The 114043-nt window shown below is 72.9% G+C and carries 107 protein-coding genes and 1 tRNA gene (1 of these 108 cut by a window edge); 64 read left to right on the top strand and 44 right to left on the bottom strand.

All coding sequences use genetic code 11. The features are described 5' to 3' along the window. On the bottom strand, positions 1 to 1177 hold a 1177-nt coding region (locus tag M8C11_RS13965), incomplete at its 3' end, for an MFS transporter (RefSeq protein ID WP_252449835.1). Between the two features lie 153 nt (positions 1178 to 1330). On the opposite strand from M8C11_RS13965, the gene M8C11_RS13970 reads away from it, so the two are divergent. Continuing rightward, positions 1331 to 2113, top strand: coding sequence for an IclR family transcriptional regulator (locus tag M8C11_RS13970; protein WP_120572069.1), 783 nt, complete (start codon positions 1331 to 1333; stop codon positions 2111 to 2113). Positions 2114 to 2229: 116 nt separating this feature from the next. Here M8C11_RS13970 and M8C11_RS13975 read toward each other — a convergent pair whose 3' ends face one another. Further along, on the bottom strand, positions 2230 to 4356 hold the full coding sequence (locus tag M8C11_RS13975; protein WP_252449836.1) for a PhoX family phosphatase: 2127 nt from the start codon (positions 4354 to 4356) through the stop codon (positions 2230 to 2232). Positions 4357 to 4525: 169 nt separating this feature from the next. On the opposite strand from M8C11_RS13975, the gene M8C11_RS13980 reads away from it, so the two are divergent. After that, positions 4526 to 5095, top strand: coding sequence for a sigma-70 family RNA polymerase sigma factor (locus tag M8C11_RS13980; protein WP_013283619.1), 570 nt, complete (start codon positions 4526 to 4528; stop codon positions 5093 to 5095). After that, positions 5092 to 5781: an anti-sigma factor gene (locus M8C11_RS13985; protein WP_252449837.1), complete on the top strand. Its 690-nt coding sequence runs from the start codon at positions 5092 to 5094 to the stop codon at positions 5779 to 5781. The genes M8C11_RS13980 and M8C11_RS13985 overlap by 4 nt, the downstream gene beginning before the upstream one ends. A gap of 101 nt (positions 5782 to 5882) precedes the next feature. Here the strand turns inward: M8C11_RS13985 and rarD are convergent, their stop codons facing one another. The 4 genes from rarD to eccE form a co-directional block, all read right to left on the bottom strand. Further along, a complete protein-coding gene (gene rarD / locus M8C11_RS13990; RefSeq protein ID WP_252449838.1) occupies positions 5883 to 6809 on the bottom strand; it encodes an EamA family transporter RarD in 927 nt (308 codons plus the stop codon). Then, positions 6806 to 7294, bottom strand: coding sequence for a GNAT family N-acetyltransferase (locus M8C11_RS13995; protein ID WP_252449839.1), 489 nt, complete (start codon positions 7292 to 7294; stop codon positions 6806 to 6808). The genes rarD and M8C11_RS13995 overlap by 4 nt, the downstream gene beginning before the upstream one ends. Positions 7295 to 7398: 104 nt before the next feature. Continuing rightward, the gene (locus tag M8C11_RS14000) at positions 7399 to 7785 is read right to left on the bottom strand and encodes a phage holin family protein (protein ID WP_013283623.1); all 387 of its coding nucleotides are present in this window, start codon (positions 7783 to 7785) and stop codon (positions 7399 to 7401) included. A gap of 57 nt (positions 7786 to 7842) precedes the next feature. Beyond that, complete coding sequence (gene eccE, locus M8C11_RS14005; protein ID WP_252449840.1) at positions 7843 to 9645, bottom strand: type VII secretion protein EccE; 1803 nt, start codon at positions 9643 to 9645, stop codon at positions 7843 to 7845. Positions 9646 to 9890: 245 nt separating this feature from the next. Here eccE and M8C11_RS14010 point away from each other — a divergent pair, with 245 nt between their 5' ends. Then, positions 9891 to 10208 carry a WXG100 family type VII secretion target gene (locus tag M8C11_RS14010; protein WP_252449841.1) on the top strand — a complete coding sequence of 106 codons (318 nt, stop codon included), beginning with the start codon at positions 9891 to 9893 and terminating at the stop codon, positions 10206 to 10208. A 20-nt stretch (positions 10209 to 10228) separates the two neighbouring features. Then, positions 10229 to 10522 (top strand): WXG100 family type VII secretion target, encoded by a 294-nt coding sequence (locus M8C11_RS14015; protein ID WP_120572062.1) that lies wholly within the window; start codon positions 10229 to 10231, stop codon positions 10520 to 10522. A gap of 61 nt (positions 10523 to 10583) precedes the next feature. Here M8C11_RS14015 and mycP read toward each other — a convergent pair whose 3' ends face one another. Beyond that, positions 10584 to 11798 carry a type VII secretion-associated serine protease mycosin gene (gene mycP, locus M8C11_RS14020; RefSeq protein WP_252449842.1) on the bottom strand — a complete coding sequence of 405 codons (1215 nt, stop codon included), beginning with the start codon at positions 11796 to 11798 and terminating at the stop codon, positions 10584 to 10586. Between the two features lie 152 nt (positions 11799 to 11950). Here mycP and M8C11_RS14025 point away from each other — a divergent pair, with 152 nt between their 5' ends. Together M8C11_RS14025 and M8C11_RS14030 are read left to right on the top strand one after the other, a co-directional pair. Then, on the top strand, positions 11951 to 15376 hold the full coding sequence (locus M8C11_RS14025) for an SseB family protein (RefSeq protein ID WP_252449843.1): 3426 nt from the start codon (positions 11951 to 11953) through the stop codon (positions 15374 to 15376). Next, entirely contained in the window at positions 15373 to 15738 is a 366-nt protein-coding gene (locus M8C11_RS14030) for a hypothetical protein (RefSeq protein WP_121684991.1), read from the top strand. Before M8C11_RS14025 ends, M8C11_RS14030 begins: the two co-directional genes overlap by 4 nt. Before the next feature lies 1 nt (position 15739). Here the strand turns inward: M8C11_RS14030 and M8C11_RS14035 are convergent, their stop codons facing one another. From M8C11_RS14035 to acs, 5 genes are all read right to left on the bottom strand, one after another. Then, positions 15740 to 16672, bottom strand: coding sequence for an alpha/beta fold hydrolase (locus M8C11_RS14035; RefSeq protein ID WP_252449844.1), 933 nt, complete (start codon positions 16670 to 16672; stop codon positions 15740 to 15742). A gap of 128 nt (positions 16673 to 16800) precedes the next feature. Continuing rightward, positions 16801 to 17139 carry a hypothetical protein gene (locus M8C11_RS14040; protein WP_252449845.1) on the bottom strand — a complete coding sequence of 113 codons (339 nt, stop codon included), beginning with the start codon at positions 17137 to 17139 and terminating at the stop codon, positions 16801 to 16803. 175 nt (positions 17140 to 17314) lie between these two features. Further along, complete coding sequence (locus M8C11_RS14045) at positions 17315 to 19717, bottom strand: immune inhibitor A domain-containing protein (protein ID WP_252449998.1); 2403 nt, start codon at positions 19715 to 19717, stop codon at positions 17315 to 17317. A gap of 356 nt (positions 19718 to 20073) precedes the next feature. Then, on the bottom strand, positions 20074 to 22857 hold the full coding sequence (locus tag M8C11_RS14050; RefSeq protein WP_252449846.1) for an immune inhibitor A domain-containing protein: 2784 nt from the start codon (positions 22855 to 22857) through the stop codon (positions 20074 to 20076). 231 nt (positions 22858 to 23088) lie between these two features. After that, entirely contained in the window at positions 23089 to 25077 is a 1989-nt protein-coding gene (gene acs / locus M8C11_RS14055) for an acetate--CoA ligase (RefSeq protein WP_252449847.1), read from the bottom strand. A 201-nt stretch (positions 25078 to 25278) separates the two neighbouring features. Here acs and M8C11_RS14060 point away from each other — a divergent pair, with 201 nt between their 5' ends. Next, positions 25279 to 26025 carry an oxidoreductase gene (locus M8C11_RS14060; protein ID WP_252449848.1) on the top strand — a complete coding sequence of 249 codons (747 nt, stop codon included), beginning with the start codon at positions 25279 to 25281 and terminating at the stop codon, positions 26023 to 26025. A 64-nt stretch (positions 26026 to 26089) separates the two neighbouring features. Here M8C11_RS14060 and M8C11_RS14065 read toward each other — a convergent pair whose 3' ends face one another. From M8C11_RS14065 to M8C11_RS14075, 3 genes are all read right to left on the bottom strand, one after another. Further along, the gene (locus M8C11_RS14065; protein WP_252449849.1) at positions 26090 to 26896 is read right to left on the bottom strand and encodes an HAD family phosphatase; all 807 of its coding nucleotides are present in this window, start codon (positions 26894 to 26896) and stop codon (positions 26090 to 26092) included. Between the two features lie 335 nt (positions 26897 to 27231). Continuing rightward, positions 27232 to 28197 carry a phosphotransferase gene (locus M8C11_RS14070; protein WP_252449850.1) on the bottom strand — a complete coding sequence of 322 codons (966 nt, stop codon included), beginning with the start codon at positions 28195 to 28197 and terminating at the stop codon, positions 27232 to 27234. Between the two features lie 49 nt (positions 28198 to 28246). Then, a complete protein-coding gene (locus tag M8C11_RS14075) occupies positions 28247 to 28864 on the bottom strand; it encodes a hypothetical protein (protein WP_252449851.1) in 618 nt (205 codons plus the stop codon). Positions 28865 to 29188: 324 nt separating this feature from the next. Here M8C11_RS14075 and ssd point away from each other — a divergent pair, with 324 nt between their 5' ends. The 7 genes from ssd (at position 29189) to M8C11_RS14110 (ending at position 34206) form a co-directional block, all read left to right on the top strand. Beyond that, the gene (ssd, locus tag M8C11_RS14080) at positions 29189 to 30292 is read left to right on the top strand and encodes a septum site-determining protein Ssd (protein WP_091416099.1); all 1104 of its coding nucleotides are present in this window, start codon (positions 29189 to 29191) and stop codon (positions 30290 to 30292) included. Continuing rightward, positions 30289 to 31491, top strand: coding sequence for a TadA family conjugal transfer-associated ATPase (locus M8C11_RS14085; protein WP_252449852.1), 1203 nt, complete (start codon positions 30289 to 30291; stop codon positions 31489 to 31491). The genes ssd and M8C11_RS14085 overlap by 4 nt, the downstream gene beginning before the upstream one ends. Continuing rightward, entirely contained in the window at positions 31488 to 32396 is a 909-nt protein-coding gene (locus M8C11_RS14090; protein WP_252449853.1) for a hypothetical protein, read from the top strand. The genes M8C11_RS14085 and M8C11_RS14090 overlap by 4 nt, the downstream gene beginning before the upstream one ends. Beyond that, positions 32396 to 33124, top strand: a complete 729-nt coding sequence (locus tag M8C11_RS14095; RefSeq protein WP_252449854.1) for a type II secretion system F family protein — start codon at positions 32396 to 32398, stop codon at positions 33122 to 33124. The genes M8C11_RS14090 and M8C11_RS14095 overlap by 1 nt, the downstream gene beginning before the upstream one ends. A 22-nt stretch (positions 33125 to 33146) precedes the next feature. Beyond that, positions 33147 to 33314 (top strand): DUF4244 domain-containing protein, encoded by a 168-nt coding sequence (locus M8C11_RS14100; RefSeq protein ID WP_013283643.1) that lies wholly within the window; start codon positions 33147 to 33149, stop codon positions 33312 to 33314. 116 nt (positions 33315 to 33430) lie between these two features. Then, complete coding sequence (locus M8C11_RS14105) at positions 33431 to 33805, top strand: TadE family type IV pilus minor pilin (protein WP_252449999.1); 375 nt, start codon at positions 33431 to 33433, stop codon at positions 33803 to 33805. Positions 33806 to 33813: 8 nt separating this feature from the next. Beyond that, entirely contained in the window at positions 33814 to 34206 is a 393-nt protein-coding gene (locus M8C11_RS14110; RefSeq protein WP_252449855.1) for an Rv3654c family TadE-like protein, read from the top strand. 121 nt (positions 34207 to 34327) lie between these two features. Here the strand turns inward: M8C11_RS14110 and M8C11_RS14115 are convergent, their stop codons facing one another. From M8C11_RS14115 to M8C11_RS14125, 3 genes are all read right to left on the bottom strand, one after another. Then, positions 34328 to 34906, bottom strand: a complete 579-nt coding sequence (locus M8C11_RS14115; RefSeq protein WP_013283646.1) for a hypothetical protein — start codon at positions 34904 to 34906, stop codon at positions 34328 to 34330. A 115-nt stretch (positions 34907 to 35021) separates the two neighbouring features. Further along, the gene (locus M8C11_RS14120) at positions 35022 to 35228 is read right to left on the bottom strand and encodes a hypothetical protein (protein WP_252449856.1); all 207 of its coding nucleotides are present in this window, start codon (positions 35226 to 35228) and stop codon (positions 35022 to 35024) included. A gap of 256 nt (positions 35229 to 35484) precedes the next feature. Next, entirely contained in the window at positions 35485 to 37956 is a 2472-nt protein-coding gene (locus M8C11_RS14125; protein ID WP_252449857.1) for a DEAD/DEAH box helicase, read from the bottom strand. A 134-nt stretch (positions 37957 to 38090) separates the two neighbouring features. Between M8C11_RS14125 and M8C11_RS14130 the strand changes: the two genes are divergently transcribed. From M8C11_RS14130 to topA, 6 genes are all read left to right on the top strand, one after another. Next, the gene (locus M8C11_RS14130) at positions 38091 to 38441 is read left to right on the top strand and encodes an STAS domain-containing protein (protein ID WP_013283649.1); all 351 of its coding nucleotides are present in this window, start codon (positions 38091 to 38093) and stop codon (positions 38439 to 38441) included. Then, complete coding sequence (locus M8C11_RS14135) at positions 38441 to 38878, top strand: ATP-binding protein (protein WP_013283650.1); 438 nt, start codon at positions 38441 to 38443, stop codon at positions 38876 to 38878. The genes M8C11_RS14130 and M8C11_RS14135 overlap by 1 nt, the downstream gene beginning before the upstream one ends. 321 nt (positions 38879 to 39199) lie before the next feature. Further along, positions 39200 to 41548 (top strand): sodium-translocating pyrophosphatase, encoded by a 2349-nt coding sequence (locus tag M8C11_RS14140; RefSeq protein ID WP_135242921.1) that lies wholly within the window; start codon positions 39200 to 39202, stop codon positions 41546 to 41548. 101 nt (positions 41549 to 41649) lie between these two features. Continuing rightward, positions 41650 to 42192 carry a hypothetical protein gene (locus M8C11_RS14145; RefSeq protein WP_208577578.1) on the top strand — a complete coding sequence of 181 codons (543 nt, stop codon included), beginning with the start codon at positions 41650 to 41652 and terminating at the stop codon, positions 42190 to 42192. Next, positions 42183 to 42791, top strand: coding sequence for a hypothetical protein (locus M8C11_RS14150; RefSeq protein WP_252449858.1), 609 nt, complete (start codon positions 42183 to 42185; stop codon positions 42789 to 42791). The genes M8C11_RS14145 and M8C11_RS14150 overlap by 10 nt, the downstream gene beginning before the upstream one ends. Positions 42792 to 43059: 268 nt before the next feature. Continuing rightward, positions 43060 to 45876, top strand: a complete 2817-nt coding sequence (topA, locus tag M8C11_RS14155) for a type I DNA topoisomerase (RefSeq protein ID WP_252449859.1) — start codon at positions 43060 to 43062, stop codon at positions 45874 to 45876. Positions 45877 to 45922: 46 nt separating this feature from the next. On the opposite strand, the gene M8C11_RS14160 is transcribed toward topA, so the two are convergent. Continuing rightward, positions 45923 to 46843, bottom strand: a complete 921-nt coding sequence (locus tag M8C11_RS14160; protein WP_252449860.1) for a DUF559 domain-containing protein — start codon at positions 46841 to 46843, stop codon at positions 45923 to 45925. A gap of 110 nt (positions 46844 to 46953) precedes the next feature. Further along, entirely contained in the window at positions 46954 to 48270 is a 1317-nt protein-coding gene (locus tag M8C11_RS14165; RefSeq protein WP_252449861.1) for a D-arabinono-1,4-lactone oxidase, read from the bottom strand. A 219-nt stretch (positions 48271 to 48489) separates the two neighbouring features. Between M8C11_RS14165 and M8C11_RS14170 the strand changes: the two genes are divergently transcribed. Then, complete coding sequence (locus M8C11_RS14170; RefSeq protein WP_120572039.1) at positions 48490 to 49065, top strand: TetR family transcriptional regulator; 576 nt, start codon at positions 48490 to 48492, stop codon at positions 49063 to 49065. A gap of 79 nt (positions 49066 to 49144) precedes the next feature. Here M8C11_RS14170 and M8C11_RS14175 read toward each other — a convergent pair whose 3' ends face one another. Beyond that, complete coding sequence (locus M8C11_RS14175; protein ID WP_252449863.1) at positions 49145 to 50353, bottom strand: amino acid deaminase/aldolase; 1209 nt, start codon at positions 50351 to 50353, stop codon at positions 49145 to 49147. 217 nt (positions 50354 to 50570) lie between these two features. Between M8C11_RS14175 and tmk the strand changes: the two genes are divergently transcribed. The 6 genes from tmk to M8C11_RS14205 all read left to right on the top strand — a co-directional run bounded on the left by tmk (position 50571) and on the right by M8C11_RS14205 (position 56528). Continuing rightward, positions 50571 to 52727, top strand: coding sequence for a dTMP kinase (gene tmk, locus M8C11_RS14180; protein ID WP_308212742.1), 2157 nt, complete (start codon positions 50571 to 50573; stop codon positions 52725 to 52727). Next, complete coding sequence (locus M8C11_RS14185; RefSeq protein ID WP_252449864.1) at positions 52724 to 53992, top strand: DNA polymerase III subunit delta'; 1269 nt, start codon at positions 52724 to 52726, stop codon at positions 53990 to 53992. The genes tmk and M8C11_RS14185 overlap by 4 nt, the downstream gene beginning before the upstream one ends. Positions 53993 to 54120: 128 nt before the next feature. After that, the gene (locus M8C11_RS14190; RefSeq protein ID WP_013473591.1) at positions 54121 to 54450 is read left to right on the top strand and encodes a YbaB/EbfC family nucleoid-associated protein; all 330 of its coding nucleotides are present in this window, start codon (positions 54121 to 54123) and stop codon (positions 54448 to 54450) included. A gap of 1 nt (position 54451) precedes the next feature. After that, entirely contained in the window at positions 54452 to 54757 is a 306-nt protein-coding gene (locus tag M8C11_RS14195) for a hypothetical protein (RefSeq protein WP_120572036.1), read from the top strand. Beyond that, the gene (locus M8C11_RS14200) at positions 54757 to 55425 is read left to right on the top strand and encodes a hypothetical protein (protein ID WP_252449865.1); all 669 of its coding nucleotides are present in this window, start codon (positions 54757 to 54759) and stop codon (positions 55423 to 55425) included. The genes M8C11_RS14195 and M8C11_RS14200 overlap by 1 nt, the downstream gene beginning before the upstream one ends. A 260-nt stretch (positions 55426 to 55685) precedes the next feature. Then, complete coding sequence (locus tag M8C11_RS14205) at positions 55686 to 56528, top strand: regulatory iron-sulfur-containing complex subunit RicT (protein ID WP_252449866.1); 843 nt, start codon at positions 55686 to 55688, stop codon at positions 56526 to 56528. Positions 56529 to 56638: 110 nt separating this feature from the next. Here M8C11_RS14205 and M8C11_RS14210 read toward each other — a convergent pair whose 3' ends face one another. Then, on the bottom strand, positions 56639 to 58369 hold the full coding sequence (locus tag M8C11_RS14210) for a metallophosphoesterase (RefSeq protein WP_252449867.1): 1731 nt from the start codon (positions 58367 to 58369) through the stop codon (positions 56639 to 56641). Between the two features lie 133 nt (positions 58370 to 58502). Here M8C11_RS14210 and M8C11_RS14215 point away from each other — a divergent pair. The 3 genes from M8C11_RS14215 to M8C11_RS14225 all read left to right on the top strand — a co-directional run bounded on the left by M8C11_RS14215 (position 58503) and on the right by M8C11_RS14225 (position 59727). After that, a tRNA-Thr gene (locus M8C11_RS14215) sits at positions 58503 to 58576 on the top strand. A gap of 102 nt (positions 58577 to 58678) precedes the next feature. Next, on the top strand, positions 58679 to 59299 hold the full coding sequence (locus M8C11_RS14220; RefSeq protein ID WP_308212743.1) for a hypothetical protein: 621 nt from the start codon (positions 58679 to 58681) through the stop codon (positions 59297 to 59299). Between the two features lie 89 nt (positions 59300 to 59388). After that, on the top strand, positions 59389 to 59727 hold the full coding sequence (locus M8C11_RS14225; RefSeq protein WP_252449868.1) for an alpha/beta fold hydrolase: 339 nt from the start codon (positions 59389 to 59391) through the stop codon (positions 59725 to 59727). Here M8C11_RS14225 and M8C11_RS14230 read toward each other — a convergent pair. Then, positions 59622 to 60482: a helix-turn-helix transcriptional regulator gene (locus tag M8C11_RS14230; RefSeq protein WP_308212744.1), complete on the bottom strand. Its 861-nt coding sequence runs from the start codon at positions 60480 to 60482 to the stop codon at positions 59622 to 59624. The genes M8C11_RS14225 and M8C11_RS14230 overlap by 106 nt on opposite strands. Before the next feature lie 96 nt (positions 60483 to 60578). Here M8C11_RS14230 and M8C11_RS14235 point away from each other — a divergent pair, with 96 nt between their 5' ends. Further along, positions 60579 to 61301, top strand: a complete 723-nt coding sequence (locus M8C11_RS14235; RefSeq protein WP_252449870.1) for an SDR family oxidoreductase — start codon at positions 60579 to 60581, stop codon at positions 61299 to 61301. Between the two features lies 1 nt (position 61302). Further along, the gene (locus M8C11_RS14240) at positions 61303 to 61725 is read left to right on the top strand and encodes an Atu4866 domain-containing protein (RefSeq protein ID WP_252449871.1); all 423 of its coding nucleotides are present in this window, start codon (positions 61303 to 61305) and stop codon (positions 61723 to 61725) included. A 35-nt stretch (positions 61726 to 61760) separates the two neighbouring features. Here the strand turns inward: M8C11_RS14240 and M8C11_RS14245 are convergent, their stop codons facing one another. Further along, entirely contained in the window at positions 61761 to 62588 is an 828-nt protein-coding gene (locus tag M8C11_RS14245; RefSeq protein WP_252449872.1) for a TrmH family RNA methyltransferase, read from the bottom strand. Positions 62589 to 62811: 223 nt separating this feature from the next. On the opposite strand from M8C11_RS14245, the gene M8C11_RS14250 reads away from it, so the two are divergent. After that, complete coding sequence (locus M8C11_RS14250) at positions 62812 to 64986, top strand: acyltransferase family protein (RefSeq protein ID WP_252449873.1); 2175 nt, start codon at positions 62812 to 62814, stop codon at positions 64984 to 64986. 43 nt (positions 64987 to 65029) lie between these two features. Continuing rightward, positions 65030 to 65611: a DUF3592 domain-containing protein gene (locus M8C11_RS14255; RefSeq protein WP_252450002.1), complete on the top strand. Its 582-nt coding sequence runs from the start codon at positions 65030 to 65032 to the stop codon at positions 65609 to 65611. Positions 65612 to 65698: 87 nt separating this feature from the next. Here the strand turns inward: M8C11_RS14255 and M8C11_RS14260 are convergent, their stop codons facing one another. Continuing rightward, on the bottom strand, positions 65699 to 66319 hold the full coding sequence (locus tag M8C11_RS14260) for a pyridoxamine 5'-phosphate oxidase family protein (RefSeq protein ID WP_308212745.1): 621 nt from the start codon (positions 66317 to 66319) through the stop codon (positions 65699 to 65701). Positions 66320 to 66486: 167 nt separating this feature from the next. Between M8C11_RS14260 and M8C11_RS14265 the strand changes: the two genes are divergently transcribed. Genes M8C11_RS14265 through M8C11_RS14275 form a run of 3 tightly spaced genes read left to right on the top strand, consistent with a single transcriptional unit; the run spans position 66487 to position 68655 of the window. Beyond that, the gene (locus M8C11_RS14265; protein ID WP_252449874.1) at positions 66487 to 66993 is read left to right on the top strand and encodes a DUF2231 domain-containing protein; all 507 of its coding nucleotides are present in this window, start codon (positions 66487 to 66489) and stop codon (positions 66991 to 66993) included. Further along, positions 66990 to 67526, top strand: a complete 537-nt coding sequence (locus M8C11_RS14270; protein ID WP_120572026.1) for an Hsp20/alpha crystallin family protein — start codon at positions 66990 to 66992, stop codon at positions 67524 to 67526. The genes M8C11_RS14265 and M8C11_RS14270 overlap by 4 nt, the downstream gene beginning before the upstream one ends. A gap of 7 nt (positions 67527 to 67533) precedes the next feature. Then, the gene (locus tag M8C11_RS14275; protein WP_252449875.1) at positions 67534 to 68655 is read left to right on the top strand and encodes a glycosyltransferase family 9 protein; all 1122 of its coding nucleotides are present in this window, start codon (positions 67534 to 67536) and stop codon (positions 68653 to 68655) included. Here the strand turns inward: M8C11_RS14275 and M8C11_RS14280 are convergent. Continuing rightward, positions 68630 to 69502: a glycosyltransferase family 2 protein gene (locus M8C11_RS14280; protein ID WP_252449876.1), complete on the bottom strand. Its 873-nt coding sequence runs from the start codon at positions 69500 to 69502 to the stop codon at positions 68630 to 68632. The two genes, M8C11_RS14275 and M8C11_RS14280, sit on opposite strands and share 26 nt — an antisense overlap. Beyond that, positions 69499 to 71484: a D-glycero-beta-D-manno-heptose 1-phosphate adenylyltransferase gene (gene rfaE2, locus M8C11_RS14285; RefSeq protein ID WP_252449877.1), complete on the bottom strand. Its 1986-nt coding sequence runs from the start codon at positions 71482 to 71484 to the stop codon at positions 69499 to 69501. The genes M8C11_RS14280 and rfaE2 overlap by 4 nt, the downstream gene beginning before the upstream one ends. Before the next feature lie 123 nt (positions 71485 to 71607). On the opposite strand from rfaE2, the gene M8C11_RS14290 reads away from it, so the two are divergent. Both M8C11_RS14290 and M8C11_RS14295 read left to right on the top strand, forming a co-directional pair. Next, positions 71608 to 72165 carry a type 1 glutamine amidotransferase domain-containing protein gene (locus tag M8C11_RS14290; RefSeq protein WP_121685807.1) on the top strand — a complete coding sequence of 186 codons (558 nt, stop codon included), beginning with the start codon at positions 71608 to 71610 and terminating at the stop codon, positions 72163 to 72165. A gap of 54 nt (positions 72166 to 72219) precedes the next feature. Next, positions 72220 to 73887: an MDR family MFS transporter gene (locus tag M8C11_RS14295; protein WP_252449878.1), complete on the top strand. Its 1668-nt coding sequence runs from the start codon at positions 72220 to 72222 to the stop codon at positions 73885 to 73887. Positions 73888 to 73894: 7 nt separating this feature from the next. Here the strand turns inward: M8C11_RS14295 and M8C11_RS14300 are convergent, their stop codons facing one another. Then, positions 73895 to 74386, bottom strand: coding sequence for an NUDIX domain-containing protein (locus M8C11_RS14300; protein WP_018785677.1), 492 nt, complete (start codon positions 74384 to 74386; stop codon positions 73895 to 73897). An 85-nt stretch (positions 74387 to 74471) separates the two neighbouring features. Between M8C11_RS14300 and M8C11_RS14305 the strand changes: the two genes are divergently transcribed. Beyond that, entirely contained in the window at positions 74472 to 76121 is a 1650-nt protein-coding gene (locus tag M8C11_RS14305) for a fatty acid--CoA ligase (RefSeq protein ID WP_252449879.1), read from the top strand. A 180-nt stretch (positions 76122 to 76301) separates the two neighbouring features. Here the strand turns inward: M8C11_RS14305 and M8C11_RS14310 are convergent, their stop codons facing one another. The 4 genes from M8C11_RS14310 to M8C11_RS14325 form a co-directional block, all read right to left on the bottom strand. Next, positions 76302 to 77315 (bottom strand): NADPH:quinone reductase, encoded by a 1014-nt coding sequence (locus tag M8C11_RS14310; protein WP_091414663.1) that lies wholly within the window; start codon positions 77313 to 77315, stop codon positions 76302 to 76304. Between the two features lie 51 nt (positions 77316 to 77366). After that, positions 77367 to 78035, bottom strand: coding sequence for an HAD family phosphatase (locus tag M8C11_RS14315; protein ID WP_252449880.1), 669 nt, complete (start codon positions 78033 to 78035; stop codon positions 77367 to 77369). Positions 78036 to 78066: 31 nt separating this feature from the next. Beyond that, positions 78067 to 78915, bottom strand: coding sequence for a hypothetical protein (locus M8C11_RS14320; RefSeq protein WP_252450004.1), 849 nt, complete (start codon positions 78913 to 78915; stop codon positions 78067 to 78069). 139 nt (positions 78916 to 79054) lie between these two features. Next, a complete protein-coding gene (locus tag M8C11_RS14325) occupies positions 79055 to 79804 on the bottom strand; it encodes an FKBP-type peptidyl-prolyl cis-trans isomerase (protein WP_252449881.1) in 750 nt (249 codons plus the stop codon). Between the two features lie 63 nt (positions 79805 to 79867). Here M8C11_RS14325 and M8C11_RS14330 point away from each other — a divergent pair, with 63 nt between their 5' ends. Continuing rightward, positions 79868 to 80260 (top strand): PPOX class F420-dependent oxidoreductase, encoded by a 393-nt coding sequence (locus M8C11_RS14330; protein ID WP_252449882.1) that lies wholly within the window; start codon positions 79868 to 79870, stop codon positions 80258 to 80260. Positions 80261 to 80307: 47 nt separating this feature from the next. Here the strand turns inward: M8C11_RS14330 and M8C11_RS14335 are convergent, their stop codons facing one another. After that, complete coding sequence (locus M8C11_RS14335) at positions 80308 to 81327, bottom strand: Ku protein (RefSeq protein WP_252449883.1); 1020 nt, start codon at positions 81325 to 81327, stop codon at positions 80308 to 80310. A gap of 87 nt (positions 81328 to 81414) precedes the next feature. On the opposite strand from M8C11_RS14335, the gene ligD (M8C11_RS14340) reads away from it, so the two are divergent. The 10 genes from ligD (M8C11_RS14340) (at position 81415) to M8C11_RS30535 (ending at position 91132) form a co-directional block, all read left to right on the top strand. After that, the gene (gene ligD / locus M8C11_RS14340; RefSeq protein ID WP_121685815.1) at positions 81415 to 82353 is read left to right on the top strand and encodes a non-homologous end-joining DNA ligase; all 939 of its coding nucleotides are present in this window, start codon (positions 81415 to 81417) and stop codon (positions 82351 to 82353) included. After that, complete coding sequence (gene ligD, locus M8C11_RS14345) at positions 82343 to 83257, top strand: non-homologous end-joining DNA ligase (RefSeq protein WP_120572011.1); 915 nt, start codon at positions 82343 to 82345, stop codon at positions 83255 to 83257. The genes ligD (M8C11_RS14340) and ligD (M8C11_RS14345) overlap by 11 nt, the downstream gene beginning before the upstream one ends. A gap of 58 nt (positions 83258 to 83315) precedes the next feature. Beyond that, a complete protein-coding gene (locus M8C11_RS14350) occupies positions 83316 to 84032 on the top strand; it encodes a TIGR03089 family protein (protein ID WP_252449885.1) in 717 nt (238 codons plus the stop codon). Between the two features lie 443 nt (positions 84033 to 84475). Continuing rightward, a complete protein-coding gene (locus M8C11_RS14355) occupies positions 84476 to 85333 on the top strand; it encodes a GNAT family N-acetyltransferase (RefSeq protein ID WP_252449886.1) in 858 nt (285 codons plus the stop codon). Next, a complete protein-coding gene (locus M8C11_RS14360; RefSeq protein WP_252449887.1) occupies positions 85326 to 85622 on the top strand; it encodes a hypothetical protein in 297 nt (98 codons plus the stop codon). The genes M8C11_RS14355 and M8C11_RS14360 overlap by 8 nt, the downstream gene beginning before the upstream one ends. A gap of 243 nt (positions 85623 to 85865) precedes the next feature. Continuing rightward, positions 85866 to 85976, top strand: coding sequence for a toxin-antitoxin system HicB family antitoxin (locus M8C11_RS14365; RefSeq protein ID WP_252449888.1), 111 nt, complete (start codon positions 85866 to 85868; stop codon positions 85974 to 85976). 142 nt (positions 85977 to 86118) lie between these two features. Beyond that, positions 86119 to 87078, top strand: coding sequence for a zinc metalloprotease (locus M8C11_RS14370; RefSeq protein WP_252449889.1), 960 nt, complete (start codon positions 86119 to 86121; stop codon positions 87076 to 87078). A 1056-nt stretch (positions 87079 to 88134) separates the two neighbouring features. Next, complete coding sequence (locus tag M8C11_RS30415; protein WP_305884544.1) at positions 88135 to 89226, top strand: hypothetical protein; 1092 nt, start codon at positions 88135 to 88137, stop codon at positions 89224 to 89226. A gap of 60 nt (positions 89227 to 89286) precedes the next feature. Further along, positions 89287 to 89862 (top strand): tetratricopeptide repeat protein, encoded by a 576-nt coding sequence (locus M8C11_RS14380; protein WP_252449890.1) that lies wholly within the window; start codon positions 89287 to 89289, stop codon positions 89860 to 89862. 7 nt (positions 89863 to 89869) lie between these two features. Beyond that, positions 89870 to 91132 (top strand): glycosyltransferase, encoded by a 1263-nt coding sequence (locus M8C11_RS30535; protein ID WP_252450005.1) that lies wholly within the window; start codon positions 89870 to 89872, stop codon positions 91130 to 91132. Positions 91133 to 91162: 30 nt separating this feature from the next. On the opposite strand, the gene M8C11_RS14390 is transcribed toward M8C11_RS30535, so the two are convergent. Next, entirely contained in the window at positions 91163 to 92842 is a 1680-nt protein-coding gene (locus M8C11_RS14390) for a DNA repair helicase XPB (protein WP_252449891.1), read from the bottom strand. A 194-nt stretch (positions 92843 to 93036) separates the two neighbouring features. Between M8C11_RS14390 and M8C11_RS14395 the strand changes: the two genes are divergently transcribed. Together M8C11_RS14395 and M8C11_RS14400 are read left to right on the top strand one after the other, a co-directional pair. Further along, positions 93037 to 93912: a L,D-transpeptidase family protein gene (locus M8C11_RS14395; protein ID WP_252449892.1), complete on the top strand. Its 876-nt coding sequence runs from the start codon at positions 93037 to 93039 to the stop codon at positions 93910 to 93912. Between the two features lie 121 nt (positions 93913 to 94033). After that, complete coding sequence (locus M8C11_RS14400) at positions 94034 to 94270, top strand: hypothetical protein (RefSeq protein ID WP_091414684.1); 237 nt, start codon at positions 94034 to 94036, stop codon at positions 94268 to 94270. 1 nt (position 94271) lies between these two features. Here M8C11_RS14400 and M8C11_RS14405 read toward each other — a convergent pair whose 3' ends face one another. Next, positions 94272 to 96737, bottom strand: a complete 2466-nt coding sequence (locus tag M8C11_RS14405) for a helicase-associated domain-containing protein (RefSeq protein ID WP_252449893.1) — start codon at positions 96735 to 96737, stop codon at positions 94272 to 94274. Positions 96738 to 96774: 37 nt separating this feature from the next. Here M8C11_RS14405 and M8C11_RS14410 point away from each other — a divergent pair, with 37 nt between their 5' ends. After that, positions 96775 to 97398 carry an HAD family hydrolase gene (locus M8C11_RS14410; RefSeq protein WP_121686356.1) on the top strand — a complete coding sequence of 208 codons (624 nt, stop codon included), beginning with the start codon at positions 96775 to 96777 and terminating at the stop codon, positions 97396 to 97398. 28 nt (positions 97399 to 97426) lie between these two features. Further along, a complete protein-coding gene (locus M8C11_RS14415; RefSeq protein WP_026267952.1) occupies positions 97427 to 97813 on the top strand; it encodes a cold-shock protein in 387 nt (128 codons plus the stop codon). Here M8C11_RS14415 and M8C11_RS14420 read toward each other — a convergent pair. Next, on the bottom strand, positions 97774 to 98604 hold the full coding sequence (locus tag M8C11_RS14420) for a 1,4-dihydroxy-6-naphthoate synthase (RefSeq protein ID WP_013473740.1): 831 nt from the start codon (positions 98602 to 98604) through the stop codon (positions 97774 to 97776). The two genes, M8C11_RS14415 and M8C11_RS14420, sit on opposite strands and share 40 nt — an antisense overlap. 34 nt (positions 98605 to 98638) lie before the next feature. After that, positions 98639 to 99349 carry a TetR/AcrR family transcriptional regulator gene (locus M8C11_RS14425; RefSeq protein ID WP_252449894.1) on the bottom strand — a complete coding sequence of 237 codons (711 nt, stop codon included), beginning with the start codon at positions 99347 to 99349 and terminating at the stop codon, positions 98639 to 98641. 116 nt (positions 99350 to 99465) lie between these two features. Between M8C11_RS14425 and M8C11_RS14430 the strand changes: the two genes are divergently transcribed. Beyond that, on the top strand, positions 99466 to 100449 hold the full coding sequence (locus tag M8C11_RS14430; protein ID WP_252449895.1) for an NAD(P)-dependent alcohol dehydrogenase: 984 nt from the start codon (positions 99466 to 99468) through the stop codon (positions 100447 to 100449). Between the two features lie 58 nt (positions 100450 to 100507). On the opposite strand, the gene M8C11_RS14435 is transcribed toward M8C11_RS14430, so the two are convergent. Both M8C11_RS14435 and M8C11_RS14440 read right to left on the bottom strand, forming a co-directional pair. Beyond that, positions 100508 to 101212 carry a futalosine hydrolase gene (locus M8C11_RS14435; protein ID WP_252449896.1) on the bottom strand — a complete coding sequence of 235 codons (705 nt, stop codon included), beginning with the start codon at positions 101210 to 101212 and terminating at the stop codon, positions 100508 to 100510. Continuing rightward, a complete protein-coding gene (locus M8C11_RS14440; protein ID WP_120571997.1) occupies positions 101209 to 102822 on the bottom strand; it encodes an MFS transporter in 1614 nt (537 codons plus the stop codon). Before M8C11_RS14440 ends, M8C11_RS14435 begins: the two co-directional genes overlap by 4 nt. Before the next feature lie 87 nt (positions 102823 to 102909). On the opposite strand from M8C11_RS14440, the gene M8C11_RS14445 reads away from it, so the two are divergent. Then, the gene (locus M8C11_RS14445) at positions 102910 to 103749 is read left to right on the top strand and encodes a DUF3027 domain-containing protein (protein WP_120571996.1); all 840 of its coding nucleotides are present in this window, start codon (positions 102910 to 102912) and stop codon (positions 103747 to 103749) included. A 4-nt stretch (positions 103750 to 103753) separates the two neighbouring features. Here M8C11_RS14445 and M8C11_RS14450 read toward each other — a convergent pair whose 3' ends face one another. Further along, positions 103754 to 104017: a DUF2530 domain-containing protein gene (locus tag M8C11_RS14450; protein WP_047892542.1), complete on the bottom strand. Its 264-nt coding sequence runs from the start codon at positions 104015 to 104017 to the stop codon at positions 103754 to 103756. Between the two features lie 93 nt (positions 104018 to 104110). Between M8C11_RS14450 and M8C11_RS14455 the strand changes: the two genes are divergently transcribed. From M8C11_RS14455 to thpR, 5 genes are all read left to right on the top strand, one after another. Beyond that, positions 104111 to 105592: an NCS2 family permease gene (locus M8C11_RS14455; protein ID WP_350816722.1), complete on the top strand. Its 1482-nt coding sequence runs from the start codon at positions 104111 to 104113 to the stop codon at positions 105590 to 105592. Positions 105593 to 105653: 61 nt separating this feature from the next. After that, on the top strand, positions 105654 to 106103 hold the full coding sequence (locus M8C11_RS14460; protein WP_030274920.1) for a MarR family winged helix-turn-helix transcriptional regulator: 450 nt from the start codon (positions 105654 to 105656) through the stop codon (positions 106101 to 106103). 68 nt (positions 106104 to 106171) lie between these two features. Further along, a complete protein-coding gene (locus M8C11_RS14465) occupies positions 106172 to 107458 on the top strand; it encodes an MFS transporter (RefSeq protein WP_252449898.1) in 1287 nt (428 codons plus the stop codon). Between the two features lie 75 nt (positions 107459 to 107533). Next, the gene (locus tag M8C11_RS14470) at positions 107534 to 108043 is read left to right on the top strand and encodes a hypothetical protein (protein ID WP_013283716.1); all 510 of its coding nucleotides are present in this window, start codon (positions 107534 to 107536) and stop codon (positions 108041 to 108043) included. Between the two features lie 4 nt (positions 108044 to 108047). Further along, the gene (thpR, locus tag M8C11_RS14475; protein ID WP_252449899.1) at positions 108048 to 108599 is read left to right on the top strand and encodes an RNA 2',3'-cyclic phosphodiesterase; all 552 of its coding nucleotides are present in this window, start codon (positions 108048 to 108050) and stop codon (positions 108597 to 108599) included. A gap of 156 nt (positions 108600 to 108755) precedes the next feature. On the opposite strand, the gene M8C11_RS14480 is transcribed toward thpR, so the two are convergent. The 4 genes from M8C11_RS14480 to M8C11_RS14495 form a co-directional block, all read right to left on the bottom strand. Next, positions 108756 to 109742 (bottom strand): aldo/keto reductase, encoded by a 987-nt coding sequence (locus M8C11_RS14480; RefSeq protein ID WP_252449900.1) that lies wholly within the window; start codon positions 109740 to 109742, stop codon positions 108756 to 108758. A gap of 63 nt (positions 109743 to 109805) precedes the next feature. Further along, positions 109806 to 110894 carry a septation protein SepH gene (sepH, locus tag M8C11_RS14485; protein ID WP_120571992.1) on the bottom strand — a complete coding sequence of 363 codons (1089 nt, stop codon included), beginning with the start codon at positions 110892 to 110894 and terminating at the stop codon, positions 109806 to 109808. A gap of 191 nt (positions 110895 to 111085) precedes the next feature. Further along, on the bottom strand, positions 111086 to 112213 hold the full coding sequence (serC, locus tag M8C11_RS14490) for a phosphoserine transaminase (protein WP_252449901.1): 1128 nt from the start codon (positions 112211 to 112213) through the stop codon (positions 111086 to 111088). A 249-nt stretch (positions 112214 to 112462) separates the two neighbouring features. Continuing rightward, positions 112463 to 113569 (bottom strand): citrate synthase 2, encoded by a 1107-nt coding sequence (locus M8C11_RS14495; RefSeq protein ID WP_013283721.1) that lies wholly within the window; start codon positions 113567 to 113569, stop codon positions 112463 to 112465. Positions 113570 to 113842: 273 nt separating this feature from the next. Here M8C11_RS14495 and pdxH point away from each other — a divergent pair, with 273 nt between their 5' ends. Then, positions 113843 to 114043 carry the 5' end (the start) of a pyridoxamine 5'-phosphate oxidase gene (pdxH, locus tag M8C11_RS14500; RefSeq protein WP_252450006.1) on the top strand. It continues 429 nt past the right edge of the window, so only the first 201 of its 630 coding nucleotides appear in the window; its start codon is at positions 113843 to 113845; its stop codon lies beyond the right edge, outside the window.

A 114043-nucleotide genomic window follows, 5' to 3' on the forward strand; every position in this document is an offset into this window, starting at 1 on the left:
GGGTGGGGCTTAGGAGGCGGGCGCCGAGCAGCATCAGGAGGGCGGCCAGGAGCATCGCCGCGGCGGCCGTCAGCCACATCGCCGGGTAGCCCGCCGCGCCGGCCAGCGCGCCCAGGCCGAGCGGTCCCAGGCAGCCGCCCGCGTACACGCCGGTCTGGGTGATCGAGGTGGCGGCGGCCGGTGCCTGCGGGTGGAGCCGGACCACGGCGAAGTTCATCAGCCCCGGCCAGGCCCAGCCGAGACCGAACCCGAGCACCACGCCCGCGACCAGCGGCGCCGAGCCGCTCACCGCGAGCAGGATCAGGCCGATCGAGCCGGTCAGCAGCATCCCGGCGATCAGTCCGACGTGCCCGCTGGTACGCCGGTCGGCCAGCCAGCCGAGGCCCACCCGGGCGAGCACGCACACCACGCTGCCCAGGGTCAGCGTCAGACCGGCCAGGCCGGGGGAGAGGCCGCGCGCCGCCGACGAGTCGACCAGGAACGTGCCGAGGGCGTTCGCCGCGGCCGCCGCGAGCGTCGCGGCCAGCCCGATCACCACGAGCGGGCCGGTGCCACCGTTGCGACGGCCGGAGGCGGTCCGGGCCCGCCGGTCCCGCCCGGCCCGGGGTACGGCCGGCAGCACGGCCAGCGCGGCCACCGCTGCGGCCACGAAGGCCCAGCGCCAGCCGGCGGTGAGCGCGACAGTGGGGACCGCCAGACCGGCCAGCAGCGTGGCGGCCGGTACGGCGGCCTGCTTCACGCCGAACGAGAGGCCCTGCCGGTGGGCGGGTACGTGCTCGGCGAGCGCCGCGTTGCTGGCGAGCTGCCCGAGAGCGTTGGCGGCGGCGCTGAGGGCCAGCAGCGCCACCAGGACCGGGTACGACCGGGCCAGCCCGGCCACTGCCAGCAGCGAGGTGGCGGAGAGCAGGATGGCGGCCCGGGCGACCGGGGCCGGGCCGAAACGCTCGACCAGGGCGCCGGAGGGCACCGAGGCGAGCGCGCTCACGCCGAAGTAGATCGAGACGGCCAGGCCCAGCCCGGCCGGGCTGAAGCGGAGTTCGTCCGCGAGCTGTACGGCGAGACCGCCGACCAGGAAGACGGGCAGAACGCACACGATCGTGGTGAGGGTGGCGCCCGCGCCCACGGAGACGGCGTGTCGGGCCTTCGGCGGGTCGGTTCGCGAAACAGTTTCGGTCATCGCGAGCACACCTTACGCCGGAACGTTTTGGCTGCTCATCGTGTCCGTCGGCACACGGTCTGTGTCCGGTCTTCTGGCATCCTCCATCCGAACAGGCATTTCGCACTCGGCCGGTTTTTCATATGGTGTAAGTCCCCGGCGGCGGAGGTGGTTGTGCGCGACCCCTTGGCGGAACCCTCGGACCTGATCCGTAGCGTGTCCCGCGCGCTTCGAGTGCTCGAGTCGGTCGGCCGTGCGCCGAGAGGGCTCACCGTGAAGCAGATCGCCCGGCGCTGCGAGCTGACCGTCGCCACCACCTACCACCTGGTGCGCACGCTCGCGTACGAGGGCTACGTGATCCGGCGCGAGGACGGGACGTACATCGTGGGGTTGGAGGTGGCCGACCGCTACCGCGAGCTGGTCACCGCGTTCCGGGGGCCGCCGGCGGTGGGCGAGGCGCTGCGCCGCGCGGCGACCGACACCGGCTGGAGCCACTACCTCGGCCGTTTCGTCGGCGGACAGGTGGCGGTGACCGCGTCCGCCGAAGGGCCGCGCTCGCCCTACATGGAAGACCTGGTGCCGGGCTTCGACGAGGGCGCGCACGCCACCGCGCTGGGCAAGAGCCTGCTCGCCACGCTCACCACCGAACAGCGCTTCCGCTACCTGCGCGAGTACGGCATGCGCCCGTTCACCACCGCCACCCTCACCACCGTCGAGGCGTTCGAGGCGGACCTGGCCGCCGGTGACCGTCGCGGCATGCAGCTCGAACTCGGGCAGTTCCGGCAGGGCGTGGCGTGTGCCGCGGTGCTCGTCAGCCCGGACAAGGACATCGAGCGCCGGGTCGTGCTGGCGTGCGCGCTGCCGGCCGGCGAGATGATGACCTCGGCCCGGGTGGTCCGCGCCAAGCTGCTCACCGCCGCGCGGGCCATCGCCGACGGGATCGCCTCGGAGAACTGACGAGCCGCGTGCCGTCGCGGACGGGGTCGCCTCCGAGAACTGACGAAGGGCCGCCGACCTGGTGGGTCGACGGCCCCTCGCGGGGCGGTCCAGCGCCGGACCGCCCCCGGGGTGGGTCAGCTACCGACCGGGCCGCCGTCGAGGCGCCAGGTGACCACCACGCCGGGCTTGGCGAAGTCGCCGTCCGGCCAGGTGGAGGCCGGATTCTCCACCGACGCGCCGGAGACCTCGCCCGGGTGCTGCACGGCCACGAACACCGAACGGTTGTCACCGGTGATGAACGGGCCGCAGGTCTCCGCGCCGAGCGGCACGGTGAGGAACTGCTTCAGGTGGCCCCGCTCCGGACCCTCGACGGCGGTGGCGAACAGGCCGTCGTTGCTGCCCAGCGCGTTGCCGTCGGTCGAGATCCACAGGTTGCCGGTGGCGTCGAAGGCGACGTTGTCCGGGCAGGAGATCGGGGAGACCTTCGTCTTGTCGTACCCGGCGAAGTAGGTCGACGCGTCGGCCGGGTCGCCGCAGACGATCGGCAGCGACCAGGCGAAGGTCTCGGCGGTGTTGTCGCCGCGGTCCTCGACCAGCTCCAGGATCTGCCCGTGCTTGTTGCTGTTGCGCGGGTTCGCCTCGTCGGCGGGCGCCTTGCCGGCCTTGCCGCGGTCGCTGTTGTTCGTCAGCGCCACGTAGACCTTGCCGGTGAGCAGGCTCGGCTCGACGTCCTCGGGCCGGTCCATCTTCGTCGCGCCGACCTTGTCCCCGGCCAGCCGGGTGAAGGTGAGCACGTCCGCGGCGGTCATGCCGTCGACGTACGAGCGGTTGCCGCTGACCAGCTTGATCCAGCGGCCGCGGCCACCGAAGCCGCCGTCGGCCGGGAGCGTGCCGGAACCGTCGATCTCGGCGGCCGGGCTGTCGCCCTCGATCTTCGCGACGTAGAGCGTGCCCGACTCCAGCAGCGTCAGGTTGTGCCGCCGCGCCACCGAGGACTTCCCCGGCATGAACTTCTTGTCCGAGACGAACTTGTAGAGGTAGTCGAAGCGCTCGTCGTCGCCCATGTACGCGACCACCCGGCCGTTGCGCGCCACGATGACGTTCGCGCCCTCGTGCTTGAACCGGCCCAGCGCGGTGTGCTTGCGCGGCTTGGCCTGCGGGTCGAACGGGTCGATCTCGACGACCCAGCCGAACCGGTTCGCCTCGTTGGGGTGCCGGGTCAGGTCGAAGCGCTCGTCCGCCCGCTCCCACTTGCGGCTGCCGCTCGGGTGTCGCACGTCGGTCGGGATGCCGTACCGGGCCAGCTTCGGCTTCTGCTCCTCCGGCGCGCCGTCGCCGCCGACGAAGTACTGGTTGAAGTTCTCCTCGCCGGAGAGCACGGTGCCCCACGGGGTGACGCCACCGGCGCAGTTGTTGAGCGTGCCGATCACGGTCCGGCCCTTCGGGTCGGCGGCCGTACGCAGCCAGGCAGACCCGGCCGCCGGGCCGGTCAGCTCGAACTTCGTGGCCAGCGCGGTGACCCGGCGGTTGTACTCGCGCCGGCCACGCTGTACCGGCCGCCACTGCCCGGTGTTCTCCACCCGCTCCAGCTCCACCACGGACATGCCGTGCGCGGCCATCGCCACCCGCACCTGCTCGACCGTGAGCGCGTCCTGGCCGGTGAAGCCGGGGAACATCAGGTCCTCGTTGGTGTACTCGTGGTTCACCACGAGCAGCGCGCGCCGACGGTCGATCGGCAGCACGCCGACGAAGTCGTTGTTGTAGCCGAACTGCTTGGACTGGGCGGCGGCGGTCTGCCGGCCCAGGTCGAACGCGGGTGCGCCGGGCACGACCTCGTCACCCCAGCGGATCACGACGGAGTGGTCGTACCCGTTGGGGACCACGAGGGTGTCGAGCTTGTTCGGCGGGATCGGCTTGAACGTCAGTGCGCCGCTGCCCGGGCGGCCCGCCCCGGCGGGCGGCACCTCGCCGCCACCGGGAACCGGCGGGGCGGCGTGCGCGGCGGCGGCCGGCGCGGCGCCGGCCAGCGCGCCCGCGGCGGCGCCGCCGAAGCCGAGCACCAGCGCGCCGACCGCGCCGGCCCGGACCACGCCGCGCCGGGAGATCTCGGTGCCGACCACGTCCCCGAAGTACGGGTTGTCGGTCGGGTTCGGCACCGGGTGGTCACACGCGTTGCCGCACCGGTACAGACAGGTCATCGCGTCGCGGCTGCCGTGGCGGGTGCCACCGAGCAGCGGAAGCAGGCGAGGCCGGTCGCTCATGTGGTGGAGCCTCCTGATCTCAACGTCGGAAGGCGCGCGGGTGATCGGCTCGCGCGCTCACCCGCCGGACGCTGCCAGGGCACGGTGAGCGGCGATCGGCCCGGACCTGAACCGGACGTGAACAGCTCCGCGCTGACCTGCGGATGAACCGTTCGGCGTCACGGCACGTATGGAAGGGCGAACGCATCGCCGGTTTCCCCGCCGCCGGAAGCGAGGTACCGCCATCAGTGACCACGACGCCCAACTGCTGCGCGCGCTGCACGACGAGCATGCCGACGCGCTGTACGCGCACGCCCTGCGGCTGGTCAACGGCGATCGGCCCCGGGCCGAGGATCTCGTGCAGGAGACGCTGCTGCGCGCCTGGCGGCACCCCGAGTCGCTGGACCCGCGACGCGGCTCGGTACGCGCCTGGCTGTTCACCACCGCGCGGAACCTCGCCATCGACGCCTGGCGGCGGCGCTCGGCCCGGGTCGGCGAGGTCTACACGGACGAACTGCCCGAGACCGCCGAGACGGTCGACGAGACCGAGCGCGCGGTGGAGGCGTGGACGGTCGCCGAGGCGCTCAACCGGCTCAGCCCGACCCACCGGGAAGTGCTGGTCGAGTGCTTCTACCAGGGGCGTTCGGTGGCGGAGGCGGCGGCGCGGCTGGGCGTACCACCGGGCACGGTGAAGTCGCGCACCCACTACGCGCTGCGCTCACTACGGTTGGCGCTGGCCGAGATGGGGGTGACCGGGTGACAGGCTGCGAGTTCGCGCACGACGACGGGGCGTACGTGCTCGGTGCCCTCGCACCGGCGGACCGGGTCGCCTACGAGCGGCACCTGGCCGGGTGCGCGCAGTGCCGGGAGGCGGTGGCCGAGATCGCCGTGCTGCCCGGCCTGCTGGGCCGGCTCGACCCGGCCGGGCTGGAGCAGTTCCTGGAGGTCGGGCCGGAGACGTCGCGGGTGCCCGCGCTGCTCGACGCCGCGCGCGAGCGCAAGCGCCGCGACCGGTCCCGCTCCCGCCGACGGTACGCACTGACAGCGCTCGCCGCCGCCGCGCTCGCCGTGCTGGCGGGCGTCGGCGTGGGGCTCGTGCAGTCGCCCGCCGAGCCGTCCAAGCCGCCGGTGGCGCTGGCCTCCATGCGGCCGGTGGCCGGGACGGTGCCGGTGCACGCCGAGGTGGGGCTGACCGAGACGCCGTGGGGCACCGAGGTCACCATGCACTGCGGATACGACAGGCGGGCCGGGCACCGGGAGGCGTACACGTTCCGGCTGGTGGCGCACGGCCCGGACGGCGCGACGGAGCAGATCGGCTCCTGGCTCGCCGCTCCCGGCGACGACCTGCGCTTCTCCGGCGTCACCCGCTTCACCAAGGGCGAACTGGTCCGCCTGGAGCTGCTCCGAGGAACAAACGCCCCCGTCCTGGCCTACGACCTCCGCTGACCCCGCCCTCCCGTCCGTCCGCCCGTTCTCCCCGTTGATCTTGCACTATCGGCCCTCGGCGCGGGCGGTTCGCCCCTTTCGCCGGGGCAGCAAGTGCAAGATCAGCGAGAGGGGGTGGGCACGGGGGTGGTGGGGGTGCGGGCGGCTGCGCGGGTGCGGTGGGAGTGGCGCAGGGCGTCGGCGGTGAAGACCACCAGGGCGAGCCAGACCAGGGCGAAGCCGGCCAGCCGGGCCGGCGGCATCGGCTCGTGGAAGATCAGCACGCCGCAGCCGAGCTGAAGGATCGGCGCGAGGTACTGCAGCATGCCGACAGTGGACAGCGGCAGCCGGTTCGCCGCCCCGGCGAACAGCAGCAGCGGGATCGCGGTGGCGGCGCCGGCGAGCACCAGCAGCGCGGTGTGCCCGGCCGACACGTGCCCGAACGTCGAGTCACCGCGTGCCGACAGCCACCCCAGATACGCCAGGGCGGGCAGCGCCAGCACCGCCGACTCGACGAACAGCCCTTCCGTGGCGGGCAGCGCGAGCTGCTTCTTGACCAGGCCGTACCCGGCGAAGCTGAACGCCAGCGTGAGCGCCAGCCAGGGCAGACGGCCGTAGTCGACGGTGAGCACCGCGACCGCGAGTGTGCCGACGCCGAGAGCCGCCCACTGTGCCCGGCGCAGCCGTTCCCGCAGCACCAGCACGCCGAACAGCACCGACACCAGCGGGTTGATGAAGTAGCCGAGCGCCGTCTCCACCACCCGGTCGGAGTTCACGCCGTAGATGTACGTACCCCAGTTGACGGCGATCAGCGCGGCGGCGAGCCCGATGCCGGCGAGCGCCCGGGGCCGCCGGGCCAGCTTGCGCAGGAAGCCGGCGTGCCGCGTCGCGGCCAGCAGCAACGCCACGAACGCCACCGACCAGAGGATCCGGTGCGCGAGGATCTCCACCGGCCCGGCCGGGCGCAGCAGCTTCAGGTAGATCGGGAAGAAACCCCAGATCAGGTACGCGCCGACGCCGTACAGGTAGCCGAGCCGGAGCTGGTTCACCGCTCCACCGTAAGTGGTGGATCGCTCTCCTGGTCCTTATCGGTGACCGGCGTCACCCGCTGGTCCAGCTCCATCCACCGATCCGCTGCGACCGGCCGGAAGCCGATCTTCGCGTAGACCCCGTGCGCGTCGAGCGTGGCCAGCAGGATCCGGCGTACGCCCAGCTCGCCCAGGTGGTCGCGGACCGCGCCGGCCAGCCAGGTGCCCAGCCCGCGACCCCGCTCGGCCGGGTCCACGTACACGTCGCAGAGCCAGGCGAACGTGGCCCCGTCGGTGACCACGCGGGCGACCGCCACCTGCCGTCCGTCGCCGGGCCGGTAGACGCCGAAGCCGATCGAGCCGGCGAAGGCGCGCGCCACCGTCTCCCGCTCCCGCCCCAGCGCCCAGTACGCGTCGGTGGCGAGCCAGACGTGCACCCGGTCCAGGTCGATCCGGTCCGGGTCGGTGCTGATCTCGTAGCCGTCCGCGCGGGTCACTGTGAACACGCGGCCGAGGCTAGTACCGCCACCGGGCCCTCTCGCCAGCCAATTCCCTACTGCTGGCCTGGTGACCCCGGCCGGCCGCCACGGCGACCGGCCGGGACCGGACGTCAGTCGCGGTCGAGGACGGCGCCGAGGATCCAGGTGACGATGCCGACGAAGAGCGCGCCCAGCACCGCCTCCGGCCAGAACCCGTCCACGTGGAAGGGCAGCCCGGCCTCACCGGCGATCCAGCTGGTGAGCAGGAAGAGCAGGCCGTTCACGACCAGCGCGATCAGGCCGAGGGTCAGCAGGTAGAAGCCGCACCCCACGGTCTTGATGATCGGCTGGAGCACCGCGTTCACCACGCCGAAGATGACCGCGACGAGCACCAGCGTGATCACCGTCTCGGTGGCCGAGTCGGAGTCGAGCGAGATGCCCGGGATGAGCAGGGTGGCGAGCCAGAACGCCACCGCCGTCGAACCCACGCGAATCAGAAGACCCTTCAGGAAATCCATGGCCGGGATCGTGCCACGGCCGTACCACCAGGGGAAGTCGCCCGGCGGCGCGTTCCGTCAGTGCCGGGCCGGGCGACCGACCAGTTGCGACTCGACAGGTGTGGGCGAGAGCAGCGCCCAGCGCAGGGCCCGCCGGTTGACCACCGCCACCATGTCGTCGCGGATCCGGGTCAGCCACTCCGCCGAGCCGCCCAGGCCCAGCGCCGCGCCCGCGAGCGCGGCCTCGTCCGGGTCGAGCGGCTGGAGGATCGCCAGGTCGGCGCGGGCCAGCGCGGGAGTGTCGGCCGGGGTCAGCTCGTCGCGGACCACCAGCACCGACTGCCAGGCGGCTGCCGGTCCGGCCTCCGGCGGCACCGGGCCGGCGTCCACCACCACCAGCAGCGGGTGCAGCGGCGAGCCGGGCGCGCCACCGACCGGACGACCCGGCGGGAGCAGCGGTACGCCGCCGCCGACCGTCCCGACACCCCGCACGAACGGTTCCCAGAACCGGGGACGGCCGGTCTGCACCACCACGCGCGCGCCGAGCGCCAGCGCCCGCAGCACTAGCAGTTGGGCCGCCGGCACGCCGCCGACGAGCAGCACCCGCGTCGTGGCCGGCCGGAACAGGCGGACGGTGAGCGCGGCGCCGTGCCGGTTCGCGCCCACCATCAGGCCCGCGTCGGCCGGGGGCAGGTCCAGCGCGGGCGAGGGCGACCCGGCCGGGGCCGCGGCCGCACCGGTCACCGCCAACGGCAGCGTGGCGGCCAGCCCGGCCAGGTGCTCACCGTCGAGCCGGCGCAACTCGCCGCCGACGTCACCGGCGACCCGGCGCAGCGTGCGTTCCGCCGTCGACAGTTCGGCCGCGCTCCCGGCCGCCACCCGTACCGCAAGATCGGCCGGGACCGGCGCGGTGCCGGTGCGCGGACCGACCGTGAGCGCGACTGTGGTGGCGGTGGCCGGCAGCGCGAGCAACCGGCCCACCAGCCCTCGCGCCGCCTCGCCGCGCGGATCCGGCCACCGGCGCATTCGCCAGGTGGCCTGCGTCAGGCCACCCACTGTGAGCTGGGGCCAGGTCTCCCGCACCGGGGCGCCGGGCTCGTGGTGGGCCAGTTCGGCGATCACCCGCAACGCCGCGTCGCCACCCAGCGGCCGGGCGCTGAGCGGGCCGAGCCGGCGGACGAGCCGCCGCAGGGTGCCGGACAACGCCCGCAGCAGGTACTCATCCGGCCAGCCGTCGGAACGCAGCACCTGGACGGCCAGCACCACGCGCGCCCGCCCGGCCACCCGCCCGTCGGTGAGCTGGCGGTACGACGTCCCGGCCGGACCGCCGGCCACAGCGGGCGCGGGTGCGGGCGAGGACGAGAACACCAGTTGCAGCCGGATCGCGGGGGCGTCCGGCCCGGCCGGCGGAAGCAGGCCGAACGGCGAGGGCAGCTCGTGCGCGTGGTCGCCGAGCAGGTCTTCCGGGTCGCCCAGCTCCAGCAACGCGGTCAGCCCGGCGGCGTCGTGCAGCACGGCCGCCCCACCGGACGCCTCCGTCGCGCCGACCACCGCGCCCGGCCGGAGCAGCGCCAGCAGCGCCGCCGGATCGGCCGCCGGTGGCAGCGCGCGCCGTCGGGTCAGGTACGCGGCGGCGGTGGCGAGCCACTCGTGGAGCCAGCGGCCGCGCACCCGCACCCACGCGGCGGGCAGCAGCAGGGCCGCCGACAGCAGCGCGACGGCCGTCGGCACGACACCCCGCCCGACGGCCGCGATCAGCACTGCCGCCGCGACCTGGGTCGCGACGATCTGGCCGGCGCGCAGCCGTGCCGTCGGACGGCTCGTCCACTGTGGCGCGCGGACCCCTACGGACGCGGGCCGCTCGGACGTGCTGGCGGTCACCGCACCTCCTCGCCGGACCTCCGCGTGACGCTGCCGTGGCTCATCGTAATGGCCGAGTTGTCCACAGGGGAGCCCGAAGGGGTAGCAGAACCGAAGTCGGACGGCTACCGTCAGCGACGAAATCGTCGAGTTGCGTGTCCGCCGCCGCCGGGCTTCCCCCTCCACCGGCCCCGGGCCCCCGCCGACGAGTCCACGGTGGTCACACGGTGGCCAGCCACGACCGAGGAGACGAGGTGACGTCCGGGATGTCCCAGACCCAGGCAGAAGCCGCGGTGATGCAGCAGACCGCCGCGAAGTTCGAGCAGGTCGACCAGTCGCTCCAGACCATACTCAGCGGCCTGATGGCCGAGCTGGAGGTGTTGCAGCAGGCCTGGCGGGGCGCCGGTGGGCGCTCGTTCGCGCAGGTCAAGCAGCAGTGGGGGCAGGACCAGGCCGCCCTTCACCGGGCGCTGCGCGAGACCGCCAACGCGATCCGCACCGCGGGCCGGCAGTACGACGTCTCCGACACCGAGGCCGCCGGCCGGGTGGCGGGCACCAACCGCGGCATCCAGCTGCCGCTCTGACAACCGGAAGGATCGAATCCATGGAGCACGGTGTGCTGGTCGTCAACTTCGCCGCCCTGCAACAGGCGGGCGCCGACATCCAACGGGCCCTGTCCACGCTGGAGAGCCAGCTCGGTCAGCTCGAACGCGACGCCGCCCCGCTGGTGGCCAGCTGGAACGGCGAGGCCCGCGAGGCGTACGAGGTGCGGCAGTCCCGGTGGCGGGCCGCCTCCCAGGATCTCCAGGCGATGCTGCGTGACATCAAGCTCGCGGTGGCGGACTCCGCGACCGACTACCTCGACACCGAGAAGCGCAACGCCAACCTGTTCCAGTGAACCGACCCCGCGCGGCCCGGGCAGGTGACCCGGGCCGCGCGGCGTCGCACGTGACCGCCGGTCATCTCGGAGCCGCCGGGCCGGCCGCCTGCCAGCGCCTGCGCGCGCCGCGCGGCAGCACCAGGGCGAGCGCCGCCACCAGTGCCACCGCCCCGCCCGCGACGGCGGCGGCCGGCAGCGCCCGGTCCCGGGCCGAGTCCCGGCGGGACTGGCGGGCCAGCGCGGCCGGATCGGGCCGGTCGGCGGGAAGCGCCGCACCCGGCCGGGTGCGCGAATCGGTCGCGCCGGCCGACTCGGTCACCGCCCGGTACGGGTTGAGCACCCCCGCGCCGTAACCCGCGTCCCGCCCCGGCGCCGGGTCGGCGGCGGCCACGATCCGACCGGCCACCTCGTCGGCGCGCAGCCGGGGCCGGTACTGGCGCAGCAGCGCCGCCGTACCCGCCACGAACGGAGTGGCGTAGCTGGTCCCCTCCGCCCGCTGGTGCCCCGACCGGGGTGCCGCCATCAGCACCTCGCTGCCCGGGGCGACCACGTCCACGTACGAGCCGGTCTGGGAGAACGCCGAGCGTGTCCCGTCCCGCCCGATCGCGCCGACGCCGAGCACCCCGTCGTACGCCGCCGGATAGGGCCGGGGATCACCGTTGTCGTGCAGGTTCCCGGCGGCGGCCACCACGACCACGTCCCGCCGGACCGCGTAGGCGACGGCGGCGCGCACGGCCGGGTCGTCCGCGTACAGCACCACCGAGAGGTTGAGCACGTCCGCGTCCTGGTCCACGGCCCAGCGGATGGCCCGGGCGAACCCGGCCGCGTCGACCGTACGCCCCGACTCCCGCCCCTCGACGACCTGCTGCTCGCTCACCCGTACCGGCAGGATGCGCGCGTCCGGCGCGAGGCCGCGGAACGCGACGCCGGGCTGCGGCGCGGCGGCGATGATGCTCGCCACTCCGGTGCCGTGGCCGGCGCAGTCCCGGGTGCCGTCCCCGCCCCGGTCGAGGAAGTCGGCGCCGTCGAGAACCCGGCCGGCCAGCTGCGGGTGGGACCGGTCCACTCCCGAGTCGACCACCGCGACCACGATCCCGGTGCCCGTCGCGAGCGGGGTGAGCCGGTCCGGGGCGTACCGCTGCTGCGGCCACGGCTGGTCCGCCACCGGGCGGGCCGGCGCGGGCGGCGAGGCGCAGCCGGCGGGCGCGCGAGCCGCCGCCGGTGCGGCCGGAACCGCCGTGACGAGGAGCGTCGCCAGGGCGGCCACGGCGGGGTACGCGACTGGCCGAGACATCGACGACCTCCGTAACGTGTCGGCTCCGGAACGGGATGTTATCGGCTCCCTGACGTCGAGGCCGACCGTCGATGGCCAGAAGTCCTGATCTTGTTGCCACCTTGTAGGTTGTAGGCGATGCCTGTGGCCTGTTCGCGGAAGGAGAGGTGGCCGTGACCGGATGGGAGCCGGCCACCGAGGCCGAGGTGGCGATGCGGGACGCGCTGCGCGCGCAGGACCAGCAGCAGTACTTCCGGGTGCTGACCCGTGTCGATCTCCTGCTTCCGGTCGCGAGCGGACCGACCGCCGGATGGGGCACCTGGACCTCCGGGGGTCGCACCCACGTGCTGGCCTTCACCTCCGTCGCCGCGCTGCGCGCGAGCCTCGGGGAGAACGCGGGGCCCACCCGCCGCGTCCCCTACCCGGATCTGGCCACCGGCTGGCCCAACCCCGAGTGGTGGCTGGCGGTCAATCCCGGCCTGCCGATCGAGGGCTACCTGCCCGCCTGGTACGTGGCTCAGCTCTCCCGGGGCGACGTCCGGCTGCCCGGCCGCACGATGGGCGCCCGCGCCCGGCTGGAACGCGTGGAGAACGCCACCCGGGGCGCCCGGAACGCGGTGCCCGAGGCGGCGCCCCGCCCGCCGGCCGTGCCCGTACCGCCGGCCGCTGTCACGCCCGCCCCGGTGCCTCACGCCGCCGTCCCGCCGGCCGCGGTTCCGCCTCCCGTCGTGCCGCCACCCGCGGTTCCGCCTCCGGCTGTTCCGCCACCCGCGGTGCCGCCTCCGGTCGTGCCGCCGGTCGCCGTCGCGCCCGGCCGGGACGAGCGGCTGATGAAGACCGACGAGCCGCCCACGGTGCCGATGCGGGCCGCCTCGGTCCTCGGGCGGCGGCTGCCCACCGTGCCGCCCCGCCGCCGAGCGCCGGACAGCGACGTCCCGAGCCGGACCGCCCCGGGCGCCGAGCCGGACACGGACGCCCTCGACGGCTGGCTCACCGATCTGCGCCGCCGCCCGGACGAGCCGGACCCGTTCGCCACCGCCCCGGCGGCACCTGCCGACGAGCCACCGGCGGCCGCCGTCCCGCCGCCGTCCCGCTCCTTCTTCGAACCCTCGTCCGGTGGCCGCTCGGCCCGGCGCCCGTCGCCGCTGGACCCGTCGCGCGGGGCCGGCGACCGGGCCACCCCGCCGACCCGGTTCGCCGGCGGGCAGCCGTTCCCGCGCCGACGGCCGCTGAACGAGCCGGTACGCGAGGGCCGGACCCACGCCTTCCCGAGCCGGACGGACGAGCCGTCGCCAGTGCCCCGGTCGGAGGAGACGACCCAGGCGTTCCGGCCGACCCGCCCGACCGAGGACGCGACCGAGGCGCTGCCCAGGAGGCACGCCGGACCGGCCACTGCGACGGACGCCGGATCCGCTACCGCCGCCGGACCGGCCACTGCCGACGGATGGGGGGCCGCGCCGGGCGGCACCGAGGGCGAGACCACGCGGTGGGAGACGATCGACGAGCCGGTGGAGGAGCTGCCCCCGTCGATCGCCGAACCGGTCTCCGCGCCGCCCGCCGCACGCCGCGACTTCACACCCATCGTCATCGAGGGCACCGTCATCGAGGCCCGCGACCTGACCGAGCCCGCACCGCTCTGGTCCGCGCAGCAGACCGGTCCGGTGCGCGCGGAACCGGCCGAGGGCGCGGCCACGCCGTGGGCCGGCACCGACCCGACCATGCCGCTTGCCGCGGATCCGCCGGTCGCCGACGACACGGTGAACCTCGTCGAGCCGACGCCGGCACACACCGGGACCACCGGCGCGACGGACCGGAGTACGCCGCGCGACGAGCCGGCCGTGTCGTTCGCGTCGTCCTCCGAGCCCACGACGTCGCCGTTCGAGTCGCCGTCCCCGGCAGGCGAGGCCACCGCGCCGCTGTTCACGCCGTCGGCCTCGGCCGAGCCGACTGTCTCGTTGTTCGACCGGGTGCCGGCCGAGCCGACCGTGCCGCCGGCCGGGCCGGGTGAGGCCGAGCCGACGGTGTCGCTCGCGTCGGAGTCCGAGCCGACGACATCGCTGTTCGAGTCGCCGACTCCCGCAGCGGACGCCACCGCGCCGCTGTTCACGCCGTCGCCGTCGCCGTCGCCGTCGCCGTCGCTGTCGCCGTCGTCGCCGTCGGCCGACCCGACTGTCTCGTTGTTCGATCGGGCGTCGGCCGAGCCGACCGCCTCGCTCGCCGGGCCAGCCGAGGCGCCGCTCTCCTCCCCGACCGAGGCCGAGCCGACTGTCTCGCTGTTCGATCCGGCACCGGCTGAGCCGACTGTCTCGCTGTTCGATCCGGCACCGGCTGAGCCGACCGTTTCGTTGTTCGATCCGGTGCCGTCCGAGTCGACGTCGTCGCTGTCGAACTCCGCACCGGACGACCCGACCGCGCCACTGACCAGCCCGGCATCGGCTGAGCCGACCGTCTCGCTGTCCGACCCCGTGCCGGCGGAGCAGCCGACCGTCTCCCTCTTCGCGCCGGCAACCGGCGACGAACCGGTCACCGCGCCGCTGTTCGCGCCCGGCGACCCGACCGTGGCGCTGTCCACGCCGGAACCGGACACCGCGACCCCCGCCACGACAGCCGGTCACGGATCGACCACCGCGGACCGGCCCGCCGAGTTCGTACCGGCGAACGACGTCGAGGAGGACCTGCTGGCCGCCGCGGGCAGCGGCAGCACCGACGGTTTCCTCACCACGCTGCTGCTGGCCCGGGTGCTGATGCCCGTCGCGCCCGACTCGGCCGCCGGCAGCCGGCCGGGTGACCCCGGCTTCGTCTGGCACGCCGACCAGGTCGACGGCGAGCGGTGCGTCTCGGTCTACACCTCGCCGGAACGCCTGGCCGAGCACACCGAGGGCCAGGTCGAGACGGTACGGGTCAAGTTCGTCCAGCTCATCCGCAGGTGGCCGGACGTGGCGTGGTCGTTCCGGGTCAACCCGGGCAGTCCGGTCGGCGCGACGTACCCGGGGGAGCAGGTCCTCGCGCTCGCCAACTGGGCGGCCGAGGTGGGCCTCGGCGACGACCTGGAGCCGGCGTCCGCGCCGCAGCCGGCGGAACGCCAGCGCCCGGAGGCGCCCACGATCGCCGCGAACCGGCCGGTGACCATGCAGAAGGCGATCGCGGCGAGCCAGCTCGCGTACTACCTGGAGCGTGGCTACGACCGGGTCTCCGGATTCGTGCACCGGGCCGGGGAGCTGGCGCATCTGCGTACCCCGGCGGAGCTGTACCGCGCGCTCGGCCTCGGCCACCCGGGCTCGCCGTTCTCCCCGGACGACGAGGAGATCTACCTGCTGCGCTGGCCCGCCTACCGGCCGAGCCTCTACCGGATCCCGTACGGCGGCCCGCACGAGGCGGCGATGCGGGCGATGGAGGGCTGGGTGATCGAGCGGCCCCCGTTCCGCGGCAACGGCTTCGCGCCGGGGGAGAGCAGCGACGTGATCGCCGAGTTCAAGGTGGACAGTGCACGGCTCCCGCACGGCGCCGAGCTGTGGCGGGTCGGCGCCGACGGCGACAGCAAGCTGGTCGCCGTCCTGGACACCGACGAGCTGCTGTGGCGGAAGGCGGGCGAGGCGTGAGCCGCGACGGCTACGTGGCCCGCTGGCGGGGCCGGGAGTACCAGGCCAGCCCCGACGGCGACGACATCCGCCTCTACCAGCCCGGACCCGGCGAGGGCTTCACCGAGGTACGCCCCGGCCGGTACGTCCGGGTGGTGCCGGCCGCCGAGGTCGACGATCTGGCGTACGTGCGGACGACGTGCACCTGGCAGGGACAGCCGTTCATCGTGCTGGCCGAGCACGAGGGCTGGCTGCGGGTCGAGTACACCGGTGGGCGCTGGCCGGTGGCCGAGGCGATGGGGCTGGAGGCGTTCGACTTCGGCGTCTACCAGGGCTGGGCGCCCGCGGCCGAGGTGGCCGACCTGGGCGAGCAGCGGGTCTGAGTCAGGACTTCGCCCAGCGCAGGATCTCGCCGAGCACCACGTCCCGGGCCTCGACGTGCGGGAAGTGGCCCACGTCGTCGAGCAGCCGCCACTCGTACGGGGCGGTGACGTAGCGGCCGGAGCCCTGGGCGGTACGGGGGAGTGAGGCCCGGTCGAGTGCGCCGTGCAGTTGCAGGGTCGGCGTGACCAGTGGCTTCTGCATCAGCTTCACGAAGCGGTAGCCGTGCAGCCGCAGCACCGAGCGGAACGCCCAGCGGTAGCCCTCCATCGCGCAGAACGCGGCCTGCGGGATCTGCATCGCCACCCGGCAGCAGTGCGCGTAGTCGGCGAAGTCGGGGCCGGACACCCAGCGCGGGCCGCCCCACCGGCGCAGGATCTCCTCCACCTCGACGGCGTCGTCCCGGGCCAGGACGTGCTCGTAGCGGGGGAGCTGGAACTTCAGCGTCGCGGTGGCCGAGGTGAACTGGCCGCGCGGGTCGGCGAAGATGGCCGCCCGCAGCCGCAGCGGGTGCGGCGCGCCGAGCACCACGAGCCGGCGGACCAGGGTCGGGTGGAAGGAGGCGGCGGTCCAGCCGATGAGCCCGCCCGCGCCGGTGCCGACGACGGTGGCCGACCGCTCACCGAGCGCGCGGATCAGGCCGGCGACGTCGGCGGCGAGCGTGTAGCCGTCGTACCCCCGGGGTGGCTTGTCGCTCGCACCGTAACCGCGCAGGTCGACCGCGACCGCGCGGAAGCCCGCGTCGGCGACCGCGGGCAGCATCTCGTGCCAGGCGTACCAGTATTCGGGGAAGCCGTGCAGGAAGAGCACCATCGGGCCGGTGCCCGCCTCGACGACGTGGAACCGGCTGCCGTTGGCGCCGACGAACCGGTGCGTCCACGGCCCTTCGGGCAGGACGCAGGACTCGTCGACGGGTCCGCCGCGCTGGTCGGTCATGGGGCACAGCCTAGGGCCGCCGGTCACCCACCGGGCCCGCAGGTGGCCAGGATCAGGGATTTCTCCGGGCGGTCACCCGGGCCGCGCACCCCGGTTCCGCGTTCGCGTGCGTGTGCCGCTACCGCACGTCACTCGTCGATGATCCGCATGGGGATTCCCGGTCCGCAGTCGACGGAGCGGTCCCGCGCGGTGAGCCGCAACGTGACCAGGTCGCCCTTGCGCAGCTCACCGGCGTTCGGGCCGTACACCGCGTACTCCGTGCCGTTCTCGTCCATCAGCCCGTAGCACGGCCCGGAGCCGCCCCGGGTGATCCAGCCGGCGACGACGCCCGTCGGCCGGTTGTCGGTCGGCGTCTTCGGCGGCCCGGCGGGCCGCCGAAGCGTCGGCAGGTCGCCGGCGGACAGCGGCGTGGGGCGATCGGCGGGCGAGGCGGCGCCGTTCGCGGCCGGCTGGTGGTCGTCGGGCACTGATCCTCCGTCTCGGCCGCGGGCGCGCCGGTGAGCGACGCCGTCGCGAGGGCGGCCGGCAGCGTGGTGCGGGGCGTCATCCGATGGGACGCGGGTGGGGTACGCCGGGTTCCCGGAAAGGGCGATGCCCGGGCGGTTCACCGCCCGGGCATCGCGTGGTGCGTCGATCAGTGGATCAGGAGAAGCGGACCTTCAGCGAGGTGCCCTTCTGCTCCAGAACCTTGATCTTGGTGCCGGTGGCCGGGAGCTTGACGCCGTGGTTCGGCAGCTCCGGGTACCAGTACTGCTTGGTGTCGTCGAACAGCGGCTGCGCCGCCTGGCCGCGGATGTACTGCGGCTGGCTGTTGAGGTGCAGCGTGAACGAGTCGGCCTTCTTCAGGCTGAACGGCGCGTCGTAGACCTGGACGCGGGCCCGCCAGGGCTGCCCGGTCAGGTTGTAGATCGGCCGCGGGTGCGCGTCGATGATCATGTTCCGACCCTCACCCGGGTGCGCGAACGTGTCGTTGTCCGCGAACCGGAGGTTCCAGTAGGAGATCAGCAGACCCTCCTGGTACGCGTAGTGGTCCACGTAGTCCGGGCGGGTGTTCGCGTAGCCGAAGAAGTACGGGCCGGTCTTGAGGTACTTGTCGTACGAGACGTACGACCGGTTGCCGGCGATGTAGTAGTTGTCGAACTTACGGGTGTAGGTCTCCTCGACGATGCTGAAGCCGCTGAGGGTCCAGCCGTTGGCACCGGCCTCGGCGCCGTCGGTGAGGAGCGTCTGGCCGTCGGCGGTCACGGTGACCGCGTCACCGTAGAAGCCGCCCTCGGAGACACCGCCGTCCGTCTGGTAGCGGAGCCGGAACTGCACGACGTTGCCGGCGACCGCGTCCATCGGGATGTTGACGTCGACCCACTGGCCGTTGCTGGAGCCGTCCAGGGCGTAGCGCCCGGGGGAGATCTCCTTCAGCGGGGTGCCGTTGGCCGTACCGGGCAGCGAGGCCCAGGTCTGGCCACCGTCGGTGGACGCCTCGAAGAACAGGTAGTCGTAGTCCGCCTCGATGCTGTAGCGACCCTTCATCGACAGCGCGGCGCTGGTCTTCCCGGTGAGGTCGACAGTGCGCGTCATCGTGTTGTTCAGGTCGTCGTCGTTGCCCGAGAAGAACTGCTTCGTACCCTCGAACGGATTGCCGTTCTGGAACGTGTACTCCCGCTGCGGCAGCACCACCACGGCGCCCTGGGCCTTGTTGGAGTTGTACTCCTGCGGGCCCAGTTCCAGGGTGCGCTTCTGGCCGGCCACGACGACCTCGTAGTCGAGCCAGCCGAGCTGGAGTTTGTTCCACGCGCCGAGGTCGCCGCCGCGCTCGCCGATGCCACCGTCGTTCTTGGCACCGAGCCGGCTCTGGGCCATCAGGGTCCAGTGCTCGTTGTTGTTGTCCCCACCGCTGACCACGTTGTAGTCGTCCGGCAGACCGAGGTCGTGGCCGTACTCGTGGTAGAAGACGCTCCGGCCACCGTTCTCCGGCTGGATGGTGTAGTCACCGATCCAGACGCCGGTGTTGCCGATCTGGGTGCCGCCGGCCGGGAAGTTCTCCGGGCCGGTGTTGCCCTGGTCGCTGGCGAAGGCGTACCACCGGTGGCTCCAGATGGCGTCCTCACCCTGGTACGGGTCACCGTCGGCCTGGTCGCCGCCGGCGTGGACGATCTGGAAGTGGTCGATGTAGCCGTCCGGCTCGTTGAAGTCGCCGTCACCGTCGAAGTCGTACCGGTCCCACTCGTCCATCGCCTTGACGTCCGCGGCGATCTCCGCGTCGGAGCGGCCCTGCGCCTTCTGGTCGGCGACCCACTGGTTGGCGGCGTCGCGGACCAGCGCCCAGGTGTTGGTGCAGACGTTCGAGGCGCACGGGTAGCCGTCGGAACGGCCGTAGCGGGCCTCGTTGTACCGGACCTTCACCCAGTTGGTGACCTCGCCGTCGACGCTGTACCGACCCGAGGACTGGGCCTCGTAGTACTGCTTCAGCGACTCGTCACCCGGGTTGGTGCCGAAGTACAGCTGCCGGTAGTGGTCGGCGCTGTAGTCGGCCTGCCAGACAGTGGAGTTGTCCACCGCCCGGTTGGGCTGGGGGATCTGGTTGCGGAGCGGGCCGTCGAACCGGGTCGGGCCCGGGGTGTCCGGGTCGGTGTCCTGGTCCGGGTAGTTCGGGTGCCGCTCGTCGCCGAACTCGGCGAGGATGACGAAGATCTTGTCGGTCCGCTCGCGGGAGAGCTCGACGTACTGGTCCTTGGTTGGACCCTTGCCGGCCTTGGTGCTCTTGGCTGCCTTGCCCGCCGCGGGACCGGCGACAGCCTGCTCGCCGACCTTGACGACCTTGCTGCCGTTGATCTTCTGGGCCTTCGCCCTGCCGGACAGGACCTCGCTGAGGCCCTCCTGGCGCAGCGCGCGCCGCTTCTCCTCGAGCGGGTTGGGCAGGTCGTGCTCAGCCTGCGCAGGCTCGGCCACCGACGGGGCGGCGGCCGGCAACTTCGGCGTCGGCGCGGCGCTGGCGGACGTGCCTGCCACCAGTCCCGTCGCGGTCAGCGAAAGCCCGAGCAGACCCACTGCGACTTTGCGCACGTGGTACCTCCGGTGTGAGGGAACCGGCCCAACTGGGGGTACGGGCCGGTGGAACGTCCCACTAGTGGGACCAAAGGTGAACATAGACACTGCTGCGACTGGTGGGAAGATGTGTGCGTCGATTTGTAGCAACTTTTTGTTGGGAATGCTTTTCACCGTCACACGTCGGCCGGTCACCGAGCCGTTGACCAGCGGCGATGTATGGATCGCGCGGTGCAGTGACAGTCATGGATCAACCGGCTACGCGGAAGGGTCGGGAGCGCTCACGCTCCCGACCCTTCCCCCATCGAACCTCTTCAGCTCATTTTCCGGTCATTCCGGTTCCGGTTTGAACGTACGGCTCAGCTCCGCGGCGGAACCACGTACACCTGGGCGTACGAGTTGTCCTTGGCGGCCCGCTTGATGATGATCGAGACGCCGTACTGGACGCCCGCGTCACCCGGGTTGCCGGTGCCGAGCACGATCGCCCCGCCACCCAGCGTCGAACCGTAGTAGTCGGTCGCCGGGGTGCCGTCCGGGTTCACCACCCGGGTCGTGTACTGCTGGTTACCCCGCGACGGGATGACCACCGAGGCGTCGTTGTCCCGCGAGTACGCGGCGCCGTCTCGGATCTCGATGCCCGGGTACCAGCCCTTGGCGTCGGTGAAGCCACGCACCGGAGCCTGCGGGCCGAACTTCGTGCAGTACTCGCTGTACGGCTCGTCCGCCGCCTCCAGGCACTCCTTGAACGGGTACGTCGGCTTCAGACCGAACGCGGCGTTGGAGGACTGCGGCCGGCTGGGCAGGTTCTTCAGCACCGACGGGTCCTTCTCGGCCGCGACGCCCTTGCGGCGCAGCGGGTCGTTGTGCGAGTCGACGATCAGCAGACCGCCCTTGGCGCCGTAGCTGGGCAGCGCGGTCATCTGCGCGGTGACGTGGTTGACGTCGCCGAGCTGGGTGTCCCGGTACCAGACCAGCATGCCCGGCGCGTTGTACGCGATCCGGTCGACCTTCCACGCCTCGTGCGAGTAGACGGTGTCGTAGGTGTACTTCAGGCCCTTGTCGAAGCCGTCGAAGTTACGCCACTCGGCCAGGTAGTAGTGCGACTTCACCTGGGTGCCCGAGTCGATGTACCAACCCGCGCCGCTGGTGTCGGTGAAGGTGCCACCGGTCTGGGTCCAGCCCGCCGCGCCGCTCTCCACGTCGTCGCTCCAGGTGGTGGCGCCGCCGCCGGTCACCGAGAAGTCGTCGGCGAACCAGCCACGCTCCACGAACGCCTCGTCGGTGGCGTAGCGCAGCCGCACCTGCACGGTCTGCCCGGCGTACGACGACAGGTCGACGTAGTCGTGCCGCCAGCCGTTCGTGCTGCCGGTCAGGCCGTACTTCTTGTTGCCGAAGTCGACCATGCGGCCGTTCGGGTCGGCGTAACCGTCGTTGGTGGAGACCAGTGCGCCGCCCTCGGCGTACACCTTCTGCTCGGACCAGGTGGCCCCGCCGTCGGTGGAGACCTCGACGAAGCCGAAGTCCCAGTCCGCCTCGATGACGTAGTTGTTCCACATCCAGAACTTCGCGTCCGCGGCGTTCGGGACGGTCACCGTGCGGCTGAGCTTGACGTCGGCCCAGTTCTGGTCGGCGCCGGAGTACCACATGTTCCCGCCGCTGTGCGGCGTGGCCAGCGAGATCACCTTGTCCGGCAGGTCGATCTTGATGCCGTCCTCGGTGCCGACCGGCGTACGCGAGGTCTGCCCGAGCTTGACCAGCTTGGCCCGGTCACCCGGCCCGAACGTCTTCGGCTCGGCCCAGCCCAGCACCCACTTGTCCCAGAGGCCCATGTGGGTCGGCAGCGCCTGGAAGATCTCGCCGGAGTGCGAGCCGGACGCCATCAGGTCCCAGAAGTCCACGTCCGAGTCGGCGTTGCCGGAGGTGTCGTACAGGTCCGGCAGGCCCAGGTCGTGCCCGAACTCGTGGGCGAAGACGCCGACGCCGGCGTCCTCCGGCTGCACGATGTAGTTCGACACCTTCAGGTTGGTGCCCGGGATCGTGTAGCCGCCGGTCACGGTCGAGGAGTGCGCCCAGACCGAGTAGATCCCGACGTCACCGCCGCCGCGGGACTTGCCCTGGTTGGCGTGCACCAGCACCAGGTGGTCGATCACGCCGTCCGGCTCGTGGTAGTTGCCGTCGCCGTCGCGGTCGCTCTGGTCCTCGATGTCGTAGTCGGCCCACGGGAAGTTCGGGTCGGCCGCGGCCAGCGCGTCGATCGCGTCGGTGGCGAGCCGGCCGGCGCCCTGCGGGTTGTCCGGGTGGCCGTTCATCGACTGCTCACGCCCGGCGACCCAGTTGCCGTTCTCGTCCTGGAAGCAGCGCGAGGCGGCGTACCAGCCCTCCGAGTGCGGCACCGTGATCCACGGGCTGGCCTGCCCGTCCACGGTGTACGCGTTCTTGGACATCTCCAGGTACATGTTGTGCATGGTCCGCCCGGCGAGGCTGATGCCCGGCTTGCCGTCCGGCCCCTTCAGGTCCTTGCGGACCCGCTCGGTGATGCCCTTCTTGCTGTACAGCATCTTGTCGTAGTGGGCCGGGGAGAAGTCCGGCACCCACATCGAGTTGTTGTCCTTGTGCGGCAGCGTGGCCGGGTTCGGGATCGTGTTGTGCCGCGGCCCGTTCTGCACGGTGCCGGGAACGCAGGTGCGGTCCTCGAACACCGTCTTCGGGACCATCACGTCGGTGAAGTCGTCGTTGGCCTTGTCGTTGAACTCGACGAGCAGCGTCAGCAGCTTGGCGGTCTGCGTGCTCTTGGCCTTCTTGATCTTCCGAGGGCTCTGGCCGGTCCGGATGGACTTGGCCTCCAGCTTGGCCAGCTCGCGCGCCGCGATCGGGTTGCCCCCGGCGTACTTGCGGTCGTAGGCGCGGGCCTCGTCCGCCGGCGAGGAGAAGATGCCGTCGCGGCCCTTGACCTCCTTGCCGCCGGTGTCCGGCTGGACCTCGGGCTCGGCGTAGTTGATGTAGTGCTCGTCCGCCCCGATCGTGACCGGTGCGGACCGGGCCGGCTGAGCCGCCGCGCTGCCCGTCACGGTCAGCGACGTGGCCGCGAGCGCGATGGCGGGCAGCGCGACGAGTAAGCGTCGCCGTGCCCTGTGCTGCGACATGGGGAGCATGCCACTCCGTTCGTAGGGAATGGTGAGGGACCGGCCGTCTCAGTGACGCTCGTCGAAATCCGCCGGTCGGCTGAACGTAACCGACGACGAGCGACATCGACAGAGGTGATCAGGCCCTCTGGCCGATCAGGTCAGTCCCGGATCCCCCGATCGACGGCGCGGATCCCGGATACGACGAAGGGGCGGACCGCCCGGCGGCCCGCCCCTCGTCATCAGTCGACGTCAGTCCTCGTCGGACTTCCCGCCGCTCATCCCCGACGAGATCATCTCCATGACCGAGGAGTCCTGGAGCGTGGTCACGTCGCCGAGCGACCGGTTCTCCGCCACGTCCCGCAGCAGCCGGCGCATGATCTTCCCGGAGCGGGTCTTCGGTAGCTCCGGCACCAGCATGATCTGCCGCGGCTTGGCGATCGGGCCGAGCGTCTTCGCCACGTGGTTGCGCAGCTCGGCGATGAGCTGCTCGCCCGCGTCACCCGAGATGTCCGCGCTGCCGCGCGGGATGGCGAACGCGACGATCGCCTGGCCGGTGGTCGGGTCGGTCGCGCCGACCACCGCCGCCTCCGCCACCGACGGGTGGCTCACCAGCGCCGACTCCACCTCGGTGGTGGAGATGTTGTGGCCGGACACCAGCATCACGTCGTCCACCCGGCCGAGCAGCCAGATGTGCCCGTCGTCGTCCTTCTTCGCGCCGTCACCGGCGAAGTAGACCCACTCGTCGACGGTGTTCGCACCCGCGCCGAACCGGGACCAGTACGTCTCCAGGAACCGGTTGTCGTCGCCCCAGATCGTCCGCAGCATCGACGGCCACGGCTCCTTCAGCACCAGGTATCCGCCGCCGCCGTTCGGCACCGACTGGCCCTGGTCGTCGACCACGTCGGCGACGATGCCGGGCAGCGGGCTCATCGCCGAGCCGGGCTTCGCCTCGGTCACGCCGGGCAGCGGCGAGATCATGATGGCGCCGGTCTCGGTCTGCCACCAGGTGTCCACCACCGGCAGCTCGCCGCGGCCGACGTGCTGCCGGTACCAGATCCACGCCTCCGGGTTGATCGGCTCACCGACGCTGCCGAGCAGGCGCAGCGACGACAGGTCGTACCCGGCCGGGATGTCCTCGCCCCACTTCATCATGGTGCGGATCAGCGTCGGCGCGGTGTACAGGATGGTCACCTTGTACTTGTCGACGACCTCCCAGAAGCGGCCCTTGTGCGGGGTGTCCGGCGTGCCCTCGTACATGACCTGGGTGGCGCCGTTGGAGAGCGGGCCGTACACGATGTAGGAGTGCCCGGTCACCCAGCCGATGTCGGCCGTGCACCAGTAGACGTCCGTCTCCGGCTTCAGGTCGAACACCGCGTGCGTGGTGTACGACGTCTGGGTCAGGTAGCCGCCGGTGGTGTGCAGGATGCCCTTCGGCCGGGCGGTCGTGCCGCTGGTGTAGAGGATGAACAGCGGGTGCTCGGCGTCGAACGCCTGCGCCTCGTGCTCCGGCGACGCGGTCTCGACCGTCTCGTGCCACCAGTGGTCCTTGCCCGACCAGGCGACCTCCTCACCGGTACGGCGGACCACCAGGACGTGCTCCACCGACGGGCACTTCGCCACCGCCTCGTCCACCGTCGGCTTGAGCGCCGACGGCTTGCCCCGGCGGAAGCCGCCGTCCGCGGTGATCACCACCTTGGCGCTCGCGTCCTGGATCCGGTTGGTCAGCGCGTCGGCGGAGAAGCCGCCGAACACCACGCTGTGCGTGGCGCCGATCCGGGCGCAGGCGAGCATCGCCACCGCCGCCTCCGGGATCATCGGCATGTAGATCGCCACCCGGTCACCGGCGGTCACGCCCAGCTCGGTCAGCGCGTTCGCCGCCTGGCAGGTGAGCTTGTGCAGGTCGGCGTAGGTGACGGTACGGGTGTCGCCCGGCTCGCCCTCCCAGTGGATCGCCACCTTGTCGCCGTGGCCCGCCTCGACGTGCCGGTCCAGGCAGTTGTACGCCACGTTGAGCCGGCCCCCGGTGAACCACTTCGCGAACGGGGCGTTCGACCAGTCGAGCACCTGCTCCCACGGCTGGGCCCAGGCCAGCCGGCCGGCCTGGCGCTCCCAGAAGGCCAGCCGGTCCCCGGCCGCCTCCTCGTACGCCTCGGCGGTCACGTTGGCGTTCGCGGCGAGTTCAGCCGGCGGCGGGAACTGGCGCGTCTCGTTCAGCAAGTTGGCCAATGCCTCGCTCATGCGGTGACTCCTTCGTCGCGTGACCTGCGTCTCCTACTCCGGGGAAGGTTAGTCCCGCCGTACCCCCGTCGCGACCGCCCGGTCCCTCACCGCGCGCCGAGCGGCCCCGTCCCCGCGCCGAGTGCACCGCGCGACGCCGACGGCGTCACTTTCCCGGCGGGCGGAGGCGGATACCGGCCCGCCGGTCGCTAGCGTGACGGGGTGACCACCGATCCGCTCGCCCCGCTGCTCGCGCTCGCCGACGTCGCCCCCGCCGTCGAGCGGGCCCGCGAGCGGGTCGACCTGGCCCACCGGCACCGCGCGCTGCGCCGCCAGGGCGGCCAGGTCGCCGCCGAGGTCAGTCTCCGATCGGCAGTGGCCAGCGCCGCGCTGGAGGGCCGCGTCCACGACCGCGAGGAGGTACGCGCGGGCACCGTCACCGACCCGGTGCTCCAGGGCGCGCTCCGGGTCGCCGGGGCGCTGCCCGGACTGAGCGACCTCTGGCCCAAGGCACCCCGGCAGGTGATGGCCCGGCTGCACGTGCTCGCCGCCCGCGACGTGGTGACCGAGGAGGAACTGGGCCGGCCGGTCGCCGACCCGGTGGTCGCGGCCCGCCTCGACGGCCTGGCCGCCCTGGTCGCCGGCGGCACCAAGGTGCCACCGCTGGTGCTGGCCGCCGTCGTCCACGGCGAGCTGCTGAACCTGCGCCCGTTCCCCGGCCCGTCCGGGGTGGTGGCCCGCGCCGCCGCCCGGCTGGTGCTGATCTCCACCGGGTTCGACCCCCGCGGCCTGGTCGCGGTGGACGTCGGTCACCGTGAGCGCGAACCGGAGTACGTGGGCGCGGCCGGCGCGTTCGCCACCGGCACGCCCGACGGCCTGCGCTCCTGGCTGCGGCACTACATGAGCGCGGTGGAGGTCGGCGCCGACCAGATCACGCTGATCGGCGACGAGATCCTCGCCGCGTCCTGACGGTTGCCGGCTGCCGCCGGTCCCGCCGCCGCGTTCGGCGTCGCGGCAGCCGCCCGGGGTCTCGTCAGGCGGTGGGCGCGGCGGTGCGGGTGCGGCGGTGCCGGCCGTACCAGGCGATGCCGATGGCCACGCCGACGCCCACGCCGAGCGCCGCCGCCGCGACCGGGACCGCCGGCCGCTCGCGCAGCCGGCGGCCCAGCGGGATCGGGTGCCGGAACTCCAGCACCGGCCACTCGTTCTCCACCGCCAGCTTGCGCAACGCCCGGTCCGGGTTGACCACCGTCGGATGCCCCACGCACTCCAGCAGCGGCCGATCGGAGTACGAGTCGGAGTACGCGTACGAGTCGGCCAGGTCGTAGTCCCGCTCAAGAGCCAGTTCGCTGACCGCCTCGACCTTGCTCGGACCGGCCGCGTAGAACTCGACCTCGCCGCTGTACCGCCCGTCCACCACGCCCATCCGGGTGGCGATCACGTCGGTGATCCCGAGCAGCTCACCGATCGGCCGGACCATCTCGTCACCGGACGCGGAGACCAGCACCACGTCCCGGCCGGCGGCCTGGTGCTCCTCGATCAGGGCGGCCGCCTCGGCGTACACATAGGGGTTGATCAGTTCGTGCAGCGTCTCCGCGACGATCTGGCGGACCTGTTCCACCGGCCAGCCCTTGCAGAGTGTGGCCAGGTAGTCCCGGGTGCGGGCCATGGTCTGCTCGTCGGTGCCGCCCAGCCGGAACATCAACTGCGCGTACGCCGACTTGACCACGTCACGCCGGGTGATCAGCCCGTCCCGGTAGAACGGCCGACCGAACGCCAGGGCGCTCGACTTGGCGATGACGGTCTTGTCGAGATCGAAGAAAGCGGCGCTGCGGCCCACGGCGCGAAAGTCTAGCCCGACGAGAGGCGTGGAGGCGTCCGCCCGGGTCGCGAAAGCCGATGAGCACCCGGTGGAGTGACGGCGGTCACAGGCATCTATCGATGAATTTAGCTTTGCGTGGAGTGAACAACACTCGACGTATAAGGGTCGACTGCGGCATGCTTGTGCTCGCGACGGGAGTTCGCATACCCGGCGTCGATGGGCCTCGGCGGTTGCACCCCCCGTAACCGCTGAGTCGGTTCGGCTCGACCCCCCCCGGAGCCGAACCACAAGACGACCCCCGTCTCCCCCCGACGGGGGTCGTCCCTTTGCGGTATGCGCGTTCCGCGGCCGGCTCAGGGCGCGTATCCGGGGTCGGCGACCGCCTCGGCGATCCGGGTGAGCCAGTACAGGTCGTTGGCCCGAGCCTCCGCACTGGCCTCCGGACTGAGGATGCTGCCCAGAAACACGGCTACATCGTCGAGATGCCGCTCGCTGCGGTAATAACTCAGCAGGACCGGGTCCGGCTCCAGCGCCCCATAGCCCTCGCGGAAGAGTTCGGCCCGGCGCCCGTTGATCGGGTGGTCCCCGAAGTCGGCGCTGTAGACGAACATCAGGTCCCGCTCGCGCGGCGCGAGGATCGGCGCGTCCCAGTCCACGACGTGCAGGGGACCGTCGCCGTCGGCGATGAGGTTGCCCGGATGGATGTCGGCGTGGCAGATGACGTGCCGCCCCCGCGTCACGCGCGACGCCAGCTCGTCGACGGTCTCCGCCAGCCGATGCAGCGCGGCGCCGTACCGGTCCCAGAAGTCGCCCAGAACCTCGCTCGTCGAGGCCTGCGCGCCGAGGGTGCGCAACCGCTCGCCCGCGCTCGACCGGTACGTCTCGGCCGGCAGGACGGCGGCGACCTCGGCGCTCGGCGTGACCCGGTGCAGCCGGCCCAGGAACTCGCCGTACTCGATCCACTGGCGGTCGGTGAGGCCGCGACCCCACAGGCTGCCGCCGTCGTGGAACGGGTAGAGCAGTAGCCGATAGTCCCCGAACTCGCGCCCGGCGCCACCCTCGGGGAGGTCCAAGGGTGCGACCACCTGCCGAAGGCCCTGCGCGCGCAGAAGACGGGGCAGCAGGACGGCGGCCGGGGTGAAGTCGCCGCGGCGCACCTTGAGGAAGTAGCGCCTGCCGTCGGACGTCTCCACCCGGTACGCCCACGCGTGCCCGTCGAGCCCGACCGGCATGAACACCAGCTCGGTGACGTCGACCGACCAGGCGGCGGCGACCTCGGCCGTCAGCATCCGCTCGTCGATGTCCGGCTTGTCGATCACCCGACGGAGCGTCGCAGCCGGTGCCGGGGGCGGCAAGGGAGTTACCGGATCAGCGGATCACCGCGCGCAGCGTCTGCCGGGCCGGCTCGAAGCACACCAGCCCGCGGCCGCGCTCGTCGGCCACCACCCACGGATGACCGACGTACGTCTGCTGCCGGTAGGACTGCCCGGGCCGGAGCACCGCGTACTGCTGCCGCCGGCCCTCGTAGTTGATCCAGTGGACTACGACTGTCGACCCGTGGCTGTTGACGAAGTCGACGAACGTCGACGGACCGCCGCCGTGCGAGCGCAGCCGCGATTCGCGCGAGGCCGGCAGTGGGGCCAGTTCCCCGGGTCCGACCACAGGCGGCTCCGACCGGGGAGTCGACGGCTTCGGTGAGGTCGGCCGGCTGCTCGGGGTGGCGCGGCGGGTCGGTGCTGCGGTCCGGGTCGGCGCCACGGCGCGGTTGGAGAACGACACCGACGGCGGTGCGTAGGACTCGGCGGGTGCCTCCGTCACCAACCCCGCCCTCGTCGGGGACGCCAGGATGGCCTGGCCCTTGATCGGCGGCGGGAGGTCGGGGCGACGTGGCGTGGCGAAGACGCTGACGATGCTCGCCAGCACCACGACCACGAGGCCGACGGCGATCGCGGCGAGCAGTGTCGGCGACGGATCGCGTAGCCACACTCCGTCCTCGGTCCTCCGGCCGGATCGCGAGTGGCGTCCATCCGAGGGGATCGCCAGGGGGTGCGGTGAATCGGTCATGGCCTCGATTCCGCAAGCCGGTGCCGTCCATCGGGCGGCGAGGGGCCCCGATTATCCGTTACCGATCATCCCTGTCGTCAATGGCCGATTGCCCACCCGTCGACTCCGTCTCCGGCACATAGCAGATCAACCGGGTCCCCGAGGTCTGTCCACAACGGTCTCCGTTGTCCACAGGGCGCCGATTCGGCGTCCCCCGGCCCGGCAGGCTCACCCCGGCACGTCCGAGTCCGACCGATGGAGGCCGCCATGCCGCCCCGTACCCCGCTCCCGCCGTACCGTCGCCTGCCCCTGCTCGTCACCTCCGACGGCGACCTGCTCGACGAGCTGTTGCGACTCGCGGCGGCCGGCGGCACCGAGGTCGAGCTGGCGGCCGATCCGGCCGCCGCCCGGGCCCGCTGGGCGCCGGCGCCGCTGGTGCTCATCGGCGCCGACCAGGCGGCGGCCTGCCTGCGGGCGCGCCTTCCCCGCCGCGCCCGCACGGTCCTGGTCGGTCGCTCCGGAGAGCTCGATCCGGGTACGGAGTTGGCCGAACTCATCGGCGCGGAGCACGTCGCGACGTTGCCGGCGGCCGAGCCCTGGCTGGTCGACCGGTTCGCCGAGTGCGTGGCCGGTCCGGCCGGCCCGGGTCAGGGCCGGGTGGTGGCGGTGCTCGGCGGCCGGGGCGGCGCCGGAGCCAGCGTGCTGGCCGGTGGGCTCGCCGTCAGCGCGGCCCGGTCCCGGCTGCGGACGCTCCTGGTCGACGCGGACCCGCTCGGCGGCGGCCTCGACCTGGTGCTCGGCTGGGAGCAGCTCGACGGGCTGCGCTGGCCGGAGCTGGCCGGCACGGACGGGCGCGTCGATCCGCCGTCGCTGATCCGTGCGCTGCCCAGCCGAGGCGACCTGGTGGTGCTCTCCTGGGACCGGGGCGACCTGCGGCACCTGCCGGCCGAGGCGATGGCCGCCACTGTGGACGCGGGCCGGCGAGGGCGGGACCTCGTCGTGCTCGATCTGCCCCGGCACCTCGACGACGCCGCGGTGGTCGCGCTCCAGGCCGCCGACCGCGCGCTGCTCGTCGTACCGGCCGAGCTGAGGGCGGCAGCCGCGGCGGCACGGGTCGCCGCCGTGGCCGCGCCGCACTGCGTCGACCTGTCGGTCGTCGTGCGCGGTCCCGCGCCCGGCCGGCTGCGGGCGGCCGAGGTGTCCCGGGCGCTGGGGCTGCCGCTCGCCGGCACGCTGCGACCCGAGCCGGGGCTGTGCCGCGGACTGGAGCGGGGCGAGGCACCGGGCGCGAGCGGGAAGGGGCCGCTCGCCGCGCTGTGCCAGCGGATCGTGGACGAGCTGGTCGGGTCGTCGGCCGCGGGTGCGGCATGACCGGCCCGGGAGAGCTGGCCGCCCGGGTCCGGCACCGGTTCGCCGCCGAGGCCACACCGGTCACACCGGCGGCGATCGTCTCCGCGGTACGCGCCGAACCGGCGACGGCGGTGCTCGGTGACACCACGCTGCTGCGGATCGCCGACCGGGTGCACGACGACCTGGTCGGTGCCGGTCCACTGGCGCCGCTGCTGGCCGATCCGCAGGTCACCGACGTACTGGTGAACGGCGTTCGGGTCTGGGTCGACCGGGGGCGGGGCCTGCGTCAGGTCGCCGTGCCGCTGGGCACGCTCGACGACGTACGCCGGTTGGCGCAGCGCCTCACCGCGGCGGCCGGTCGCCGGCTGGACGACGCCTCGCCGTACGCCGACGCGCGGTTGCCCGACGGCACCCGGCTGCACGCGGTGCTGCCTCCGGTGGCGACCGACGGGCCCTACCTGTCGCTGCGTACCTTCCGGCAGCGGCCGTTCACCCTCGACGAACTCGTCGAGCGGGGCACAGTGCCCCGGCCGATCGCGCCGCTGCTCGCCGCACTCGTGGCGGCCCGCCTCGCGTACCTGGTCAGCGGCGGCACGGGCTCCGGCAAGACGACGCTGCTCAACACGCTGCTCGGGCTGGTGCCCGGCACCGAGCGGATCGTGCTGGTGGAGGACGCCGCCGAGCTGCGTCCGGTGCACCCGCATGTGATCGGCCTGCAGGCGCGGACGGCGAACGTCGAGGGCGCCGGTGCCGTCGGGCTCGGCGATCTGGTCCGGCAGGCGCTGCGGATGCGGCCGGACCGGCTGGTCGTGGGCGAGTGCCGGGGCGCCGAGGTGGTCGACCTGCTCGCGGCGTTGAACACCGGCCACGACGGCGGGGCGGGAACGCTGCACGCGAACGCCCCGGCCGACGTTCCGGCCCGGCTGGAGGCGCTCGGGATGCTCGGCGGCCTGCCCCGGCTCGCACTGCACGCGCAGGTCGCCGCCGCGTTGCAGGTCGTCCTCCAACTCCGCCGCACCGGCGAGGGGCGCGTACTGGACTCCATCGGCCTGCTGCTGCCCGACGGACCCGACCGGGTGGTCACAGTGGTCCCGGCCTGGGCGCGCGGCCGGGGTCTCGCCCCGGCGGCCCAGCTGCTCGCCGGCCTGCTGCGGGAGCGGGGAGCACCGGTGCCGCCGATCCTCCAGGCGGCGTGGCCCACCCCGGCGGAACCGTCGTGACCGGCCACCTCTGGCCGGCGGTCCTGCTTCTGGCCGCCGCGGCGGTCGCCGTCGCCTGGCCGGTCCGCGCCGGTCGCGCCCGGCGCCTGGCGGTCCTGGGTGGTGCGGGCACCCCGGGCGAGCGGGTGACGGGTGCGCGTCCAGCATCCCCGGAACCGCCACGACGTCCGCTCGACTCCGGGCCGAGGGCGTCCGCCCGTCCGCCCGGCCGGGACAGGGAACGGCGTCGACCGGGTGCCGGGCATCAGGTAAGGCGATGGACGGACCTCGTGTCGGTGCCGGTGACATCCTCTCCGGCGTCGGCTCCTGCGCTGGCGCTCTCCGCCGGGCGCGTACTGCCGGTGGCGGCGCTGTGTGGTGCGGTGACCGGGGCGCTGCTCGGCGGACCGGTGGCAGCCGTAGTGCTCGCCACCTACGCCGTGCTCGCGGCCCGGGCGGTGCTGCGCCGGCGTACCCACCGGTTGGCCACCCTCGCGCACCGCCGCGATCTCGACCGCCTCGCCGCCGTGGCCGCCGACCTGCGGGCCGGGCTGCCCTCCGGCAACGGTGTCGACGACGGCCCGGGACGCGTCGCGCGGCTGGCCCGTGCAGCAGGGAAGCTGGCCGACCAGACGGGTGCGCCGCTGGCCGATCTGCTGGAACGGATCGAGGCCGACGCCCGCGCCGCCGACCGAGGCCTCGCCGCTGCCGCCGCCCAGGCTGCCGGGGCGCGGGCGACCGCGTGGCTGCTCGCCGCGCTGCCGCTCGGCGGGATCGGTCTCGGCTACGGCATCGGGGTGGATCCGGTGGAGGTGCTCCTGCACACGCCGGTGGGTGCCGGCAGCGCGGTGGCGGCTGTCGTGTTGCAGGTGGGCGGTTTGCTCTGGGCCGAGCGGCTTGGCGTCACGCCCGGGCGGGCCGCCTGATGTCACGGCAGGTGCTGGCCGCCGTCTGTCTCGGCGGCGCCGCGTTGCTCCTGGTCGTCGCCGGTCCGGCCGTCCGCCCGGCACGGAGGCTGCGCCGTCTCGTCCCGGCGCCGCGACCGGGCCGCCCGGCGTGGTTCCCGGACCGGATACGCCTCGGCGCAACGCTGGCCGGGATCGCGGTGGCGGTGGTCGTCGGCGGGGTGACGGGCGTGTTCCTCGGGCTGCCGGCCGGTGTCGCCGCCGACCGTCTGCTACGCCGGATCGAGCCGCGCGCAGCCCGGGAACGGCGGCTGCGGGAGACCGCCGACCTGCCGCTGGCAGCGGATCTGCTGGCCGCCGCGCTGCGGGCTGGGGCGCCGGTCGACCGCTCGGTGATCGCCGTCGCCGAGGCGCTCGGCGGGCCACTCGCGGACCGGCTCGGCCGGGTCGGCCGGACGCTACGGCTCGGTGGGAGCCCCGGTGAAGCGTGGGCGCACCTGGACGGCGTCACCGGGGCCGAACCCGTGGTCGCGGCGGCGGTCCGCTCGTCGAACAGCGGTGCCGCACTGGCCCGCGCGCTGACCCGGCTCGCCGACGACCTGCGTGCCGAGCGGTCGACCGCGGCCGAGGCAACGGCCCGCCGCGCGGGGGTGCTCATCGTGCTGCCGCTCGGGCTGTGCTTCCTGCCCGCCTTCATTCTCGCCGGTCTGGTGCCGGTGATCGTCGCTGTTCTCGGCGACGTGCTGTGAACCATCGAGAAGGGACGTACGAATGCGCAAGCTCCTCACCCGCCTGCGGGGTGACGCCGGTATGAACACCGCCGAGTACGCAGTGGGCACCCTCGCCGCGGTCGCCTTCGCCGGGATCCTGCTGAAGGTGCTCACCTCCGGCAACGTGCAGTCCGCGCTGACCGCCGTGATCGACCGGGCCCTGAAGTGATCGCGCGCCGGCGGGCCGGCCGTCGTGGTCGGTGGCTCCACGAACCCGCGGTCCCGCTCGACGTGTCGGCTGAGCCCTGCCTGACCCGGGCCTTCGTCGGCACCCGGGCCGGGGCGGTGTGGCGCCGGTGGCGCTCGCGGGTCGCGTGCGAGCGGGGTTCCTTCACCGCCGAGTTGGCGGCCGGCCTGCCGGCGCTCATGCTGCTCCTCGTCGCCGGGCTGACCGCGGTGAACGCGGTGGGCACCCGGGTCGCGTGTGTCGACGCGGCCCGGGAGGCGGCTCTCGCCGCGGCCCGGGGCGAGCCCGGCACCGTCACCGGAACCCGGTACGCCCCCGAGGGCGCCGAGGTGGCCGTGACGGTGTCCGGTGATCGGGTCACGGCGACGGTACGGGCGCCGGTCCGGACGTTCGGTGCTCGGCTGCCTCGCCTGGTCGTGTCGGGGGAGGCGGTGGCCGCCGTGGAACCCGGCGCGCCGGGCCCGGTGCCGTGAGAGCCGGCGTGCCCGTGGAGAGCGGGGAGCGCAGGAAGCCAGCCGGCGGTACGCCTCAGGCCGACCGGGGCGGGGCCACGGTCTGCCTGCTCGCGATCGGGTTGGTGTTCGTGCTGGTCGGGGTGTTCGGCGCCGCGCTCGGGGCGGCCCGGTGCGCACGGCATCAGGCCCGCAACGCGGCGGACTTCGGGGCGCTGGCGGGTGCCGCCCAGGTGCTCGACGGCGCCGATGCCGCCTGCGCTCGCGCCGCCGACCTGGTCTCGGCCAACGGCGGCCGGATGACCGGCTGCCTCGTCGACGGACTGGATCTGATCGTCACGGCACGGGTACGTGTCGCACCGCTGCCGAACCTGACCCGGGACGCCACCGCGACGTCCCGGGCCGGCCCGGGACGATCCTGACGACGGAAGCCGACGGAACCGAAGCCGAGCCGGAACCGGAAGCCGGGCCGGGACCCGGAGCAGGGACCAAGCCGGGACGAGTCCGGAACCCGGCTCGGCCGATGCGAGCCGCCGACCCAGGTCAGCGGGACTGGAGGGCGTCCAGTCCGACCGCCATGGCGATCACCAGCCGACGGTCGATCTGCGGGTGCTGGATCTCCACGTTGTACCGGTCCCGCAGACCCCACTTCCGGTCGACCGAGAACACCGGCTGGCCGCCGGCCATGAAGTCGAAGTGGTACGGCAGCCAGGAGAGCGAGTCGACGAACCGGCGCAGCAGCGCCACCGGCAGGCTGCGCTCCTGCCCGGTGGCGGGCGGCAGGCCGGGCTGCTCGACGTGCCACGTCGAGCGCAGCAACGACTGGGCGAAGTCCTTGCGGAACAGCCCGATGGGGTTGCCCGCGTGATCGGTCACGTCGTAGGTGGCACCGAGGTCGAGCCGCTGACGGGCCTTGAAGCCGAGAAGGGGGTACTGCTTGGAGTCGTCGGTGTAGATGGTCACCTGCTCCTTGAAGGCGAGCCGCTTCTGCTGCGCGAACGCGAGCAGCCCACCCTCGGAGCCGTCGGGCGCCACCGAGTGCACCTCGTACTGGTTGACCATCATCCGGAGTCGCTGACGGATGATGAACCGGTGCTGGGCCTGCAGGTTGTCGGGCGACATGGGCTCTCCTTCGAGGGGTCGCCGGAGTCTTGCACAGCGGGCCGACGACCGCTCGCCCGAGCGCACCCACACACCGCGACGTCGGCGTGCCGGGCGAGGCGCTCGGTCAGCAAGGTCAGCGGCCGCCGTCGACCGTGGCCTTCATCGCCCAGCTGTTCAGCACCTGATGGATGCCGCGCAGACGCTCGTTGATCTGCTCCAGCCGTTCCGCCTGGGCGAGCGTGGCCATCGCGGTGCCCAGCGCTATCTGCTGGTCGGGCGTGAGGTTTTCCTGGTCGATGGTGTAGAGCAGATCGACGGTCTCGGCGATCGTGTCGGCCACGGCGGCACCTCCGGCGGGACGGGTCTCGGGTCACCTGCGCGCTACCGGAAATGATGCATGGAAGCGCTCCCATACATCAATGCCCCGACGGCCCTACCCTCATGCACCCGTCCCACCAACCAGACACCTGGGCACCCGCGGAGCCGCACGGCCCAGCTTGATCGACACCAGTTCGGGGAAGTGGCGGGGTCCAGCACCTGTCGATACCGCAACCTCCCCGAAGTGGCGGCGGGCAGCCCCAACCGGCCCGGTGCGGTCAGGCGGGTGGGGCACCGGCCGCCTGAGCTGGGCGGGCCGCCCGGTCGTCCTGCCGGGGCAACACCTCGCCGCGCTCCGGGCCGCCCGCCTCCGGGCCGGCGCCCGCCTCCGGGCCGGCACCCGGTTCGGCCTCCGCCGCCTCGCCGCTGGCCGTGGCGAGGTTGGTCAGCACCACGTCGAGGACCTTCACGGCCTCCGCCTTGGCCAGTGGGTTGTTGCCGTTGCCGCACTTCGGGGACTGGACGCACGACGGGCACCCGGTCTCGCACCCGCACTCGGCGATCGCGTCCCGGGTGGCGCGCAACCAGGCGGCGGCGGTGCCGTACGCCCGCTCGGCGAAACCCGCGCCGCCGGGGTGACCGTCGTAGACGAAGACGGTGGGCGCCTCGGTGTCCGGGTGCAGCGCGGTCGACAGTCCGCCGATGTCCCACCTGTCGCAGGTCGCCATCAGCGGCAGCAGGCCGATCGCGGCGTGCTCGGCGGCGTGCAGCGCGCCCGGCACGTCCGCCGCCTCGACACCGGCGGCGGTCAGCGACTCGGGGGAGAGCGTGAACCACACCGCGACGGTGCGCAGTTCCCGGGCCGGCAGGTCCAGCGGGCGGGTGTCGATCACCTCGCCGGTGGCGATGCGCCGCCGCTGGTACGACACCACCTGGCTGGTCACGTCCACCTCGCCGAGGAACAGCCCGACCGGTCCGGCGTCCACGTACGAGCGGACCGACACCACCGACAGCGAGGTGACGTCGCGGGCGTGGGTGGACCAGTCCGGCTCCTCGGCGTGCACGAGCGCGCACCCGTCGGCCAGGTCGAGGGAGTCGACCACGTACGAGACGCCCTGGTGCAGGTAGACCGCGCCGGTGTGCAGCAGGAAGTGCGCCGACCCGCCGTCGACGGTGCCGAGCAGCCGGCCGGTGGACTCCTCAACCACGCACACCGGGGCGCCGCCCTCGCCGCGCAGGTCGACCTCGGGGCGTTCCCGGTGCCGCCAGTACCAGCCGGTGGGCCGCTGCCGCAGCGCCCCCGCCTCGACCAGCGAGTCCACCGCCTCCTTCGCGCCCTCCCCGAAGAGGTCCAGGTCGGCCCGGGTGAGCGGGGACTCGTGGGCGGCGCAGGCGAGCTGCGGCGCGAGCACGTACGGGTTGGCCGGGTCGAGCACAGTGGCCTCGACCGGCCGCCCGAACAGCGCCTCCGGGTGGTGCACCAGGTAGGTGTCGAGCGGGTCGTCCCGGGCCACCAGCACCGCGAGCGCCTCGTCGCCGGAGCGCCCGGCCCGCCCGGCCTGCTGCCACAGCGACGCGCGGGTGCCGGGCCAGCCGCAGATCAGCACCGCGTCCAGCCCGACCAGGTCGACGCCGAGTTCGAGCGCGTTGGTGGAGGCCAGCCCGAGCAGGTCGCCGTGCAGCAGCGCCCGTTCCAGCTCGCGGCGCTCCTCGCGCAGGTAGCCGGCCCGGTAGGCGGCCACCCGGTCACCGAGCCCGGGCACCGCCTCGTCCAGCGCCCGCCGGGCGTTCGCGGCGACCACCTCGGCGCCCCGGCGGGACCGCACGAACGCGAGCGTGCGTACCCCCTCGACCACGCTGTCGGCGAGCAGGTCCGCGGTCTCCCGCAGCGCGGAGCGCCGGACCTGGACGAGGTCGGCGTCGGGAGCCGAGTCGGTGGGCGGCAGCAGCGGCGGCTCCCAGAGCGCGAACGTCACCCCGCCGCGCGGCGAGGTGTCCTCGGTGACGGCGGTGACGGGCAGGCCGGTGAGCCGCCCGGCCGCCGTCGCCGGGTCACCCGACGTCGCCGAGGCCAGGAGAAACACGGGGGTACGCCCGAAGCGGGCGCACTGCCGCCGCAACCGCCGCAGGACGTGCGCGACGTGTGACCCGAAGACGCCCCGGTAGGTGTGGCACTCGTCGACCACCACGTACGCGAGGCGGCGCAGGAACCCGGACCAGTGGGCGTGCCCGGGCAGGATGCCGTGGTGCAGCATGTCCGGGTTGGTCAGCACGAACCGGGAGTGCCGGCGGATCCACTCCCGCTCGGCGCGCGGCGTGTCGCCGTCGTAGGTGGCGGGGCGTACCCCGTCGAGTTCGAGACCGGCGACGGCGCGGAGCTGGTCGGCGGCGAGCGCCTTGGTCGGCGCCAGGTAGAGCACAGTGGCGCGCGGGTCGGCGAGCAGCGCGCTCAGCGCGGGAAGCTGGTACGCCAGGGACTTGCCGGACGCCGTCCCGGTGGCGACCACGACGTGCCGGCCCGCGTACGCCAGCTCGGCGGCCTCGGCCTGGTGCCGCCACGGGGCGGTGACGCCGCGCCGCGCGAACGCCGCCCGCAGTTCCTCAGGGGCCCAGCCGGGCCACCCGACCGGCTCGCCGGCGCGGGCCGGGACGCGCTCGACGTGGGTGACCGGGTCGGTGGCGTGCCGCAGCCGCAGCCGGCGCAGCAGCTCGCCCGGCGCACGCCGTGGGCCGGGGCTGTGGTCGGTCACGTCCTGCACTCTCGCACTGGTGTTCGGAATTGGAAACCGCAGGGTGGGGGTAAGGGAACAGCTCCGGCGGTGACCCGAGGGGGCCGCACGGGGGGATGGTTAGATGCCCAGGAGAGTTTACCGAGGAGGGGCCGATGGAGCTGTCGCTGGCGACCCGCGCCGTGGGGGAGCACACGGTGCTCGAGGTCGGTGGTGAGGTGGATGTCTACACCGCCCCCCGCCTGCGGGAACGGCTCCTGGAGCTGATCGACGGCGGGGCCCGCCACGTGGTGGTCGACCTCGGCCGGGTGGACTTCCTCGACTCGACCGGGCTGGGTGTGCTCGTCGGCGCGCTCAAGCGGCTGCGCTCGGCCGGTGGTTCCTTCGCGCTGGTCTGCGACAAGGAGCCGCTGCTCAAGATCTTCCGGATCACCGCCCTGGACCAGGTCTTCCCGCTGCATCCGACGGTCGACGCGGCCATCGCCGCCGACTCCACCGGCGCGTGATGGCGACCGTCAAGCTGTCCTTCTCTCCGGCCCCGGTGCACGTGCGCACCGCCCGCCTGGTCGGCGTCGCGGTGGCCCGGCGGGCCGGCGTACGCGAGGACCTGCTGGACGAGGTGCGCCTGGCCATCGGTGAGGCGTGCACCCGGGCGGTCGCGCTGCACCGGCAGTACGGCCTGGCCGACCCGGTGTACGTGGAGATGTCCGACGGCGGCGGCTACACGGTCCGGGTGGTGGACCGGGCCCCGATCGAGGCGGGCCTCGGCCTGGCCGCGCTCGGCCCGGACGAGCTGGCCAAGGAGTCGCTGAGCGAGGACGCGCTCACCACCGGGGTGGGCTTCGCGCTGCTCGCCGGTTTCGTGGAGGACCTCCAGGTCCGCCCGGTCGACGACGGCGTCGGCACCGAGGTGCGGATGTCCTGGCCGGCCGGTCGCGCCTGACCCGATTCGCACACGCAGGCCGCGTTCCCCGAAGGGGGAGCGCGGCCTCGTCGTATTGGTCGCGCCATATATCAGATTTCTTCGCATAACACAGTTACGAAGATCATCGAGACACGGTGCCCCCTCGGTGTGACCCTCGCCACGCCGGAGGGCTACAGTACGCGGGTTGTCAGCAAGTGATCCCATCCCGTAGCCAGCGGGAACGGGAGTTCATCGCTGGTCCGCCGGGGTGGGTTGGCGCGCGCTTGCGAGTCCGCATCCAGGCGTCGGCCCGTGCGTCTCCACGAGCCGGCGCGAGTTGTTCGGTACAGGAGGACATAGATGTCCGGGACCTTGGCCGCCGACGGCGGCGCACTGTCCCTTACCGGAGCCAACGTGACGTACGTCGTCATCGCCGCGGTCATCGCGCTGGTGGCGCTCGTCTTCGCGGCCGCCCTCACCAGGGCGGTCCTGGCGGCCGGTAAGGGAACCACAAACATGCAGGAGATCTCCGGCGCGGTGCAGGAGGGCGCGTCGGCGTACCTGCTGCGGCAGTTCCGCACGCTGGCGATCTTCGTGGTGATCGCCGTCGTGCTGCTGTTCCTGCTGCCGGTGCACGACACCGACGGCAACGAAACCCTGGTGAAGCTCGGCCGCTCGGCGTTCTTCGTGGTGGGTGCGCTGTTCAGCGCGTTCATCGGCGGCGCCGGCATGTGGCTGGCGACCCGCGCCAACCTGCGGGTGGCGGCTGCCGCGCGGGAGCGAGAAGGCGGGCGGGAGGCCGCCATGAAGATCGCCTTCCGCACCGGCGGTGTGGTCGGCTTCCTCACCGTCGGCCTCGGCCTGTTCGGCGCGGCGCTGGTCGTGCTGATCTTCCGGGGTGACGCCCCGACCGTGCTGGAGGGCTTCGGCTTCGGCGCCGCGCTGCTCGCCATGTTCATGCGGGTCGGCGGCGGCATCTTCACCAAGGCCGCCGACGTCGGCGCCGACCTGGTCGGCAAGGTCGAGCAGGGCATCCCGGAGGACGACCCGCGCAACGCCGCCACCATCGCCGACAACGTGGGCGACAACGTCGGCGACTGCGCCGGCATGGCCGCCGACCTGTTCGAGTCGTACGCGGTCACGCTCGTCGCGGCGCTGATCCTGGGCCGGGCCGCGTTCGGCGAGACCGGCCTGGTCTTCCCGCTGATCATCTCCACCATCGGCGTGCTGGTCGCGATCGTCGGCGTCTTCATCACCCGGCTGCGCGTCAGCGACCGCAACGGCCTGACCGCGATCAACCGGGCCTTCTATTTGTCCGCGCTGCTCGCCGCGGTGCTCGTCGCGATCGCCGCGTTCGCGTACCTGCCGGCCACGTTCGCCGAGCTGGAGGGCGGGCTGACCGACGTCGACCGCAACCCGCGGCTGGTGGCCATCGGCGCGGTGGTGATCGGCATCGTGCTGGCCGCCGCGATCCAGGCGCTGACCGGCTACTTCACCGAGACCAACCGGCGCCCGGTGCAGGACATCGGCAAGAGCTCGCAGACCGGCGCGGCCACCGTCATCCTCGCCGGCATCAGCGTCGGCCTGGAGTCGGCCGTCTACTCGGCGCTGCTGATCGGCGCCGGTGTCTTCGGCGCGTTCCTGCTCGGCGGCAGCTCGATCACGCTGTCGCTGTTCGCCGTCGCGCTGGCCGGCACCGGCCTGCTCACCACAGTCGGCGTCATCGTCGCGATGGACACGTTCGGCCCGATCTCCGACAACGCGCAGGGCGTGGCCGAGATGTCCGGCGACATCGACGAGCACGGCGCGCGGACGCTCACCGAGCTGGACGCCGTCGGCAACACCACCAAGGCGATCACCAAGGGCATCGCGATCGCCACCGCGGTGCTGGCCGCGACGGCGCTGTTCGGCTCGTACACCGACACGCTGCGCTCCGCCTACGAGGACGCGGGCGTGAACGACGTGGGCAGCGAGATCCTCAACTCGCTCAACGTGTCCAACCCGCGCAACCTGGTCGGCCTGATCATCGGCGCCGCTGTGGTGTTCCTCTTCTCCGGCCTGGCCATCAACGCGGTCTCCCGCTCGGCCGGCGCCGTGGTGATGGAGGTACGCCGACAGTTCCGCGAGATGCCGGGCATCATGGACCGCACCCAGCGGCCCGAGTACGGCAAGGTCGTGGACATCTGCACCCGGGACGCGCAGCGCGAGCTGATGACCCCCGGTCTGCTGGCCATCCTGGCCCCGATCGCTGTCGGCTTCGGCCTCGGCCCGGGCGCGCTGGCCGCGTACCTGGCCGGCGCGATCGGCGCGGGCACGCTGATGGCGGTGTTCCTGGCCAACTCCGGTGGCGCCTGGGACAACGCCAAGAAGCTGGTGGAGGACGGCGCGTACGGCGGCAAGGGCTCCGACGCGCACGCCGCCACAGTCATCGGCGACACCGTCGGCGACCCGTTCAAGGACACCGCCGGTCCGGCGATCAACCCGCTGCTCAAGGTGATGAACTTGGTCTCGCTGCTGATCGCCCCGGCCGTGGTGGCCTGGAGCGTGGGCGACGACAAGAACCCGGCGCTGCGCATCACGATCGCCGTGGTGGCCGCGTTGATCATCGCGGCGGCCGTGGTGTTCAGCAAGCGCAAGGGTGTGGCGATGACCGACGAGGACAGCGATGCCGGCACCCCGGACCAGCGTCCGGAGACGGTGAACGCCTGATCGCACGCGACGGTTCCCGGCCGGCCCCGGCCGGCCGGGAACCCCGTGCCCGGCAAACCTGACCGGTGGCGGTTCGGCCCGGAGGTCGTACGCTGCTTCGCATGCGTACGCGCCGGGCGGCAACCGCCGGAAAGCTCACGGTGGTCCTGGCCACGCTGGTCCTCGTCGTCACCGGGTGCGGCGGCGGCCCCAGCCCCCGGGTCTGGGCCGCGTCGGTGTGCCAGGCGCTGACCCCGTGGCGCGCGGAGATCTCGAAGCTGACCAGCAGCACCCAGCAGCAGATGACCGCGCAGACCACTCCGCCGCAGGCCAAGGAGAACCTGGTCCGGCTCTTCGCCGGCGCCGAGCAGGCCAGCGAGACGGCCCGGCGCAAGGTCGAGGAGGCGGGCGTGCCCGAGGTCGAGCGCGGCGAAGAGGTGTCCGCCGGGTTCCTGGGGTCGCTGAGCAAGATGCGCGACGCGTACGGCCGGGCCCGGGACACCGTCGACCGGCTCGACACCGCCCAGGCCGGTCCGTTCTACGACGGCGTGCGCGCCGCCGTGGACACGCTCAACAAGGAGTACGACGCGAGCGCGCTGGACACCAGCAAGCTCAACTCGACCGAGCTGAAAGAGGCCTTCGACGAGGTCCCGGAGTGTCGCTGACCCCTCCCACCCCGAAACCGGCCCGCCAGCCCTCGCTGTTCTCCACCGAGGCGGCCGATCCCTCGCTGGCGGATCTCGCCGGCCTGCTCGCCGGGCCGGGTGAGGTGGGGCGGATGGGTGGCACGGCCCGGATCTCCGTGGTGGTCGACGCCGCCTGGCGGGTGCACGTGCTGGTGGCGGAGCTGAGCGCCCGGGGCGTGCCGGCGAGCTGGGAGCCGACCGAGGACGGGCGGCACCGGGTGCGCACCGCGTACACGAGCATGCTGGCGCCGCTCGCGCGGGCCTGGCTGCGCGGCGCGGTGAAGCGGCCACCGGCCCGCTTCCACCTGGACGGGCGGCGGCTGCGGCTCTGGGCGGCGGCCGCAGGCACGGCCGAGCCGGCCGGATTCCGGCTGCGGCTCGGACCGGCCGACGAGCAGTCCTGGCCGGTGGTCCGCGCCGCGCTGGCGGCGGTGGGCCTGCCGGCCGCGTTCGTCGAGCCGGACGAGGGCGGGCCCGCGTTCCGGATCGGCGGACGGCGGATGTCGCGGCTCGCGGAGCTGGTGGGGGAACGGCCGGCGGCGGCGCCGGTGACGGACTGGCCGGGGCCGCGGAGCTGACCGCCGCTGTCCGAAGCCGGACACCCGGCGAGGGCTCCGCCGGGGGTACGCGATCGTCACAGTGACCCGCCTGTCGCCCTACCCACGGTGTACCGTGACGCCGTCCGGCAGGGTGCGGCCGGCGGTCGCCGGGAGGGCGGCCCGTTTGCCGCCCACGAAACCCGGAACGCGGACGGCGCGTTACGTTGGACATCCGGACCGCCTGTGGTCCGGGTGGCGCAACACGGCCCGAAGCGGGCATGGCGTAGGAGTGAGGTCGGGGAGAGACGTGCCGAGCAACGCTGGAACCACCCGTCTGGTCATCGTCGAGTCACCGGCGAAGGCCAAGACGATCTCGGGCTACCTCGGCCCGGGGTACGTCGTGGAGGCCAGCTTCGGCCACGTCCGGGACCTGCCCCGCAACGCCGCCGACGTCCCGGCGAAGTACAAGGGTGAGCCCTGGGCGCGCCTCGGCGTCGACGTCGACAACGGCTTCCACGCCCTCTACGTGGTGTCGCCCGACCGTAAGCAGCAGATCAGCAAGCTGGTGAAGCTGGCCAAGGAGGTCGACGAGATCTTCCTGGCGACGGACGAGGACCGCGAGGGCGAGGCCATCGCCTGGCACCTGGTGGAGACGCTCAAGCCCAAGGTGCCGGTCAAGCGGATGGTCTTCCACGAGATCACCAAGCCGGCCATCCAGGCCGCCGTGGCGAACCCCCGGGAGATCGACCGCGACCTGGTCGACGCCCAGGAGGCGCGACGCATCCTCGACCGCCTCTACGGCTACGAGGTCTCGCCGGTGCTGTGGAAGAAGGTCATGCCGAAGCTGTCGGCGGGCCGGGTGCAGTCGGTGGCGACGCGGATCGTGGTCGAGCGGGAGCGCCAGCGGATGGCGTTCCGCACCGCCGAGTACTGGGACATCCTGGCCACGCTCGCCGTGGCGAAGCCGGGCGAGGGCCCGCGAACGTTCAACGCCACGCTCGTCGCGCTCAACGGTGACCGGATCGCCACCGGCAAGGACTTCGAGCCGACCACCGGCCGGGTGCGGCCCGGCGCGGGCGTGGTGCATCTCGACGAGGGTGGCGCCCGAGGGCTGGCCGCCCGTCTGGCCGACCGGCCGTTCACCGTCACCCGGGTCGAGGAGAAGCCCTACCGCCGCCGCCCGTACGCGCCGTTCATCACCTCCACGCTCCAGCAGGAGGCGGCCCGCAAGATGCGGTTCTCGTCGCAGCAGACGATGCGCACCGCGCAGCGCCTGTACGAGAACGGCTACATCACCTACATGCGTACCGACTCGGTGAACCTGTCCGAGACGGCCATCGCGGCCGCCCGCCGGCAGATCGTCGAGCTGTACGGCGAGCGCAGCGTGCCGCCGGAGCCGCGCCGCTACACCGGCAAGGTGAAGAACGCGCAGGAGGCGCACGAGGCGATCCGCCCCGCGGGCGACAACTTCCGCACCCCGGGCGAGGTGGCCAAGGAGCTGTCCGCCGAGGAGTTCAAGCTCTACGAGCTGATCTGGCGGCGCACCATCGCCTCGCAGATGACCGACGCGGTCGGCTCCAGCGTGTCGGTGCGCATCCGCGCCGTCTCCTCCGCCCAGGAGGAGGCCGACTTCGGCGCGACCGGCAAGACCATCACCGACCCGGGCTTCCTGCGCGCGTACGTCGAGTCCAGCGACGACGAGAACGCCGAGGCCGAGGACGCCGAGCGGCGGCTGCCCACGCTGGTCAAGGACCAGCCGCTGACCGCCGACGAGCTGGCCGCGCAGGGCCACCACACCCAGCCGCCCTCCCGCTACACCGAGGCGTCGCTGGTCAAGGCGCTCGAAGAGCTGGGCATCGGCCGGCCCTCCACGTACGCGTCGATCATGCAGACGATCCAGGACCGCGGGTACGTGGTGAAGCGCGGCCAGGCGATGATCCCGTCGTTCCTGGCGTTCGCGGTGATCGGGCTGATGGAGCGGCACTACCCGCGCCTGATCGACTACGACTTCACCGCCAGCATGGAGAACGAGCTGGACGAGATCGCCGGTGGTGACCACGCCGCCGTCGACTTCCTCACCTCCTTCTACTTCGGCAGCACCAACGGCACCGGCGACCAGGCCATCGCGCACGCCGGTGGCCTGAAGAAGCTGGTCACCGAGAACCTCAGCGAGATCGACGCGCGCAGCGTCAACTCCATCCCGCTGTTCACCGACGACGAGGGCCGCGAGGTCGTCGTCCGGGTCGGCCGGTACGGGCCGTACCTGCAGCGCGAACTGCCGGGCGGCGAGCAGGCCACGCCCTCCGGTGAGGGCGAGGAGGGCGGCTCGCAGGGCGACCGGGCGCCGATCCCGGAGGGCCTGGCCCCCGACGAGCTGACCCCGGAGAAGGTGCACGAGCTGTTCCTCGGCGGCGGCGGCGAGCGCAAGCTCGGCGACGACCCGTCGACCGGCGAGCCGATCGTGCTCAAGTCCGGCCGGTTCGGCCCGTACGTGGCCAGCGGCGAGCGCAAGTCCTCGCTGCTGCGCTCGCAGACGCCGGACAGCCTCACCCTGGACGAGGCGCTCCGACTGCTCAGCCTGCCCCGGCTGATCGGGGTGGCCCCGGACGGCGCCGAGGTGGTCGCCAACAACGGCCGCTACGGCCCGTACGTCAAGCGCGGTGACGAGTTCCGCTCGCTGGACTCCGAAGACAAGATGTTCACCGTCACGCTGGACGAGGCGCTGGCGTTGCTGGCCGCCCCGAAGACGCGCCAGCGCCGGGCCGCCGCGCCGCCGCTGCGGGAGATGGGCAACGACCCGCTCACCGAGAAGCCGCTGGTGATCAAGGACGGGCGCTTCGGGCCGTACGTGACCGACGGCGAGTTCAACGCGTCGCTGCGGCGCGGGCAGACGCCGGAGGAGCTGACGCTGGAGCAGGCGTCGGAGATGCTGGCCGAGAAGCGCGCGAAGGGTCCGGCGCCGAAGAAGAAGGCCGCGAAGAAGGCCGCTCCGGCGAAGAAGACGACGGCGAAGAAGACGACGGCCGCGGCGAAGAAGACGACGGCCGCCAAGGCGACGGCGGCGAAGAAGACTCCCGCGAAGAAGGCCGCTCCCAAGAAGGCGACCTCAACGCCGAAGGAGTGATCTTGGTACGGAAACGCCCGTGGAGGGGCGAATCCGTACCAAGATCTCAGCCGGGCCAGCCTGCGTATCGCAGGGCGGCACGCAACTGGGTGATCACGCGGGTGGGGTCGTTGCGGACGGCCCAGGCGGGGAAGCGCAGGACCCGGTCACCGGTGGTCCAGACGTCGTTCTGCCGCTGCATGTCCGCCCAGGCGGTCTTCGGGTCGAGGTGCTGCCCACCGTCGATCTCGATGTGCACCCGCCACCGCTCGAACCAGACGTCCAGGTAGCGCCGCCGCCCGGTGGCGTCACGCCGGACGACCTGGAGGGACGGTTCGGGTAGCCCGGCCCGCCGGACGAGATCGAGGAAGTCGATTTCGGCGAGGGAGTGAGCGCCGCCGGCCGCGTCCGTGGCGGTCGCCAGGATCAGCCGGCGCCGACGTGCGCGAGGGAGCCGCTCCAGCACCCGATGCAGGTCGTCGCCGCAGACCAGGCGTTGCTGGAAGCCTGCCGCGATGACAGCCCGTGCCTCCTCGTCGGTCGTCGCCCACTGTGCCGCGTCGACGAGCGAGCGGGCCGGCATGGTCCGGCGGGGCTTGCCGACGTCCAGCACGTCCTCCGGCGGCAGTGCGGTGGTGCGATGGATCCGCACACCCGGTGGCAGGGTTCGCGTCTGATGCCGGGCCGGCAGCAGCAGATGCACCAGCCGGCTCTCGTAGCGCCGCAGGCCCCATGCCTGGGCCGCGGTGAGTCCACCCAGCGTCGCTGCCGGTCCCGCCGCGAGCACCGCCACCCAACGCCACTCCTTCGGACCCACCGGCCCGTTGTGGGTGACGTAGACGCGCCGGTGCGCCTGCCGCCAGCGCCCGCTGCCCAGCCGGTGCCGGATCGCCTTCTCGGACAGGAACCGTCGAGCCTGCGTCGCTTCGAGCACCCGTTCCTGATGGAACAGCAACCAGCTCAACTCGTCCGCGTCATCCCCCGGCATCTCCACACATGAATCCCACCGCTGTCCCGTCGTCCCTGCTGCCCCTGTGGACAGCCGCCGAGATCTTGGTACGGGAACGCCCTTCAAGGGGCGCCCCCGTACCAAGATCTTCAGGCGCCCAGGACCTGGCTCAAGTAGGGGTTCTGGAAGATGCGGGACGGGTCCAGGCGGGAGCGGACGGACTGGAAGTCCGCGAATCTCGGGTAGGCGGTGGCCAGTGACTCCGCGTCGCGCCAGTGCAGCTTGCCCCAGTGCGGGCGGCCGCCCAACTCCGTCGCCACCTGCTCGAACGCGCGGAAGTACGGCTCGTACGGCATGCCCACGTACTGGTGCACGGCGATGTACGCGGAGTCGCGCCCGTACGAGTGGGACAGCCAGATGTCGTCGGCGGCGGTGAACCGCACCTCGACCGGGAACAGCACCTTGAACGGCAGCCGGTCCACGATCCGGCGCAGCTCGGCCAGCGCGGTGGGCAGCGCCTCGCGCGGCAGCCCGTACTCCATCTCCACGAAGCGGACCCGGCGCGGCGTGCAGAACACGCGGTCGGAGCGGCCGGTGTAGGTGCGTTCGGTGAGCGCGCGGGCGGAGACGGCGCTGATCCGGGGTGCGAGGGCGGGTACGGCGCGGCCGAGGCGGCAGGCGCCGGCGAAGACGGTGTTGGAGAGGAACTCGTCGTCCAGCCAGCCGCGCCAGCCGGGCAGTGGCTGGTCGTCGGCGGGTACCCGGTCGTTGGTCTTGACCTGCACCCGGTCGGTGTACGGGAACCAGTAGAACTCGGCGTGGTCGTGCGCCTCGTACAGGCCGGGCAGGTCGTCGAGCACTTCGGCGAGCGGGGCCGGGCGTTCGTGCGCGCGCAGTACGAAGGCGTCCACGCAGCGCAGCGTGACCTCGACCAGCACGCCCACCGCGCCGAGCCCGACCCGGGCGGCGTCGAAGACGTCGCGGTTCTCCTCGGCCGAGCAGCGCAGCACCTCGCCGGTGCCGGTGACCAGCGTCAGCCCGGCCACGAAGGTGGACAGGCAGCCCAGCTTCGCCCCGGTGCCGTGGGTGCCGGTGGAGAGCGCACCGGCGATGGTCTGGGCGTCGATGTCGCCGAGGTTCGGCATCGCGAGGCCGTGCCCGGCGAGCAGATCGTTGAGCGTGTGCAACGTCATCCCGGCCGGTACGGTGACCAGGCGGCGCGCCACGTCGACTGTGACGTCGGTCTCCAGCTCGGCGAGGTCGATCCGGTGCCCGTCGGCGACGGCGGTGGCGGTGAACGAGTGGCCGCTGCCGGTGGCCCGGACGGTCCGGCCCGCCGCGGCGGCCTGGCGGACCGCCTCGACGACGTCGGAGACGCTACGCGGGCGCACGGTGAGGAGCGCGGTGCTGTGCTGGTTGCCGGCCCAGTTGGACCAGGTGGCGGTGGTACCGGTCATCGCGGCCACTCCTCGACATGAATATGAACTGAATTCATATCAGGAACGTTGTGCCTGGTAAATACCGCAATCGAGCCCGGCTCGTTGTACCGGTAGTCACAGACTCGTGACGTGCAGATATGTTCATCCGTCGAAGGGGGGTGGCGCCGAGTGTCCACACCAGCCGCCACGACCGGGCCGCTGCGTCGAGTACCGGTGCAGGGCCGAAGTGTCGCGCGGGTCCAGCGGATGCTGGACGCCTGCGCCGAGCTCGTCGACGAGGTGGGGTACGAAGGGCTGACCACGACCCTGCTCGCCGAGCGTGCCGAGGTGGCGATCGGGTCGGTCTACCAGTTCTTTCCGGACAAGCGGGCGATCGTGCAGGCACTGACCCTGCGCACCATGGAGTCCTACCTCCAGCGGCTCGACGAGCGGTTCTCCTCGGACGACCTGACCCACTGGTGGGACGGGGTCGACGCGGCGATCGACGAGTACATCTCGATGCACCGCACCGTTCCCGGCTTCCGTACCCTGCACTTCGGCGACGTGGTCGACCTGCACCTGCTGGACGACCAGCGGGACAACAACGGGGTCATCGCGGAGCAGCTCGCCCGCGTACTCACCGAGCGTTTCGGCCTCGCCGGGGTGCCCGACCTGCGGTTCCACCTGGAGGTCGCGGTGGAGGCCGCGGACGCCCTGATCAAGCTGGCCTTCCGCCGCCGCACCGACGGCGACGAGCGGGTGCTGGTCGAGGCGAAGGCGCTCATCCGGGAGTACCTGCACCGGCAGGTGAACGCCCCCACGGAGGCGGTCTCCCAGGGCTGAGCGGCACGTTGAACGGCGGGTTCTGAGAGTGCGTCGGAACCCGCCGTCGTCACGTGATGGGGCAGAGCCGCGAGGCGGCTCAGAGGAACGCGTGCCCCTCGCCCCGGTAGGTCGGCACGGTGGCGACCACCGCGTCCCCCTCGACCAGGTGCACCTCGTTGACGTGCTCGCACAGCTCGCCCGCCTTGGCGTGGCGGAACCACACCCGGTCGCCGACGCGCAGGGCGTCCGCGGCCTTCCCGGCCAGCGGGGTCTGCACCTCGCCGGCGCCCTCCGCGCCGAGCAGCTTCAGCCCGTCCGGCAGCCAGGGCCGGGGCAGCCGGCTGGTCGCCGCCTGACCGGAGGCGATCCAGCCGCCGCCGAGCACCGTCGCCAGCCCGGGCGCCGGGCGGCGGACCACCGCGCAGGCGAAGAACGCCGCCGGGGTGGGCCGCCAGGCACGGTACGCGTCGAACAGCGTCGGCCCGTACAGGCCGGAGCCCGCGGTGACCTCGGTGACCGCGGGGTCCGCGCTGGTGGCGGCCACGCTGCCGGTGCCGCCGCCGTTGACGAACTCCAGGTCGGCGTGCTCCCGGACCGCGGTGACCGCGGCGGAGCGGCGGGCCAGCAGTTCGCGGTACGACCCGCGCTGCGCGACCCGGATCGCCGAGCCGAGCACCGCCTGTCCGGGCGGCGCGTCGCCCAGGCCGGCGATCTGTGCCTCGTACGACATCAGGCCGACCAGCCGGAAGCCCGGCCGGCCGGCGACGGCGGCGGCGAGCGCGCCGGCCGCCGTGGCGCTGTGCACCGGGGAGCGGCGCACGCCGACGTGCACCCGGCCCCCGAGCGGGCGCCAGGAGGCGTCCAGGTCGAGGCAGATCCGCAGCGCGGGGCGGCGCGCGGGCGGGCACACCGCGTCGATCAGGTCGAGCTGCCCGGTGTCGTCGATCATCAGCGTCACCGCGTCGGCGAGCGCCGGGTCGGCGGCCAGGTCGGCGAGGCCGCCCCGGTGGGCCGTGGGGTACGCCACGAGCACGTCGTCGCTGACCCCGGAGCGGACCAGCCACAGCGCCTCGGGGAGCGTGAAGGCCATCACGCCGTGCCACCCGGGCCGCTTGAGTGCCCGCGTCAGCAGCTCGCGGACGCGTACCGACTTGCTCGCCACGCGCAGCGGCTTGCCGCCGGACCGGCCGGCGAGCGCCTCGGCGTTGGTGTCGAACGCGGTGAGGTCGACGACGGCGTACGGCGGGTCGAGGTGAGCGGTCGCCCGGTCGAGACGATCGCGAAGTTTGTCACGGTCGATGGCCACGTCTGCACGCTAACTGTCTGGACGGCAATGCGAAATACCCTCGCGTCTGTCCGGGCTGCGGGCGGTGGTCCCGGCGGCCTAGGCTCGGCGAGCAGGTGAATGTCGCGGGGGACGACCCTTCCTGCGCGACTAGAGTGTTCCACCGGGGATGCCCAGACCTGGGCCGGCACGTGGAGGTACGGCCATCGAAAGCCAGAACAACGGCGAGTCGCCCGGCGTGTCGTCGCCCGGGACAGCCGCCGACCACTCCGGTGCCGCCGCCATCCGGTCGGTGCTGCGCATCCGGCCGTTCCGCCGGCTGTGGATCGTGCTCAGTGCCGCCTCCTTCGGTGACTGGCTCGGCCTGCTCGCCACCGCGCTGTTCGCCGCCTCCCAGGTCTCCGGCAGCACCGCCCAGGGCGCGGCGTTCGGTGGTGTGACGGCGATCCGGCTGCTCCCGGCGCTGGTGCTCGGCCCGGTCGCGGGCGTGCTCGCCGACCGGTTCGACCGCCGGTGGACGATGGTCATCTGCGACCTGCTGCGCTTCGTGCTGTTCGCCTCGATCCCGCTGTACGCGCTCACCGGCGCCGCGGGCGGGCTGGTGGTCGGCTGGGCGCTGATCGCCACGTTCCTGATCGAGTCGATCACCCTGCTGTGGATCCCGGCCAAGGAGGCGGCGGTCCCCAACCTCATCCCGCGTACCCGGCTGGAGGCGGCGAACCAGCTCACGCTGATCACCACGTACGGCCTGACGCCGGTCGCGGCGGCCATCGCTCTGGCCGTGCTGGACCGCGGCGTACGCGGCGCGGTCGGCGGCGACCTGCCCGACTGGGCCGAGCCGGCCCAGCTCGCGCTCTGGTTCAACGCCTTCTCCCGGCTGGCCACCGCGCTCGTGGTGGCGTTCGGGATCAAGGAGATCAGCGAGGCCCAGCGCGGCGAGGCGGAGCGCACCGAGCAGAGCATGTTCCGGCAGTTCTCCGAGGGCTGGAAATACATCGGCCAGACCCCGCTGGTGCGTGGCCTGGTGCTGGGCATCTTCGGCGCGTTCGCCGGCGGCGGCATCGTGGTCGGCACGGCCAAGTTCTTCGCCAACTCGCTCGGCGCCGGTGACGCCGCGTTCTCGCTGCTCTTCGGCGCGATCTTCGTCGGCCTGGCGCTCGGCATCGGCCTCGGGCCGATGATCGTGCGGGACATGTCCCGCCGCCGCTGGTTCGGCATGAGCATCGTGCTCGCCAGCGCCTCGGTGCTGGTGCTCGCCTTCGCCATCCACCTGTCCATGGCCATCCTCGGCGCGATCCTGGTCGGCGCGGGCGCCGGCATGGCGTTCCTGGCCGGCACCACGCTGCTCGGCGGCGAGGTGGCCGACGAGGTGCGCGGCCGGGTGTTCGCGGTGGTGCAGATCGGCACCCGGCTGGTGCTGATCCTGGCCATCGCGCTCAGCAGCCTCCTGGTCGGCGTGGGCGGCTCCCGCCAGCTCACCATCGCCGACCTGGGCATCTCCATCTCCTCCACCCGGCTGCTGCTGCTCGCCGCCGGCGCGGCCGGCATCATCGCCGGGATCAGCGCGTTCGGCCAGATGGACGACAAGAAGGGCGTACCGGTCCTCGCGGACCTCTGGGGCTCGATCCGGGGTCGCCCGCTGATGCCGGCCGAGCCGTTCGTCTCCAGCGGCCTGTTCGTGGTCTTCGAGGGCGGCGAGGGCGCCGGCAAGTCCACCCAGCTCGCCGCGCTCGCCGAGCGGCTGCGCGCGCAGGGCCGCGACGTGGTGGTCACCCGCGAGCCGGGCGCCACGCCGGTCGGCGAGCGGATCCGCTCCCTGGTGCTCGGCACCGCCCCCGACGAGGCGCCGTCGCCGCGCGCCGAGGCGCTGCTCTACGCCGCCGACCGGGCGCACCACGTGGCCACGGTCGTCCGCCCGGCGCTGGCGCGCGGCGCGGTGGTGATCAGCGACCGGTACGTCGACTCGTCGCTCGCCTACCAGGGCGCCGGCCGGACGCTCCCGGTGGACGAGGTCTCCTGGCTCTCGTCCTGGGCGACCGGCGGCCTCAAGCCGGACCTGGTGGTGCTGCTCGACGTCGAGCCGCGTACCGGCCTGAGCCGGGTCGAGGACCGGAACGAGGGCACCGACCGGCTGGAGGCCGAGTCGCTGACGTTCCACGAGCGGGTCCGGTACGCCTTCCTCGACCTCGCCGCCGGTGACCCGAAGCGATACCTGGTGCTCGACGCGTCCCGCCCGATCGCGGAGACCGCCGACGCGGTCGCCCGCCGGGTGGGCGAACTGCTGGCCGACCCGGGCGGCATCGTGCACCCCCGTCCGGCGCAGGGCCCGGACACCTCGGTCCAGCCCGAGTTATCCGACGCGGAGCTGGTGACGATGGAGCAACCCCGGCGATGACCGACGTCTTCGGCGATCTGGTCGGGCAGGACGAGGCGGTGGCCATGCTGCGGCGGGCCGCCGCCTCGGCCGCCGCCCTGCTGCGCGCGCCGGTGACGGCCCCCGCGGGCGGACACGACGACCTCGACGCGCTCGCCGAGGAGTACGACGGCGACCCGGCTCCGGCACCGGCCGATCCGGGTGCCGGCATGACCCACGCCTGGATCTTCACCGGCCCGCCCGGATCGGGCCGCTCGGTGGCCGCCCGTGCGTTCGCCGCCGCCCTGGAGTGCGTGCACGGCACCGGGTGCGGCACCTGCCCCGGCTGCCACACCACGCTCACCGGCACTCACGCGGACGTACGCCTCGTGGTGCCCGAGGGCCTGTCCATCGGCGTCAACGAGATGCGCGCGCTGGTGCTGCGGGCGGCCAGCGCGCCCTCCAGCGGCCGGTGGCAGATCGTGATCATCGAGGACGCCGACCGGCTCACCGAGGCCGCCGGCAACGCGCTGCTCAAGGCGATCGAGGAACCGCCGCCGCGTACCGTCTTCCTGCTCTGCGCCCCGTCCACCCACCCGGACGACATCTCCGTGACCATCCGGTCGCGCTGCCGGGTCGTACCGCTGCGGCAGCCGCCGCCGGCCGCGGTGGCCGAGGTGCTGGTCCGCCGCGACGGCATCGCGCCCGACGTGGCCGAGTGGGCCGCCGCGGCGGCGCAGGGGCACGTGGGCCGGGCCCGGCGGCTGGCCCGCGACCCGGAGGCCCGGCAGCGGCGCGACGCGGTGCTGGCCGTGCCGCGCCGGCTGACCGGCGTGGGCGCGGCGTTCGACGCGGCCTCGGCGCTGATCGAGGCCGCCGAGGCGGAGGCCGCCGCCTCCGTCGTGGAGATCGACGAGGCGGAGCGTACGGCGTTGCAGACGGCGCTCGGCGCGGGCGGCACCGGCCGGGGCGCGGCCGGCGCCATGCGCGGCGCGGCGGGCCAGCTCAAGGACCTGGAGAAGCGGCAGAAGTCGCGGGCCACCCGCGCCCAGCGGGACGCGCTGGACCGGGCCCTGGTCGACCTGGCCGGGTTCTACCGGGACGCGCTCGCCATGGCGTGGCGGGCGCCGGTCGCCCCGGTGCACACCGACACCGCGTCGCTCGCCTCGGCGGGCGCGCAGAAGTGGGACGCCGAGGGCTCGCTGCGCCGCCTGGAGGCGGTGCTGGAGTGCCGCGCGGCGATCGAGGCGAACGTCAAGCCGCGGATCGCCGTGGAGGCGATGATGCTGGCCCTCTGGCGCGGCTGAACCGGGCCCTCCCGCACTGTCCACAGGGCATCGACACGCGCGATTGCCGTGCGGTACGGTCCGGTGATGCCGCGGTGACCGAGGCGGCACGCTCAGTGAAGGCCGGACCGGCCGGGAGGAGTCCGCCGATGCCGCGGGGCGAGATCGACGAGGCCTGGATCGAGGAGGCGGTGCGGCGCTACCGCCGGATCGAGAACCTGCAGGCCGAGTTCGACCAGGCGGTCGCGACGGTCGAGGTCACCGTCCGCTCACCCGACGGGCTCGTCGAGGTGGTCGTGACCGCCGGCGGGCGGATCACCGACGTGCGCTTCCTCGGCCCGCTGCACCACCGCAGTCCGCGCGACGTGGCCGGCTCGGTGCAGGCCGCGGTCACCGCCGCCGCCGACGCGGCGCAGTGGGCGCGGGAGAAGCTGCACAACGAGACGTTCGCGGCCTACCGGCCGCTGGCGGGGGCCTGACATGGAGACGCTGCGTGCCCTGGCCGCCCGTCTCGACGAGGCCGGCGCGACCCTCGCCACCCTGTCCCGCACGGTGACCGCCACCGACCCGCCGCATCCCGCGTTCGGCGCGCACGCCACCGGCCGCCCCGGCGAGGTGGGCCGCGCGCTGCACCGCCAGTGGACCCTCGCCACCGCCGACCGGGCACGCGAGGCGCAGGCCGCCGCCGTCCGGATGGCCGCCGCCGCGGCGGCGCTGCGCAGTGCCGCAGACCGCTACGCCGCCGCCGACGACGCGGTCGCCCGGCGGCTGGCCCGGGAGGCCTGATGGACGCGCTCGACCGCCTCGCCGAGCCGGGCCTCGACCTGCTCGCCCGCGTCGACGCGCTGCTTGCCGCCGGCGCGCCCGAGGGCCACCGGCTCTGGCCGCTGCTGCGCCGCATGCAGGTGCTTCCCGGCGCGGCCGTGCGCGAATTCCTCGACCTGCATCCCGCGCCGCTGACCGGCGCCGGCCACGCCGTGCGCCGGCTCGTCCGGGGGTACGACGACACCTGCGCCATGCTGGCCGACCAGGTCGCCTGGTCCGGCGCCGCCGCGTCGGCGTACGACGAGGCACGTGCCGCCCTGCTGCGGCACCTGGACGAAGGCCCGGAGAGCCTGGTCGGGCGGCTGGAGTCGACGGCGGGCTACGCCGACGCGCTGGCCGGCTGGGTGGAGGGCAGCCGGGCCGCGCTGGCCCGGGCGCTGGCCGAGGTGCTGGGTTCGGCCGAGGCGGTCGCGGTGCACGCGGCGACCCGGCCCGGCGCCGAGGCCGGACGGGCCGGGGCGGCGGCCGCGGCGGAGATCGCCACGAGGATCCTGGGCGTGCTCGGGGTGGCCTACGACGGCGCCGAGACGCTGCTGCGCCAGTGGGGGCCGAGCCTGGCCGAGACGCCGTGGCGGGACCGCGCCACCACCGCCCCGCGCTACGGCGGCACCACCCGGATCGGCTACTGACGGTCCACGGCGCCGCGCGCCGGTCCGGCCGTGGCCGGGTGACGGCGGCGGCGCCGTGGCCTTCCCCTGCACCCCCCGCAGGTATGCCTTCACTCAACGCGTCCGGGCGGTGTTTGTCAGGAACCCGCCGGAGATTCAGCCGTCCGGGCGAGGCGATGGGGCCGGTTCGGCCGGGTCGTCGACGATGATCGCTGCGGTGGGTGACCGGGCGGCGACAGGTGCGCCGTGCGGCGGGCGTCGATCCGCGTAGGGTGGGGCGCATGGGCATGCTCTGCGCGGTCAGCTTCAACCGGTACGGGCGCCTCTACTACCTCGACCCGGGCGAGTGGCGCCCGCAGGTGGGCGACCGGGTGCTGGTGCCCACCGACGAGGGGCCCGAGGTGGCCGAGTGCGTGTGGGCCGCGCAGTGGGTCAGTGAGGACACCGCCAGCTTCCCGAAACTCGCCGGGATCGCCGGGGACGACGACCTGCGCCGCGACGAGATGCTGCGCCGGCGCAAGGCCGAGGCGAAGGTGGCCGCCAAGCGGCTGATCCGCGAACACGGCCTGCCGATGAAGGTGGTCGCAGTCGACCACGTCCTGGCCACGCCGGAGAACGGCAGCGACCGCACCACCATCTACTTCACAGCGCCGCACCGCGTCGACTTCCGCTCGCTGGTCCGCGACCTGGGCGCCACGCTGCACTGCCGGGTCGAGCTGCGTCAGCTCTCCGCCCGCGACTCCGCCCGGGTGCAGGGCGGCATCGGCTCCTGCGGGCGTGACCTGTGCTGCGCCACGTTCCTCACCGACTTCGAGCCGGTGACCATCCGGATGGCAAAGGATCAGGATCTGCCGCTCAACCCGCTGCGCATCTCCGGTGCGTGCGGGCGGCTGATGTGCTGCCTCAAGTACGAGCACCCGCTGTATCAGAAGTTCCAGGAGTCGGCCCCTGCGGTCGGCAGCCGGGTGTCCACGCCGCAGGGCGAGGGCAAGGTGGTCGGCCACAGTGTCCCGCGCGACGCGGTCACGGTCCGCCTGGACGCGGACGGCTCCCGCTCGATGTGCTCCCGGGCATCGGTCTGCGGCCCGAGACAGGCCCACGACCAGCACTACCCCCAGCCCTAACCCCCACCCCACCCCACCCGCCCACTCCGTCGATCATGAAGTTGGCGGTCGAAATGGTGATCGACTTCGCCGCCAACTTCATGATCAACGGGGTGGGACGGGGGGTGGGGTCAGCGGATGACTATGGGGGGTTCGGCCAGGCGGGGGGTCAGGGGGGTCTTCGGGGTCAGCCACGGGGCCGTGGGGGACTGGTCGGGGTTGAGCTGCCAGTCGTGGGACACCTTGTCGACGGCGATCGGGTAGATGGTCAACGTGCCGTCCGGGTCGATCCGGAACCGCAGGAACGCCTTCGAGTCCTCGATGCCCTGCCCCGCGAACAGCTCGTTCAGATTCACCCCGAACGCGCCCGCCACCAGCAGATAGAGCGCCACGAGCTGGCTGGCCACCAGGCCGCTCACCGGCCCGTAGAGCACCACCGCGGCGACCGCCGGCATCGGCCACGGCCAGTCGTAGAACGGCAGCTGCAACCAGACCCACGTGCCCCCGGCGGCGAGAGCCACCTGGGCCAGCCCGTGCGCCACTCCGAGGATCCAGTGCCGGGCGTGCCGTTTCCCGCCCGCCGTGGGTGGCTTGGCGAAGAACACCGCGCTCATCATCGCCACCACCAGCATGATCGCCAGCGGCACGCTGAACAGGCGCTGCTCGGTGGTGCCCACCCGCTGCACCGCCACCCCGGCCATCGCCAGCATCAGCAGCGTGTGCAGGGTGCCGAGCAGCGTGGTGAAGCCCGGGTTGCGGAACGGCAGCCGGGCGAAGATCCCCCAGCCGTACCGGCGGGAGCGCGCCTTGTCCGGATAGCGCGCGGCCAGGTCGTACTCCTGGGTGTTGCTGGCCCGGCGAGTCAGCGTGTCACGCGGCGGCACCTCCAGCCTCTCCGGCAGCCGATGCGTGGGGTAGAGGTAGGCGCCCCCGCCGCCGCACGTGATGAGCTGCCGGTCCGTGCCGGCATAGCGGGCGTAGTGGTGCAGGTCGCCGGAGACCAGCACCCGCACCTGCGCCCCGGTCGGCGCGACGAGGGTACGGATGAAGTAGTCGATCGAGTCGTACGCGTTGGGGTGGTCGACGGCCTTGACCCACGTCGGCGCCGGCACCGCCAGGATCACCTTGGACTCCGGGGTGAGCTTGCGGGCCACCTCGTCGAAGTAGGTGAGCTGAGGGTCGTCCAGGTACGAGCCGGACTGGTCGTCGAGGCCGAGCAGCCACCAGCCGGCCGGCAGTTCGACGGCGAAGTACGAGCGGGACTGGCCGGTGCCCCAGCCGCCGAAGTGCCGGTCCCGGGTGCGCACGAACAGGCGCAGGAACGCGGTCAGCCCGTCGTACCAGTCGTGGTTGCCCGGCACCGCGAACAGTGTCGGCTTCTCCGGCGGGGCGACCGGCAGCGCCGCCTGGTACGGGCCCTTGCAGCGGTCCTCGTACGCCTCGTAGCCCGCCGCCGGGTAGACCTGGTCGCCGCCCATCACCAGCGTCTGCGCGCGGGGAAGGCGGTGCCCGTCCACTGTCAGCTCCGGCTGGGCGAGCAGGTACGCCACCGAGTACGTGGCGTCGAAGCCGTCACCCAGGTCGGCCACGTAGTCGAGCCAGAGCCCGCCGTCCGGCCCGACCTGCCGGAACGTGCCGTCGCCGAACGCGTTCTGCAACTCGCGCTTGTCCAGGTACGCCCCGAACAGCATGGCCAGCAACGTACGCAGGCCGGTGCTGATCAGCAGCAGTGGCGCGAGCCAGGGCACCGGCCGGCGCGGGGTGAAACCCAGCTCCCGGGGGTCGATGCGGCGGGGGCGGCGGGTGGCCCGCTCTCCGGGATGCGCCTCGGGAGCCGGTGGTCGCGGCGGTTCGTCGGTCACCCGCCGGAGGGTAGTCCGGAGCGGGCGGGAAGTCTCTCCCGTGACGGGGCGGATGTGGTCCGGTGTCCGGGTTCGGGGACGGGGGGATCCGGTTCGGCTTCCCGCGGGGCGTGCCGTACACTTGACGATCGTTGCCGCCTTAGCTCAGTCGGCTAGAGCGACGCACTCGTAATGCGTAGGTCGACGGTTCGATTCCGTCAGGCGGCTCGGTACAGAAGCCCAGGTCATCGGCCTGGGCTTCGCCGTTTCCCGCGGTCGATCACCTCCCCTTCCCGGTGGTTAGGCTTCGCGGCCTGCAAGGGAGGAAGCGTGGGCAATTTCCTGGACCGCTTTCGTAAAGCCGACCGAGGTGGGCCTGCGCCGGGCTTGAACCCGGACGGCGCCGCCCTCGGCGCTGCCGCAGCCCGCCGGCTGAGGGAACTCGGGCACGTCGAGATTCAGCGCGGTCTGACGGAGGAAGAGTTCGCTCGCGTGGAGAACACCTTCGGCTTCCAGTTCGCCGACGACCACCGATCCTTCCTGGCCGCGGGGCTCCCCACGGGCGATTCGTGGCCGGACTGGCGGCGGGGAGACACCTCTGCCCTTCGTGACCGCCTCGAATGGCCCGCATACGGCGTGCTGTTCGATGTCGAGCACAACGGCTACTGGCATGAGAGCTGGGGAGAGCGGCCGAGCAACCGACGTGAGGCGGTGGCGACCGCCGAGCCGCACCTCCGGAGGGTGCCGCAGATGGTGCCGGTGTTCAGCCATCGCTTCCTACCCTCCGGGCGCGGCTCCTACGGGCACCCGGTCCTGTCCATGCACCAGACCGACATCATCTATTACGGCTGCGACCTGGAGGACTACATCCATCGGGAGTTCGGTGGGCCGGCAACGGAGCGAGGCCGGGAGCCGAGTGCCACCGTCGCTTTCTGGAGAGACTTCGTCTAGCGGGTTCCGCGAAGAAGCCGGCCTGCGGGTCGTCACCTCGACGACATTTGTCAAGACGGATGGCCGGTGCGCCGCGCACCATCGCCTGCATGACTGCGCACGACGTTGAGCACCTGCACGGCATGCACGACGGTCCGCGGGAGGCGCCGCCGCTGCTGCTCATCCACGGGTCGGGGGCGGCGGGTGCTTCCTGGGAACCGATGATCCCGGCGCTGGCCGACCACCATCACGTCATCCGGGTCGACCTTCCGGGCTGCGGCCGGTCCTCGCCCGCGCCGTCGTACGACGTGGCCGCCCAGGCGGACCGTGCTGTCGAGGGCCGTCACGAGGCCGTACGGGCCGTCCTGTCCGGAGCGGGCAGTTCGGCGGCCACGGTGCCCAGCAGCGCCAGCGCCTGCGCCGAACGGCTGCCCGCCTCGGCCTGGTAGACGACCAGTTGCTGGCCCGTCGCGCCGGCGACGGTGAGGGAGTCGTACGTGAGGGTCAGCTCGCCCACGTCGTGATGGTGGAACAGCTTCGCCTCGTGCGTCTTTCCCCGTACGTCGTGGCGCGCCCACAGCCGGCGGAACTCCGGGCTCTTCAGCGAGAGTTCCCCGACCAGCTCGGTGAGCCGCGCGTCGTCGAGCATGTCGGCTGCGGCGGCCCGCAGCGCGCCCAGGCTGGACTGCGCGACCCGGTCCCAGTGGGGATAGAAGGAACGGGCGGCCGGGTCGAGGAAGACGAACTGGACGAGGTTGGGCTCGTCGGCCTCGAACAGCGTGGCGAACAGGGCGCGTCCGAGCCGGTTGGCGGCCAGCACGTCCATCCTGCGGTCGATGATCAGCGCGGGGGTGTGCAGCCAGCCGTCCATCAGGCGCAGCAGGCTCGGCCGGACGGTCTCCCGCGTGCCCCGCCGGACAGGCTTGCGGCCGCTCCTGGCCAGCAGGTGCAGATGCGCCACCTCTTCGGCGTCGAGCCCGAGGGTGCGGGCCAGGGCGTTCAGCATCTGTTCCGACGGGTGCTGTTCCCGCCCCTGTTCCAGGCGGGCGTAGTAGTCGGTGCTGACCCCGGACAGCTGGGCGACCTCCTCGCGCCGCAGACCCGGCGTCCGGCGCCGGCCCGAGGACACGATTCCGGCCTCCGCCGGACTGGTCGTCTCACGCCGGGCCCGCAGGAACTCGCCGAGCGGATTGCTGCCGTCCACCACCCCAACATAACCGCGGCCGACAGGCCGCCAGGAGCCTCAGCCGGGGTGTGACGCACCCTGGTTGCGGCAGGTCGTACTCCGCACCGTGGACTCATGGAATCCACACAGAAGGTCGTTCTGGTCACGGGCGCGAGCAGCGGGATCGGCGAGGCGACCGCACTGCGGCTGGCAGCCGAGGGGCACGTCGTGGTCGCGGGCGCGCGGCGCCGCGAGCGGCTCGCCGCGCTCGCCGAACGGCACGACGACATCAGGGTACGGCGGCTCGACGTGACGGACCGTGACGACGTTGCGGCGTTCGTCGGCAGCGCGGTGGACGAGTTCGGACGGGTCGACGTGCTCGTCAACAACGCCGGTCTGATGCCGTTGTCCCGGCTCGACGCCCTGCTGGTGGACGAGTGGGACCGGATGATCGACGTCAACGTGCGGGGCCTGCTGCACGGCATCGCGGCCGTCCTGCCGGTCTTCCAGCGGCAGGGCGGCGGCCACCTGGTCACCGTCGCCTCGGTCGGTGCCCACGAGGTGGTGCCGACCGCCGCGGTGTACTCGGCGACGAAGTTCGCCGCGTGGGCGATCACCGAGGGTCTGCGCCTGGAGGCCGACCCGAGCCTGCGGGTCACCACGATCACGCCCGGTGTCGTCGAGTCCGAGCTGGCCGAGTCGATCACCGATCCGGTGGCCCGGGAGGCGATGCGGGAGTACCGCAGGAACGCGATCTCACCGGACGCCGTGGCGCGGGCCATCTCGTACGCCGTCGACCAGCCGGCGGACGTGGACGTCAACGAGATCATCATCCGTCCGACCCGGCAGCGAGGCTGACATGTCAGGTACCAACCACCGCAAGGCCGCCACCGTCTTCCTGACGGCGGCGCTCACCGCCTGCGGCACGGAGACAGCGCCCGCGCCGCGCTCCGCGCCGTCCGCGACGCAGGCGCGGCCCCCGGCCTCCGGGACCGTCCATCCGTACGTCGGGATGTGGGTCACCGCCGACGGCTACATCCGGCAGGAGCTGCTGCCCGACGGCAGGTACGACGAGGCGCGTGGCGACCGGGCGAGCGCCTACACCGGCCGGTACGAGGTGACCGGCGAGCACATCGACTACTGGGACGACAGCGGGTTCACCGCCGACGGCCGCTTCGACGGCGACGTCCTGCACCACGGCGGCTACCTGTTCTATCGCGAGGGCAGCGCGGCCCACCGGCGGGCGGTCGAGGCGCGGGCATCCACGCGCCCGTCCGGATAGAGGAGCGCACCAGGCGCCCGGTAGCGGCGCGACCGCTACCGGCGCCCGGCCCGCTGCCGGGCGGCCTCGTACAGCGCCACCGTCCCGGCCGCCGCCGCGTTCAGCGAACTCGCCGCCCCCACGATCGGGATGCGCACCATCCGGTCACTGGCCTCCTGCCAGCCCTTGCTGAGCCCGTGCGTCTCGTTGCCGACCAGCAGGAGCGTGGGGCCGGTCAGGTCGTGCTCGGCGACGTCCACGTCCCCGTGCTCGTCCGTACCGATGATCTGGACCTGCGGAAGCCCGTCCGCACGCACCGCGGCGACCCAGTCCAGGACGTCGCGGTGGCCGGCGACGCGCACCACCGGTACGGCGAACAGCGACCCGGTGCTGGCCCGGACCGCCTTCGGGTCGTACGGGTCGGCGGCGTGGCCCGTGATGATCACGCCGGAGGCGCCGAAGGCGTCAGCGGAGCGGATCAGCGTGCCGATGTTGCCAGGGGTCTTGGGGCGGTCGAAGACCACCACGAGCATCGCCGGCCCGACCGGGATGCGGGCCAGGTCGTCGGCGGGTTGCGCCACCACGGCCAGCAGCTCGGGGGACTCCTCCTCCTTGCCGCTCAGTTCCCGCATCAGCTCGGGCGCGAGGGCGACCCGCCGGGCGTCGGCGCGGTCGAGCAGGTCACGGCACCAGCGGGACAGGGGCTGCCGGTCCGGGTGGAGGAGGGCGCGGATCTCCCAGCCCTGCTCCAAGGCCACCGTGATCGGGCGTACCCCCTGGACCAGGAACTCCCCGGACCGCTGCCGCTTGGTGCGGTTGGTCAGCAGCGCCTGCCACTGCTGGAAGCTCGCGTTGCGAGTGGTGATCGTCAGGGTCTTCGCCACCCGCCGATTCAACCCCATCGCCTGCCGGCGTCACCCGCCGTATCCACCCTGCCCCCTACGCCGCCGGGCGACGGTCTAGGGTCGGAACGCCTGCTCGTCGCACCGGAGCGTCCGCCCGCCGCGCCGCGGCATCCGCTCGACGAGGCGGTGCGGCGTGATTGTCCGCCGCCTGACCAGCCGCTATCGTTCCCTCGCCCCCAGCCCGCAGAGTTTGAGGATCGCGATGACTTCCCCGCCGTTGACGAAAGTTGCCGATCGGGAAGGTTCACCGGTCGGGGAGCCGGGCGGTACGACGACCGGACGCGAGCCGGGCAGGGAGGCGACGCCGAGCCGGTTCCGGGCCGACGTCGCCGGGCTCCGGGCCGTCGCCGTCGGGCTGGTGCTGCTCTACCACGCCGGCCTGCCGTTCATCCCCGGTGGCTTCGTCGGCGTCGACGTCTTCTTCGTGATCTCCGGCTTCCTCATCACCGGGCAGCTCATCTCCGAGATCGAGCGCAGCGGGCGGGTCTCGCTCACCGGTTTCTACGCGCGCCGGGCCAAGCGGATCCTGCCCGCGGCAACGGTGGTGCTTGCGGCCACCGCAGTGGCGGTCCGGCTGTTCGTACCCCGGGGTGAGTGGCAGGTCATCGGCGGCGACATCGCCGCCGCGGCGACCTACGTCGTGAACTGGCGGTTCGCCGACCGCGCGGTCGACTACCTGGCCGAGGACGTCGCGCCGTCGCCGGTGCAGCACTTCTGGTCACTCGCCGTGGAGGAGCAGTTCTACCTGCTCTGGCCGCTGCTGATCGTGCTGGCCATCCTCGCCGCGCGCAGGCTCCGGCGGGCGAACGTACGGCCGGTCCTGTGGGTCGGTCTCGCGGTGCTGGCGGTGCCGTCGTTCGTCTGGTCGATCGTCGAGACGGCCAACTCGCCGGAGCGCGCGTTCTTCGTCTCCACCACGCGGCTGTGGGAGCTGGCGGTCGGCGCGGCGGTCGCGCTGCTGGCGGTCCGCGCCGCGCGGATGCCCCGGTCGGTGGCGGTCGTCCTCGGGTGGCTCGGCCTCGCCGCGATCGTGGCGGCGGCGCTGCTGGTCAGCGGGAAGACCGCATGGCCGGGGTACGCGGCGGCGCTGCCCACGCTCGGCGCGGCGGCGGTGATCGCGGCCGGTGCCGCGGCCGGCTCCCGGGGGCCGGTGATGGTGCTCGGCCTGCGTCCGTTCCAGTGGATCGGTGACCTGTCGTACTCGCTGTACCTGTGGCACTGGCCGATGCTCGTGGTGGCCGCCGCGCACTTCGGTGACCTGTCGGTGACCGAGGGTCTGGTCGTGGCGCTCGCCTCGGTGATCCCGGCCTGGCTCACGTTCCGGCTGGTGGAGAACCCGCTGCGCTACTCGCGGAAGATCTCCACGTCGCCGCGTCTGGCGTTGAGCCTGGGCGGCAACTTCACGCTCGCCGGCATCTGCGCCGGCCTGGTCCTGGTGCTGATGGGCGCGTGGGCCGCCGCCGCGACCACGACCAAGAGCCGGTACGCCCCGGGCGCCGCGCTGCTGTCCACAGCGCCCGGCACGGCGCCGATCGGTCCGGTCCCGGAGCGGTTCGACGCGATCACGCCGGACCCGCTGCAGATCCGGCAGGGCTTCATGGACGTGCCCGACACCAACCGGGACAAGTGCTTCCAGCAGGTCGAGGGCGCCGAGGTGCTGTCCTGCACGTACGGCGTTCCGAACGGGTCCACCACCGTCGCGCTCGTCGGCGACTCGAAGATGGACCAGTGGCTACCCGCGTTCCAGGTGCTCGCCACGCAGAACGACTGGAAGCTGCTGATCATGGCGAAGGCGGGATGCGCCTTCACCAGCGCCCAGGTGCTCAAGGGTGACGGGTCCGGCAAGCCGTACACCGACTGCATCGAGTGGAACCGCGCGCTGCTGGACCGCCTGGTGCGGGAGCGCCCCGACTACGTGGTCACCTCGCAGTCGGCGTCGACGGCTCTGGACAGCGGGGGCAAGCGCGCCACTGTCGCAGCGATGGTGTCCGGCGTTCGGGCCTCGTGGAAGAAGCTCGACTCGGTGGGGACCAAGGTCGTCGTGCTCGCCAACAACCCGCATCCGGGCGCGGCGGTGGCCTGTGCCGACAAGAACCGCAAGCGCCTGTCGGCCTGCGCGTTCGACCGGGAGCGGCACGACCAGGACCCGGGGTACCGGATGCAGCGGCAGGCGGTCGCGGGCGCGCCGAAGGTCAAGATGATCGACCTGTTCGACGCCGTCTGCCCGACCGACAGGTGCCCTGTGGTGTTCGGCAACGTGCTCATCTACCGGGGTGGCTCGCACATCGGCGCGGCGTACGTGAAGACCACCGCGCCGCACCTCGCCCGCGCCCTGTCCGACGTGGGCGTGCCGACGCGCTTCACCCCGGCGGGGTAGCGCGCCGGGGGTTGCGGCGCCCGGCCACGATGGCGGCGTGATCATGCGTCGGCCGCTCTGGCTCATCCTCGCGTCCGCGCTGCTGACGGTCGCCGGTGCCGCCCTGCTCTGGCTGCCGTTCCACACCCAGGCGGCGCTCGACGACTGGGGGGTGACGCTGCGCGAGCGGGGTACGCCCGCGCGGGCGACGGTGGTCGACCAGGTGACCGAGAGCGGCGGTAACCGGGGTTCCTCGTCGAGCACCATGTACTTCAGTTACGTGGTCGACGGCCGCACGCACTCGCAGGAGGTGCCGTGTTTCGAGGTGTGCCGGGCGGCGGGCGCCGAGGTGCCGATCTGGGCCAACCCGGCGGACCCGGGCGACTTCGTCACCGACTTCGGGCAGCTCAGCGGGCATCGCGGGCGCGTGCAGGGCCTACTCGGCGTGGTCGGGCTGGTCGCCCTGGGCACCGGGGTGGTGCTGACGCTGTCCCGCATCCGACGCGCCGCCCGGCCGGACCATGACCGCTCAGCCCGGCCGGGCAGAGACCACGCAGCCCGGGCGCGCCGGGCGGCGCCGGCGCCGGTCGGAGACGGCCGCGTCCACGCCGGCCGGGGCAAACGCAAGCGCAACGTCCGGCGGTGACGCAAGCGCAACGTCCGGCGGTGACGCAAGCGCAACGTCCGGCGGTGACGCAAGCGCACCGCTCGGCGCCGACCGCCGGCGACGAGGTCAGCGGTAGAGCGTCTCCAGGTAGGCCGGGCCGTAGTGGCGCTCCAGGTCGGCCAGGCTCTCCGCGGGGGCCTCCACCTCCTTGATCAGCCGGGCCCGTGTCGGCAGCACGTCCGGCTGCCAGGTCTCCGGCTGCCACAGCTCGGAGCGCAGGAACGCCTTCGCGCAGTGGTAGAAGATCTCCTCGATCGCGACCTCGACGGCCAGCAGCGGCCGGTGGCCCTTGACCTCCATGTCGGCGAACCACGGCGCGTCGGCGATCAGCCGGGCCCGGCCGTTGATCCGCAGCGTGTCGGTACGGCCGGGGATCAGGAAGATCAACCCGACGTGCGGGTTGGTCAGGATGTTGCGGTAGCCGTCGGCCCGCCGGTTGCCGGGCCGCTCCGGGATCGCGATCGTGGTGTCGTCGAGCACCAGCGCGAAACCGCGCGGGTCGCCCTTGGGGGAGACGTCGCAGGTGCCGTCCGCGCCGGCGGTGGCGATCAGGCAGAACGGCGAGGCGGCGAGCCACTCCCGGTCGCGTTCGTGCAGCTTACGGCGCTCCTTGGTGGCCGCCCGCGCCATCGGTGTGCCGATCAGTTCGCGTAGTTCGGACTCGCTGGTGATCTCCCGGGTCGTCACGTCTTCCTCCCCCGTCCGTTGACCTTGACGGCGGTTCCGCCCCGCGACGGGCCGTGATCCGCCAAGGTCAGCCTAGAAGAGCGCGTCGAAGGCCGGGTTTGCCCCCGGGGCCGGCGGGTAGGGACCGGTTCGCAGCGTGCGTCCGGACGCGACGGATGGAGGCCGAGATGGAGAGCCGACTGAAGGTGCTCGGCCATCCCGTGCATCCGATGCTCGTGATGTTCCCGGTGGCGCTCTTCGTGACCGCGGTGATCTTCGATCTGGTGGACACCGTGGGCGGGCCCGGCTTCCTCGCCGAGGTCGCGTACTGGAACATCACTGTCGGTCTGATCGTCGGCCTGCTGGCCGCGGCGGCCGGGGCGTTCGACCTGCTCGCCCTGCCGGCCGGCACCCGCGCCAAGCGGGTCGGGCTCACCCACGCCGCCGCCAACGTGGCGGTGATCCTGCTGTTCGCCGCGGTCTGGGCGGTGCGGCTCAACGCCGACTCGCGGGCGGCCGGCGGCTCGCTCGTCGCCATCGAGGTGGTCGCCCTGGCGATCCTCGGCGTCAGCGCCTGGCTCGGCGGCGAACTGGTGGACCGGCTCGGCGTCGGCGTCGACCCTGATCACGATCTCAACGCGCCCAGCTCGCTGCGACCCCACTCGGCGACACAGCGGATCGGAGACGTGCGATGACCGAACAGAGCGGCGGACGAGGCTGGCGTGGCCGCCAGCAGGGCTGGGATCCGATGGGCGAGCTCCAGTCGCTGCGCTCCGAGCTGAGCCGGCTGGTCGGCGGACGCTCCGGCAACCAGGACGTGGATCTGGCCGAGACGGCCGACGGCTGGGAGGTGGTCGTCCGGCTTCCGGGCGTCGCGCCGGAGGAGGTGGCCGTCGAGCTGGACGACCGGGAGCTGTGCGTACGCGCCCGGTCGGAGGCCGAGGTGAACGCCGACCACGGCATCCCGGGCGGGTTCACCACCCGGGGCTTCGAGTACCGCGTGGACCTGCCGTCCCGCGTGGACCCGGACCGGATCGACGCGGTGATGGACCACGGCCTGCTCCGGGTGCGCCTGCCCCGGGCGTCCCGGTCCGCGCCGCGCACGATCACCGTCGGCCGCACCGGCCCGCGACCGGGCGCCGACCGTACGCCGATGCCCGCCGACCCGGCCGCGGACCGGGAGCTGCACCACCCGGACACCGCGCTCGACGAGATCGACAGACCGTAGGGGCCGCGTGACCAGCTCAGCGGTGCTCGGCCCGGTCGGCGAGCGCGTTCCGGACGTCGAACGGATCGCCGTGCTGCGCGCCAACGCGCTCGGTGACTTCATCTTCGTGCTGCCGGCGCTCGACGCGCTGCGGTCCGCGTACCCGTCGGCGGAGATCGTGCTGCTCGGCGCGCCGTGGCACGCGGCGCTCTGGCGCGACCGGCCCGGCCCGGTGGACCGGGTGCTGGTGGTGCCGGCGGCGCCGGGCATCCGCGACCCGGGGCCCGGCGAGTCACCCGGTGACGTGCCGGCGTTCCTGGCCGCCGCCCGCGCCGAACGGTTCGACCTGGCGTTGCAGGTGCACGGCGGCGGCGCCAACTCGAACCCGTTCGTCGCCGGGCTGGGCGCCCGGGTCACCGCCGGCCTTCGGGCCGAGGGCGCGCCGCCGCTGGACCGGTGGCTGCGCTACGTCTACTACCAGCACGAGGTGATCCGCTACCTGGAGGTGGCCGCCCTGGTCGGGGCGCCCGCCACCACGATCACCCCGGCGCTCGCGGTCACCGCCGCCGACCGGGCGGAGGCCGCCGCCGTGCTCGGCGAACCCACCCGGCCCCGGGTCGCGTTGCACCCGGGCGCCACCGACACGCGGCGCCGCTGGCCGCCGGAATGCTTCGCCGAGGTCGCCCGCGCGCTCACCGGAGACGGGTACGAGGTGCTGGTCACCGGTACGCCCGCCGAGCAGGAGACGGTCGACGCGGTGGTGGCGGCGGCCGGAGTGCCGGTGCGCCCCCAGGTCGGCACGCTCGGCCTGGGCGCGCTGGCCGCCGCGTACGCGGACTGCGCGCTCGTGGTCTCCAACGACACCGGCCCGCTGCACCTGGCCGCCGCGGTGGGCGCGCCGACGGTCGGTGTCTTCTGGGTCGGCAACCTGATCAATGGGGCGTCGCCGCTGCGTGGGCGGCACCGCCCGATCGCCGCCTGGACCACTCACTGCCCGGTCTGCGGCGTCGACTGCACGCCCGGGATCTACCCGCACCGGCCGGGCGACGGGGAGTGCCCGCACCGCGTGTCGTTCGTGGCCGACGTGCCGGCCGCCGAGGTGGTCGAGGCGGCCCGCGAGCTGCTCACACCTCCGCAGGCGACTCGCTGAGCACCACTTCCCACGCCTCCACGTCGCGTTCGGTGACAGTGGTCGGTGACTCCAGGTGGTACGCCCCGCTGGGCAGGACACCGGCGCCGCCGTGGCGCTCCAGCACGGCGAGTTGCGCGGCGACGTCCTCGCCCTGGTGCCGCTCGGGCAGCCGCTCCCAGAAGTCGAAGCCGCCGGAGTCGACGAGCTTGGCCCGGTCGTAGAGCACGCACCCGCCGATCCAGGAGATCTTGTACGCCCGCCACTCGCCCGCCGCCAGGTCCAGCTTCTCGGTGACGTGCAGCAGGTTCGCCGCCGGGTGGATGGACGCCCGGTGCCATTCCGGCGTGCCGGGCTGGATGCGTTCCGGCACCGGCGGCCCGGTCCACTCCTCGTAGTGCTGGTGCGTCTCCGGGCGGACGTCGTCGGCGTAGGAGAGCCCGTGCACCGCGTTGCCCACGAACCCGCAGCCCAGCTCGTCCAGCGCGGTCACCAGCCGGGACAGCGCACCCGGCTCCAGCCACACGTCGTCGTCGAGGCAGAGCACGGCGTCGGCCGCCGACTGGGCCAGCAGGTAGGACCGGTGTTCGGCCAGGCCGCGCCGGGGCAGCCGCCGGGTCAGCAGCACCGGGTGCCCCCGGTGCCGCAACGCCCGGACCATCGTGGCGGCGGCCGGGTGGGCGTACGCGGGCTCGCCGTCGGACTGGTCGCTGACCACCACCCCGAACCCGGGTACGCCCTCCTGGGCGGCCAGCCCGGACAGCGTGACAGCCAGTTCGGCGGGCCGGTTGCGGGTGGGGATCAGCACGTCGAGCCGCCGGTGCTGCCGGAACCGTCCGGGCGTGCCCGGGTCGAGCGGACGGGTCACGCCGGCCTGCCCTCGCCCACGGCGGGGCTGTGCTGCTGGTCGGGCACGGCCTCACGGCCCTCGCTCATGCTGTGCCGGTCTGGCATGGCCTCACGGCCCTCGCTTCGCTCGGTGCGTTCGCTCATGCTGTGCCGGTCTGGCATGGCCTCACGGCCCTCGCTTCGCTCGGTGCGTTCGCTCATGCTGTGCGATTGGGCGCGGATCCGGTCGATGATCGCCGAGGTGGAGCGGTCCGGCACGTACCCGAGCGTGCGCACCTGCCCGCCCAGCCGCCGTACCAGTGGCGCCTCCGGCACCATCTCCGGCGGGTAGTCGCCGCCCTTGACGTAGACGTCGGGGCGGACCGCCTCGATCAGCCGGGCCGGCGAGTCCTCCTCGAAGACCACCACGTGGTCGACGCAGGCCAGCGCCGCCAGCAGGGCGATCCGGTCCTCGACCGGGTTGACCGGCCGGTCCGGGCCCTTGAGCCGCCGTACGCTGCCGTCGGAGTTGACCGCCACGATCAGCAGGTCGCCGAGCGCGCGGGCCTGGGTCAGGTAGCGGACGTGCCCCGGGTGCAGCACGTCGAAGCATCCGTTGGTGAACACCACCGACCGCCCGGCCTGCCGGTGCTCGTCCACCAGCGCGGCCAGCTCGTCGGCGCCGACCAGGGCCGGGTGCCCGCCCTCGTCCGCGCCGGTGCCGAGCGCGGCCAGCAGATCCTGCCGGCGGCACACGCACGTGCCGGTGTCGGCGACGGTGATGGTGGCGGCGAGCTGGGCGAGCTGGGCGGCGGTGGGCAGGCCCGCGTCGGCGGCGAGCGCCAGCGTCATGGCCGCCAGGTACGCGTCCCCGGCGCCCACCGCGTGGCTGGCCGGGACCGGGGTGCTGTGGCTGCGCCGAGGCTCGCCCTCGGCGCCGCCGACCACAGCGCCCTCGGTGTCCAGGGTCACCGCCACCACGTCGGCGCCGGTGTGCTCGCGCAGCTCGGGCAGGCGGGACTCGGCCAGCACGGCCCGGTCGACGCCGGTGCCGGCCGCCGCGCTCACCGTCACGCCGGTCCCGGTGACGCTCAGCCCGTCGCCGGTCAGCGCCACCCGCTCCTCGCCGGGCGTCGGCTCGCCGGTCGGGCCGGTCGGGGCCTCGGCGGCGGGCGTACCGGAGGTCGGGTGCGGGCTGCCCGGTACGCGCTCACCGGACCCGCCGGGCGCGGCGCCCACCATCAGCTCGGACGGGCCGTCGGCCTCCGCCGGGTGGTTCAGGTGCAGGCCGTCGCCGCCGGGGACGGCACCCCGTTCGGCGTGCGCGAACCCGGCGGCGGCGCGGGCCAGCAGCCGGGTCGCCTCGGCGAAGCTCGGCGTCACCACTGTCGGGTTCAGTCCGCGCCAGTCGGCCAGGTCGTGCGCGTCGAGCGCCACGGTGCCGTACCGGTCACGGTTGGCGACCAGCCAGGCGCGTACCGCCGAGGGCAGCGCGCCCAGGCCGTAGTCGCAGACGACGAGCGTGAGCGGCTGACCGGCGGCCACCGCGCGCAGCTCCTCGGTGGCGCAGTGCAGCGCGGTCAGCAGGCGGGCCACCCCGTCGGCGTCCAGCCCGTCCTCCGGGCCGCCGGAGTCCTCGCGGAGCAGGATCTGGTTGCCGGCGAGCATCCGCCGCTTGACCGGTGTGGGCCGGCCCGGCTGGCTCACCGTACGGTCCCAGACCGCCGCCCGGTCCAGGCAGTCGTGCAGTTCGTCGCCGGCCACGTCGGCGCCGACCGGGGCGACGAGCGCGGCCCGGCCGCCGAGCGCTGCGACGTTCACCGCCGTGTTGGCGGCGCCCCCCGCCGCGGAGATCCGCCGCCGCAGGGTGAGGACCGGTGCGGGCGCCTCGCGGCAGAGCCGCTCCGACTCGGCGAACCGCCACTCGTCCAGCATGGCGTCCCCGACGACCAGCACGGGACGCTGCTGCCAGCTCGCCACCACCGTGGCGAGCCGGCGCTCTTCCGCTGCTGCTCCTGCCATGCCTCTGCGGATCCCCCCGGGCCGTCTGGCCAAACATGGTGCGACGCGGGCCACCCGATGCGTCCGGTTTCGCGGCATCGGGCGGGGGAACCGTGCAGACGTACCCCGGAGAGGAGAAGCAGCATGGCAGCGACACTTCAGGGCAAGCGCATCGCCTTCCTGGCCGCCGACGGCGTCGAGGAGGTCGAGTACACCAAGCCCCGAGAGGCGGTGGAGAACGCCGGCGCCCAGGTCGAGCTGGTCTCCATCGAGTCCGGCACGATCCAGGCCTTCAACCACCTCGACCACGGCAAGCAGTACCAGGTCGACGTCACCACCAAGGAGGCGGACGCCGGGGCGTACGACGGCCTGGTCCTGCCCGGTGGCGTGGCGAACCCCGACTTCCTGCGTACGGACCCGGAGGCGGTCCGGTTCGTCAAGGCGTTCTTCGACGCCGGCAAGCCGGTCGGCGTGATCTGCCACGGCCCGTGGACGCTCGTCGAGGCGGACGTGGTGCGGGGCCGCACCATCACCTCCTGGCCGAGCCTGCGCACCGACCTCACCAACGCCGGCGCGAACTGGGTCGACCAGGAGGTCGTCACCGACAACGGGCTGGTCAGCAGCCGCAAGCCGGACGACCTGCCGGCGTTCTGCGCCAAGATCGTCGAGGAGTTCGCCGAGGGGCGGCACACCGCCCGCTGAAAACTCACAGTCCCACCGGGGGCATGATCCGCCCCCGGTGGGATAGGAAGCGGGATGACCGCCCAGGCCGCCCGTCCCGCGTTGCCCGCCCGCCAGATCCGCCTGCTGATGTTCGGTCTGATGACCGGCATGCTGCTGGCGGCGCTGGACCAGACCATCGTCGGGACCGCGCTGCCCACCATTGTCGGCGAGCTGGGCGGCATCAACCACTACTCGTGGGTGGTCACCGCGTACCTGCTGGCCTCGACCGCCTCGACGCCGCTGTACGGCAAGATGGCCGACCTGTACGGGCGCCGGCCGGTCTTCCTGTTCTCCATCGGGATGTTCCTGCTCGGCTCGCTGCTGGCCGGGCTGTCGCAGAACATGACCCAGCTGATCGTCACGCGCGGTGTGCAGGGCCTGGGCGCCGGTGGCCTGATGACGCTGGCGTTCACCATCATCTCGGACGTGGTGTCGCCCCGGGAGCGTGGCCGCTACCAGGGGTTGTTCGGCGCGGTGTTCGGCGTCTCGTCGGTGGCCGGACCGCTCGTCGGCGGCTACTTCGCGGAGAACAACTGGCGGTGGATCTTCTACATCAACGTGCCGCTGGCGATCCTCGCCATCGTGGTCTGCTGGCACGTGATGCGGCTGGTGCCGTTCGAGCGCCGGGAGCACACAGTCGACTGGATCGGCGCGGCGCTGCTGGTCGCCGGCGTGAGCTGCCTGCTGCTGGCGCTGAGCTGGGGCGGCGCCGAGTACGCCTGGGGCTCCGGCGTGATCGTCGGGCTGTTCGTCGCGGGCGCGGTGCTGGGCGTGCTGTTCGTCGTCCAGGAGGCCCGGACCAAGGAGCCGATCCTGCCGCTGCGGCTGTTCCGCAGCGCCACGTTCGCGCTCGCCAACGGCGCGGGTTTCGTGCTCGGCCTGGTGATGTTCGGGTCGATCATCTTCATCCCGCTCTACCTCCAGATCGTCAAGGGCGCCTCGCCGACCCGCAGCGGTCTGCTGATGCTGCCGATGATGGCCGGCGTCATCGTCACCTCGGTGCTCACCGGCCGGGCGATGAGCCGGATCGGCAGGTACAAGTGGTTCCCGGTGGCCGGCGCGGCCGTGCTGGTGGTCGGCATGCTGCTGTTCCAGCAGCTCCAGGTGGACACCACGCTGTGGGCCGCGTTCGGCTACATGGTGGTGATCGGCGTCGGGCTGGGCCTGTGCATGCAGTCGCTGATCCTGGCCGTGCAGAACGCGGTGAGCGTCCGCGACCTGGGCGCGGGCACCTCGTCGGCGACGTTCTTCCGGTCGCTCGGCGGCTCGTTCGGCGTGGCCATCCTCGGCGCGGTGTTGTCGTCCCGGCTCACCGCCGAGATGTCCGCGCGGCTGCCCGGCGCGCTGGCGCAGCTCCCGCCGGAGCAGCGGGCCGCGGTGACGGCCGGCGGGGACTTCTCGATCAACGACCCGGCGGCGATCCTCGCGCTGCCCGCCCCGGTACGCGCCGCCGTCCAGGCCGCGTTCGTCGAGTCGCTGCACCTGGTCTTCCTGACCACCGGGCTGATCGCCGTGATCGCCGTCCTGGTCACCCTGGCCATGCCGAACCTCCAGTTGCGCGGCACCGGCCCGCAGGGCGCCACCGGCGGCGCCGACCCGCTCGGCGGGAAGGCGCCCGCGCCCGGCGGCAAGCCGCTGACGAAGGAGTCGAAGGACGAGGCCGCCGCCGACATGGAGGCGAAGTCGCAGACGATGCTGTGACCTGCGGCTACTTGAGGATCAGCCGGTTGGTCTGCTCGAACACGTCGAGGTCGGCGAGCGTCTCGTGCACGCTCGACGACAGCGGGTGCGGGAAGTCCGCCGGGTGGAAGAAGCCGGAGTCGGTGGTCTCGTCGGTGAACCGGGCCAGTTCGCCGTCCCACTCGTCGACGCGGAACGCCGTGGTGAAGACCTGGTACGTGTGCCCGTACATGTTGGTGTGGGTCCGGTCCGGGCCGGTGTAGAGCGCGAACGCGCTGACCCGCAGCGCCCGCAGCCCGGTCTCCTCGCGGACCTCCCGGACCGCGCAGTCGGCGATCGACTCGCCGAGTTCCATGGCGCCGGCCGGCAGGGCCCACTGGCCGTTGTCGGAACGCTGGATCAGCAGCACCCGGGCGGCGTTGTCGCGTACGACGGCGCGGGCGCCGACGAACATCAGGGTGCGGTCACCGGCCAGGGCGCGGAGCTGCCCCACGTACGAGTCGGCCCACGAGATGCTCACCCGGACAATCTACGCATCATCCGTGATCACCTCGGCGGATCCGGGGGGTTCCGCAGATGTGACCGCCGCCACTACTTTGTTACCCATGCGTAGCACGATGATGGATGCCCCTCTCCAGGTCGCCCGGATCCTCGAACACGGCTCCACCGTGCACGGCGCGGCGGAGGTGGTCACCTGGACCGGCGCCGAACCCCGCCGGATGACGTACGCGGAGGTCGGTCGCGCCGCGGCCCGGCTGGCCCACGCGCTGCGCGACGAGTGCGGGGTGACCGGCGACGAGCGGGTCGGCACGTTCATGTGGAACAACAACGAGCACCTGGTGGCGTACTTCGCCGTGCCGAGCATGGGCGCGGTGCTGCACACGCTCAACATCCGGCTCTTCCCCGACCAGGTCTCCTACATCGCCAACCACGCGCAGGACCGGGTGGTCCTCGTCGACACCACGCTCATCCCGCTGCTCGCCCGGGTGATCGGCGAGATGACCACCGTGGCGCACGTGGTGGTGGTCGGCGGTGGCGACCCGGCGCCGCTGCTGGCCGCGGCCGGCGACAGGATCACCGTGCACCACTGGGACGCGCTGCTGGCCGACCGTCCGGACCACTTCGACTGGCCGGAGGTGGACGAGCGCGACGCCGCCGCCCTCTGCTACACCTCCGGGACCACCGGCAACCCCAAGGGCGTCGCCTACTCGCACCGCTCGATCTACCTGCACTCGCTCCAGGTCTGCATGCCGGAGGGCTTCGGGCTCGGCCCGAACGATCGCGAGCTGGCGATCGTGCCGATGTTCCACGCCATGTCGTGGGGCCTGCCGTACGCGGCGTTCCTCTCCGGCGCCTCGCTGATCATGCCGGACCGGTTCCTCCAGGCCGAGCCGATCGCCGCGATGATCGCCGCCGAGCGGCCCACGCTCGCCGGTGCGGTGCCGACCATCTGGACCGACCTGCTGGCCTACCTGGACGCGCACGAGGTGGACCTCTCCTCACTGAAGGAGGTGATCGTCGGCGGGTCGGCCTGTCCGCCGTCGCTGATGCACGCGTTCCACGACCGTTACGGCATCGACGTCATCCACGCCTGGGGCATGACCGAGATGTCGCCGCTGGGCTCGGTCTCCCGGGCGCCGGCCGGTGCCACCGGCGACGACGCCTGGCGCTACCGCTACACGCAGGGCCGCGTACCGGCGGGCGTGACCGCGCGGATCGTCGGACCGCTGGGCGAGCCGCTGCCCGCCGACGGCACGTCGGTGGGTGAGCTGGAGGTACGCGGGCCGTGGGTGACCGCCCGGTACATCGGCGACGACGCCCCGGATCCGGAGAAGTTCCGGGACGGCTGGTTGCGGACCGGTGACGTCGGCACGCTCTCGCCGGACGGCTACATCACGCTCACCGACCGCGCCAAGGACGTGATCAAGTCGGGCGGGGAGTGGATCTCCTCGGTCGAGCTGGAGAACGCCCTGATGGCCCACCCGGCGGTGCTGGAGGCGTGCGTGGTGGGCGTACCGGACGAGCGCTGGGACGAGCGGCCGCTGGCCACTGTGGTGGTCCGCGAGGGCGCCTCGGTGACCGCGGAGGAACTGCGCGACTTCCTCGCCGGCTCGGTGGCCCGCTGGCAGTTGCCGGAGCGGTGGGCGTTCATCGACGCGGTGCCGAAGACCAGCGTCGGCAAGTTCGACAAGAAGGTGGTGCGCTCGCGGTACGCCGACGGCGGGCTCGACGTGCGGGAACTGACCGCGTCGTAACGTTTCGCGGCGTACCGTCGCCTACACGGGCAGGAACATGTTTCCAACGGGCATTCCTCCCAGAGGGCGGCCCCGGCGTTCGCACCGCGCCGGGGCCGCCCGTCCGTTACGGGGTGACCCGCACCGTCATTGTTGCGAAACTTGTTCGCGTCTGTCCGGCTGTCGGGGAAATCCGGTCGCCTACTCGTCGGCGGTGCTCACCAGCACCTTGCCCACCACGCTGTCCTGCACCGCCTGCTGTGCGGCGGCGGCCTCCGCCAGCGGATACCGGTGCAGCGGCAGGCCGGCCTCCTCGCCGACCCGGATCGCGCCCTGCGCCACCGCCGCCGCGATGTCCGTGACCGCCTGCGCCTTCGCCACCTTCGGCGCGGTGTAGATCAGCACGAACTGCCAGCGCGCGTTCGGGACCATCAGCGGCCGGATCGGCAACGTCACCTCGTCGCCGCCGTCGTCGGCGTACACGCAGACCGCCCCGCCGGTGCGCAGCATCCGTACGTCGGCGGCGGCGTTGCGGGCGGCGGACACCTCGACGATCGTGTGCACCCCGTCGGGCGCGACCTTGCGGACCTCCTCGACCACGTCCTGCTCGCGATAGTTGATCACGAAGCTGGCCCCGGCCGCCGCCGCGAGCTGCGCCTTCTCCGGGCTGCTCACAGTGGTGATCACACACGCGTCGGCCCAGCGGGCGAGCTGGATCGCCGCGTTGCCCACCGCGCCCGCGCCGCCCTGCACCAGCACCACGTGGTCGCTCAACGCGCCCGCGTGCAGCTTGTCCGGCATGAACTCACCGGCGGTCAGGCAGCGGTGCGCGGTCATGAACGGGATACCGAGCGCCGCACCCAGGTCGAACGAGGCCGGACCGAGCGGCACCGCGTGCCGGACCGGGACCAGCGTGTACTCGGCGGCGGTGCCCCACGGGCGCTGCCACGCCGCCTCCCACACCCAGACCCGCTCACCGATGAGCGTCCGGTCCACGCCCTCACCGACCGCCTCGACCACCCCGGCGCCGTCCTGGTGCGGGATCTGCCAGCCGGCCGGCAGCGGCCACGCCTGGCGGGCCTTCCAGTCGGTCGGGTTCACCCCCGACACGGCCATCCGGACCAGCACCTCGCCCGGCCCGGGTTCCGGCACCGGCCGCTCGACCACCTGGAGCACCGAGGCGTCCCCGCTGCGCTCGTACACGATCGCCTTCATCGCTGTCCCCTCACCCTCGTCGCGTGATGGCGCTACCCCGCCGCCTACCGATCATTCCGCCGGCCGCCCGCCGAGTGACTCGACCACCTCGGGCGTGAGCGCGCCGATCGAGGGGAGCAGCACGGCCGCGAGCGCCTCCGCGTCCGGATCGAGCGGGTACGAGCCGTGCGGCACCGCCACCACCCGGCACCCGGCGGCGGCCGCCGAGCGGACCCCGTTCGACGAGTCCTCCACCGCCACGCACCGGGCCGGGTCGACGCCCAGCCGCTGCGCCACCGCGAGCCACACGTCGGGCGCGGGCTTGCCCCGGGCGGTCTCCTCGGTCGACAGCGTCGCGCCGAACGCGCCGGCCAGGCCGGTCGCGTCCAGCGCCGCCGCGATCAGCCGGGTCGGCGAGGAACTGGCCAGCCCCAGCGGCCACCGCGCGGCCATGCCGCGCACGACCGCGTCGGCGCCGTCGATCAGCGGTACGCGCTGCGCGTACCGCCGGGCCATCTCGGTCACCACCTCCGTGGCGACCTGCTCGGCCGACCTGTCGACGCCCAGCTCACCGCTCAGGTAGCCGGCCCACTCGGCGGTGCTCATGCCCATCAGCCGACGCTGGGTGTCCGGCTGCCAGGTGCCACCGTGCTCGGCCACGTACGCCCGCCGGACCTCCTCCCAGACCGGCTCGGAGTCCACGATCACGCCGTCCAGGTCGAAGAGCACCGCGTCCACCATGCCGCCATCCTGCCCCAGCCGGCGGCCGGACTCACCGCGGCAGCGCCGCTCCGGCCGAACGCTGCGCCGGAAGGCCGATCGGGGCCTTCGCCGGGATGATCGTGCGGCAGCGCGTCGCGATCGGTTCCAGCAGCTCCCGCAACCGGGCGGTACGCTCCGCGCCCAGCGCCCGCCACGGACCCGACGCGGCCCGGTCGGTGGCCTCCTCGACCACGCGGAACGTCTCCGTGGCGTACGGCGTGGGGCTCAGGTCGGCGGTCAGCCAGCCCTTGTCCACCAGGCGCTGCTCGGCGGCGGTCCACTGCTCGTCGGTCCAGCCCCGGGCCGGCTGGTGGAACTCGCGGGACTGGTCGACCCGGCACCGCCAGGCCACCACCTCGACCGGTTCCAGCCCGGTCGTGACCAGCGCCGCCACGTGGCCGTCGCCGCGGTGCTCGCGCAGCGTCGCGGCGGCCTGCCAGAGCCGGGCCAGCGGGTACTCGCCCCGGGGCAGGGCGGCGTTCACCGCGCCGAGCACCCGCCCGGCCGTGTCCACCAGCCCGGCCGCCTCCTCCAGCAGGTCGGCGGCCTCGACCAGATGCGACTCGGGCAGCTCGTAGGTGAACTCGGCGAGCGCCTGCACACCACCGGTGAGCCGGGCCCGCAGCGCCTCCTCCGGGGAGGCCAGACGCCACACCGACGGCAGGGCGCGGGCCACCATGGCCGGCGCGAAGCTGAAGAACGCAGCCGTCACCGCCGGCGCGTCGACCGCCCCGAGCGGCGCGGCCCGGCCGGCGAAGTAGCCGCGCCAGTAGCCCCGCAGCCCGACCGCCTCGAACGCGGCCCGGGCACGGGGGTGAAAGTAGGTCACCGCGTGGACCGGCTCGTAGAGCGTCCACATCTGCCGGGTCACCCCGGCCTCGTCCAGCGCCGCCACGTGCACCTCCGCGTCGGTGGGCAGATCACCACGGGCGGACGTGCCGCCCGTGGTGACCATGAACCTACTGCCGCTGGGTGACCGGACGGAAGCCCGGAGTGATCTACTGCGCAGCGAGCACGTCGACGACGAAGCGCAGCGGCCCGGCCGGACGACCGCCCGCGGCGTCGTTGCCGTACGCCAGCTCGGCCGGAAGGTCCAGCTGGACCCGGCTGCCCACCGGCACGCCGACCAGGCCCTGGTCCCAGCCCTTGATGACCTGGCCCACGCCGATCTGGAAGGTGGCCGGCTGGCCGCTGTCCCAGGACGCGTCGAACTGCTTGCCGTCCTTGTAGAACACGCCCACGTAGTTCGTGGTGATGTTCTGGCCGGCCTTCACCGCCGGGCCGCTGCCCTTGACGAGCGTGGTGACGGTGAGCTTCTTCAGCTCACCGGTGCCGGCCTGCACGGTCGGCTTGGTCTTCAGCGCCGGGTCGAAACCGGCGGGCAGCTCCTGGGCGGGCGCGGTGGGCTCGGCCGGCGCGGTCGGGCTGGCCGAGGAACCGGCGGTGGACGCCTTGTCGTCGTCCCCGCTGTTCAGCCAGACCAGGCCGCCGACCAGGGCCACCACCGCGAGCACGCCCACAGCCGCGCCGAGGATCGACTGCCGGCGGCGACGCGCCTCGGCTGCCTTCTTCTCGGCCAGCTGGGCGGCCAGCCGCCGCTGTGCCTTGGTGGCCGGGGCCTGGCCCGCCGACCGGTTCTCCACACGCTCGCTCACGTCGACTCCCTGCAGGGTGGGTGGGTGCGCCCCCGGCGGGCCGCCGCCGAGGCCAGCGCACACGGTACCCGCCCGGAGCCCCAGCGTGCCCATACGGCCGCCACGATCCGGACACGAAGCCCGATACGAGGGCACCGCGCGGGGTAGTTTCCGACCATGGCGATCCTCAACGAAGAAGACCTGGCCCTGCTCGGCGAGCCGCAGCTCGCGCACGTGGCGACGGTCGAGGCCGACGGCACCCCGCACGTCACCCCGGTCTGGGTGGACACCGACGGCGAGCACGTCGTGTTCAACACGGCCAAGGGCCGGCAGAAGTACCTGAACATGTCCCGCAACCCGGTGGTCGCGGTGTCGGTGGCGGACAAGGCCGACGACTACCGCACCCTGTGGATCAAGGGCACCGTCGAGTTCGTCACCGAGGGCGCCGACGAGCACATCGACCGGCTGGCGAAGAAGTACCTGGGCCAGGACACCTACCCCTGGCGCCGCCCCGGCGAGGAGCGCGTCATCGTCCGCGTCACCCCGACCGAGAAGCTCGGCCGCGGCTGAGCGGCGCGGCCCCGCCGTCCCTTGAGGCGGGGCCTTCGCCGTACGCGTCAGGCGCTCTTCTTCGCGGCCGTCTTCTTCGCCGGGGCCTTCTTCGCGGCGGTCTTCTTGGCCGGTTCGGCCTTCTTCTCCGCCGCCTTCTTGGCGGGCGTCTTCTTGGCCGCGGTCTTCTTCGCCGGTTCGGCCTTCTTCTCCGCCGCCTTCCTGGCCGGCGCCTTCTTCGCGGCCTTCTTCGCGGATCGGGCCGACGAGATCGGGGTCGGCTCGGCACCGCCACCGGACGGCGCCTCGCCCCGGGCCGCCCGGGCCCGCTCGACCGACGCCTTCAGCGCCGCCATCAGGTCCACCGCGGCGGCCGGCGCGGCCTCTTCCTCCTCCGGCTGCACCACCTCGCGGCCCTCGACCTTCGCGTCGATGACCTCCTGCAACGCCGCCCGGTAGTCGTCGGTGAACGCGTCCGGCTCGAACTCCCCGGCCATCGAGTCGATCAGCGAACTGGCCATCGCCAGCTCCGGCGGGCGTACCTTCAGATCCTCGTCCAGGAAACCGAAGTCCGGCCGGCGGATCTCGTCCGGCCACAGCATCGTGTTGAGCAGCAGCACGCCCTCACGGACCCGCAGCGTGGCCAGCTGCTCGCGCTGGCGCAGCGCCACCTTGACGATCGCCACCCGCTCCGAGTCGGACAGCGCGTCGCGCAGCAGCACGTACGGCTTCGTCGCCGAGCCCTCCGGCTCCAGGAAGTACGCCTTGTTGTAGAGGATCGGGTCGACCTGCTCGGCCGGTACGAACTCCAGCACGTCGATCGCGTGCGACGTGCTCAACGGCAGGTCGGCGAAGTCCTCGTCGGTGAGGATGACCATTTCGCCGCCGCCGATGTCGTACCCCTTGGCGATGTCGTCGTAGGTGACCTCCTCGCCGCAGACCGAGCAGGTGCGCTTGTAGCGGATCCGGCCGCCGTCCTCACGGTGCACCTGGTGGAAACGGATGTCCTTCTCCTCGGTGGCCGAGTAGACCTTCACCCCGATCGACACCAGGCCGAACGACACCGCTCCTTTCCAGATCGCCCGCATTCCCGCGCTCCTCTCCCCGGTTGACCACCAGAATCGCAAACGATCGAACGGGACGCACGCGCTTCCGTGCGCAACTACAGTCAGGAGGTGCCCGGCGCGCCGTTGAAGCCGATGCTCGCGACGACCGGGCAGCTCCCGGCCGGCGCCGCCTGGTCGTACGAGTTCAAGTGGGACGGCGTACGCGCGCTCGCCGACATCTCCCGCGGCGACCGGCACTTCTACGCCCGCTCCGGCGTCGAGATCACCACCGCGTACCCGGAACTGCTCAACCTGGCCGAGCAGGTCGACGACGCGCTGCTCGACGGCGAGGTGGTCCTCTTCACCGACGGGCAGCCCTCGTTCACCGCGCTCGCCGAGCGGATGCACGTGCGCAACCCGGCGAAGGCGGCGCGGCTGGCGGCGACGGTACCCGTCACGTACATGATCTTCGACGTGTTGCGGCTCGACGGCGTCGACCTGACCGCCCGGCCGTGGCGGGAGCGGCGGGCGGCGCTGGAGTCGCTCGGGCTCGGCGCCGCCCGGTGGGCGGTGCCGCCGGTCTTCGGCGACGGCCCGGCCACCTACGCGGCGGCCGGCGAGCACGGGCTGGAGGGGGTGATGGCCAAACGGGTCGACTCGCTCTACCGGCCCGGCGTGCGGTCGCCGGACTGGGTGAAGGTCAAGCTGGAGGTCACCGCCGACTTCGTGGTCGGCGGCTGGCGGCCCGGCGCGCGGCGCGTCGGCGGCCTGCTGGTCGGCGTGCCCGGCCCGGACGGTCGGCTGATCTACCGGGGGCGGGTCGGCGGCGGGATCGGCGCGGCGATCGAACGGGAACTGCTGCGCGAGCTGGAACCGCTGCGCGCCACCGACTCGCCGTTCGCCGCCGGTGTGCCGCGCGAGGATGCCCGGGGCGCGATCTGGGTAACTCCCCGGATCGTGGTGGAGGTCAAGTACGGCCAGCGCACGCCGGACGGCCGGCTGCGCTTCCCGCGCATCCTGCGCCTGCGCCCGGACAAGCCGCCCGAGGAGGTCGACGATGCCGTCTGACCGGTTCAAGGTCGAGGTCGAGGGGCGCTCGCTGGAGTTGTCCAACCTGGACAAGGTGCTGTTCCCGAAGGCCGGCTTCACCAAGGGCGAGGTGATCGACTACTACACCCGGATCGCCCCCGTGCTGCTGCCGCACCTGCGCGACCGCGCGCTGACCCGGATCCGGTTCCCCAACGGCGTCGACGGCGGCTCGTTCTTCGAGAAGAACGCACCCGCCGCGACCCCCGGTTGGGTACGTACCGAGAACCTGCCCGCCCCCGGGTCGACGAAGGGGCGGGAGACCATCGACTACGTGGTCTGCGACGAACTCCCAACACTCGTGTGGCTGGCCAACCTGGCCGCGCTGGAGCTGCACACTCCGCAGTGGAAGATCGGTGCCCACCCGGACATGATGGTCGTCGACCTGGACCCGGGCGCCCCCGCGGCGCTCAAGCAGTGTTGCCAGGTGGCGGTGCTGATGCGCGACCGGCTGGCTTCCGACGGGATCTCCTCGTTCCCCAAGACGTCGGGGAAGAAGGGAATGCAGCTCTGCTGCCCGATCGCCGGTACGCAGGACGCCGAGATCGTCTCCGACTACGCCAAGCGCATCGCGCAGGAGCTGGAGCAGGCGCACCCGAAGCTGATCGTGTCGAAGATGGCGAAGAACCTGCGCCCCGGCAAGGTCTTCATCGACTGGAGTCAGAACAACGCGGCGAAGACGACAGTGGCGCCGTACTCGCTGCGGGCCCAGTCGGTGCCGTCGGTGTCGACGCCGCTGACCTGGGACGAGGTCCAGGCCGGGGCGACGGGGAAACGGCCGTCGACGCGGCCGTACACGGCGGGCGAGGTGCTCAAGCGGGTGGAGAAGCAGGGCGACCTGCTGGCCCCGCTGCTCGACGGCGGTCCCGAACTGCCCGCGCGCTGACCCGGAGGGCCGGGCACGTCGGGCTAGGGTGGGCGGACCGGCAGACAGGAGTCCGCGCATGGCCCACCAGGCAACCGTCGCCGTCGCGCCCGACGCGGTCGGATACCCGCTGCTCAGCTACCACGACGACGCGACCGGGGAACGCACCGACCTCACCGCCGCGCAACTCGGCGAGTGGACCGCCCGCAGCGCCGGGCTGCTGCGCGACGGGTGCGGACTGCGCCCCGGTGACCGGGTGGCGGTGCTCCTGCCGCCGCACTGGCGTACCGCCGCGGTGCTGCTCGGGGCCTGGTCGGTCGGGTTGACGGTCTCGTTCCGGCCCCGCGCGCTGGCCGGACTGCCGGTGCTGGAACCGGGAGCGGACCGGCCGTACGACGCGGTGTTCGTGACTCCGGAGCGCCTCGACGACTGGCTGGAGGACGTGCCCGAGGGGACGCACCGCTACCTGGTGGGCACCGGGCCGGGCCCGCTCGCCGAGGTGCCGCCGGGCTGGCTGGACTGGTCCGCCGAGGTGCTGCGGCACCCGACCGACCCGCCGGACTACACAGCCGTCGACCCGTCCGACCCGGCCACGCCGGACGGCACCAGCTTCGGCGCGTGGCGCCGGCTGGCCGCCGAGATCGCCACCCAGCTCGACCTGCGCCCGGGCGACCGCCTGGTGATCGACCCGACCGAGGACGAGCAGCCCCTGAAGTGGCTACTGGCCCCCTTGTCCGCCCGAGCCACCGTCCTGATCCACGCCACCCCCACCCCCACCCCCTCGCCGTCTCGCTGATCTTGCAGTTGCGGCCCTCTCGGCGCCGGATTTGTGGCTCTTGCCGGGGCGGCAACTGCAAGATCAACGGGGTGGGAGTTGCGGCGTTCAGGGGTGTCCCTGGGGAAGCCCCGTACCCGTTCGGCGGGCCGTCGTCGGCGGCATGTCCCGTCGATCGGCAGGAGATCTTGGAGCCAAGCGGCCCTCATGGGGGCACTTTCCTTCCAAGATCTCCACGGGGTCTCACGGGATGAAACCCTGCCCCCACACTCTCGTCGATCTTGGAGTTGTGGCACCTCGCTCAAGCCGCTAAGCGGGCATCCGAGGCGCCCTAACTCCAAGATCGACGAGGGCTGGACGGGGCGGGAAGGTGGGGAATGTGGTTGACCGCGGGGAAGGGGGTGGGGCCTACTGCCTCCGGGAGTTGGGCCGTGGGGTCGGGCTCGGGGGTGGCGGGAGTGGGCGTGAGCGGGATCGATGGGCTGGTCTGGCGGGAGTTCGGCGAGGACGACCTGCCCGCGTTGACCGGGCTGGCGCAGGCGTGTCTCGCCACTGACGGCGGGTTGCCGCTGTTCGGGCGTACCCCGTTGGCGCGGGCGCGGCTGCTGCAGACGCGTACCCACGGCGCCTGGTCGGGCGACGACCTGGTCGCGGCCGTCGGGGTCGGCACGGCGCGGACGCCGGCCACAGCCACCGGCCTGGTGCACCCGGCGTGGCGCGGGCGCGGGCTCGGCGGCGCGCTGCTGGACTGGGCGGAGGGGCAGGCGGGCGACGCGGGCCTGCTGGTCACCACGGAGACGTGGAACGCCGCCGCGGAGGAGTTGTTCGCGGCGCGCGGCTACACGCGGACGTTCCTGGAGTGGGTGCTGCGGCACGACCTCGACGCGCTGCCCGAGGTCACGGCGCCGGACGGCGTGACTGTGGAGCAGGCCACGCTGGGGCCGGAGCTGTTCGCCACCTACCGCGCGTCGTTCGCCGACCGGCCCGGATTCGTCGAGCCCGAGGCCGGCGAGTGGCTGGGCGACCTGCGTGACGACGAGGACTTCCGCCCGGAGTTGACGCTGCTCGCGCGCGGCCCGGACGGTGAGGCGGCCGGCTTCGTCACAGTGCTCGACGACTGGATCGACCAGGTCGGCGTGGTGCCCGGGTGGCGCGGGCGGCGGGTCGGGGCGTACCTCGTGGCGCGCGTGCTGCGCGGCCTCGCCGACGCGGGCGCGGAGGCCGCGTGGCTCTGCGTCAACGACGACAACCCGGCCGCAGGCCTGTACCGGAGGCTCGGCTTCCGCGACTTCGGCCGTCGCGCCCGCTACCTCCGTGCCTGACCCGACCCGTGCGGCGATCGTGCGGGCCCTCGCCGACCTGTGGGCGAACGGCTGCCCGGTGCCCGCGCCCGAGCACCAGGAACGGCTCGCCGACGTGGGCGTGCGCCGCTGGCGCAGCGTCGCGCGCCGGCACCGGGGGCGGCGGCTCAGCACGGACCAGCGCATCCAGGATCTGGTACGCGGACTGGTAGCCGCCTTCGAGCCGGACCGTGCGCTGGTCGGGCCGCTGGTACGCGACTACGAGTGCGTGGCGCGCGCCATCGCCGGCGTCATGACGTCGGCCGAGTAGTGCCGTCGCGTCCCGCGCCAGTGGTACTGCTTGCGGTACCACGTACGTCAGGTGCTCAAGGCGATCGAGAAGAAGGAGGCCATGTGATGTCCGAGTTCCGTCCCGAAATCTCGCACTACACCTACCGCGTCACGTGGTCCGCCGACGATCAGGAGTTCGTCGCCACCTGCGCGGAGTTTCCGTCTCTGTCGTGGCTCGTGGCTCGCGACCTCGCAGATCGAGGCGCTGCAAGGGCTCCAAGAGATGCTGCGTGAGGTGATCGCCGACATGGCGGAACAGGAACTGGCCATTCATGCCGCCGAGGAGGGCATGAGCCTCAACCAGTACGTGCTGCGGAAGCTCAGCGCCGCCTGACCTGTCCCAAGGCGGCGGACTCGCCGGGGTCTGTTGCGGATGCCCATTGACGTGGTCTTATGGCGGGACGACGACGTCATCGATCCGCAGCTTTGACAACCCCGCGTCGGTACTCCTTTCATGCCTCTCGAAAGGTGCAACGATGCACAGGAAACCGACGATCCACCTGGCAGTGCTCGTCGCTGCCGCCGCCACCTTCCTGACCGCCGGCGGAGCCCCCGTCGCGGCCACGGCCGCACCCGTGACCGCCTCGCCCGCCGCCGCCGAGTGCGAGCCCGGCGCCGACCACCACAGTGCCGCCCGGGTACGCGAGGGCGCCACCGCCAAGGAGCCCGCGCTCTACTCGACGAACGAGGCCAAGGCGTACGGCGTCATCAAGGACTCGCCGCGCCTGGCCAACGGCAGCGTCACCGTGCCGACGATCTTCCACATGATCTCGGACCACGAGCTGAGCGCCGCCGAGAAGGCCCGCTGGAACACGCTCATCTCGGCGCAGATGACGGTGCTCAACGACTCGTTCGCGGGTCGTACGGCGGCCGACGCGTCGGACACGCCGTTCCGCTTCTCGCTCGTCGACACCACCTGGACCGTGAACAGTGCCTGGTACACGGTGGTGCCGGGCAAGAACGAGCGGGACATGAAGAAGGCGCTCTACACCGGCGACTCCCGCACCCTGAACGTCTACGCGGCGAACATCGGTGACGGCCTGCTCGGCTGGGCGTACTTCCCGAAGGGCTACAACAACGGCCGCGACTACATCGACGGCGTGGTGATGCTCGACGAGTCGATGCCGGGCGGCACGGCCGGCAAGTACGCGCTCGGTGACACGCTGACCCACGAGGTCGGGCACTGGCTGATGCTGGAGCACACGTTCGCGCACGGCTGCTCCGCGTCCGGCGACTTCGTGGCGGACACGCCGCGTGAGGCGGCACCGCAGTTCAACTGCCCGATCGGGGCGGACACCTGCACCGCGCCGGGTCTCGACCCGATCCACAACTTCATGGACTACACGCAGGACTCCTGCATGAACATGTTCACCCCGGGCCAGGCCGACCGGATGAGCGACGCCTGGGTGGCGTTCCGCGCCGGCGGCGCCGGGTAGCCGACTGGAAGTCGGTGCCGGCGGGTCGCTCTGCGGCGACCCGCCGGCCCGTCTCGGTCAGCCCCCGCGGGTCGGCCCGACAATCCGTGCGCGGGTCAGCTGGCGAACGGCAGGTGGCATCCAGCTCCCGCACCGATCACGCCACCACCGACCGGCACTCGCGGGCGAACTCGGTAGTGCTGGTGGTAGCCGCGCGGCGCCCTGTGCCGCTGGAAGACGTCCTTGAGTGTCCGGCCGCAGGCGGTGTGCACGCCGAGAACCTTGTCGGCCGTGACCAGCCCGTCGATGAGGCCGAACCTCGACCGACCGAGCCGAATTGTCCCTATGTCTCGGCTGTCAGCACCTGTTCGCCGACTCCGCCTTGCAGACCTACGAACCGGCGGCTGCCGCCCTGCTCACCCAGCGGGTCCTCGACTTCCTCAGACTCCTTGAGCCGCCAGAACTGACCGCCGGTCCGCAGGCGGTACGCCGACCACGGCCGCTCCGGCGCCCGCGCGATCCCGTGAGGGCAGCATGCGCGGCTGCGCCGGCTACCCGCGCCCGGCCGGCACCGTGCCCGGCCTTCCCCGGGCGGATCGAATTGGCGAAACGCGCGGCGACCGTGCGCGCACGACCGTCCGATCCCGTACGACCGGCTGACGCTCGCCCGGCGAGAAAGGCCAAGGTAGGAGCGGTGGCTCCGAAGGTATGCCTCCGACCCTGATCGCACCGCTTCCGGGCAAGCCGGGCCACTACGGACTCGCATTCGGAATCCGGGACCTCGGGCGGTAGGAGCGGATTCTCGACAAGCTGCCCGCGGCCGACGCCGGGGTCCGACTCGGCCAGGGCGCGGCGGCGTCCAGGCCGCCCCCGTCGATGAAGAACGGGTCCGGGGGCATGCGGTGGTCTGACACAGCGTGCGAAGGCGATGCCCAGGGGAGGGCCTCTCTTGGGTGTTTTACGCGTCTCTGGGCCTAAAACTACTTTTGCGCAGTATCGAGTGTAGTCGCCGATATTGTGACTTCTGCGCGTCCTGGGAAGGATCGCGATGCGCCGACCCGTTCCGGTGGAGGGGACATGAGGGAAAAGACGGAACGCAAGCCGTTGGCGAGTCTCAGGCACGTCAAGGCCGCGTCGGGCTTCAGCTCCGTGATGATCATTGCCGGGATGACCACCGGCGTGACCCCCGCTCAGGCGGCCGAGGTGGTCCACAACGCCCGCGCCGAGCGCAGCTACCAGGGCACGCCCGGGCCGGCCGGGCAGGCGCGCGTGTGGCAGCCCGGCGCAACCCTCGTGCGAGACGGCGGCCCCGACGGATGGTCCGATCCGCAGGGTTGGCAGTGGCAGGACCAGGAGCCGGGTCGGCGCCGCCATGACGGCAGCAAGGTGGGTCCGCAGGGTCCGCAAGGTCCGCAGGGTCCGCAGGGTGTGACGGGCGCGCAGGGTCCGCAGGGTTTCCAGGGTGAGCAGGGTCCGCAGGGTGCGACCGGCGCGCCTGGCCCGCAGGGCGAGCAGGGTCCGCAGGGTGTGGCCGGCTCGCCCGGTGCGCAGGGTTCGCCGGGTGCGCAGGGTCCGCAGGGCTCGTCCGGTCCGCAGGGTCCGCAGGGTTTCCAGGGTGAGCAGGGTCCGCAGGGTGTGACCGGCTCGCCTGGTTCGCAGGGTCCACAGGGTGTGGCCGGCGCGCAGGGTCCGCAGGGCTTCCAGGGTGAGCAAGGCCCGCAGGGTGTGACCGGCGCACAGGGTCCGCAGGGCGAGCAGGGGCCGCAGGGCCCGCAGGGCTTCCAGGGTGAGCAAGGCCCGCAGGGTGTGACCGGCGCACAGGGTCCGCAGGGCGCGCAGGGTCCGCAGGGCTTCCAGGGTGAGCAAGGGCCCCAGGGTGTGACCGGCGCGCAGGGCCCGAGCGGCCCGCAGGGTCCACAGGGTGCCCAGGGCGCCCAGGGTGTCCTGGCGGGCGTTCATGTCGTCTCTTCTGATGAGCCTGCGACCGGCTTCCAAACCGTCAGCTGCCCCGCCGGCGAAGTGGCGACGGGCGGCGGCTACATCACCAACGGGACCGTGAACGTGGATGCCCCGCTCGTAGACGGAGATACGCCGGTCGGATGGCAGGCCAACTTCCTGGGGACCGAGCCCGGCCTCGTCTACGTCATCGGCGCGCCCGCCGCACCGTGATCGGCGAAGCACACATCCAGAATGATCGGCAGGAAGAGGAAGACAGTGAGAATGCGACAGGTGTTCGGCACACTTGCCTGCGGCTCCGTACTACTGGCTGGGGTGGGTGCGTGCAGTGACGACAAGACACCCGCAACGAAGGGATCCGGCGGGACCGTCGCTCCAGGGGCCGCACAGGGGGACCCGAAGGTCCTGCTCCAGGAAGGTATCGAGCAGGGTCAGGCCGGCAAGTCCGACGAGGCGAAGGCAACCTTCGAGAAGGTGGTCGCGCTTCAGGGGGACAACAAGTTCGCCTGGTTCAACCTCGGCTACCTCGCCCAGTCGCGTGACGCAACCGACGAAGCGGTGGCGGCCTACGACAAGGCGCTGCAGATCGACGGCTCCTACCGGCCCGCCCTCTACAACAAGGCGATCCTGCTGGAGGAGGCGAAGCCGGACGAGGCGGTCGCGCTGTACCGCAAGATCGTCGATGCGGACGAGGGCGCTTCCACGGCGTACCTGCGGCTGGGGTTGATGCTCGTCAAGCAGAGCGACCGGACGGGTGCCCGGAAGGCGTTCGCGTCGGCGATCGACGCGGATCCGAAGCTGGCGCCGGCGGTCCCCGAGGACTTCCGCCCGCAGAAGACAAAGAGGTGATCGCGTGGTGAAGGCGCCACACGTCACGGTTTTCACGGGTAGCAACCGAACCCGATTCCTGGACGATTGTCTGCAGTCTCTGCTGGCGCAGACGTACACGGACTGGGAATGGGTGGTCATTCTCAACCAGGGCACCCGGTGGCGCCCCGAGGTGAACGATCCACGGATCCGCCTCCTGGTGCGGGACGGGCTGTCCGGTGTCGGTGCGGTGAAGCGACAGGCCTGCGCCGAGGCGTACGGGGACATCCTCGTCGAACTCGACGACGACGACCTGCTCAGCAGCGACTGCCTGGCGGAGGTCGTGGTCGCCTTCGACGCGAACCCCGGGGTGGGCTTCGTCTACAGCGACACGGCCCAGATCTGCGAGGACGGCGGCCGGGACGACTCGCGGTTCGCCGCCGCGCACGGGTGGCGCTACCGCGACGAGCGGGTCGACGGGCGTGAGGTGTCGGCCTGCTACTCGCTGGAGCCGACACCGCACAACGTCAGCTACATCTGGTACGCCCCGAACCACGTCCGGGCGTTCCGACGGGATCTGTACGAGAAGGTGGGCGGCTACAACGAGGAACTCGACGTGGCCGACGACCTCGACCTGATGTGTCGGCTGTACCAGGCGGCCGAGTTCCACCAGATCCCCAAGTGCCTCTACCTGCAACGGATGCACACCCGCAACACCCAGCGCGACCCTGAGGTCAACGCGCGTATCCAGCGGCGGTCCGTGGAGATCTACGACCGCAACATCCAGTTCAACGCGTTGGCCTGGGCGAAACGGCGGGACCTGCTGGCCCTGGACATGGGAGCGGCACACAACAAGCCGGAGGGTTTCCTCGGGCTGGACCGCCGCGCCGGGGACGGCGTGGACATCGTCTGCGACGTCACGAACGGGATCGACCTGCCGGACAACAGCGTCGGGGTGATCCGGGCGGTCGACTTCCTGGAGCACGTCCCGGACAAGATCGGACTCTTCAACGAGTTGTACCGGGTCCTCGCCCCGAACGGGCTGCTGCTGTCCCTGACGCCCAGCTCGGACGGACGGGGCGCGTACCAGGACCCGACGCACGTCGCGTTCTACAACGAGAACTCGTTCTGGTACTTCACCAACGACCAGTACGCACGTTTCGTGCCGGAGATCCGCTGCCGATTCCAGGTGTCTCGCCTGGGCACGTACTTCCCGAGCGATTTCCACCAGGCGAACAACATCCCGTACGTCGTCGCGAACCTGATCGCGGTGAAGGACGAGACCCGCAACGGAGGTCTGCTGACGATCTGAGCGGACCAGCCGAACGGGCGCGACAAGATCTCAGTCGACGGTCGGCAACTTCGGGCCGAGGACGTCGTCGGCGTCCACGATCGTGTACGCGTACCCCTGCTCGGCCAGGAACCGCTGCCGGTGCGCGGCGTACTCGGTGTCGATGGTGTCCCGGGAGACCACCGTGTAGAAGTGCGCCTGCCGGCCGTCGGCCTTCGGGCGCAGCACCCGGCCCAGCCGTTGCGCCTCCTCCTGCCGGGAGCCGAACGTGCCGGACACCTGGATCGCCACCGCCGCCTCCGGCAGGTCGATGGAGAAGTTGCCCACCTTGGAGATGACCAGGGTGCGGATCTCGCCGGAGCGGAACGCGTCGAACAGCCGCTCGCGTTCCTTGTTCGTGGTGGAGCCCTGCACGATCGGCGCGTCCAGGTATTCGCCGAGCTGGTGCAGCTGGTCGAGGAACCCGCCGATGACGAGGACCTGCTCGGACGGGTGCCGGTCCACCAGGGCCCGCACCACAGGCAGCTTGGTGCGGGCGGTGGCCGCCATCCGGTAGCGCTCCTCCGCCTCCGCCGTCGCGTACGCCAGCCGCTCGGCGTCGGTGAGCGTCACCCGTACCTCGGTGCACTCCGCCGGGGCGATCCAGCCCTGCTGCTCGATGTCCTTCCACGGCGCGTCGTACCGCTTCGGGCCGATCAGGCTGAACACGTCGCCCTCCCGGCCGTCCTCGCGTACCAGAGTCGCGGTGAGGCCGAGCCGGCGGCGGGCCTGGAGGTCCGCCGTGAAGCGGAAGATCGGCGCGGGCAGCAGGTGCACCTCGTCGTAGACGACCAGGCCCCAGTCGCGGGCGCCGAACAGGTCCAGGTGGGTGAACGCGCCGCCGCGCCGCGCGGTGAGCACCTGGTACGTGGCGATGGTGACCGGGCGGATCTCCTTGCGCTCGCCGGAGTACTCGCCGATCTCCTCCTCGGTCAGCGAGGTGCGGGCGATCAGCTCCCGCTTCCACTGCCGTCCCGCCACCGTGTTGGTGACCAGGATCAGCGTGGTCGCCTTCGCCTCGGCCATCGCCGCCGCCCCGACGAGCGTCTTGCCGGCGCCGCAGGGCAGCACCACCACGCCCGACCCGCCGGCCCAGAACGCCTCGACGGCCTCCCGCTGGTACGACCGCAGCGTCCACGGCTTGCCGCCGTCCTTGCCGGACTCGGCCAGCTCGATCGGGTGCGCCTCGCCGTCCACGTACCCGGCGAGGTCCTCGGCCGGCCAGCCCAGCTTGAGCAGCGCCTGCTTGAGCCGTCCCCGCTCGGACGGGTGCACCGCGACGGTGTCGTCGTCGAGTTTCGCGCCGAGCATGCCGGCGAGCTTCTTGCTCTTGGCGACCTCGATCAGCACCACCCGGTCCAGGGCGCGCAGCACCAGGCCGTGCACGGGGTCGTTGGCGAGCTGGAGCCGGCCGTACCGGTCCATCGTCTCGGCCACGTCGACGAGCAGGCCGTGCGGCACCGGGTAGCGCGAATACTTGATCAGCGAGTCGACGACGCCCTCGGCGTCGTGGCCGGCGGCCCGGGCGTTCCACAGGCCCAGCGGCGTGAGCCGGTAGGTGTGCACGTGCTCGGGGGAGCGTTCCAGCTCGGCGAACGGCGCGATCGCCATCCGGCACGCCTGCGCGTCGGGGTGATCCACCTCCAGCAGCAGTGTCTTGTCCGACTGCACGATCAGTGGTCCACCGCTCACGCCAGCGTCCTCTCGCATCGCCCGGAACCCCGGAACCTCGCGGTCCGGCACCCGTCGCCACCCGGGCTGACCTGCCGCGGGCCGACCATCCAGTGTTGCACGCCGGAGGGTGCGGCAAAAAAGTCTCGCTGGACAGGCAACGTCATACTCGTCCCACACGTCTAGCTAGCGGGACGACTGTCCAGGGAGGGCCCATGCAGCGTGTCCGGTTTCTCGCCCGGGCCACCGCCCTGGCGTTGGTCGTGCTGGTCGGTGTCGGCGCCTGTGCGCTCGATCCGCAGGCGGAAGGCGCCGGGGGGAGCACCCCCGGCCCGGTCGGGCTGACGGAGGGAGCATCGGGGGCGAGCGCGTCGCCCACGCCGGAACAGCCGGTCACGTCCCCGTCGGCGCAGCCGAGCCGGACGGCCTCGCCGAAACCCTCCCGGTCGCCCGGGGCGACGAAGACGACGAAGCCCGAGCCGAAGCCGAGCGCGTCCGCCGGGTGCCCGCAGGGGGAGCACCAGCGGGCCGTGGAGACCTACCTGACCCGGCTGGGCGGCTTCGGGACGCTGACCGTGGACGGCGAGCAGTCCGCCGCCGACTGCGCCGCGATCAAGAAGTTCCAGATCCGGTACGGGATCAGCCCGTCCTCCGGCCGCGCCGGCCCCACCACGTACGACGTGGCGAAGCGGCTCGCCGCCACCGACACCGCAAGGTGCAAGGCGGGTTCCCGGCTCACCTTCTGCGTCGACCTGACCCGGCAGACGGTCTGGGCGATGCGCGGCGGGAAGGTGGTGATGGGACCGACAGTCACCCGCACCGGCATGTCCGGCTACGCCACCCCCGCCGGCACGTACTCGGTGGGCCGGAAGAACCCGCGCGAGTGGTCCAACCCGTACGAGGTGTGGCTGCCGTACTGGCAGCAGTTCAACGGCGGGATCGGCTTCCACGAGACCACCACCTACCTGCACAACGGCGCGATCGGTTCGCACGGCTGCGTGAACCTGCTGCACCGTGACGCGGTACGCCTGTGGGAGCTGGGCTCGGTCGGCACCCGCGTGGTCGTGATCGGCCGCCGCCCCGGCACCTGAGCCCCGGAACCCGTTCCACCCGTGACCGGAGCGCCCGGATCAGGGTTTTAACCCCTGTCCGCGCGCTCCGGTTGGTGTAACCCTGGAAGCCGGGTCCATGCCGGGACGGGGAGGGACTGTCATGACCGTTGACCAGGACGTGCTTCCCGAGGACGAGCGGACGCGGCAGCAGGAGGTGCCCACGGCGGTCCTGCTCGCCTACGCGGCCGCCGCCGCGGGGGTGTTCGGCTGGTTCCTGTTCGGGCTGCTGGTGCAGCAGCAGGGCTTCGTCGACTCGGTGGGCGAGTCGGCCGGTGCCGCGTTCGCGTTGCTGCTGGCCGTGTCGGTGATCGGCACGCTGCGCCGCAACGGGGAGTAGCTCACTCCTCCAGCACGGCGGCCGTGATCCGGTGCAGCGCGAACGTGTGCAGCATCTCCGTCCGGTCGTCCTCGGCGCGCAGGTAGCCGGCGCCGATGGACACCGGGCGGACCAGCCGGGACGCGGTCGCCCCGTGCGCGTCGACGTAGCCCACCCAGACCAGCGCCTTGTCCCGTACCGCCTGTTGGAGCACCGCCAGCGCGTCGCCGTGCCCGGACACCGGCGTGGGACCACCCGTCGCCGCCGGGGCGCCGCGGACCACCGCCGGGGCCCGTCGTGCCGCCCGGGCCGCCGCCTCGCCGCGGCGGATCTGCTCCACCACGCCGAGCAGGCGGGGCATCGGCAGCTTCGGCGTGGCGAGCGGGTCCACCGCACGGCCGATCGCGGTACGGGCCGGCGCCCGCCGGGTCTTCGTCCGCGCCAGCACCATCGTGCCGCTGGCGTCCTCGGGCACCGGGGCGTACCCGGCGTCGCGCAGCGCGGTGAGCATCCGGTTGACCTGGTACGGGGTGACCAGCACCGTGGGCGCGAGCCGGCGGAACGCCAGCGGCTCCAGTCGCCGGTCCGCCTGCACCTCGGTGAGCAGCGCCTCGTCGTCGCTGCGCACGTACGCGCCGGCCGACCCGACGCGCAGCCCGCCGTGCTTGCGGGCCACGTCGTCGACCAGATAGGTCAGGCCCTGCGGGACCGGGGTACGCGACCGGCGGCGGAACAGCGCGTGCAGGTCGTCGGCGGTGTAGCCGGCGTCGAGCGCCCGCCGGATGCTCGCCGTGGTGACCCGGTGCACGCTGGCTCCGCCCGCGGACTCGTGCTCGGCCACCACGTCCAGTTCGGCGGCGAGCGCCGGGTCGGGCGGGCCGGGCACCACCACTGACAGGTCGGCCTGCACCAGCACGTGGTCGACCGGTGCGGGCAGCAGTCCGTCCAGCGCTCGTACGGTCGTCGACGCGTCGCCCGACTCGGCGTCGGAGCGCAGCCCGAGCGGGTCGTCCCCGCGTTCGTCGGCCTCGGTCAGCTCGGCGAGCAGCAGCCGCCCGTACGAGGTGAGCGCGCCGAGCCCGGTCACGCCCAGCGTGGCGGCCTCGGCCAGTACCTCCCGGTGCGCCGCCTCCCGCCCCCGGGCCCGCCGGGGCGCGCGCCAGTCCAGCAGCTCCAGCACCTCGTCGGTGGTCGGCGCGGTTCCGGGCGGCAGGTCGGCCAGCACGGCCAGCACCGCGCGCCGGGCGGCCGGCGCACCGGCCCGTTCCGCCTCGGCGGAGAGCACCGAGATGGGCCGGTCCCGGTCGTCGCGCTGCCCGATCAGGCCGGCCTGGCGGGGCATCGACATCCAGGCGCGGGCGAGCTGCTCCCAGCGTTGGGCCAGCGACACCGCGCGCCACACCTCGTATCCGCCGGTGGGCAGGATCTGCTGGTCGCCGCCGTACCGGGTGGTGGCCGCGCCGGTCAGCTCCATCTCACCGGTCAGCCCCGCCGCGTACGCCACCTCGAACAGCAGCGCGGTGGTCGGCTCGTCCAGCCCGAGACCACGGGCGAGTCGCCGCAGGTCGCGTACGCCGACGCCGCCGGAACGCAGGACCGGCGCCGGTTCCGCGGTCAGCGCCTCCAGCATCGCCTCGCTGTGCCGGACCATCTCCATGGTCTGCCCGGCCCCGGCCGAGTCGACTGACTTGACCTCGCGCGGCGGGCCGGACACCACCGGCGGGCCGGTGCGCAGCGGGCCGAGCGGACCGGCGTCGCGGCGCAGCACCAGCCCCACCTCGCGGGGCAGCTCGACGGTGCCGTTTCGGCCGCCGGACATCCGGACCAGGAGCCGGTGCTCGACCAGCCAGCGGATCGGGGAACCGGTCGGCGCTCCGCCGTTGACCAGGTCGGGTGGCAGCACGTCCTCGGTGCCGGTGGCGGGGGCCTCCAGCGCACCGGGGGCGACGGTCCCGACCGGCGGCCCGGCGGCGAGCCGGTCCAGGACCGCCCGGGCCGAGGGCGGCGCGGACAGCAGCGTCCGCCGCAGCTTCGCCGGGTCCGCGCAGAGCGCCGCCGCGCGCGGGTCCAGCTCCGCCGCCGGCCGACCCAGCCCCGCCGGGTACGGGGACACCTCGTCGATGCCGCCGGCCACGCACAGGTCGTGCTCGGGGCCGTACAGCAGGAACCGGGCCCGGAGCCGGTCGACGGCGGCGCGGACCGCCGTCGGTGCGGGCGGCTGCGGCCCGGCGGTGGCCATGGCCAGGATCTGGTCGGTGGAGGTGGCGCCCTCGGGGCTCCGGGTGAGCCGGGCGGCGTCGAGGATCTGGAGGGTGAACTGGTCCAGCCCGTCGAGCGCCCGGGCCACGGAGACCCGGGACTGGGCGCGCAGGGCGAGGGCGGACACGTCGGCCGGCACCGGCACGACGAGGTCGGGCCGCAGCTGGAGCAGGGCGGCAAGCGACTCGTCGGGGAGGGCCCGCAGGTGGTCGGCGAGTGAGGTGGTCATCGTCGTACCACGCTAGCCCGCTGGGTAGGTTCTCGGCATGTCTCCGCTGATGGTCGGCTTCGACCTCGACATGACCCTGGTCGACTCCCGGCCCGGGATCGCCGCCGCGTTCCGGGCACTGACCGCGCGCACGGGCGTGCACGTGGACGGGGAACTGGCCGTCTCCCGGCTGGGCCCGCCGCTGCGTACCGAGCTGGCGCACTGGTTCCCGCCGGAGCGGGTGGAGGAGGCGGTGGCGCTGTACCGGGAGCTTTATCCGGCGTACGCGATCACCCCGACCGTGCCGATGCCGGGTGCGGAGGCCGCGTTGCGCGCGGTGCACGCGCGCGGCGGCCGGACGATGGTGGTGACCGCGAAGATGGGCCGGCTGGCGAAGCTGCACCTGGACCACCTCGGGCTGCCGGTGGACGAGCTGGCCGGGGACGTGTTCGCCGAGCAGAAGGCGGTCGCGTTGCGCGAGCACGGCGCCACGCTCTACGTGGGCGACCACGTGGCCGACATGGCCGCCGCGCGGGCCGCGGGAATCCCGGGCGTGGCGGTGGCGACCGGCCCGTGCACGGCCGACGAACTGACCGAGGCCGGGGCGTACCTGGTGCTTGATGATCTCGTCGAATTCCCGAGGGCGCTGGACCGGATCATCGGGCTAGCCTTGGAGGGGTAGACGGTTCGAGTGGAGCGGGGTTCAACAGGTGCCGACGGGTCGAGTGAAGTGGTACGACGCCGCCAAGGGGTACGGGTTCGTCACCAGTGACGAGGGTGGCGACGTGTTCCTGCCGAAGGGCGCGCTACCGGCGGGTGTCGCCGACCTGAAGGGTGGCCAGCGGGTCGATTTCAGCGTGGTCGACAGCCGGCGGGGCGCCCAGGCGATGGGGGTCAAGCTGCTGGAGGCGCCGCCGTCGGTGGCGGAGCTGCGCCGCCGGCCGGCCGAGGAACTCCACGGCCTGGTCGAAGACATGATCAAGGTGCTGGAGGCGAAGGTCCAGCCGGACCTGCGCCGCGGTCGCTTCCCGGATCGGAAGACCGCCCAGAAGATCGCTCAGCTGGTCCACGCGGTGGCGCGCGAGCTGGAGGTCTGAGGGACGAGCCCGGCGTCGGCGGCCCGGCCCAGCAGCGCCTCCACGGCGGCGAAGCCGGCCTCTCCCAGGTCGGCGGTGAACTCGTTGACGTAGAGGCCGATGTGCCGGTCCACCACGTCGGGCTCCATCTCCTGCGCGTGCGCGAGGACGTACTCCCGGCTGGCCTCCGGGTCGGCCCACGCCTGGCGTACCGACTCGCGGATCCAGGCGGCGGCCTCGACCGGGTCCACGGCGCCCCGGCGGGCCAGGATCGCGCCGAGCGGGATCGGCAGCCCGGTGTCGCCCTCCCACCACTCGCCGAGGTCGACCAGCGCGGTCAGCCCGTGCCGCGGGTAGGTGAAGCGCGCCTCGTGGATGACCAGGCCCGCGTCGTACCGGCCGGCGGCCACGCCCGGCATGATCTCGTGGAACGGCACCACCTCGATGCGCGCCGGGGCCTGGTCGGCCGCCCACAGGCGGAACAGCAGGTACGCGGTGGTCCGCTCGCCGGGCACCGCCACCGTCGCGCCGGACAGGTCGGTCCGGTCACCCCGGGTCAGCACCAGCGGGCCGCAGCCGCGGCCGAGGGCGCCGCCGCAGGGCAGCAGGTGGTAGTCGTCGAGCAGCCACGGCAGCGCGGCGTAGCTGACCTTCACCAGGTCGAACGCCCCCCGCTCGGCGGCGGTGTTGGTGACGTCGACGTCCGCGTAGGTCACTTCGACCGCCGGTGCGCCCGGCACCCGGCCGTGCACCAGGGCGTCGAAGACGAACGTGTCGTTGGGGCAGGGGGAGATCGCCAGGGAGAGCGCCACGGTCCCACCGTAACCCCGGCGCCCGGCTGACCCGTCACCCCGTCCGGTGTGACGTCCAGCCGTCCCGGTGCAGCCGCTCGATGCCGTCCAGCAGCAGGTCCAGCGCGAACTCGAACTCGAACTGGTCGTCGCAGCCCGGCCCGACGACCGAGTCGCCGTCGTGGGACGCCGCGGTGGCGACGGCCGCGAGGTTGGGGAACCGGGCGGCCACCTCCGGCGGCAGGTCGGCCGGCGCCTCGGGCACCGTCGCACCGGACCGGCCGGCCTGGCGGGAGGCGTCGAACAGTTCCTGGCTGAAGCCCAGCACCCGGCTGCCCAGCGCGTGCATGACGTGGTGGGCCAGGTCGGTGGAGAACCCGCCCGCCCGCAACACGCCGACCGTCGAGTCGAGGTACGCGAGCACGGCCGGTGTGGCCATGGTCCGGGACTCGATCGCCAGCGACGCCCAGGGGTGGCGGAGCAGCATCTGTCGCGCCGACAGGACGCGCCGGCGGATCGCCTGCTTCCAGTCGCCGGCGGCCGGCGGGTCGATCTCCCCGACGACCATGTCGATCATGCCGTCGAGCAGTTCGTCCTTGTTGGCGACGTGCTTGTAGAGGGCCATCGGCACGACGCCCAGGTCCTGCGCGAGGTTGCGCATGCTGAGCGACTCGATCCCGGTCTGGTCGGCGAGCGCGACGGCGGCACGCAGGACGCGGTCCCTGGTCAGGGGTGCCCGGCGCACCGTCTCCACCTGCTCAGCCATGTCGTCCCCAGTCCTCCCGGTGGCCGTTGACACAGTAACCGCCTTGACGGGTGTACGGCGTACACCTAGCCTGGTCCCATCACGGTGTACGCCGTACACCTGGGAGGGAGTGGGACATGAAGGCGATCGTCCAGGACCGGTACGGCCCCCCGGAGACACTCGTGCTCGCCGACGTCGAGACGCCCGAGCCCGGCCCCGGTGACGTCCTCGTCCGGGTCGAGGCCGCCGCGGTGAACGCGTACGACTGGCACGTCATGCGCGGCGACCCCCGGCTGTCGCGGCTGGCGCTCGGCCTCGGGCGGCCCCGGGCCCGCGTCCGTGGCCGCGACTTCGCCGGCCGGGTCGAGGCCGTCGGCGCCCAGGTGCGGCAGGTACGCCCCGGCGACGCCGTCTTCGGTGACCTGGGCGAGGCCGACGGCGCGTTCGCCGAGTACGTGCGCGTACCCGAGCACCTGGTCGCGCCGCGGCCGGCGAACCTGACGCCGGCGCAGGCGGCGGCCCTGCCGCTGGCAGGCGTCACCGCGCTCCAGGGGCTGCGCGACGCCGGGCAGGTCCGGCCCGGTCACCGCGTCCTGATCAACGGGGCGTCGGGCGGCGTCGGCACGCTCGCCGTCCAGCTCGCGAAGGCGCTCGGCGCGACCGTGACCGGCGTGTGCCGCACCCGCAACGTCGCGCTGGTCCGCTCACTCGGCGCGGACCGCGTGGTCGACTACAGCCGTGACGACTTCACCCGCGCGGCGGACCGCCACGACGTGGTGTTCGACCTGGTCGGCAACCGCTCCCTCACGGCGTTGCGGCGGGCGCTGACGCCTTCCGGGACGCTCGTGCTCTCCGGCGGCGGCGTCTACCGCGGCGGCAGCCTGCTCGGCCCGATCGGGCTGCTGGCCCGTGGACGGCTGACGGCGCCGTTCGTCCGGCAGCGCGTCGTCGTCCTCGCCACCTCACCCGGCCGGGCGCACCTCGACGCGCTCCGCGAGCACGCCGAGGCGGGCCGCCTCACCCCCGTCGTCGACCGCACCTACCCGCTGCGCGAGGTGCCCGACGCCGTCCGCTACCTCGAAGGCGAGCACGCGCGCGCCAAGGTCGTCATCACGGTCTGAGGCTCCGCTGTCCCCAGCCCGGCGGGTTGTCCACAGGGTTGTCCACAGGTGGACAAGATCAGTGGAGGGCGGCAGCGGCGGCGGTGAGCGCGGCGAACGCCTCGCGCATGCGCCACGCGCTCCGGTCGCGCGGGCCGATCGGGTTGGAGACGGTCCGCAGCTCGGCGAAGGGCACACCGGCGTGGGCGGCGGCGACCCCCACGCCGTACCCCTCCATGGCCTCGGCCACCGCGTCCGGGTGCCGTTCGGCGAGCGCCGCGGTGCTGGCGGCGGTGCCGGTCACCGTGCTGACCGTGAGCACCGTGCCGACCGTGGCCCCCGGCAGCGCGGCGCGCAGAAGGGCCAGCAGGGCCGGATCGGTGAGCACGGTCCGGCCGCCGCCCAGCAACTCGGGAGGCATCCCCAGGTCCTCGACCGGGATGAAACCGGCCGGCGACTCGGCGCCGAGGTCGGCGGCGACGCTGCGGTCGGCCAGCACCGTCCCGCCCACAGCGACCCGGCCGGCGAACCCGCCGGCGATGCCCGCGCTGACCACCGCCCGGTACGGCCGCCCGGCCGCCTCGGCCAGCGCCAGCAGCCGTGCCGTGGCGGCCCCGGCCACGGCCGGGCCGACCCCGACCGGCAGCACCGTCACGTCCGGCGGTTCCGTCCCGTCCGGCGGCACTGTCCCGTCCGACGGTGCCGGTGCGGTCGATGCGGCGAGGCCGGCACGGATCGCCTCGGCCTCGGCCGGTACGGCCGTGACCACGAGCAGACCGGTCACGCCACCGGCCCTCGGGGATCGCGGCGCTCGGTGTCCTCGACGCCGCCGGGGCCGCCCACCGATGAGGACGGCCGGTAGATGTGGAAGCCGGGCGGCGCCAGCCCGTCGTCGTCCGGCGGCCCGGAACGCTGGGGCGCCGGTGACGTGGGCGCCGGATCGTCGAACGAGGTGGCGGCCGGTTCCTCGGCCCGGGTGGCCTGCTCCGCCGCCAGCTCCTGGTCGCCGAGCGGACGGCCGACCAGATGCTCACCGCGGAGCTTGCCGGCGACCAGCACCCCGCGTACGGCCACCAGCGCGGCCACCGCGGCGGCGACCGTCACGCCGATCAGCCCGGTGAACGGCACCAGCCCGAGCCCGCCCCCGGCCACGAACGCCAGCATCAGCGCGGTCTCCGAGTGCGCGAACGAGCTGGCGCGCAGCCGCTCCGGGATGCGTTCCTGGATCGAGGCGTCCACGGCGAGCTTGGCGATCCCGCTCATCATCGCGGCCACCAGGCAGAGCAGCGCCACCATGGGCAGCGAGAACTTCAGCGCGGCGAGCACCGCCACACCGGCCACCACGATCGTGCCGCTGGACTGGAGTGCTGTCGGCCGGTGGATGCGCAGACGGGTGCCGATCGCGGTGGCCAGGAACGTGCCGACCGCCAGCGCGCCGCCGACCAGGCCCAGCGCGCCCTGGGCGCCGAGGTCGCGGCCGAAGAAGTCGGTGGTCAGGTCACCGGCCTTGATCGCGAAGGCCAGGAACAGCAGCAGGAAGCCGTAGAGCCCGCGCAGCGCCGCCGCGCCGATCAGCGTGGCGATCACCAGCCGGCCGCTGGGACGGCCCCGGCCCAGCGGGCGCTCGCCGTCGCGGCGGCGCATCGCGCGCAGCGGGTGCGGCATCCGCTCCGGCGGCTCGGAGTCGGCCTTCGGCGGCAGTCGCAGCGAGATCACCATGCCGATCAGGAAGATCACCGAGGCGACCCGCAGCGGCCACTGCGGCCCGAACCAGAACGCGGCCAGCCCGATCGGCGCGACGAGCGCCCCGGCCACCGTGCCGTAGACGCTCGCGCGCGCCCCGACCTGGGACAGCCCGAGCCCTTCGGGGAGCAGCCGGGGGACCGCCGCCGAGCGGGCCACCCCGTACGCCCGGGAGAGCGCGAGCACGCCGAACGCCGCCGGGTAGAGCCCGAAGCCGCCGATGTAGTCGGAGATCAGCCAGGCCAGGAACGCCCGGCCGAGCATGGTGGTGGCGAGCGCGTACCGCCGGCCGTGGCGGAAGTGGTCGAGCAGCGGGCCGACCACCGGGGCGAGCATGGCGAACGGGACCATGGTCACCAGCAGGTAGAGGGCGACCTTGTTGCGCGCCTCGCCCAGCGGCACGTCGAAGAAGATCGTCCCGGCCAGGCCGATCGCGATGAGCGTGTCACCGGCGCAGGAGAGCGCGTGCAGGTCGAACAGGCGGACCATGCCCACCTCGTTGCCGGCGCTGCGGGCCCGGGCAGTGCCGGCCCGCCGGGTCATCCAGCGCCCGCCGTGCAGCGAGCCCCGCAGCAGCAGCCGGGTGGCGCGGATGCCGGTGCCGACGGTCCGCCCGAGGAAGGAGCGGCCGGAGCGGGAGGACAGCGCCATGCGTCCCATCCTCGCCCATCCTTTCCACGTGCGCCGCATCACCCGGAGAGAATGACTCCGGGGAGTGCCTGTCGCCCGTGGACGGGCATGGGGAACAATGGTCCGGTGACCAGGCCCGCCTCCGCCCGCGCTCCCCGGCTCGACCAGGTCTGCGCCGCCGCCGTCGAGGTGGCCCGCGACGCGATCACCGAGGTGGAGCCCACCGACATCGGTGATCATCTCCAGGCGGTCGCCGAGGGCGACCGGGTCGTCACCCACTACTTCGAATGCCGGATGGCCGGTTACCGCGGCTGGCGCTGGGCCGTCACGGTGACCCGGGTGCCGCGCAGCCGGCACGTCACCATCTGCGAGACGGTGCTGCTGCCCGGCCCGGACGCGCTGCTCGCTCCCGGCTGGCTGCCCTGGCAGGAGCGGCTCAAGCCGGGCGACCTGGGCCCGGGCGATCTGCTGCCCACCCCGGCCGACGACGAGCGGCTCGCCCCCGGCTACCTGCTCTCCGACGACCCGGCAGTGGAGGAGACCGCCTGGGAGCTGGGCCTGGGCCGGCCCCGGGTGCTGTCCCGGGAGGGCCGCGCCGAGGCCGCCCAGCGCTGGTACGACGGCGACCACGGCCCGGACGCCGCCATCTCGGTCGCCGCGCCGGCCGCCGCCCGCTGTGGCACCTGCGGCTTCTACCTGCCGCTCGCCGGTTCGCTGCGCCTGGCGTTCGGCGCCTGCGGCAACTTCTACGCCCCGGACGACGGCCGCGTGGTGAGCGCCGACCACGGGTGCGGCGCGCACTCGGAAACGATGATCGAGTCGGCCGAGACGCCCGTCGACGAGCTGCCCACCGTCTACGACGACAGCGCGGTCGAGGCGATGACCGTCAGCCGGGCCCCGGGCTCGGTGGAGGCGGCCGAGCCGGCGGAGCCGTACGGCCACCCCTGACGGGTCAGCGCTGTCGCTGCGCGGCAGCCGCGCGCCGGCGACGCCGGTTGGCGTCGTGCCGCATCATCACCGCGAGGCCGGGAAAGCCCCACAGGAAACCGGCCAGGCAGGTCCAGAGCCAGTTCTGACGCCCGGATTCGGTGAGCCAGTCCCGGAAGAAGACCAGTAGCACCAGGCCGGCCACCGCCCAGGCGATCAGCCCGGCGACGGCGAACGGCACCATCGGCGGGTCGAGCGGCTCCGGCCGCGGCTGTTGCTCCTGTGACACCGGCCCAGCGTACGTGATCGTTCTTCCCTGTCCGCCAGGTGATCTGGGACGATGCGCGCGACAAAACCGGCCGATGACCTAGATGAGGACCCCATGTCCATTGCTCCGCCGCCGGATCACGGCACGCCGCCCGATCCCGCGCATCCACGAAACGCCTTCGACCGCTTCTTCCTGATCTCGGCGCGCGGGTCGACGCTGAGCCGGGAGCTGCGGGGCGGCTTCGCCACGTTCTTCACGATGGCGTACATCGTGGTGTTGAACCCGCTGATCCTCGGCAGCGCAGAGGACAAGTTCGACAACACCCTGGCCATCCCGGCGCTGGCGGCGGCGACCGCGCTGGTGGCCGGTGTGATGACCATCCTGATGGGTGTGGTGGCCCGGTTCCCGATCGCGCTCGCGGCCGGCCTGGGCGTGAACGTGCTCGTCGCCAAGGAAATCGCGCCGTTGATGACCTGGGCGGACGCGATGGGCCTGGTGGTCATCGAGGGTGTCCTGATCGGCATCCTGGTGCTCACCGGCCTGCGTACGGCGGTGTTCCGCGCGGTGCCGACCCAGATCAAGACCGCGATCGGCGTCGGAATCGGTCTGTTCCTGACCATCATCGGCCTCGTGGATGCCGGCTTCGTCCGCCGCATTCCGGACGTGGCGGACACGACGGTGCCGGTCGAGCTGGGTATCGGCGGCAAGATCGCGAGCTGGCCGATGCTGGTCTTCGTGGTCGGCCTGCTGGTCACCCTGGTGCTTGTGGTCCGCCGGGTTCGTGGCGCGATCCTGATCGGCATCCTGGCCTCCACCGTGCTGGCCATCGTGGTCGAGGCGATCGCCAACATCGGCCCGTCGTTCGTCGACGGCAAGCCGAACCCGAAGGGCTGGGCGCTGAACGTGCCCGAGTTGCCCAAGCAGATCGTGGACCTGCCCGACCTGTCGTTGCTGGGCCAGTTCAACGTGCTGAACTCGTGGAGCCGGGTCGGCTGGCTGGTGCCGCTGATGTTCGTCTTCACGCTGCTGATCACGGACTTCTTCGACACCATGGGCACGATGGTCGCGATCGGCCAGGAAGGGGACATGCTCGACGAGACGGGCACCCCGCCGAAGGCCAAGGAGATCCTGCTCGTCGACTCGATCGCCGCCGCCGCGGGTGGCGCGGCCTCGGTGTCCAGCAACACCTCGTACATCGAGAGCGCCGCAGGTGTCGCGGAGGGTGCCCGGACCGGTGTGGCCAACCTGGTCACCGGCGGGTTGTTCCTGCTCGCCATGTTCCTGGCGCCGCTGTCGCTGATCGTGCCGTTCGAGGCCGCCTCGACGGCGCTGGTGGTGGTCGGCTTCCTGATGATGACGGCGGTCCGCACGATCGACTGGACCGACTACGAGATCGCCATCCCGGCGTTCCTCACCATCGCGCTGATGCCGTTCACCTATTCGATCTCGAACGGCATCGGGGCCGGCGTGATCAGCTTCGTGGTGCTGAAGGTGGCCAAGGGTAAGGCCCGCGAGGTCCACCCGCTCCTGTACGGGGTCGCCGTGCTGTTCATCGTGTACTTCCTGCGCGGGCCGGTCGAGTCCGTGTTGCTCTGACGCTGGTGAGCCTGGTCATAACGCATGTCGTTAGCCAGGCTCATTAGTTAAGCTAACGAGTGTGACGGAGCGGACGGTGACGGCGAAACGCGTGCCACCGGCGCAGCTGGCGCCTCAGCTGCGAGATGCGATCACCCGGCTCAACCGGCGGGTCCGACAGGCCCGGCCGGTCGGCGACCTCACGGTCACCCAGCTGTCGGCGCTCACCAGCCTCAATCTGGCGGGCGCCCTCACGCCACGGGAACTGGCTGATGTCGAACGGGTGCAGCCGCCCACGATGACGAAGATCGTCGCGAAGTTGGAGGAGCGCGGCCTCGTGCAGCGCACTCCCCATCCGACCGACGGACGGCAGGTCATCCTGGCGGCGACCGAAGGGGGACGGGCCGTACTCGACCAGTTCGAGCGGGCCCGCAACGAGTGGCTGGCCACCCGGCTGGCCGCGCTGACCGAGGACGAACGCGAAACGCTACGGCGTGCCGCGGACATCCTCCAGGGCATCGCTCGCGCCTGACACCGCCGCCCGCGGTTCGCTTCGTCAGCTGTGGATGAAGCGTACCGACGCAAGGAGGCGCACCTAGAGTGCAGGCCAAGCTGAGCACGATGTTCCAGTCCCTACGAGTCCGTAACTACCGGCTCTTCGCCACCGGACAGCTGATCAAACTGATCGGCGTCTGGATGATGTTCATCGCCCAGGACTGGCTCGTCCTCGAGCTCAGCGACAACTCCGCGACCGCACTCGGCGTGGTCACCGCGTTGCAGTTCACGCCCGTACTCCTGCTCACGCTGCTGTCCGGCCGGCTCGCCGACCGCTACGACAAGCGGATGCTGCTCTTCGTCGCCAACGCGTTCTGGACCGTGCTCGCGCTGGCCATGAGCATCCTGGTCCTCACCGGCCTGGTGCAGCTCTGGCACGTCTTCACGTTCGCCGCCCTGCTCGGCGTGTCCAACGCGGTCGAGACGCCGGTCCGGCAGGCGTTCGTCTCCGAGCTGGTCGGCATGCCGCTGCTGCCGAACGCGCTCTCGCTCAACGCGGCCGTGTTCAACTCCGCCCGGATCGTCGGCCCGGCCGTCGCCGGCCTGGCCATCGCCGTCGTCGACGTCGGCCCGGTCTTCCTGGTCACCGCGCTCAGCTCGATCGCCCCGCTGGTGAACGTGGTCCGGATGCGTACCGACGAGCTGCACCGCAAGGAGCTGCCGCCGGTCGGCGAGCGGGACCAGGCCCGGGTGGTCGACGGCCTCCGGTACGTGGCACGACGCCCCGACATCCTGCTGCCGATGGTCCTCATGTCGGTGATCGGGATGAGCCTGTTCAACTTCCAGCTCACCCTCGCCGCGCTCGCGAAGACCGTGTTCAACACCGGCGCCGCCTCGTTCGGCCTGTTCAGCACCGCGCTCGCGGCCGGTGCGCTGGTCGGGGCGCTGGCCGGCACCGGACGGCGCAGCCGGCCCTCGGTCTGGCTCGTGCTCGGTGCCGCGATCGGTTGCGCCGTCTTCGGCACGCTCGTCGGGCTCGCCCCGGCGTACTGGCTGGTCGTGACGCTGCTGCTGCCCGCCGGGTTCTTCATGATCTACTTCGCCCAGGCCGCCAACCAGCGCGTACAGCTCGGTGTCGACGCCGCCTTCCGGGGACGGGTGATGGCGCTGTGGGTGCTGGTGTTCCTGGGCACCAACCCGGTCGGCGCGCCGCTGATCGGCTGGGTCGCCGAGAAGTACGGCGCGGGCGCGAGCATCTGGGCCGGCGGTCTGATCTCGCTCACCGCCGCGCTGCTGGCGCTCACCTGGCAGCTGCGCCGCTCCGGCGCCCGGCTGCGCATGCGGGTGCTGCCGATGCCCCGCTTCTACGTGGTGTCACCCGGCGCCAAGTAACGCCGATAGCCGGTCGTACCGGCCCGATTACCCAAACGGGTGGCGGGCCGGTGCGGCAGGGCTTAGCGTCGATGTGTGGAAGTGGGGCAGGGACTGCTGCTGGCGCTGGCGATCCTCGCCGTCTGCTGCCTGCCTGCCCTGTTCGCGCTGCTGTTCTGCGCCGACGAGATCATCGATCGGGTCGCCTGCGGATGGGCCGAGTGGCGGGAGCAGCGACGGGAACGCCGTACCATCGCGCGGCTCGACCGGGCCATCGAGGCCGAGGCGCTGACCCGCGACATCGACCTCACCGAGTTCGACAAGGACGGCCGCCGCCCGCTGGAACAACTCGCCACCGACCTGCGTCGGCTCGGCGGGCACCGGCTCGCCGCCGCCGACCGCAGCGTGGTGTGGCACGGCGCGGTCATCGAGGCGTACGACGAACGGCTGCGCGCCGCCTGCCACGCGCTCGGCATCGCCGAACACCTGGCCGAGCTGGACGGCGTCGACCGGGAGATCGAACGGGTACGCGTCGAAGGGCTGCTGCACGCCGCCGGGCTGACCCTGCCGGCCGCCCGCGCCGCGCACCACCAGCGGCACCGCTGACCGGGTGCGTCTCTTCGCGGCGATCTACCCGCCTGCCGTGGCGGTCGCGGACCTGACCGCCCGGATCAAGGGTCTGCGGGTCGCGTCCGCCCGCCACGCCCGGCTCGCCGACCCGGCGAACCTGCACCTCACGCTCGCCTTCCTCGGTGAGGTGCCGGACGTCCGGCTGCCCGATGTGGAGTCGGCGCTCGCCTCGGCCGCCCGGTCGGCTCGCTCCCCGCAGCTACGCCTCGCCGGTGGCGGCAGATTCGGTCAGGGGCGGTCCACTGTGCTCTGGGTGGACGTGCGTGGCGAGGTCGACGCGCTCGACGCGCTCGCCCGGTCGATCCGCGACGGGCTGCGCGGGGCCGGGCTGCCCTGCGACGACAAGCCGTTCCGGCCACACCTGACCATCGCCCGCCCCGGCGACCGGGTGCCGGAGTCCGACCTCCGCGCCGACCTGGCGACCCTGGACGACTACTCCGGCCCGGACTGGCCCGCCGACCGCCTGACCCTGGTCCACAGCAATCCAGGCCCACCCACCCGCCACACCCGAGTCACCACCTGGCCCCTCTAGCCCCGCCCCCGCCCCCCCGCGCCCCGCCCTTTCCCCCGCCCGCGATCTTGCAGTTTGTGCCCGGGCAAAACACCCGAACCGCCCCGAGCGGGGGCGCAAACTGCAAGATCAACGGGGCGAGGGTGAGGGCGAGGGTGAGGGCGAGCGGGCCGGGGTTTACCAGGCCCAGGCCTCGGGGCCGGGGCCGCCGTTGCCCACGGGCGGGAACAGCTCGTCGAGGCGAGTGAGGGTGGGCTCGTCCAGGTGGACGTCGAGGGCGCCCAGGTTGCGGTCGAGCTGGTCCATGGTGCGGGGGCCGACGATCGGGGCGGTCACGCCCGGCCGGGACAGCAGCCAGGCCAGCGCCACGTCGGCCGGGTCGTGGCCGAGGTCGGCACAGAGCTTCTCGTACGCCTCGATGGTGTTCCGGTGCTCGGCCAGCGCGTCGGCCGAGCGGCCGGTGGTGCCGCGCGCCGCGCTGCCCTCGGCCATCTTGCGGATGATGCCGGAGAGCAGCCCGCCGTGCAGCGGCGACCAGGGGATGATGCCCAGCCCGTAGTGCTGGGCGGCCGGGACGACCTCCAGTTCGACGTGGCGGGTCAGCAGGTTGTAGATCGACTGCTCGGAGACGAGGCCGAGGAAGTTGCGCTGTCCGGCGGCGGCCTGCGCCTGGGCGATGTGCCAGCCGGCGAAGTTGGACGAGCCGACGTAGATCACCTTGCCCTGGGCGACCAGCGTCTCCATCGCCTGCCAGATCTCCTCCCACGGCGTGGTCCGGGAGATGTGGTGCATCTGGTAGAGGTCGATCGTGTCGGTCTGGAGCCGGCGCAGCGAGTCCTCGCAGGCCCGGATGATGTGCCGGGCGCTCAGGCCCTGCTCGTTGGGCCACTCGCCCATCTTGCCGTACACCTTGGTGGCGAGGACGACCTTGTCGCGGCGCCCGCCGCCCTGCGCGAACCAGCGGCCGACGATGTGCTCGGTGACGCCCTTACCGAGCTTCCAGCCGTAGACGTTCGCGGTGTCGAAGAAGTTGATCCCGTGTTCGAGCGCCCGGTCCATGATGGCGAAGCTGTCCGGCTCGTCGGTCTGCGGACCGAAGTTCATCGTGCCGAGGCAGAGGCGGCTCACGGACAGACCGGTGCGTCCCAGGTTCGTGTACTCCATGCCTCCACCCTGGCACGCCGACACTTCGAGTGCCTTGCCGACGAGCCAGGGTGGAGCGATGGATCAGGATGATTCGCGGGCCGCCGGGCCGGTGCCGAACAGCACGTCGTCCCAGCTCGGCAGCCGCTTGCGCGGCTTGCCGCCGGCGTCGGTGGACTCGGCGGCCGCACCGCCGGTCGCCGCCGCGGGGCCGGTGCGACGGGGCCGCAGCACGGCCAGCGAGGGTACGGCGGGGATCTCCTTCGGCGCGTCCGAGTCGTCGTCGAAGGCCGAACCCTGCCCACCACCGAGCAGCGCGGCGGCACCACCGGCGACGGCCCGCTGACGGGGCGCCTCCTGCCCGGCCAGCGCGGCCGGGGAGCGGGTGTCGAGACCCCGCCCGGACGTGCCGCCGAGCGGCCGGTCCAGCGAGGCGAGCAGCGCGTCCCGGCCGGCGCGGATCGGGTCACGCCCCGGACGGGCGTGGTCGGAGGCGGCCGGCAGGCCGTGCCCACCCCGGCTCGGCTCACCGCGCGACGGGCCGGGCAGCGCGTGGCCGCCCCGCTCCGGCGCCGGCTCCTGACCGAGGATCGGCGTGGGCCGCTCGGCGCACAGGTATTGCGCCATGTCGTCGTGCGGGGCGACGTTCTGCCGGGTCTTGTCCAGGTCCCACACCGCCTGCGCGGTGGCCTTGCCGGACGGCCAGGTCGCGATGATCCGCCAGGTGCCGTCGTCGCGGCGGTAGGCGTCCCACGAGATCTTCTCGGTGTCGATGCCGTGCTGGGCCAGCCGGCCGTTGACGACCTCGGCCAGCGGGGTCGGCTTCTCCGCGCCCTTGAGCCGGGTGCGGCGGGCGTGCTGGGCGAGCATGGCCCGCTCCTGGAGCACCGGGCCGGCGTAGCGCAGCACCCGGTCGACCGGCACACCGGCGATGCGGGCGACGTCCTCCGCGGACTCGCCGGACCGGATCCGGGCCTGGATGTCCCGTGGGGACAGCGACGGCGTCGGGTCGGTGGCGCTCGGCACCACCGCGAGCGGCGGGGCGCCCGGCTCGGCGTGCAGCGCCGACGCGATCCGCTCGTCGATGGGCAGCGCCAGCAGGCGCCCCACCTCGTCGGCGAGCACCAGGGCCTGGCCGTCCTCGGAGAGGGCGACGAAGCGTACTGGGCGCATGGGCTTGCCTCCGTCCCGCTTCGCTGGCCGTCACGCCACGGGAGCCGGCCACCCGGGCGTCTCGCACCACCGTACGCTCATCTACCCGCCGATGGGGACTGCGACACCCCGGCATGTCGTGACTGAGCTGCGGTAATGATCACGGTGGGTGGCCGCCGGAGCCCCGACGGCCACCCACCGTGACCAAGTGATCAGAGTCGCTCGACCACGTAGTCGATGGACGCGGTGAGCGCCTCGACGTCGGCCGGCTCGACGGCCGGGAACAGCGCCACCCGAAGCTGGTTGCGGCCCAGCTTGCGGTACGGCTCGGTGTCGACGATGCCGTTGGCGCGCAGCGCCTTGGCGATCGCCGTCGCGTCCACCCCGTCGGCGAAGTCGATGGTGGCGACCACGTTGGACCGCAGCGCCGGGTCCGACACGAACGGCGTGGCGAACGGCGAGCGCTCGGCCCAGCCGTACACGATGCCGGCGCTCTCGGCGGTGCGCTTGGCCGCCCAGGCCAGCCCGCCCTGGGAGTTCATCCAGTCGGTCTGCTCCGCGGCCAGGAAGATGGTCGCCAGCGCCGGGGTGTTGTACGTCTGCTCCAGCCGCGAGTTGTCGATCGCGGTGACCAGGTCGAGGAAGGCCGGGATGTAGCGGCCCGACTCCTTGACCTCGGTGGCCCGGGCCAGCGCGGCCGGCGACATCAGGGCCAGCCACAGCCCGCCGTCGGAGCCGAAGCACTTCTGCGGGGCGAAGTAGTAGACGTCGGTCTGGGCGACGTCCACGTCCAGCCCGCCCGCGCCGGAGGTGGCGTCGACCAGCAGCAGCGAGCCCTCGTCGGCGCCCGCGACCCGGCTGATCGGCACCGCGACACCGGTGGAGGTCTCGTTGTGCGGGGTGGCGTAGACGTCCACGCCGGCCTCGGCCACCAGCGCCGGGGCGCTGCCCGCGTCGGACTTGCGGACGGTCGGCTCACCGAGGAACGGCGCGTCGGAGACCGACTTGGCGAACTTGGCGCCGAACTCGCCGAAGCTGGCGAACTGGGCCCGGTCGCGGATCAGGCCGAACGTCGCGACCTCCCAGAACGCGGTGGTGCCGCCGTTGCCGAGCACCACCTCGTACCCCTCGGGGAGGGAGAAGAACTCGGCCAGGCCGCGGCGCAGCCGGGCCACCTGGTCGCGGACCGTCTTCTGCCGGTGCGACGTGCCCAGGTAGCTGGTGGCGACGTCGGAGAGGGCGGAGACCGCGGCCGGACGGACCTTGGACGGGCCGCAGCCGAATCGTCCGTCGGCGGGCCTGATCTCGTCGGGAATCCGGATGGTCGGTGCGTCAGCCACGGTCTTGAAGATCCTTCCGCATGGGCGAGAGGTGAGCTGGCAGGGCGCGGACGATGTCCTGCCGCGTGGCGGCGGGCGTCCGAGCCCGTTCCGGCGACACTGCCACGGCCATCCTCGCACCTGCCCGGGCACGTCCGGCGGGCTGTCCCACCCCGGTCGGTGAGGCGTCCGCCACACGCGCGGCGTACCGGTCCCGGAGATGCCGGAGCCCCGCTCCACCGGCTGGGGAACGGGGCTCCGGGCGAGACGTCAGACGCCGTGCGGGATGGCGTCCCAGCCCTCGACCTGCTGCGGCTTGCGCGGGCCGTGGCCGACGTACGTGGCCGACGGCCGGACCAGCCGCTGGAGCTTCTTCTGCTCCAGGATGTGCGCCGACCAGCCGCCCATCCGGGCGCAGGTGAACATCGAGGTGAACATGTGCGCCGGCACCTCGGCGAAGTCCAGCACCACGGCCGACCAGAACTCGACGTTGGTGGCGAGGACGCGGTCCGGGCGGCGGGCCTGGAGCTCGGCCAGCGCGGCCTTCTCCAGCGCCTCGGCGACCTCGAAGCGGGGCGCGCCCAGCTCCTTGGCGGTACGCCGCAGCACGCGTGCGCGCGGGTCCTCGGCCCGGTAGACCCGGTGGCCGAAGCCCATCAGGCGCTCGCCGCGGTCCAGGACGCCCTTGACGTACCCGTCGGCGTCGCCGCTGCGCTCGACCGCCTCCAGCATGCTGAGCACCCGGGACGGGGCGCCGCCGTGCAGCGGGCCGGAGAGCGCGCCGATGCCGGAGGAGATGCAGGCCGCGGCGTCCGCGCCGGTGGAGGCGACGATCCGGGCGGTGAAGGTGGAGGCGTTCAGGCCGTGCTCGGCGGCCGAGATGAAGTACGCGTCGACGGCCTTGACGTGCCGCGGGTCGGGCTCACCCCGCCAGCGCTTCATGAACCGCTCGACGATGGTCTCCGCCTTGTCGATCTCCTTCTGCGGCACGGCCGGCAGGCCCAGGCCGCGCGCCGACTGGGCGACGAAGGACAGCGCGGTGACCGACACCCGGGCCAGGTCCTCGCGGGCCTGCTCGTCGGAGATGTCGAGAAGCTGGTTGAGCCCCCAGTACGGCGCCAGCATGGCGACCGCGGACTGCACGTCGACGCGGATGTCACCGGAGTGCACCGGCACCGGGAACGGCTCGGCCGGCGGCAGGCCCGGGCCGAACCGGCCGTCCACCAGCAGCGCCCAGACGTTGCCGAACGAGACCTGGCCGATCAGGTCCTCGATGTCCACGCCCCGGTAGCGCAGTGATCCCCCCGCGCGGTCGGGTTCGGCGATCTCGGTCTCGAAGGCTACGACGCCCTCCAGGCCCGGTTTGAAATCGGACATGTCGTCTCCTGGCTTCGGCTCGGCGCGCCCGGGCGGGCTGATCGAGCCCCGCAGCTCAGGCGACCCTTCAGGGATGTGGTTCGGAACATCTTGCCCGGTGGGTAACGCGCTGCGCGACCCACAGCCACTGTGCGCCACGCGACATCCCCGCCGGTGGACGCCCGTTCGGGAAGGAGAAGACTGGGTACCGGGGCCTGGCCAGCGTCGGGGGACGCCGGCACGCCCGGGAGAGGGACTACCACAGTGACAGGCGACACACCCGCCCCGGCCGGCATGCGTAACGAGTACGCGGCCGACCTGGGCCTGACCGAGACGGACCTGGCGCCGGACTGGCACACGCAGTTCGCCCGCTGGTTCGCCGACGCGGTGGCCCATCCGCTGCCGGAGCCGAACGCGATGGTGCTCGGCACCGCCGACGCCGAGGGCCGGCCCAGCGGGCGCACCGTGCTGCTCAAGGGGTACGGCCCGGAGGGC

Origin of the sequence: Micromonospora sp. CPM1 (genome assembly GCF_023896895.1) — a bacterium.
Taxonomy (GTDB): domain Bacteria; phylum Actinomycetota; class Actinomycetes; order Mycobacteriales; family Micromonosporaceae; genus Micromonospora; species Micromonospora tulbaghiae.

Coding starts and splice junctions, on each gene's coding strand:
- M8C11_RS13975 (WP_252449836.1), bottom strand. CDS start 4,356: ATGAGCGACCGGCCTCGCCTGCTTCCGCTGCTCGGTGGCACCCGCCAC.
- M8C11_RS13980 (WP_013283619.1), top strand. CDS start 4,526: ATGGAAGGGCGAACGCATCGCCGGTTTCCCCGCCGCCGGAAGCGAGGT.
- M8C11_RS14000 (WP_013283623.1), bottom strand. CDS start 7,785: ATGGATTTCCTGAAGGGTCTTCTGATTCGCGTGGGTTCGACGGCGGTG.
- M8C11_RS14010 (WP_252449841.1), top strand. CDS start 9,891: ATGTCCCAGACCCAGGCAGAAGCCGCGGTGATGCAGCAGACCGCCGCG.
- M8C11_RS14015 (WP_120572062.1), top strand. CDS start 10,229: ATGGAGCACGGTGTGCTGGTCGTCAACTTCGCCGCCCTGCAACAGGCG.
- mycP (WP_252449842.1), bottom strand. CDS start 11,798: ATGTCTCGGCCAGTCGCGTACCCCGCCGTGGCCGCCCTGGCGACGCTC.
- M8C11_RS14035 (WP_252449844.1), bottom strand. CDS start 16,672: ATGACCGACCAGCGCGGCGGACCCGTCGACGAGTCCTGCGTCCTGCCC.
- M8C11_RS14050 (WP_252449846.1), bottom strand. CDS start 22,857: ATGTCGCAGCACAGGGCACGGCGACGCTTACTCGTCGCGCTGCCCGCC.
- acs (WP_252449847.1), bottom strand. CDS start 25,077: ATGAGCGAGGCATTGGCCAACTTGCTGAACGAGACGCGCCAGTTCCCG.
- ssd (WP_091416099.1), top strand. CDS start 29,189: ATGCCGCCCCGTACCCCGCTCCCGCCGTACCGTCGCCTGCCCCTGCTC.
- M8C11_RS14085 (WP_252449852.1), top strand. CDS start 30,289: ATGACCGGCCCGGGAGAGCTGGCCGCCCGGGTCCGGCACCGGTTCGCC.
- M8C11_RS14095 (WP_252449854.1), top strand. CDS start 32,396: ATGTCACGGCAGGTGCTGGCCGCCGTCTGTCTCGGCGGCGCCGCGTTG.
- M8C11_RS14100 (WP_013283643.1), top strand. CDS start 33,147: ATGCGCAAGCTCCTCACCCGCCTGCGGGGTGACGCCGGTATGAACACC.
- M8C11_RS14115 (WP_013283646.1), bottom strand. CDS start 34,906: ATGTCGCCCGACAACCTGCAGGCCCAGCACCGGTTCATCATCCGTCAG.
- M8C11_RS14130 (WP_013283649.1), top strand. CDS start 38,091: ATGGAGCTGTCGCTGGCGACCCGCGCCGTGGGGGAGCACACGGTGCTC.
- M8C11_RS14135 (WP_013283650.1), top strand. CDS start 38,441: ATGGCGACCGTCAAGCTGTCCTTCTCTCCGGCCCCGGTGCACGTGCGC.
- M8C11_RS14140 (WP_135242921.1), top strand. CDS start 39,200: ATGTCCGGGACCTTGGCCGCCGACGGCGGCGCACTGTCCCTTACCGGA.
- M8C11_RS14145 (WP_208577578.1), top strand. CDS start 41,650: ATGCGTACGCGCCGGGCGGCAACCGCCGGAAAGCTCACGGTGGTCCTG.
- M8C11_RS14160 (WP_252449860.1), bottom strand. CDS start 46,843: ATGCCGGGGGATGACGCGGACGAGTTGAGCTGGTTGCTGTTCCATCAG.
- M8C11_RS14170 (WP_120572039.1), top strand. CDS start 48,490: ATGCTGGACGCCTGCGCCGAGCTCGTCGACGAGGTGGGGTACGAAGGG.
- M8C11_RS14185 (WP_252449864.1), top strand. CDS start 52,724: ATGACCGACGTCTTCGGCGATCTGGTCGGGCAGGACGAGGCGGTGGCC.
- M8C11_RS14190 (WP_013473591.1), top strand. CDS start 54,121: ATGCCGCGGGGCGAGATCGACGAGGCCTGGATCGAGGAGGCGGTGCGG.
- M8C11_RS14195 (WP_120572036.1), top strand. CDS start 54,452: ATGGAGACGCTGCGTGCCCTGGCCGCCCGTCTCGACGAGGCCGGCGCG.
- M8C11_RS14200 (WP_252449865.1), top strand. CDS start 54,757: ATGGACGCGCTCGACCGCCTCGCCGAGCCGGGCCTCGACCTGCTCGCC.
- M8C11_RS14205 (WP_252449866.1), top strand. CDS start 55,686: ATGGGCATGCTCTGCGCGGTCAGCTTCAACCGGTACGGGCGCCTCTAC.
- M8C11_RS14225 (WP_252449868.1), top strand. CDS start 59,389: ATGACTGCGCACGACGTTGAGCACCTGCACGGCATGCACGACGGTCCG.
- M8C11_RS14235 (WP_252449870.1), top strand. CDS start 60,579: ATGGAATCCACACAGAAGGTCGTTCTGGTCACGGGCGCGAGCAGCGGG.
- M8C11_RS14240 (WP_252449871.1), top strand. CDS start 61,303: ATGTCAGGTACCAACCACCGCAAGGCCGCCACCGTCTTCCTGACGGCG.
- M8C11_RS14250 (WP_252449873.1), top strand. CDS start 62,812: ATGACTTCCCCGCCGTTGACGAAAGTTGCCGATCGGGAAGGTTCACCG.
- M8C11_RS14255 (WP_252450002.1), top strand. CDS start 65,030: ATGCGTCGGCCGCTCTGGCTCATCCTCGCGTCCGCGCTGCTGACGGTC.
- M8C11_RS14265 (WP_252449874.1), top strand. CDS start 66,487: ATGGAGAGCCGACTGAAGGTGCTCGGCCATCCCGTGCATCCGATGCTC.
- M8C11_RS14270 (WP_120572026.1), top strand. CDS start 66,990: ATGACCGAACAGAGCGGCGGACGAGGCTGGCGTGGCCGCCAGCAGGGC.
- rfaE2 (WP_252449877.1), bottom strand. CDS start 71,484: ATGGCAGGAGCAGCAGCGGAAGAGCGCCGGCTCGCCACGGTGGTGGCG.
- M8C11_RS14290 (WP_121685807.1), top strand. CDS start 71,608: ATGGCAGCGACACTTCAGGGCAAGCGCATCGCCTTCCTGGCCGCCGAC.
- M8C11_RS14295 (WP_252449878.1), top strand. CDS start 72,220: ATGACCGCCCAGGCCGCCCGTCCCGCGTTGCCCGCCCGCCAGATCCGC.
- M8C11_RS14305 (WP_252449879.1), top strand. CDS start 74,472: ATGCGTAGCACGATGATGGATGCCCCTCTCCAGGTCGCCCGGATCCTC.
- M8C11_RS14310 (WP_091414663.1), bottom strand. CDS start 77,315: ATGAAGGCGATCGTGTACGAGCGCAGCGGGGACGCCTCGGTGCTCCAG.
- M8C11_RS14315 (WP_252449880.1), bottom strand. CDS start 78,035: ATGGTGGACGCGGTGCTCTTCGACCTGGACGGCGTGATCGTGGACTCC.
- M8C11_RS14320 (WP_252450004.1), bottom strand. CDS start 78,915: ATGTGGACGCTCTACGAGCCGGTCCACGCGGTGACCTACTTTCACCCC.
- M8C11_RS14325 (WP_252449881.1), bottom strand. CDS start 79,804: ATGGGCACGCTGGGGCTCCGGGCGGGTACCGTGTGCGCTGGCCTCGGC.
- M8C11_RS14330 (WP_252449882.1), top strand. CDS start 79,868: ATGGCGATCCTCAACGAAGAAGACCTGGCCCTGCTCGGCGAGCCGCAG.
- M8C11_RS14335 (WP_252449883.1), bottom strand. CDS start 81,327: ATGCGGGCGATCTGGAAAGGAGCGGTGTCGTTCGGCCTGGTGTCGATC.
- ligD (WP_120572011.1), top strand. CDS start 82,343: ATGCCGTCTGACCGGTTCAAGGTCGAGGTCGAGGGGCGCTCGCTGGAG.
- M8C11_RS14350 (WP_252449885.1), top strand. CDS start 83,316: ATGGCCCACCAGGCAACCGTCGCCGTCGCGCCCGACGCGGTCGGATAC.
- M8C11_RS14365 (WP_252449888.1), top strand. CDS start 85,866: ATGCTGCGTGAGGTGATCGCCGACATGGCGGAACAGGAACTGGCCATT.
- M8C11_RS14370 (WP_252449889.1), top strand. CDS start 86,119: ATGCACAGGAAACCGACGATCCACCTGGCAGTGCTCGTCGCTGCCGCC.
- M8C11_RS30415 (WP_305884544.1), top strand. CDS start 88,135: ATGAGGGAAAAGACGGAACGCAAGCCGTTGGCGAGTCTCAGGCACGTC.
- M8C11_RS14395 (WP_252449892.1), top strand. CDS start 93,037: ATGCAGCGTGTCCGGTTTCTCGCCCGGGCCACCGCCCTGGCGTTGGTC.
- M8C11_RS14400 (WP_091414684.1), top strand. CDS start 94,034: ATGACCGTTGACCAGGACGTGCTTCCCGAGGACGAGCGGACGCGGCAG.
- M8C11_RS14405 (WP_252449893.1), bottom strand. CDS start 96,737: ATGACCACCTCACTCGCCGACCACCTGCGGGCCCTCCCCGACGAGTCG.
- M8C11_RS14410 (WP_121686356.1), top strand. CDS start 96,775: ATGTCTCCGCTGATGGTCGGCTTCGACCTCGACATGACCCTGGTCGAC.
- M8C11_RS14425 (WP_252449894.1), bottom strand. CDS start 99,349: ATGGCTGAGCAGGTGGAGACGGTGCGCCGGGCACCCCTGACCAGGGAC.
- M8C11_RS14430 (WP_252449895.1), top strand. CDS start 99,466: ATGAAGGCGATCGTCCAGGACCGGTACGGCCCCCCGGAGACACTCGTG.
- M8C11_RS14440 (WP_120571997.1), bottom strand. CDS start 102,822: ATGGCGCTGTCCTCCCGCTCCGGCCGCTCCTTCCTCGGGCGGACCGTC.
- M8C11_RS14445 (WP_120571996.1), top strand. CDS start 102,910: ATGGGGAACAATGGTCCGGTGACCAGGCCCGCCTCCGCCCGCGCTCCC.
- M8C11_RS14455 (WP_350816722.1), top strand. CDS start 104,111: ATGTCCATTGCTCCGCCGCCGGATCACGGCACGCCGCCCGATCCCGCG.
- M8C11_RS14480 (WP_252449900.1), bottom strand. CDS start 109,742: ATGGAGTACACGAACCTGGGACGCACCGGTCTGTCCGTGAGCCGCCTC.
- sepH (WP_120571992.1), bottom strand. CDS start 110,894: ATGCGCCCAGTACGCTTCGTCGCCCTCTCCGAGGACGGCCAGGCCCTG.
- M8C11_RS14495 (WP_013283721.1), bottom strand. CDS start 113,569: ATGTCCGATTTCAAACCGGGCCTGGAGGGCGTCGTAGCCTTCGAGACC.